This window comes from Kitasatospora sp. NPDC059795, from assembly GCF_042732175.1.
In the GTDB taxonomy this organism is placed as follows: Bacteria; Actinomycetota; Actinomycetes; order Streptomycetales; family Streptomycetaceae; genus Kitasatospora.
Genome location: NZ_JBHWID010000007.1, coordinates 76,761 through 167,438, shown reverse-complemented (window position 1 = coordinate 167,438; position 90,678 = coordinate 76,761). Strand labels below are relative to the sequence as shown.

At 73.1% G+C, this 90,678-nt stretch carries 74 protein-coding genes and 2 pseudogenes; 43 read left to right on the top strand and 33 right to left on the bottom strand.

The genetic code is table 11. The features are described from left to right. Both ACFV4P_RS16735 and ACFV4P_RS16730 read left to right on the top strand, forming a co-directional pair. A pseudogene (locus ACFV4P_RS16735) lies at nt 1-358 on the top strand (hypothetical protein); the annotation flags it as partial. Nucleotides 359-488: 130 nt separating this feature from the next. Then, complete coding sequence (locus ACFV4P_RS16730) at nt 489-2,282, top strand: CHAP domain-containing protein (RefSeq protein WP_380471690.1); 1,794 nt, start codon at nt 489-491, stop codon at nt 2,280-2,282. Nucleotides 2,283-2,322: 40 nt separating this feature from the next. On the opposite strand, the gene ACFV4P_RS16725 is transcribed toward ACFV4P_RS16730, so the two are convergent. From ACFV4P_RS16725 to ACFV4P_RS16710, 4 genes are all read right to left on the bottom strand, one after another. Beyond that, entirely contained in the window at nt 2,323-3,657 is a 1,335-nt protein-coding gene (locus ACFV4P_RS16725; protein WP_380471687.1) for a lanthionine synthetase C family protein, read from the bottom strand. Between the two features lie 52 nt (nt 3,658-3,709). Next, on the bottom strand, nt 3,710-6,748 hold the full coding sequence (locus ACFV4P_RS16720; RefSeq protein WP_380472050.1) for a lantibiotic dehydratase: 3,039 nt from the start codon (nt 6,746-6,748) through the stop codon (nt 3,710-3,712). Between the two features lie 150 nt (nt 6,749-6,898). Next, nucleotides 6,899-7,048, bottom strand: coding sequence for an SCO0268 family class II lanthipeptide (lanA, locus tag ACFV4P_RS16715; protein WP_073807657.1), 150 nt, complete (start codon nt 7,046-7,048; stop codon nt 6,899-6,901). A 427-nt stretch (nt 7,049-7,475) separates the two neighbouring features. Beyond that, nucleotides 7,476-8,822 (bottom strand): chloride channel protein, encoded by a 1,347-nt coding sequence (locus ACFV4P_RS16710; protein ID WP_380471685.1) that lies wholly within the window; start codon nt 8,820-8,822, stop codon nt 7,476-7,478. Nucleotides 8,823-9,006: 184 nt separating this feature from the next. On the opposite strand from ACFV4P_RS16710, the gene ACFV4P_RS16705 reads away from it, so the two are divergent. Both ACFV4P_RS16705 and ACFV4P_RS16700 read left to right on the top strand, forming a co-directional pair. After that, a complete protein-coding gene (locus ACFV4P_RS16705; RefSeq protein WP_073807661.1) occupies nt 9,007-9,231 on the top strand; it encodes a hypothetical protein in 225 nt (74 codons plus the stop codon). A gap of 94 nt (nt 9,232-9,325) precedes the next feature. After that, nucleotides 9,326-9,877 (top strand): methylated-DNA--[protein]-cysteine S-methyltransferase, encoded by a 552-nt coding sequence (locus tag ACFV4P_RS16700; RefSeq protein ID WP_380471682.1) that lies wholly within the window; start codon nt 9,326-9,328, stop codon nt 9,875-9,877. 15 nt (nt 9,878-9,892) lie between these two features. Here ACFV4P_RS16700 and ACFV4P_RS16695 read toward each other — a convergent pair whose 3' ends face one another. Then, nucleotides 9,893-10,966, bottom strand: a complete 1,074-nt coding sequence (locus tag ACFV4P_RS16695) for an ATP-grasp domain-containing protein (protein ID WP_380471680.1) — start codon at nt 10,964-10,966, stop codon at nt 9,893-9,895. A 360-nt stretch (nt 10,967-11,326) separates the two neighbouring features. On the opposite strand from ACFV4P_RS16695, the gene ACFV4P_RS16690 reads away from it, so the two are divergent. After that, nucleotides 11,327-12,733 carry a family 2B encapsulin nanocompartment shell protein gene (locus ACFV4P_RS16690; protein WP_380471678.1) on the top strand — a complete coding sequence of 469 codons (1,407 nt, stop codon included), beginning with the start codon at nt 11,327-11,329 and terminating at the stop codon, nt 12,731-12,733. Nucleotides 12,734-12,846: 113 nt separating this feature from the next. Next, nucleotides 12,847-13,932 (top strand): family 2 encapsulin nanocompartment cargo protein polyprenyl transferase, encoded by a 1,086-nt coding sequence (locus ACFV4P_RS16685; RefSeq protein WP_380471676.1) that lies wholly within the window; start codon nt 12,847-12,849, stop codon nt 13,930-13,932. 193 nt (nt 13,933-14,125) lie between these two features. Here ACFV4P_RS16685 and ACFV4P_RS16680 read toward each other — a convergent pair whose 3' ends face one another. Continuing rightward, nucleotides 14,126-15,124 carry an NAD-dependent epimerase/dehydratase family protein gene (locus ACFV4P_RS16680; RefSeq protein WP_380471674.1) on the bottom strand — a complete coding sequence of 333 codons (999 nt, stop codon included), beginning with the start codon at nt 15,122-15,124 and terminating at the stop codon, nt 14,126-14,128. Between the two features lie 217 nt (nt 15,125-15,341). On the opposite strand from ACFV4P_RS16680, the gene ACFV4P_RS16675 reads away from it, so the two are divergent. Together ACFV4P_RS16675 and ACFV4P_RS16670 are read left to right on the top strand one after the other, a co-directional pair. Then, nucleotides 15,342-16,637, top strand: coding sequence for a DUF1254 domain-containing protein (locus tag ACFV4P_RS16675; RefSeq protein WP_380471671.1), 1,296 nt, complete (start codon nt 15,342-15,344; stop codon nt 16,635-16,637). 37 nt (nt 16,638-16,674) lie between these two features. Beyond that, nucleotides 16,675-18,006 carry a DUF1254 domain-containing protein gene (locus ACFV4P_RS16670; RefSeq protein ID WP_380471669.1) on the top strand — a complete coding sequence of 444 codons (1,332 nt, stop codon included), beginning with the start codon at nt 16,675-16,677 and terminating at the stop codon, nt 18,004-18,006. A 7-nt stretch (nt 18,007-18,013) separates the two neighbouring features. Here the strand turns inward: ACFV4P_RS16670 and ACFV4P_RS16665 are convergent, their stop codons facing one another. Further along, the gene (locus ACFV4P_RS16665) at nt 18,014-19,756 is read right to left on the bottom strand and encodes a hypothetical protein (RefSeq protein WP_380471667.1); all 1,743 of its coding nucleotides are present in this window, start codon (nt 19,754-19,756) and stop codon (nt 18,014-18,016) included. Nucleotides 19,757-19,975: 219 nt separating this feature from the next. On the opposite strand from ACFV4P_RS16665, the gene radA reads away from it, so the two are divergent. Next, nucleotides 19,976-21,496 (top strand): DNA repair protein RadA, encoded by a 1,521-nt coding sequence (gene radA / locus ACFV4P_RS16660; RefSeq protein WP_073807685.1) that lies wholly within the window; start codon nt 19,976-19,978, stop codon nt 21,494-21,496. A 121-nt stretch (nt 21,497-21,617) separates the two neighbouring features. Continuing rightward, complete coding sequence (gene disA / locus ACFV4P_RS16655) at nt 21,618-22,724, top strand: DNA integrity scanning diadenylate cyclase DisA (protein ID WP_073807687.1); 1,107 nt, start codon at nt 21,618-21,620, stop codon at nt 22,722-22,724. Between the two features lie 7 nt (nt 22,725-22,731). Here disA and ACFV4P_RS16650 read toward each other — a convergent pair whose 3' ends face one another. Next, nucleotides 22,732-23,334 carry a helix-turn-helix domain-containing protein gene (locus ACFV4P_RS16650; RefSeq protein WP_380471664.1) on the bottom strand — a complete coding sequence of 201 codons (603 nt, stop codon included), beginning with the start codon at nt 23,332-23,334 and terminating at the stop codon, nt 22,732-22,734. Nucleotides 23,335-23,440: 106 nt separating this feature from the next. On the opposite strand from ACFV4P_RS16650, the gene ACFV4P_RS16645 reads away from it, so the two are divergent. Continuing rightward, entirely contained in the window at nt 23,441-24,700 is a 1,260-nt protein-coding gene (locus ACFV4P_RS16645; protein WP_380471662.1) for an MFS transporter, read from the top strand. A gap of 104 nt (nt 24,701-24,804) precedes the next feature. Here ACFV4P_RS16645 and ACFV4P_RS16640 read toward each other — a convergent pair whose 3' ends face one another. Next, nucleotides 24,805-25,620, bottom strand: a complete 816-nt coding sequence (locus ACFV4P_RS16640; protein WP_380471660.1) for a hypothetical protein — start codon at nt 25,618-25,620, stop codon at nt 24,805-24,807. Nucleotides 25,621-25,753: 133 nt separating this feature from the next. Here ACFV4P_RS16640 and ACFV4P_RS16635 point away from each other — a divergent pair, with 133 nt between their 5' ends. Both ACFV4P_RS16635 and ACFV4P_RS16630 read left to right on the top strand, forming a co-directional pair. After that, a complete protein-coding gene (locus ACFV4P_RS16635) occupies nt 25,754-26,512 on the top strand; it encodes a rhomboid family intramembrane serine protease (RefSeq protein ID WP_380471657.1) in 759 nt (252 codons plus the stop codon). A gap of 36 nt (nt 26,513-26,548) precedes the next feature. Continuing rightward, a complete protein-coding gene (locus ACFV4P_RS16630) occupies nt 26,549-27,454 on the top strand; it encodes an A/G-specific adenine glycosylase (RefSeq protein ID WP_380471655.1) in 906 nt (301 codons plus the stop codon). A 59-nt stretch (nt 27,455-27,513) separates the two neighbouring features. Here the strand turns inward: ACFV4P_RS16630 and ACFV4P_RS16625 are convergent, their stop codons facing one another. Next, nucleotides 27,514-29,139: an MDR family MFS transporter gene (locus ACFV4P_RS16625; RefSeq protein WP_380471652.1), complete on the bottom strand. Its 1,626-nt coding sequence runs from the start codon at nt 29,137-29,139 to the stop codon at nt 27,514-27,516. A 208-nt stretch (nt 29,140-29,347) separates the two neighbouring features. Between ACFV4P_RS16625 and ACFV4P_RS16620 the strand changes: the two genes are divergently transcribed. Next, entirely contained in the window at nt 29,348-29,959 is a 612-nt protein-coding gene (locus ACFV4P_RS16620) for a TetR/AcrR family transcriptional regulator (protein WP_073807698.1), read from the top strand. Nucleotides 29,960-29,995: 36 nt separating this feature from the next. Here the strand turns inward: ACFV4P_RS16620 and ACFV4P_RS16615 are convergent, their stop codons facing one another. Then, on the bottom strand, nt 29,996-30,928 hold the full coding sequence (locus ACFV4P_RS16615) for a M23 family metallopeptidase (protein ID WP_380471649.1): 933 nt from the start codon (nt 30,926-30,928) through the stop codon (nt 29,996-29,998). Between the two features lie 338 nt (nt 30,929-31,266). Between ACFV4P_RS16615 and ACFV4P_RS16610 the strand changes: the two genes are divergently transcribed. Continuing rightward, nucleotides 31,267-32,373 (top strand): threonine aldolase family protein, encoded by a 1,107-nt coding sequence (locus tag ACFV4P_RS16610; protein WP_380471647.1) that lies wholly within the window; start codon nt 31,267-31,269, stop codon nt 32,371-32,373. A gap of 78 nt (nt 32,374-32,451) precedes the next feature. On the opposite strand, the gene ACFV4P_RS16605 is transcribed toward ACFV4P_RS16610, so the two are convergent. The 16 genes and pseudogenes from ACFV4P_RS16605 to ACFV4P_RS16530 form a co-directional block, all read right to left on the bottom strand. Beyond that, complete coding sequence (locus ACFV4P_RS16605; protein WP_380472048.1) at nt 32,452-34,785, bottom strand: immune inhibitor A domain-containing protein; 2,334 nt, start codon at nt 34,783-34,785, stop codon at nt 32,452-32,454. A 374-nt stretch (nt 34,786-35,159) separates the two neighbouring features. Further along, the gene (locus tag ACFV4P_RS16600) at nt 35,160-37,679 is read right to left on the bottom strand and encodes an ATP-dependent Clp protease ATP-binding subunit (RefSeq protein ID WP_380471644.1); all 2,520 of its coding nucleotides are present in this window, start codon (nt 37,677-37,679) and stop codon (nt 35,160-35,162) included. Nucleotides 37,680-38,253: 574 nt separating this feature from the next. Then, nucleotides 38,254-38,610 (bottom strand): Lsr2 family protein, encoded by a 357-nt coding sequence (locus tag ACFV4P_RS16595; protein WP_380471642.1) that lies wholly within the window; start codon nt 38,608-38,610, stop codon nt 38,254-38,256. 104 nt (nt 38,611-38,714) lie between these two features. After that, on the bottom strand, nt 38,715-39,242 hold the full coding sequence (locus ACFV4P_RS16590) for an amino-acid N-acetyltransferase (protein ID WP_380471639.1): 528 nt from the start codon (nt 39,240-39,242) through the stop codon (nt 38,715-38,717). 11 nt (nt 39,243-39,253) lie between these two features. Continuing rightward, the gene (locus tag ACFV4P_RS16585) at nt 39,254-39,646 is read right to left on the bottom strand and encodes a BlaI/MecI/CopY family transcriptional regulator (protein ID WP_035872322.1); all 393 of its coding nucleotides are present in this window, start codon (nt 39,644-39,646) and stop codon (nt 39,254-39,256) included. 105 nt (nt 39,647-39,751) lie between these two features. Then, nucleotides 39,752-39,904, bottom strand: a complete 153-nt coding sequence (locus ACFV4P_RS16580; RefSeq protein ID WP_180290497.1) for a hypothetical protein — start codon at nt 39,902-39,904, stop codon at nt 39,752-39,754. Between the two features lie 4 nt (nt 39,905-39,908). Further along, a pseudogene (lysX, locus tag ACFV4P_RS16575) lies at nt 39,909-41,471 on the bottom strand (bifunctional lysylphosphatidylglycerol synthetase/lysine--tRNA ligase LysX); the annotation flags it as partial. 144 nt (nt 41,472-41,615) lie between these two features. Beyond that, entirely contained in the window at nt 41,616-42,314 is a 699-nt protein-coding gene (locus ACFV4P_RS16570; protein ID WP_380471636.1) for a hypothetical protein, read from the bottom strand. 129 nt (nt 42,315-42,443) lie between these two features. Continuing rightward, nucleotides 42,444-43,238, bottom strand: coding sequence for a type III pantothenate kinase (locus ACFV4P_RS16565; RefSeq protein ID WP_035863765.1), 795 nt, complete (start codon nt 43,236-43,238; stop codon nt 42,444-42,446). Between the two features lie 23 nt (nt 43,239-43,261). Next, the gene (nadC, locus tag ACFV4P_RS16560; protein ID WP_380471634.1) at nt 43,262-44,233 is read right to left on the bottom strand and encodes a carboxylating nicotinate-nucleotide diphosphorylase; all 972 of its coding nucleotides are present in this window, start codon (nt 44,231-44,233) and stop codon (nt 43,262-43,264) included. A gap of 130 nt (nt 44,234-44,363) precedes the next feature. Then, the gene (locus ACFV4P_RS16555; protein ID WP_380471631.1) at nt 44,364-45,986 is read right to left on the bottom strand and encodes an L-aspartate oxidase; all 1,623 of its coding nucleotides are present in this window, start codon (nt 45,984-45,986) and stop codon (nt 44,364-44,366) included. A gap of 16 nt (nt 45,987-46,002) precedes the next feature. Then, nucleotides 46,003-46,449, bottom strand: a complete 447-nt coding sequence (gene panD, locus ACFV4P_RS16550; RefSeq protein WP_073807720.1) for an aspartate 1-decarboxylase — start codon at nt 46,447-46,449, stop codon at nt 46,003-46,005. 62 nt (nt 46,450-46,511) lie between these two features. Then, entirely contained in the window at nt 46,512-47,417 is a 906-nt protein-coding gene (panC, locus tag ACFV4P_RS16545; protein WP_380471628.1) for a pantoate--beta-alanine ligase, read from the bottom strand. Continuing rightward, the gene (locus ACFV4P_RS16540) at nt 47,417-48,331 is read right to left on the bottom strand and encodes a Rossmann-like and DUF2520 domain-containing protein (protein WP_380471625.1); all 915 of its coding nucleotides are present in this window, start codon (nt 48,329-48,331) and stop codon (nt 47,417-47,419) included. The genes panC and ACFV4P_RS16540 overlap by 1 nt, the downstream gene beginning before the upstream one ends. A 296-nt stretch (nt 48,332-48,627) precedes the next feature. Continuing rightward, the gene (locus ACFV4P_RS16535; protein ID WP_073807724.1) at nt 48,628-49,317 is read right to left on the bottom strand and encodes a response regulator transcription factor; all 690 of its coding nucleotides are present in this window, start codon (nt 49,315-49,317) and stop codon (nt 48,628-48,630) included. 14 nt (nt 49,318-49,331) lie between these two features. Continuing rightward, the gene (locus ACFV4P_RS16530; RefSeq protein WP_380471623.1) at nt 49,332-50,552 is read right to left on the bottom strand and encodes a sensor histidine kinase; all 1,221 of its coding nucleotides are present in this window, start codon (nt 50,550-50,552) and stop codon (nt 49,332-49,334) included. 105 nt (nt 50,553-50,657) lie between these two features. On the opposite strand from ACFV4P_RS16530, the gene ACFV4P_RS16525 reads away from it, so the two are divergent. Next, nucleotides 50,658-51,662: an SAM-dependent methyltransferase gene (locus ACFV4P_RS16525; RefSeq protein WP_380471621.1), complete on the top strand. Its 1,005-nt coding sequence runs from the start codon at nt 50,658-50,660 to the stop codon at nt 51,660-51,662. A 14-nt stretch (nt 51,663-51,676) separates the two neighbouring features. Next, nucleotides 51,677-52,840, top strand: a complete 1,164-nt coding sequence (locus ACFV4P_RS16520) for an NADH-quinone oxidoreductase subunit D (RefSeq protein WP_380472046.1) — start codon at nt 51,677-51,679, stop codon at nt 52,838-52,840. Nucleotides 52,841-52,852: 12 nt separating this feature from the next. On the opposite strand, the gene ACFV4P_RS16515 is transcribed toward ACFV4P_RS16520, so the two are convergent. After that, nucleotides 52,853-53,710 carry a hypothetical protein gene (locus ACFV4P_RS16515; protein WP_380471618.1) on the bottom strand — a complete coding sequence of 286 codons (858 nt, stop codon included), beginning with the start codon at nt 53,708-53,710 and terminating at the stop codon, nt 52,853-52,855. A gap of 223 nt (nt 53,711-53,933) precedes the next feature. Here ACFV4P_RS16515 and ACFV4P_RS16510 point away from each other — a divergent pair, with 223 nt between their 5' ends. From ACFV4P_RS16510 to ACFV4P_RS16460, 11 genes are all read left to right on the top strand, one after another. Further along, on the top strand, nt 53,934-54,278 hold the full coding sequence (locus ACFV4P_RS16510; protein WP_380471615.1) for a WXG100 family type VII secretion target: 345 nt from the start codon (nt 53,934-53,936) through the stop codon (nt 54,276-54,278). Between the two features lie 65 nt (nt 54,279-54,343). Beyond that, the gene (locus tag ACFV4P_RS16505; RefSeq protein WP_380471613.1) at nt 54,344-57,553 is read left to right on the top strand and encodes a toxin glutamine deamidase domain-containing protein; all 3,210 of its coding nucleotides are present in this window, start codon (nt 54,344-54,346) and stop codon (nt 57,551-57,553) included. After that, on the top strand, nt 57,550-58,827 hold the full coding sequence (locus tag ACFV4P_RS16500; RefSeq protein WP_380471610.1) for an SUKH-4 family immunity protein: 1,278 nt from the start codon (nt 57,550-57,552) through the stop codon (nt 58,825-58,827). The genes ACFV4P_RS16505 and ACFV4P_RS16500 overlap by 4 nt, the downstream gene beginning before the upstream one ends. A 49-nt stretch (nt 58,828-58,876) precedes the next feature. Next, nucleotides 58,877-59,830, top strand: coding sequence for a Ppx/GppA family phosphatase (locus ACFV4P_RS16495; protein ID WP_380471608.1), 954 nt, complete (start codon nt 58,877-58,879; stop codon nt 59,828-59,830). 105 nt (nt 59,831-59,935) lie between these two features. Next, the gene (locus tag ACFV4P_RS16490) at nt 59,936-62,857 is read left to right on the top strand and encodes a hypothetical protein (RefSeq protein ID WP_380471605.1); all 2,922 of its coding nucleotides are present in this window, start codon (nt 59,936-59,938) and stop codon (nt 62,855-62,857) included. Between the two features lie 491 nt (nt 62,858-63,348). Then, entirely contained in the window at nt 63,349-66,042 is a 2,694-nt protein-coding gene (locus ACFV4P_RS16485) for a hypothetical protein (RefSeq protein ID WP_380471602.1), read from the top strand. 225 nt (nt 66,043-66,267) lie between these two features. After that, nucleotides 66,268-67,071 (top strand): sugar phosphate isomerase/epimerase family protein, encoded by an 804-nt coding sequence (locus tag ACFV4P_RS16480; RefSeq protein ID WP_380472044.1) that lies wholly within the window; start codon nt 66,268-66,270, stop codon nt 67,069-67,071. A 59-nt stretch (nt 67,072-67,130) separates the two neighbouring features. Continuing rightward, nucleotides 67,131-67,556, top strand: coding sequence for a VOC family protein (locus ACFV4P_RS16475; protein ID WP_380471599.1), 426 nt, complete (start codon nt 67,131-67,133; stop codon nt 67,554-67,556). A 15-nt stretch (nt 67,557-67,571) separates the two neighbouring features. After that, the gene (locus ACFV4P_RS16470) at nt 67,572-68,327 is read left to right on the top strand and encodes a class I SAM-dependent methyltransferase (RefSeq protein WP_380471596.1); all 756 of its coding nucleotides are present in this window, start codon (nt 67,572-67,574) and stop codon (nt 68,325-68,327) included. A gap of 105 nt (nt 68,328-68,432) precedes the next feature. Beyond that, a complete protein-coding gene (gene ilvD, locus ACFV4P_RS16465) occupies nt 68,433-70,277 on the top strand; it encodes a dihydroxy-acid dehydratase (RefSeq protein ID WP_380471593.1) in 1,845 nt (614 codons plus the stop codon). A 54-nt stretch (nt 70,278-70,331) separates the two neighbouring features. Beyond that, nucleotides 70,332-70,832: a hypothetical protein gene (locus tag ACFV4P_RS16460; protein ID WP_380471590.1), complete on the top strand. Its 501-nt coding sequence runs from the start codon at nt 70,332-70,334 to the stop codon at nt 70,830-70,832. A gap of 7 nt (nt 70,833-70,839) precedes the next feature. On the opposite strand, the gene ACFV4P_RS16455 is transcribed toward ACFV4P_RS16460, so the two are convergent. Together ACFV4P_RS16455 and ACFV4P_RS16450 are read right to left on the bottom strand one after the other, a co-directional pair. Then, entirely contained in the window at nt 70,840-71,988 is a 1,149-nt protein-coding gene (locus ACFV4P_RS16455) for a hypothetical protein (RefSeq protein ID WP_380471587.1), read from the bottom strand. A 53-nt stretch (nt 71,989-72,041) separates the two neighbouring features. After that, complete coding sequence (locus ACFV4P_RS16450) at nt 72,042-72,485, bottom strand: hypothetical protein (protein ID WP_380471585.1); 444 nt, start codon at nt 72,483-72,485, stop codon at nt 72,042-72,044. Nucleotides 72,486-72,732: 247 nt separating this feature from the next. Between ACFV4P_RS16450 and proC the strand changes: the two genes are divergently transcribed. The 9 genes from proC (at nt 72,733) to ACFV4P_RS16405 (ending at nt 80,434) form a co-directional block, all read left to right on the top strand. Then, nucleotides 72,733-73,560 carry a pyrroline-5-carboxylate reductase gene (proC, locus tag ACFV4P_RS16445; protein WP_073807748.1) on the top strand — a complete coding sequence of 276 codons (828 nt, stop codon included), beginning with the start codon at nt 72,733-72,735 and terminating at the stop codon, nt 73,558-73,560. Nucleotides 73,561-73,571: 11 nt separating this feature from the next. Further along, complete coding sequence (locus ACFV4P_RS16440) at nt 73,572-74,222, top strand: HAD family hydrolase (RefSeq protein ID WP_380471582.1); 651 nt, start codon at nt 73,572-73,574, stop codon at nt 74,220-74,222. 96 nt (nt 74,223-74,318) lie between these two features. Then, a complete protein-coding gene (locus tag ACFV4P_RS16435) occupies nt 74,319-75,572 on the top strand; it encodes an MFS transporter (RefSeq protein WP_380472042.1) in 1,254 nt (417 codons plus the stop codon). Nucleotides 75,573-75,641: 69 nt separating this feature from the next. After that, nucleotides 75,642-76,826 carry an acetoin utilization protein AcuC gene (locus ACFV4P_RS16430; RefSeq protein WP_380471579.1) on the top strand — a complete coding sequence of 395 codons (1,185 nt, stop codon included), beginning with the start codon at nt 75,642-75,644 and terminating at the stop codon, nt 76,824-76,826. Then, nucleotides 76,823-77,674 carry a phosphatase gene (locus tag ACFV4P_RS16425; protein WP_380471577.1) on the top strand — a complete coding sequence of 284 codons (852 nt, stop codon included), beginning with the start codon at nt 76,823-76,825 and terminating at the stop codon, nt 77,672-77,674. Before ACFV4P_RS16430 ends, ACFV4P_RS16425 begins: the two co-directional genes overlap by 4 nt. A gap of 117 nt (nt 77,675-77,791) precedes the next feature. Next, a complete protein-coding gene (locus ACFV4P_RS16420) occupies nt 77,792-77,995 on the top strand; it encodes a helix-turn-helix domain-containing protein (protein WP_035863710.1) in 204 nt (67 codons plus the stop codon). Between the two features lie 125 nt (nt 77,996-78,120). Next, a complete protein-coding gene (locus ACFV4P_RS16415; protein ID WP_003948845.1) occupies nt 78,121-78,219 on the top strand; it encodes a 30S ribosomal protein bS22 in 99 nt (32 codons plus the stop codon). 158 nt (nt 78,220-78,377) lie between these two features. Then, entirely contained in the window at nt 78,378-79,433 is a 1,056-nt protein-coding gene (locus ACFV4P_RS16410; protein WP_380471575.1) for an NAD-dependent epimerase/dehydratase family protein, read from the top strand. After that, nucleotides 79,430-80,434, top strand: coding sequence for a lysophospholipid acyltransferase family protein (locus ACFV4P_RS16405; RefSeq protein WP_380471573.1), 1,005 nt, complete (start codon nt 79,430-79,432; stop codon nt 80,432-80,434). The genes ACFV4P_RS16410 and ACFV4P_RS16405 overlap by 4 nt, the downstream gene beginning before the upstream one ends. A 109-nt stretch (nt 80,435-80,543) precedes the next feature. On the opposite strand, the gene ACFV4P_RS16400 is transcribed toward ACFV4P_RS16405, so the two are convergent. The 3 genes from ACFV4P_RS16400 to ACFV4P_RS16390 form a co-directional block, all read right to left on the bottom strand. Next, a complete protein-coding gene (locus ACFV4P_RS16400; RefSeq protein WP_380471571.1) occupies nt 80,544-81,689 on the bottom strand; it encodes a DUF5667 domain-containing protein in 1,146 nt (381 codons plus the stop codon). Between the two features lie 363 nt (nt 81,690-82,052). Beyond that, nucleotides 82,053-82,898, bottom strand: coding sequence for an ECF subfamily RNA polymerase sigma factor, BldN family (locus ACFV4P_RS16395; RefSeq protein ID WP_380471569.1), 846 nt, complete (start codon nt 82,896-82,898; stop codon nt 82,053-82,055). Nucleotides 82,899-83,404: 506 nt separating this feature from the next. After that, entirely contained in the window at nt 83,405-84,346 is a 942-nt protein-coding gene (locus ACFV4P_RS16390; RefSeq protein ID WP_380471567.1) for an HAD family hydrolase, read from the bottom strand. Between the two features lie 95 nt (nt 84,347-84,441). Between ACFV4P_RS16390 and ACFV4P_RS16385 the strand changes: the two genes are divergently transcribed. From ACFV4P_RS16385 to ACFV4P_RS16360, 6 genes are all read left to right on the top strand, one after another. After that, on the top strand, nt 84,442-84,711 hold the full coding sequence (locus ACFV4P_RS16385) for a glutaredoxin family protein (protein WP_380471565.1): 270 nt from the start codon (nt 84,442-84,444) through the stop codon (nt 84,709-84,711). Between the two features lie 152 nt (nt 84,712-84,863). Beyond that, nucleotides 84,864-85,541: a PolC-type DNA polymerase III gene (locus tag ACFV4P_RS16380; protein WP_380471563.1), complete on the top strand. Its 678-nt coding sequence runs from the start codon at nt 84,864-84,866 to the stop codon at nt 85,539-85,541. Nucleotides 85,542-85,648: 107 nt separating this feature from the next. After that, nucleotides 85,649-86,509 carry a redox-sensing transcriptional repressor Rex gene (locus tag ACFV4P_RS16375; RefSeq protein WP_380472040.1) on the top strand — a complete coding sequence of 287 codons (861 nt, stop codon included), beginning with the start codon at nt 85,649-85,651 and terminating at the stop codon, nt 86,507-86,509. A 31-nt stretch (nt 86,510-86,540) separates the two neighbouring features. Continuing rightward, nucleotides 86,541-87,929 carry a glutamyl-tRNA reductase gene (locus ACFV4P_RS16370; RefSeq protein ID WP_380471561.1) on the top strand — a complete coding sequence of 463 codons (1,389 nt, stop codon included), beginning with the start codon at nt 86,541-86,543 and terminating at the stop codon, nt 87,927-87,929. 41 nt (nt 87,930-87,970) lie between these two features. Then, on the top strand, nt 87,971-88,945 hold the full coding sequence (gene hemC, locus ACFV4P_RS16365) for a hydroxymethylbilane synthase (protein ID WP_380471559.1): 975 nt from the start codon (nt 87,971-87,973) through the stop codon (nt 88,943-88,945). Continuing rightward, nucleotides 88,942-90,561: a uroporphyrinogen-III synthase gene (locus ACFV4P_RS16360; RefSeq protein ID WP_380471557.1), complete on the top strand. Its 1,620-nt coding sequence runs from the start codon at nt 88,942-88,944 to the stop codon at nt 90,559-90,561. The genes hemC and ACFV4P_RS16360 overlap by 4 nt, the downstream gene beginning before the upstream one ends. Nucleotides 90,562-90,678 lie beyond the last annotated feature (117 nt).

The following is a 90,678-nucleotide window of genomic DNA, read 5'->3' as shown; positions in this document are numbered from 1 at the left end:
CGCCGGACTGCCGGACGGCAGCGCCCAGGTGGTGGCGATCGGCAGCGACGGCAACGTCTACCACAACACCCGTCTGACCAACGCGAGTTGGGCCGGATTCGCGCCGCTCGACGGAGTCGGCACGTCGAAGATGCAGGCCTTCGAGGTGGCCATCGCCGGCCTGCCGAACGGGACTTCGCAGGTGCTGGCGATCGGCAGCGACCACCAGGCGTACTCCCGGGTCCGGCTCACCGACGGCAACTGGACGGCCTTCCAGGCCATGGCCGGACACGACGGCGCCGCGACCTTCCCGGCCCGGCGGGTGGCGGTCGCCGCGATGCCCGACGGCTCCACCCAGGTGCTCGCCACCACTCTCTGACCCACTCTCTGACCCGCCCTGGGCCGCGGCGGGCCCAAGGCCCCGGGCCCGCCGCGGCCCACCCCAAAAAGCTTGCTCCACCAGTTCTGGACGGCCCATCGGGCGTCCCTCTTCCAAGGAGTTCCACATCATGGAAATCGCACACAAGTTCGGCAAGGCCGGTCTGGCCGCCATGGTCGCCGCCGGCGCCCTGACCACCTTCGCGGCCGGCTCGGCGCACGCCGACGCGGCCTCCATCGTCAGCATCGCGAACAGCCAGCTCGGGCAGGGCCCGTGCAGCATCGGCGGCAGCGGGTACTACCCCCCCAACAAGAGCGGCAGTTCCTGCGACGGAGCGGGCCACAAGCGCGAGTCCTGGTGCGCCGACTTCGCGGCCTGGGTCTGGGGCCGCAGCGACGTCGCCTTCGCCAATGAACTGTCCTCCGGCGCCGCCAGCTTCTACGACTACGGCGTCAAGCACGGCACCCGGCACAGCACCCCGCAGGTCGGCGACGCCATCGTGTGGGACTTCAACTCCACCACCGACTGGGCCTCGCACGTCAACCTGGTGACGGCCGTCAACGGCAGCTCGATCACCGTGGTCGGCGGCAACCAGAGCAACAGCGTCACCACCTACACCATCAACAACGCCGGGATCGGAAGCCTCTCGTCCACCGGCCAGCGGATCAGCGGCTTCATCTCCCCGATCTTCAACGGCACCACCAGCAACCCGTCCAACCTGCCGGCCGGCACCCTGGTGAAGTCCGCCTCCAGCTCGACCGTCAAGGTGATCGTGGGCGGCGCCGGCCTGGCGATCCAGGGCTCCGACGTGGACGCCGACCACTACGACCTCAGCAAGATCGTCACGGTCGGCGACGCCGCGTTCAACTCCCTGCCCGCCGTCCCGCCGAATGGAACCGTCGTGATGGACCAGTCCGGTACCGACAACTCCCGCTTCGTGGTCGTCGACGGCGTCGCCCTGAACATCGGCGGCGACGACTGGGTCTCGGGCGGCTACAGCACCAAGCCGCAGATGGGCGTCCCCACCTCCTGGCTGCGCGACGCCACGCAGCGCACCCTGGGCACCGGCGTGGTCGTGCTGGACCAGTCGGGCGCCGACAACAGCCGCTACGTGATGGTCCGCGGCGCCGCGCTGCCGATCTCCGGCGCCGAGTGGGACAACGGCGGCTACGCCGCCCGCCCGTCGGCCGGCGTTCCCGCCGCCTGGTTGAAGGCGGCCGCCGCCAAGCCGGTGCCGGACGGGACCGTGGTGATGGACCAGAACGGCGCCGACAACAGCCGTTTCGTGATGGTCGGCGGCGCGGCCGCCGCCATCTCCGGCACCGAGTGGGACAACGACGGCTACAACGACCGCCCGCTGATGGGCGTCCCCGGTGCCTGGCTGAGCCGGGCGGCCGCGGCCAAGCCCGCCGACGGAGTGCTGCTGAAGGGCGAATCGGGCGCCGACTCGTCGGTGTACGTCACCGCCAACGGGTCCGCCCTGCCGCTGACCGTCCCCGAGTACAACAACGTCTGGGCCAACCGCCCGACCACCGGCGCCCCGGAGCGGTGGCTGGGCTGGATCGTCGCCAAGCCCCTGGCCAACGGCACCGTGATCACCAACGCCAGCGGGCAGGAGACCACCCGCTACGTGATGGCCGGCGGCAAGGCCGTCCCGCTCAGCGGTGCCGACTTCGCCGCGCTCGGCTACGACCAGCAGCCGCTGCGCGGCGTCCCCGGCGCCTGGGAGGCCACCGCGGTCGCCAAGTCCGCCCCGGCCGACGGCACCATGCTGCTGTCGCCCGACAACACCACCGTCTGGCTGGTCGTCAACAACGGCCACAAGCGCCCGATGACCCCGTCCGAGTTCGGCGACGGCGGCTACTCCTTCCTGGACGTGGTCCGCGTCCCGACCGCCCTCACCGCCGCCCTGCCGGGCGCCTGACATCCCCCGCAACCCGCCGGCCCCGTGCGCCGGGGAAGGGTCAGGACAGCAGCAGCGGCATGTCCCAGTCGTGCGGGGTGCCGCCGCAGGCGTAGGAGTCCAGGGCGAGCGCGACGCCCGCGGCGCCGTCCAGGTAGCCGGAGACGTCGGAGGCGAACGGTTTCGGGGTCATGGAGAAACGCAGGCCGAACGGGATGTCGGGGTCGAAGGCGTCGACCAGCCGGGCGGCGATCAGGTCGCGCCGCTGCTCGATCCGCGGGTCCGCGAAGTACTCGTTGAGGCGGCCGAGTTGGTGCAGCGCGCCGGCCCAGCCGTGGCAGATCGCGTGGTCGGCGATGCCCCAGTCGTCGATCGGGACGGCGAGCAGCCGCTCCACCGAGTCGCGGGCGGCCGCCGTCCAGTCCGGGCGGTCGAGCACCGCGCCCGCCACCTGGAGGGCGCGCGAGACGCCGGGCGCGCCGTAGCACCAGGCCGGCCAGCCGGCGGGCTTGCGCCAGGCGTCCGGGCCGGCCAGGTACGCGGGGAGGTCCAGGTGGTTCGGCCAGTACGGGCCGTGCTCGTCGCGCACCGCCCAGCGCAGCAGCAGCGCGGCGATCCGTTCCATCGCCTCCTGGTGGCCGGGCAGCCGGACGCCGTCGCGCCAGGCCAGCGCGAGCAGCATCAGCGGGCCCGCGACGCCGTGCGACAGGCCCAGGTTGAGGTGGCCGTCGGGCATCAGGTGCTCGGAGCCGATCCGCGGCGCGTCCAGCGACCACCAGCGCGGGACGCGCACCCCGCGGTGCTCGGTCTCGCCGCGCCCGAGTTCGATCAGGTAGCCGAGGACGCGCTCCAGCTCCTCGCCGCAGGTCTCGGCGCGCGCCAGCAGGTACCGGCCGACGCCGGTCATCCCGCGCACCACCTCGTAGTGGCCGATGGTCTCCAGCGGGCCGTCCGGCACGGCGGGCAGCGCGGTGTGCACCAACTGCCGTTGGTAGGCGTCGAGTCGGTGCAGTGCGGTGGTGTAGCCGCCGGTGGCCCGGTTGGCGACCAGCACGGCGAAGGCCAGCGCCCCCGGGCCCTTGAAGATCCCGCTGGGCGTGGTCTCGCCGTCGGCGGCGGCCCGGGTGGCGACGGCGAGCCAGCCGTGCGCCCGCGCCACCCGCTCCGGGTGCGGCCGGGCCCCGCCGCTGAACGCCAGCGACAGGCCCGGACTGCCGCTGCCGAGCGTCAGCTCCACCCACACCCCCTCCGCGACCCCGCTGTCGTTCGCCTCGGCCGGGATCCGGGTGGCGGCCATGGTCGCGGCCGGGTCGGCCAGCCGGTCGAGAATCCGCTCGGAGACCGTCCCGGCGGCTTCGCGCAGCGACGACGTGGCGGGGGGTTCGGTGACGGTCATCGGGTGCTCCGCAAGGTGAAGTGAACGGTGGGGCGGGCGAGTTGGTGCAGTGTCAGCCGGCGTTGGCCCGGCGGCCCAGCAGGCTGCGGGCGGCGCCGCGCAGGACGGCGTAGCCGCGGGACTCGGCGGCCCGGTCGATGCCGAACAGCCGGTTGTGGCGGATGTGCAGCAGCGACATCAGGGCCTCGTCGCGGTCGGCCTCCGGCGCGGCGAGCACCAGCCGGCCGTACGCGCGCGGGGCGGGCGAGTCGGTCCAGACGGCGGCCAGGGCGGGCACGCCGAGGAGTTCGGCGGCGTGCCGGGCGGCGTCGCCGGGGCGGATCAGCCGGTCGGTCAGGGCGCGGTGGCGCTGGTAGAGCCGGTGGTCGGGGGTCTTCTCCAGCAGGTGGTCGACCCAGCCGCACCAGTCCCAGTCGCCGAGCGAGTCCAGCAGCACGGCGTGGCCGACGGCGGCCAGCACCTCGTCCGGCACCGCGGCCGCCCCCGCCTGCCGGGCCTGCAGCTGGACGATCGCCGACCGGCTGTCCGTCAGGAACAGCTCCTCGGCGGCCCGCAGCGCGTCCGGCCCGAGGTAGCGGTCGGTCTCCGGCCGGTACACGTCCAGCGCCATGGTGCGCAGCGCACCGGTGTCGATCAGCCGCCGGACGTGCCGGCCGAGGGTCGGCAGGACGCGTTCGGCGAGGACGGCCGGGTCGCCGTGCAGACGCAGCCGCAGGTGCGGTTCGGGGTCGCGGTAGCGGAGGAAGAACCAGCGGTCGATGTCGCCCTCGACGTCGGCGAGCAGCCGGGGCAGGTGCTCGGCCAGCAGCGCCTCGTGCGCGGACGGGTCGGCGTACAGCTTCGCGAACAGCCAGTCCTCGCCGGGCAGATGGACGCGCGTCGGGGCCGGCCGCGGCGCGGAGCGGGCGATCGGCCGGCGGGCGTCGGCGGCCGGCTCCGGTGTCGGGGTGCGGAACAGCGGGACGACGATCTCGGTGCTGTGCCCGTGGTTCCAGCCGAGCCCGGCGCCGTCCGCGGTGAGGTCCTGGACGAGCTGGAACCTCGGTTCGGGGGCGGTGAGTTCGGCGCGCAGCAGCTCGGCGTCCCAGCTCTCCCGCAGGTCGATCGGGAACATCCGGTCGTTGCTGGCGATCTGCAGCCGGTCGGGCACCCGGTAGCGTTCGCGCCACTGCCGCAGGCCCTCGGCCCAGGCGGCCGGCCCGGCGGTGCGGGCGGCGTCGCGCAGGCGGCGGCCGGGCAGCCAGCGGCGCGGCGCGGCGAGCACCCGGCCGTGGCGGACGGCGGGCAGGTACGGCAGGGTGTCCAGCCCGGCCCAGTCCCAGCCGGACCACACCCGGGGGCGGGCCGCGGCCAGGTCGGACAGGAAGCGGGCGACCGGCGGGGCCTGGGCGTCCAGGGCGAGCATGTGCGGGAAGACCGGCGCCACCGGACGGCCCGACCCGGGGTGCAGCAGGCGCAGCCCGTCCTCGCCGGCGGCGACCAGCAGGGTGCGCCAGTCCAGGCAGTGCGGGTCGCCGCGGTCGGCGGGCACCCCGATCGGCAGGCGGTGCGGCAGCAGCTGCGGGACCTGGACGATGTTCAGCGACCGCGGGTCGCGCGGGGCCAGCTCGACCTGGACGGGCAGCACGTCGTCCCCGGCGGGCCCGGTGGCGAGGACGGCGAGGCCGTCGGTCAGGCCGGTCAGCTCGGCGAACCGGCCGGCGGTGGCGCCCGCCGTCCAGGAGCCGATGTGCGGGCTGCCGAGCAGCAGGAACTCGCCGCGGTCGATCGCGGCGGTGGAGTCGGCGAGCAGCTGGAAGCAGAGCTCCAGGGTGCGCGGCGGGCGGGTGCTGCCCGGGGTGTGGCCGGCGGCGTCGGCGAGGCGGGCGATGTCGGCGTCGTCCAGCACCACGTCCCGGCCGGACATGACGGCCTGCTGGACGAGCTCGGCGACGGCGTTGCGGCGCGGCCGGTCGGCGTCGTCGCCGGGCCCGGACCGGGAGTGCGCGGGCAGCGCGCCGCCGTACTCGGGCGGCAGGCCGAGGCCGCGGTGCGGGTCGGCCAGGTCGCCCAGCGGGACGGCGCTCGCGGTGCCGTAGTGCTCGATGAACCGGTCCCGGTAGTCGCGCAGGTGCTCCAGGGTCGTCCACTCGGGCGTGATCGCCCAGATCGCCTCGGCGTACCGGCGCACCTCCTCGCCGACCGCCTCCGGCAGCACCAGGTCGGCGGGCATCCGCAGATCGACCTGGACGGGCGGCCGCTCGCCGGCCCGATCGGCCGGGTCCAGCCTCCGGACCTCGTCCAGCAGGGCCCGCCAGGACGCCAAGCCCTCGCCGGGACGGTCGCGTTCGTGGACGGCCGCGGCCGCGCGGACGGCCCGCAGGCCCTCGGCTGCGCCCGGCACCGCCCCGTCCACGGCGGCCTCGATCCGGGACAGCAGCGCGTCGTCGACCCGGTGCGGGGTCAGCGAGGTGAGCAGGAAACCGTGCTGGACCAGCCCGGCCAGCACCGCGTCGATCCGTTCGGCGGACAGCTGCGGGAAGCGCCCCGCCAGGTCGTCCAGCAGCGCGCCGTAGCCGACCGGCCGGGCCGTCAGCTCGCGCACCCGGGCGACCAGCGCGTTGTCGCGCACCGAGATCTCACGTTCGCCGGTGTGCCGCAGCAGCCGGCCGTCGCGCAGCACGGACAGGTCGTCCAACACCACCTCGACCCGGCGGCGCACCTCCGGCACGGCCAGCCAGGCCAGCACCCGGCGGTGCAGCCAGCCGCCGTCCAGCCGCACCCGGACCCGGGCGTCCCCGGCCGGCGAGGACTTCGCGGCGGCCCCGAACGTCGCCCGGCCGACCCCCGCGAACAGGCCGAACGGCGTCGGCCGGCCGCCCGAACGGCGGGCGTACCGCGTCAGGGTGCGGGCGGCGCTGACGGTCCGCTTGCGGCCCAGCGCCGCCGCGCCGTCGGGCTCGCCCAGGCGCTGCAGGCTGAGCGCGAGGCTGCCGCTGGCGACCTCGACGGCCTGCCGCAGCAGCGGGTCCCCGGCCAGCCGGCGCACCCCCGGCGCCGGGTCGTCCGGGTCGATCCGGGCCTCGCCGCCCGTCCGGGGCGTACTGGCCATCCGCACCAGCACCGGCTCGCGGATCTCGAACAGGTCCTGCTCTGCGCGCACGTTCGTGGTGCCCCTCAAGGTCGGATACAGCGGCTGGGAGACGAAGAGACGCGGGGCGGGCCGCAGCCCGCCCCGCGCCTGTGCTTCACCGACGTGACGTCAGCAGCAGACCGGGCAGCGGGTGCCGATCGCGTAGCTGCTGGGCGAGGTGTAGGTGCCCTGGCCGAACGCCTGGGTCTCCTCCGAGACCTCCGCGATGCGCAGGTCGAGGTCGAGGTCGGTGTCCTGAACGAGAATCTCGTTACGCATGGTCCCCTCCAGAGGGCTCGTCGGTCCGGCCGGTACGGAGTCCCGGTCGCAGCACCGGCTGTGAACGTTCGTTCGCATTCGGTGCCGGGGCCAACTTTTTCCCGGCTTCCCACCATGTGGTGAGTGCCGTCCTGGCCAACCTGGCGGCACAGGCCCGCCGCGCGATCGCCGGACGCCCCCGCGACCCGCGCGACCTGCGGTTCGCCGTTCGTCGTGCCACCGAACAGTGCTGGCCGGGACGGTGCGCACGCCGTCCATTTCCGATCGGTCCTTCGGCGGCCAGGTTTCAGTACCGAAAACCACGAACACTGCTGCTCCCGCGTGGTGGGAATGATCCCTCTGGGGCTCGTGGGACAGGAGTCCATGACACGTTCGACGGGCGTTCACCGTTTTGACTCAAACTTTGCCGCCGACGGCCGAGAAACGATCAGCCGCCCGACCCGGACCCACCCGCCCGACCCTCCGGAGCCTCCGCCGCCACCCGGTGCACGAACGTCGCCGTCAGGAACGCCACCACCGCGCAGACGATCACCAACGGCACCGAATCCACCGCCTGATCACCCAGCAACGACGACGCCAGCACCGTGCTCGTCACCGGCAACCGGGTGACCGCCGCACTGCTCGCCGCCAACCCCGCCGCCAACCCCGCCGCCACCCCCAACCCCGGCAACCCGCCCACCGCCACCCCCAACGCCGCCCCCAACAACACCGCCGGAAAGATCGGCCCACCCCGCAACGACCCCAGCGCCACCCCCCAACCCAGCCCCTTGAACACCACCAACGCCACCAACGCCCCCACCGGCCACGCCTGCGGATCCGCCGCCAACTGCCCCAACGTCGCCTGCCCCGACAGCGCCGCCTCCTCCGGCGACCGGCCCGTCACCACCGCGTACCCCGCCACGCACAACCCCACCAGCACCGCGCAGATCACCGTCCGTGGCGCCGTCCGCTGCGCCGTGAACGCCGCGAACCGGTGGCCCAGCGTCTGCCCCGCGACGATCACCACCGCGATCACCACCGCCAACGGCACCCCCCACAGGAAATCCGCCGCGTCCGGCAGCGACGCCTTCGGCACCGACGGCAGCGTCAACGCCCCGATCGTCAGCCCCGTCCAGTGCCCGAACCCCGTGAACACCAGCGCGCCCACCCCCGACGACAGCAGGCACGGCAACAGCAGCAACGTCAGCTGCGGCCCGCCCAGACCCGCCGCCTCGATCATCATCACCGCCGCCACCAGCGGACTCCCGAAGATCGTCGAGATCGCCGCCGTCGACCCCGCCGCACCCAGCATCGGCGCCAGCCGCGGACTCGCCGCCCGCCGCGCCCGCCCCACCGTCAGCAACGCCAGCCCACTGCCCACCGCCATCAACGGCGCCTCCGGACCCAGCACCGCACCCAACGGCAACGACGCCAATGCCGCCAGCACCACCGACGGCACCTCCACCGGCAACGTCGGCGGCCCACCCAGCCCGTGCACCGGCACATGCCCGCCCCGCCCCGGCATCCGGGTCACGATCGGCGCCAGCAACAGACCCGCCAACGCCAACGCCGGCAACGGCCACCACCACGGCGCCCGCCCGTACCCCAGCGCCTCCGGCGCCGACTCCCACACCCAGTGCTGCAACTCGTGCTCCAGGCCGACGAAGCCGAACGCCGCCAACGAGACCGGCACCCCCACCAGCGCGGACACCAGCAGCAGCCGCCCGTAACCCGGACTGCGGAGCAGCGCACGAATCCCCGGCGCCGAGTCCGGGCCGGCGGCCTGCTCTGCCATCTGCGCTCCCTGCCTCGCCCGGACACACGTGCTCCGACCGTCCTGCGGCCCGGCCGCCCCGGCCAGCCGGGCGCGCCGAACGGGCGAGACCCCGCTCGCGCGGGGAGCCCGCTCGCCGCGCCGGTCGTACCGTGGACCGAGGGGGCAGCCACCCGGGGGGATCGACCGACCCGAGGAGAACGCGATGCCCGGCTCCATGACCATCGGCCACACCGACGCACTCGTGATGCTCAGCCACCAGGACGCGGAACGGCTCTCCGCCGTCCTGTCCGGACTCTCCCGCCTCGCCGCGACGGGACAGCTCCCCGCGCCCGCGACCGCCGCCCTCTCCGGCGGCGACCCCCCGGACCGCGCGGAACTCGCCACCTGGTGCCACAACCTCTCGGAGTACCTGCGCGATCACCTCTGAGACCGGCAGACCGGCGGGCGCGAACCCCCGGGGAGCACAGCTTTCGCCCCCGGTTTCGCGCCCGCGCATCCTCTCCCCCGGTAGGTTTGGGCCCATGGAGCTGTCGTGGGTGACCGTGGACACGCCGTTGCCGAGTGGGGCGATGAAGTTCGGGGTGACGGCGGACGGCGTGGCGGCGGCGACGTACGCGGGGGACGTGTTCGCGGGGCGTCCGGTCGGGGTGCCGGAGTGCGAGGACGCCCGCAAGCGGTCGCTGGTGAAGAGCCGGGTGGGCGAGTACTTCGCGGGCGAGCGGCGGGAGTTGGGTCTCCCGATCGACTGGCGTTTCGCGACCGGCCCCCATCTGACCGTGCTGCGCTGCCTGTTGGCCGAGGTCGGCTACGGCAGAAGCATCACCTACGGCGAACTCGCCACGCTCAGCGGGGTGTTCGAGGGTCAGACCGAACCGGGGATACCCGCCCGGACGGTGGGCCAGATGATGGGCGCCAACCCGCTGCCACTGCTGGTGCCGTGCCATCGGGTGGTCGCGGCCGACGGCCTGGGCGGTTTCGGCGGCGCGTGGCACGGGGTGGAGGTGAAGCGGTGGCTGCTCACCCTGGAGGGCGTCCTGCCGCCGACCCTGGACTGGTCCGGGCCGGCGGACTGAACCGCCGTCCGCGGCTCAGCGGGCGAGCAGACCGTCGATCCGCTCCAGCGCGGGCGCCGCGGCCTGTCGCGGCAGGATCGCCTGGATGCCCGACACCAGGGTGTAGTCCCCGAGCGCGAGGTCGTCCACTGCGGGCAGCAACGGCCGTTCGCCGAGCGCGAGTTCGAGCGCGGCGGCGGGCAGGTTCAGCCCGCAGAGCCGCAGTTGGTGAAGCCCGCCGGACGGCCGGGTGTTGATGTCGAGCACCACGGGCCGACCGCCCGGCTCGTGCCGGAACTGGACGTTGGAGAGGTGCCCGACGCCGAACCGTTCGACCAGCCGACGCGCCGGCTCCAGGTAGCAGGGGTCGACGGTGAAGCTCCGGCGCCGGCCCTGCTTGCTGCGGCCGACGGCGGCCAGCAGCCGCCCGTCCTGGTCGGCGAGGCAGTCCACCGACACCTCGGGGCCGTTCAGGTAGGGCATCACCAGCAGGTCGGCGGGCGCGGTGGAACTCCTCAACGCGGCCAGCACCAGGTCGAGTTGGACCCGGGCGTCGACGTACCCGGCGAGTCGACGGAGGCTGAACGGTTCGCGGGTGAGGATCCGGAAGCCCTCGCCGCCCGCGCCGCCGGCCGGCTTCAGGCAGGCGGTCGCGCCGGTGGCCTCGATCTCCTCGACGGCGACCAGCAGTTGGGCCGCTGTGTCGGCGTGCCGCCACAGCGGGGTGGGCAGGCCGGCGGCGTCGAGGGCGCGGTAGCCCTCCGCCTTGCTGTCGAACAGGGCGATCGCGGACGCGGGCGGGCAGATCAGCGCGGTGCCGAGCGCCTCGAACTCCCGGCGCCGCAGCGATATCGCCAACTGGTGCAGGCGAGGGAGGAAAACGTCCACCGCGTGCCGGGCGCAGAATTCCAGCGCGAATTCCACGTAGCCCTCGGCGGAGAGCCCGTCCGGTTCCAGCAGCCCGAGGTCGGCGGCGGCGAGCACCGGCGAGTCGGGGTCGACGTGGGTGGCCAGGACGTGCACCGGCCGCGGCGCGGACCGCAGCAGCTCGATGAAGAAGACGTTCTCGGCGTAGGTGCGGTTCAGCCAGACGCGGACGGGCGCGGTCAAGAGAGGTCTCCCCGGAGAAGGGCGTGCCAATGGGAGGTCATCACCGACCGGTTCGCCTGCGCTGCGGCGGCGCTCACCTGCGGTGTGGGGGCCACCTTAGCGCTGTTCCGGAGCGATTCGAACAATGGGGCGGTGAGCTGCGCGGACACCTCGAAACCGGGTGTCCGGAAGGGGTGTTGGGGGCGCGTGGAGGCCCGCCGGGAGGCTCGCGCGGGTCGAACGATGATCGATCCAGTGCGCTGGTCGCACTATTCGGCTCGCACACCTGAATCACCCGCACGAGTGATTGCCGGAGCACCTGATCGACCGTCAGCATGGTTGCCGCCAACCGCCGTCGAAGCGATCACGAGGCCCTCGGAAATGACGACCGAAACCACCGCCGGAATTCCCCAGCCGAGGCCGCAGAGCAGCCTCTCGGTGGCGGCCGCCAAGAACCTCGCGTCGACCACCAAGTCGGCCCCGCAGATGCAGGAGATCAGCAACCGCTGGCTGCTGCGCGCCCTGCCCTGGGTCGAGGTCGACGGCGGCACCTACCGGGTCAACCGGCGACTGTCGTACGCGGTCGGCCGCGGCCGGGTCGGCTTCGCGCAGACCGGCCGCCAGGTCCAGGTCGTCCCGCCCACGCTGCGCGAAGTACCGGTGCTGCGCGGCTTCGAGGACGACGAGCTGCTCACCGAGCTGGCCGGCCGGTTCGTCCAGCGGGACTTCGCCGCGGGCGAGGTGCTGATCGAGCAGGGCCGCGAGATCGACGAGGTCTACCTGGTCGCGCACGGCAAGGTCGACAAGATCGGCACCGGCCGGTACGGCGACGCCACCGTGCTCGGCACCTTCGCCGACGGCGACCACATCGGCGACGAGGCGCTCACCGTCGCGGACCGCCGCTGGCCCTACAGCGTCAAGGCCGCCACCGCCGGCACCGTCATGGTGCTGTCCTGGCCGGCGTTCCAGGAGCTCGCGGACCGCTCCCCGGCACTGCGCGACCAGATCCTCGCCTTCATCGCGGACTCCCAGCTCCCGCAGAACCGCAAGGGCGAGGCGGAGATCGGCATGTCGGCCGGCCACGAGGGCGAGTACGAACTGCCCGGCGCCTTCGTCGACTACGAACTCGCCCCGCGCGAATACGAGTTGAGCGTCGCCCAGACCGTCCTTCGGGTGCACAGCCGGGTCGCCGACCTCTACAACAAGCCGATGGACCAGACCGAGCACCAGCTGCGGCTGACCGTCGAGGCGCTGCGCGAACGCCAGGAGCACGAGCTGGTCAACAACCCGGAGTTCGGCCTGCTGGCCAACGCCGAGTACAGCCAGCGGATCCAGACCCACTCCGGCCCGCCCACCCCCGACGACATGGACGAGCTGCTCTGCCGCCGCCGCAGCACCAAGTTCTACCTCGCCCACCCGAAGGCGATCGCCGCCTTCGGCCGCGAGTGCAGCCGCCGCGGCCTGTACCCGGAGACGGTGCAGGTGGACGGCAAGACGGTGCCGACCTGGCGCGGCGTCCCGATCTACACCTGCAACAAGATCCCGGTGGTGAACGGCTCCACCTCGATCCTGGCGATGCGTGTCGGCGACGACAACCAGGGCGTGATCGGCCTGCGCCCCGGCAAGCTGCCCGACGAGGTCGAACCCGGGCTGAACGTCCGCTTCATGGGGATCGACGAGAAGGCGGTCGTCTCCTACCTGGTCAGCGCCTACTACTCGGCGGCGATCCTCGTCCCGGACGCCATCGGCGTGCTGGAGAACGTGGACGTCGACAACTGGCACGACTGACCGCGCGGCGGGCCCGCCGTCCCGGGCCCGCCCCGCCGACCGCCCCGGCACTCGGCCGGCGCGGAGATCCGCCCCGCCCCGCACCCGGGGCGGCCCCAGGGGGAGGACTCACCATGGCCATCACCGTGTCCGAACGCGGACAGCACAGCGAGGACACCACCGTGCTCCTCGACGGCGCCCGCGACACCGCCGAAGCGCTCGCCCTGCTCGGCCGGGCCCGCACCGTCGTCGACCCGGCGCTGCGCGCCGCCGTGGACACCCTCCCGGACTCCATGCGGCAGATCGCCGGCTACCACCTCGGCTGGCTGGAGGCCGACGGCGTCCCGAGCGCGGCCGGGGCCGGCAAGGCGATCCGCCCCGCCCTGGTGCTCGCCGCGACCCAGGCCGTCGGCGGCCGCCCGCAGGACGCCGTCCGGGCCGCCGCCGCCGTCGAACTCGTGCACAACTTCACCCTGCTGCACGACGACGTCCTCGACCGCGACCACACCCGCCGCCACCGCCCCACCGCCTGGCGGGTGTTCGGCACCACCGGCGCGATCCTGGCCGGCGACGCCATGCACTCGCTCGCCCTGCGCGTCCTCGCCGAGGACTCCCACCCCGCCGCCGCGGCCGCCGTCCGCCGCCTCGCCGACTGCGTGGTCGAACTCTGCGCCGGCCAACAGGCCGACTGCTCCTTCGAACAGCGCTCCGACGTCACCCTCGCCGAGTGCCTCGCCATGGCGGAGAGCAAGACCGGCGCCCTGCTCGGCTGCGCGTGCGCCCTCGGCGCGCTGTACGCGGGCGCGGACGCCGCCACCGCCGACGCGATGGACGCCTTCGGCCGCGAGATCGGGCTCGCCTTCCAGCTGATCGACGACCTGATCGGCATCTGGGGCGACCCCGCGATCACCGGCAAGCCGGTCGGCGCGGACCTCGCCGCCCGCAAGAAGTCCCTCCCGGTCGTCCACGCCCTCTCCTCCGGAACGGCCGACGGCGCCGAACTCGCCGCCCTCTACGCCTCCGGCCGCCCCCTCAGCCCCGCCGAACTCGCCGCCGCCGCCGACGCCGTCGACCGCGCCGGCGGCCGCGCCTGGGCCCAGGGCGAGAGCTGCGAACGCATGGCCACCGCCATCAGCCACCTCGCCGTCGCCATCCCGGACCCGACCGCCACCGACGAACTGCTCGCCCTGGCAGAACTGGTCACCCGCCGCACCTACTAGAGGGGGCGAAACCCGGAGAGCGCCACCGGGAAGAGCATCACCGGGGAGAGCACCACCAGGGGCGCGGGGAACTGCGCGAGGCGGGAGGCGCCCGACCGCAAGATCGCGACGCAGGGCAATGACTTGCACGTGTTCGCGACCTTGCGGACCCGTCGGCGCTTGTCGCTTCGTCAGTGCCCGCGCCCGCCCGCCGTCAGGCCCTGAGCAGCCGCTCCTCCTTGCCCGCCTCGATCCCCAACGGCGTGTCCAACTGCCGGTAGGCGACCTCCGTGCGCCCGCCGCCCTCCAGCCAGGCCCACGTGTCGCGAACCGTCTCCGTGAGCGGCCGGATCCGCAGCCCCGCCGCCATCGCCGTCGCCGGGTCCGCCCGCCAGGTGCCGTGCCAGCCGTCGGTGACGGGGGCCCAGAGCGGGAGCTCCACCCAGGGCGCCACCTCCGCGGCGAGCAGGGTCTCGTCGGCCGTCCAGACGAACTCCGCGTCCGATCCCGTCGCGTCGCGGCACGCCTCCAGGAACTCCCCGGTCGTCGCCGACCCGATCGGCGAGGTGGTCACGTACCGCCCCGTCGCGCTCCGTTCCGCGAGGTCGAGGCCGAACGCGGCGAAGTCCCGGGCGTCGATCAGGCTGAGCGGGTTCTCGGGGGCGCCGGGGGCGAGTACGCGGCCGCCGCGGGCAATCCGGTCGAGCCACCAGGGGAGGCGGCCGATCGGCTCGTGCGGGCCGATCAGCAGGCCGCAGTTGAGGATCGCCGTCGCGGGCCCGAAGTTGTCGACCAGGGCGCGTTCGCAGCCCGCCTTGAGGGCGTTGGCGAACGGCTGGTCCGGCCCGACGTCGCCGGCGCAGTCGAGGGTGGGGGACTCCGCGTCCACCGGGAGGGCCGGCCAGTCGGCGAAGGCGTGGACGGAGGAGACGAACCCGTAGTGGCCGGCCCGGTCGCGCAGCAGGCGGGCGGCGGTGGCGACGTCGTGCGGCTGCTGGCCGGAGGTGTCGATCACCGCGTCCCACTGCCGGCCGTCGACCAGCCGGCGCAGGTCGTCGAGCGAGGTGCGGTCGCCGTGGACGGCCTCCACGCCGGGCAGGTCGGTGCGGCTGACCCCGCGGTTGAAGGTGGTGACGCGGTGGCCGCGCGCCAGCGCCTCCGCGGCGTAGGCACGGCCGAGGAACTTGGAACCGCCGAGCAGAAGGATGTCCATGGAAGCAGGGTGTCCGCTCGGACCCCCGGCCATCCGCGTTCTCTGCTGTCGGCAGAGCGCTTTCGCTGCGAGCAAAGCGCCCGGGCCGACCCGATCGCACACCCGCTGACGGTGTGTCGGAGAGTCGAGGGCCCCGCGTGGCCGGAGCGCCGCATAGCATCCCCGGTGTACCGGTATGTCTGAATGATCCCTTTCATGGGGGAGAAGGGTGGACGGCATGGGCGGCCCGGCCAGCATGGATCCGGAGGCGGTCCGGCGGACGGCCGCGCAGGCGTGGATCCGCGGCTACCCGATGCTGGCGAACTACGCGACGCTCCATGCGCAGGCGATCGACGACGCGGACCCCCGGTACGTCGGGGGTCTCGGCGTGTTCCGCCACTTCTCGCGCCCGTTCACCCCCGCGGACACCGACGTGGTGACGCCGAACAACGACACCCCGTACTCGTGGGCGTGGCTCGACCTGCGGGCCGAGCCGTGGGTGCTGGAAGTCCCGGCCACCGAGCGGTACCACGTGCTGCCGGTGCACGACCTGGACACCGCGTACGCGGGCTTCGTCGGCACCCGCGCCACCGGAAGCGGCGGCGGCCGCCACCTGATCGCCGGCCCCGGCCACCGGGCGAACCCGCCGGACGGCTTCGACGGGGTGGTGCGGACGGACACCAACCTGGCGGGCATCGTCGGCCGGACGTACCTGGCCGGGCCCGACGACGTGCCGGAGCTGCGCCGCGTCCAGGCCGGGTACCGGCTCAAGCCGCTCAGCGAGCACCTGGGCACCCCGCGGCCGGTGGCGGCCGAGCCGGTGTGGCCGGTGTGGCGCGGCGAAGAGGTGCTCGGCACCCTGGAGTTCTTCACCTTCCTGGACTTCCTGCTCGGCTTCTTCCCGGTCCTGCCCGCCGACGCCGAGCTGCGCGAACGCCTGGCCGAACTCGGCGTCGGCACCGGCGACTTCGAACCCGCCGCACTGCCCGCCGAGACCCGGTCGGCGATGCTCGCGGGCATCGCCGACGCCCGCGGCGAACTCGCCGCCGCCGTACCCGAAGCAACCACCGGGGGCGCCCTGTTCGGCACCCGCGAGCAACTCGGCAGCCGCTACCTGGACCGTGCGTGCGGCGCGCTCACCGGCCTGTACGGGCTGCCCGCCGAGGAAGCCTGGTACGGCGGCTGGGAGTCCGAGGCCGGCGGCCGGCTGCCCGTCGAGCTGCGCTTCGAGCCCGGGCAGCTCCCACCGGCCCGGTACTTCTGGTCGGCGACCATGTACCGCTTCCCGGAACGGCAGTTGACGCCCAACGCGATCGACCGCTACTCGATCGGCGACCGCACCCCCGGCCTGGTGCACGCCCCCGACGGCTCGCTCACCCTGTACCTCCAGCACGAACGCCCCACGGATCCGGCCGAGTCGGCGAACTGGCTGCCCGCCCCGGCCGACCCCTACCAGGTCGTGGTGCGCGCGTACGGACCGAAGTCCGCGCTGCTGGACGGCAGTTGGCGGCTCCCGACGCCCACCCCCCGTTGAATCCGCTGAACCCGCCGAGCAGAAAAGGACGTTCGCCATGGTTGACGCCACGCCCGAGATGCTGGCCGCCGAGGCCTTCGTGTACGGCTACCCGCTGGTCGCCGACCTGACCATGGTGGACACCATCCACCGGCGCGGCCTGGGATCGATCGGCCCGACCGAGTGGAACACCTTCGGGCACGCCGCCGAACTGGCCACCCCCGACTCGCACTTCGTGTCGGTCAACAACGACACGGTGTACTCGGTGGCCCCGCTCGACCTGTCCGGCGGCCCACTGCTGCTGCACGTCCCGGACTCCGCCGGGGCCTACTACGTGCTGCAGTTCATCGACGCCTGGACCGACAACTTCGCCTACCTGGGCCGCCGTTCGTCCGGCACCGCCGAACAGACCTGGCTGATCGCCCCGCCGCACTGGCACGGCACCCCGCCCGAGGGCGTGCCGGTGATCGTCGCGCCGACCACCGTCGCGGCGATCGCCGCCCGCCACGCCTGCGCCGGACCGGAGGACCTGCCCCGAGTGCGGGCCCTGCAAAGGGAGTTGACGCTCACCCCGGTCGAAGCGGACCGGCCGCTCGCCGGACTGCCCGAACCGGACGCCGAGGTGCCGGAGGAACTGCGGTTCCTGGAGCGCCTGCGGGTATGGATGGCGGCGTTCCCGCCCGGCCCCGCCGACGTCGAGTTCCAGCACCGCTTCGCCCCGATCGGACTGCTCGACCGGGACCGCTCCCCGTACCTCGACGGCCCCGCCGAATGGGCGCAGGCACTCGCCAAGGGCCTCGCCGCGGGCCGCGAACGGGTCGAGGCGGCCAGCATCGGCACCGTCGAACCCACCGGCGAATGGACCGCCAACCGGCACCTGTTCGACTACAACCTGGACCACCTCGGCCCCGGCACCCGCGACGAATCCCAGTGGAAGGTCGCCGACCGCCGCGCCACCTACCTCACCCGCGCCGTCGCCGCCCGCACCGCCCTGTGGGGCAACCACGCCTACGAGGCCACCTACGCCACCACCTACCACGACGCCGACGGCCACCCGCTGGACGGTGCCCGCTCCTACACGCTGCGCTTCGAACAGCTGCCGCCGGTCGGCGCGTTCTGGTCGGTGACCATGTACGACACGCCCGAGTACCTGCTCGTCCCCAACGACATCGACCGGTACTCGATCGGCGACCGCACCCCCGGCCTGGTGCACGCCCCCGACGGCTCACTCACCCTGTACCTCCAGCACGCCCAGCCCACCGACCCCGACGAGTTCGCCAACTGGCTGCCCACCCCGTCCTCCGGCTTCCGCCCGATGGTGCGGATGTACCAGCCGCAGGACGCGATCCTCGACGGCACCTACCGCCTCCCGCCGATCCAGCCGCGCTGACCCTGCCTCAGGACGGCGAGCCGGCCGCCGACGGCGAAGCAGCCGACCCGGACGGGCCCGCCGACCCGGACGGGCTCGCCGACCCGGACGGGCTCGCCGACCCGGGCTGGCCCGCCGACCCGGACGGGCTCGCCGTCGGGGCGGGCGAGCCGGTGGAGGACGGCGACGGCGTGCCGTCGGACGAGGGCACGGGCGTCGGCGTCGGTGTCGGCGTGGATGTCGGCCTCGGCGGCGGAACGGGTGTCGGCAGCCCGCGGTGGTCGCTCCCGCCCTCCAGGGTGACCACGGCGGTGGACGGCGCCAGCGCCACGTGCGCCGTCCACCGGGACTGCGGGGCGCGGGACTCGTCCACCGTGACGATGACGGTGATCCGCTGACCGGGCGCGAGCGTGCCGGAGTCCCGGCTGAGCCGCAGCCAGTCGACGTCCGGCACGGCGTGCCAGCTCAGCGTTCTGCCACCGGAGTTGGTCAGGGTCAGCACCGTGCGACTGCCGAACTCGCCGGCCTCCACGGTCAACTGCTCCCGGGCGGCGGACGGCGGGGCGGGATCCGCGGTCGGCGCGGGGCCGGGCGGCGGGGTCGGGCCGTGCGAGGGCACCGTCAGCGCCGGGCCCTGAACCATCGGCAGGGACGTTTCTGCGGCCACCGAGCCCGCCAACTGCAGGGCGCTCATCGCGGGCGCCGCCGCCACCGCCGGCCGGTGCTCGGGCGCTTCCACCCGTACGGAGGACACCGCCGTCGCCGGCCCGTCCGGGTTGCCGTCCCGGTGCGCGCTCCACAGCGCCACCACCGGCGCGGCCAGCACCGCCGCCAGCACACCCGTGGTCACCACCCGCTGCCGCACCGCCGAGCCGCGCACCGCCGAGCCGCGCGCCCCGGCCGCTGCCCGGTGCCGGGGGAAACCGCGCCGGTCGAACTGCGGCTCGCCGCCGGGCAGGCCCAGCGCGGCCCGCCGACCGGCCGCCGCGCCCGACAGGAACGCGGTGCCGCCCGCCGCCGCCGGGGCCGGGCGCAGCCGGGTGGGCGCGGTCAGCAGCGGCAGGCCGGGCAGCCCGGCCAGGCCGTGGCCGAGCTGCCCGGCGACCCGCTCGGCGGTGCCGCGGCAGGTCGGACACTCCACCAGGTGCTCCACCAGCTCCCGGCGCAGCGCCGCGCCGAGCACCCAGCCCCGCCAGGACTCCCCGCCGACCCCGCCGAGCCGCGCCAGCCGCGGACAGGAGCCCACGCCGAGCACCAGCAGCGCCGTCCTGGTCCGGCCGACCTCGGCGCCCGCGGCGTCCAGCAGCGCGGCCGTCTCCTCGCCGGACCGGCCGAGCACCGCCGCGACCTCCCCGGCGTCCAGCCGGTGCCGGACCGCCAGCTCCAGCGCCTCGCGCTGCTCCGGGTCGGTGCCGGCCGCCTCCGGCCAGGCCAGCGAGGCGAGTTCGCGACGCCGCTCGCCGACCGTCCCGGGCGGGGCCGACGCGGCGGCGGCGGGTGCGGCGGGGGCGGGTGCGGTGGTGCGGCCGCCGTTCAGCCGGGTCAGGCAGCGGTGCCGGGCCAGCGCGTACAGCCAGGCGCGCAGCAGCGCCGGCTCGGTGAGCCGGCCGCCGTGCCGGCGCGCCAGGTCGCGGACCTCCAGCACGGCCGCGGTGGCGGCGTCGTGGTCGCAGAGCACGGACAGGCAGTAGGTGAACAGCCCGTCGACGCAGGCGCCGTACGCCCGCAGGGCCGGGGACGGTTCGACGGGGTGGAGCTGGCCGGTGGTCACGTCATCGACGGTAGGCAGCACAAACCCTCCGACCGGTGGGTTTGGGGCGCTTGTCCTTCTTTCGGGTAACGCCACCGCTCCCTTGTTCGCCCGGTTGACGCCGAGCGTTGACCCCTGCCGTTGACACCAGCCCTTGACCCCCAGCGTTGACGCCCCTCCGTTGACGCCCAGCCCGCCGCCCGCCGGGCCCTGTCGGTGCGAGGCGCTACCGTGGCGCGCATGGCTGCCCGTACCAAGACCACCGCCAAGCCGCGCCCGGCGTACCGCTGCACCGAGTGCGGCCACCAGCTGCCCAAGTGGGTCGGCCGCTGCCCCGAGTGCAACGCCTGGGGGACGGTCGAGGAGTACGGCGCGGTGCCGATCCGCACCACGGCGGCGGGCCCGGTCTCCTCGCCTGCCAAGCCGATCGCGCAGGTGGACGGCCAGGTGGCCACCGCCCGCTCCACCGGCGTGCCGGAGCTCGACCGGGTGCTCGGCGGCGGTCTGGTGCCGGGCGCGGTGGTGCTGCTGGCGGGCGAGCCGGGCGTCGGCAAGTCCACCCTGCTGCTGGACGTCGCGGCGAAGGCCGCCTCCGACCGGCACCGCACCCTGTACGTCACCGGCGAGGAGTCCGCCGGGCAGGTCCGGCTGCGCGCCGACCGGATCAACGCGCTCTCCGAGCACCTCTACCTGGCCGCCGAGCAGGACCTCGGCGCGGTGCTCGGCCACATCGAGGCGGTCAACCCGAGCTTGCTGATCCTGGACTCCGTGCAGACCATCGCCTCCGCCGAACTCGACGGCGCGCCCGGCGGCCCCGCACAGGTCCGCGAGGTGGCGGGCGCCCTGATCCGGGCGTCCAAGGAGCGCGGCATGGCGACGTTGCTGGTCGGCCACGTCACCAAGGACGGCCAGATCGCCGGCCCCCGCCTGCTGGAGCACCTGGTGGACGTGGTGCTGTCCTTCGAGGGCGACCGGCACGCCCGGCTGCGGCTGATCCGCGGCGTGAAGAACCGCTACGGCGCGACCGACGAGGTCGGCTGCTTCGAACTGCACGACGAGGGCATCGTCGGCCTCGCCGACCCGTCCGGCCTGTTCCTGACGCGCCGTGACAAGCCGGTGGCCGGCACCTGCCTGACCGTCACCCTGGAGGGCAAGCGCCCGCTGGTGGCGGAGGTGCAGGCGCTGATGGTCGACTCGCAGATCCCCTCGCCGCGGCGCACCACCTCGGGCCTGGAGTCGCCGCGGATCGCGATGATCCTCGCGGTGGTGGAGCGGCACGGCGGCGTGAAGCTCGGCAAGCAGGACATCTACACCGCCACCGTCGGCGGCGTGAAGCTCACCGAGCCGTCCGCGGACCTGGCGATCGCCCTCGCCGTGGCGTCCTCCTCCACCGACACGCCGCTGCCGAACAACCTGGTGGCGATCGGCGAGGTCGGCCTGGCCGGCGAGGTGCGCCGGGTGACGGGCGTGCAGCGGCGGCTCGCCGAGGCCCACCGGCTCGGTTTCACGCACGCCCTGGTGCCGCCGGACCCGGGCAAGGTGCCGCCGGGCATGAAGGTCGTGGAGGTGTCCGACATCGGCGAGGCACTGCGCGCGATCCCCGGCCGCCGCCCCCGTTCGAAGGCCCGTCAGGACGCCGCGCCGCAGGGCGTTCCGGCCGGCCGGGCCCCCGCCCGGGAGCGCGCCGCCGCCCCGGTCCAGGCGTACCCGGAGGAGCTGATGGCGGGCTGGGAGCCGCTCGACTCGGACGAACTGGCCTGACCCACGTCCTGTCGCTGTCATACGCAGTTAGACTGCACCTGCTAATTGCCGTCAAGTGCAGTAATGACAGACAGACCGTCGGGCGCCGCGCCACACGGTCCGGGTCGCCCCAAGGAGTCACGTGGCAGCCATCGACCGGGCGGACAAGTCCACCCGCGAGGAGGCCCTGCTGCGGGCCTCCCTCAGTGCGGTCGCGCCGGGCACGGCGCTGCGCGACGGGTTGGAGCGGGTGCTCCGGGCCAACACCGGCGGCCTGATCGTCCTCGGCTTCGACAAGAGCGTCGACGCGCTCTGCACCGGCGGTTTCGTGCTGGACGTCGAGTTCACCGCCACCCGGCTGCGCGAGCTGTGCAAGCTGGACGGCGCGGTCATCCTCGACAAGGACATCAGCAAGATCCTGCGGGCCGGCGTCCACCTGATGCCGGACGCCGACATCCCCACCGACGAGACCGGCACCCGCCACCGCACCGCCGAGCGGGTCAACCGGCAGACCGGCTTCCCGGTCGTCGCCGTCTCGCACTCGATGCGGCTGATCGCCATGTACGTCAACGGCACCCGCCGGGTCCTGGAGGACTCCACCACGGTGCTGTCCCGCGCCAACCAGGCGCTGGCCACCCTGGAGCGCTACAAGCTGCGCCTCGACGAGGTGGCCGGCACCCTGTCCGCGCTGGAGATCGAGGACCTGGTCACCGTCCGGGACGTCTCCGCCGTGGTGCAGCGCCTGGAGATGGTCCGGCTGATCGCCGGCGAGATCGCCGGCTACGTGCTGGAACTCGGCACCGACGGCCGCCTGCTGTCCCTGCAGCTGGACGAGCTGATCGCCGGCGTCGAGCCGGAGCGCGAACTCGTCGTCCGCGACTACTTCCCGGACCGCGCCGCCAAGAAGGGCCGCACCGTCGCCGAGGTGCTGGACGACCTGGAGGCGCTCACCCACGCCGAGCTGCTGGACCTGCAGACGGTCGCCAAGGCGCTCGGCTACACCGGCGCCCCCGAGTCGCTGGACTCCGCGGTCTCCCCGCGCGGCTACCGGCTGCTCGCCAAGGTGCCGCGGCTGCCGAACACCGTCATCGAGCGGCTGGTCGACCACTTCGGCGGCCTGCAGAAGCTGCTGGCCGCGTCCATCGACGACCTGCAGACCGTGGAGGGCGTCGGCGAGACCCGGGCCCGCTCGGTCCGCGAGGGTCTGTCCCGGCTCGCCGAGTCGTCCATCCTGGAACGCTACGTCTGAGCGGCCGTCACTCCTCCGGAGCCGGCTGCACCGCGTACATCAGCGCGAACAGGGTCACCTCGACGGCGTCCGGCCCGGTGGACTCCGGCTCCGCGAACAGCTCGTCCAGCACCTCGTCCAGCCGGCCGCGCAGCTTCCGCAGCCGCTCCGGGCTGAGCCGCGTCGTGGTGTGCGCGAACTTGCTCGGCCGCAGGTTGCCCTGCGAGGCCGGGGTCAGGTCGACCCGGCCGGCCAGGAAGTTGCGCCGGAAGTCCGACCGCACCAGGTCCATCGCCGCCAGCATCGCGTCCAGCGCGGCCGGCGGCTCGTCGCCCTCCGTGTAGACCTGCGGCGACAGCCGCAGTGAGTGCTGGGCGGAGCGGTACCGGCTCTCCACGATCCCGGACACCAGCCGGGTCTCCGCGACGAACACCAGCCCGGTCTGCTCCAACTGCTTGACGTGCCGGTACAGCTTGGTCGGTGCCTCGTCCAGCTCCGCCGCGATCTCCTTCACCGACATCGGCTCCGGATCCCGCTTCATCAGCGCGCCGAGCACGGCCAGCCGCAGCGGGTCGGCCAGCGCCTTCAGCGTCGCGACGTCCGTGACCTCGCGTTCTTTCCTCTGATCCACCACGTCGCCATTCAGCCACACCGTTCATCCCTTGTGCAATCATTCGCGGCCGTGCAACCATTCACGCAGGCGTGAATGGTTGCCAAGGTGTGAACGGGGTGGAGTGATGACGGTGACCGAGAACCCGACGACGACGGCGGCGGTGGCGCTCGCGGCGGTACCGCTGCGCCGCAACCGCCGCTTCCAGACGCTGTGGGCCGGATCGGCCGCCGCGATGCTCGGCACCTGCGTCGCCGACACCGCGTACCCGCTGCTGCTGCTCGCCATGACCGGCTCGCCCACCCTCGCCGGGGCGTTCGGCGCCGTCCAGTTCGGCGCGTCCGTGCTGTTCGGCCTGCACGGCGGCGCGGTCGCCGACCGGCACGACCGGCGACGGGTGCTGATCCTCGCCGACACCGTCCGCCTGCTCACCGCGCTCAGCGTCGCCCTCGCCCTGTTCACCCACCGCCTCACCGTCCCGCACACCCTGCTGGCCGCCGCCGCCATCGGCGCCACCATGGCCTACGGCGGCCCCGCCCGGATGCTCGCGCTGCGCGCCGTCGTCCCGCCCGAACAGCTGCGCCAGGCCCTCTCCCAGGACGAACTGCGGGTCAACGGCGCGGCCCTGGCCGGCCCCCCGCTGGCCGGCTTCCTGCTCGGCCTCGGCCGCGCCGTCCCCTTCCTCGCCACCGTGCTCGCCTCCGCGGCCGCGCTCGGCGCCTCGATCGCCGTCCGCTTCGACACCGAACCGGCCGGGCCGACGGGGGCGGCCGACGGCAAGGAGAAGGGCGCGGTGTTCGTGGGGCTGCGGCACATCTTCGGCGACCCGACCCTGCGGGCCACCGTGCTGGTCGCCGTCGCGCTCAACCTGGCGGGCTCCGCGATGCTGCTGACCGTCATGGTCCTGCTGCGCGACCACGGCACCTCCGAGGCCGGCACCGGCCTCGCCCTCACCGGCGAAGCCGTCGGCGGCCTGCTCGGCGCCCCCCTGGTCACCCGCCTGCACCGCGCTCTCGCCCCCGGCGTCCTGCTCCTCGCCGTCGCCTGGGCCGCCCCGCTGCTGTTCGGCGTCCTGGCCGTCGCCGAAGGCCCGTTCGCGGTCTTCGGCATGCTCCTGGTGATGTCGCTCGGCATCCCGGCGCTGCGGGTGATGGTCGACGTGCTGGTCTTTCAGCAGGTCCCCGAGGCGATGCGCGGCCGCGCCATGGCCGCCACCATGACCCTCCTGATGGCCGGCCTCCCCGTCGGCACCATGACCGCGGGCCTCCTCCTCGACCGCCTCCCCGCCACCACCGTCCTCCTCCTGCTGGCCGCCCTCCTCGCCGCCGGCCTGCTCCCGCTCACCCTCGGCCGCTCGCTGCGCGGCACCGGCTGGCCGACATCATGAGGGGGGACGGGGCGCGAGGCCGGGGAACGCACCCCACCGCAAGAACGCGACGCAGGACACTGACCTGCACGTTGATCGCGACCTGGATGGTGTGCGCTTCCTTCTCAGCCCTCCAGGCGGATCGAGGTGCGCGCCGACAGCGGGCCGCCGGCCGGGCCGGTCAGGTCGGCCTGGACCAGGTAGTTGCCCGCCTGGGCCGGCGTCGGGTCGGTGGTGGCGCACTGCGGCTTGGAGCGGCTGCGGTCCCAGCCGAAGGTCTCGGTGACGCCGCTGTTGCCGGCGATCTGCGCCCAGGCGTCGACCTTCTCCGCGATGCAGTCCGCGGAGGACCAGATCCGCTCGTTGCTGCTGGAGGTGATGGTGAGCGCCGAGTTCTCGTGCGAGAGGTTGACCCGGCAGCCCGAGCCCGAGGAGTTGCGGATGGTCAGTGCCAGTCGCGGCTTGTCCTTGGCCGGGTACGAGTTCTGCGCCGACGCCAGCTCCAGCGAGAGCTGCGAGGTGGCGCACACCGGCAGGGCCATCACCTCGGGCGTGTTCACGGCCGGCGAAGGCCCGGGCGAAGCGGACCGCCCGCCACTGCCGCCGGTCGACCCGTTGCCGCCGCCGTTCGAACCGCCGCTGCCGCCGCCGGTGACGTTCAGCTCGCCGGCCGCGCCGCCGCTCGGGGCGGGGCCGCCGGGGCGGGTGGTGATGGCGGAGCCGCTGGGAGAGGCGCCGGGGGTGATGGACTGGGCGGGCGCGGGCTGCGGCCCGGTGCTCTCGGAGGCGGCCTTCTGCTCCTGCTTGCCGTCCCCGCCGGTGCCGAACGCGAGCCAGCCGATCAGCAGCAGGGCGACGGCGAGGGCGGCGAGGATTACTGCGCGGCGCCGCCAGTAGATCGAGGCGGGCAGCGGTCCGACGGGCTGGCGCAGAGAGGGCACGGGCAAACTCTACGAGACCTTGTGCATCTGCTGACGCATCAACACCGCAGCAGGGGCACTTCTTTCACATGATCCGCCATTTGCTCCTCCTGGGGGACTCGACACGACGGTGCGCCGCCCTATAGTCGCCCTCATGGCCTCCCCGCACGACTCCGCTCCCGGCACCGCGACCCTCGACCCCGCACAGCTGATCGCCGAGGCGCGCCGGGCGTTCTTCACCATGTTCGGCTTCCTCTGCCTGATCTGGGCCGTGCAGGTGGCGAACTGGGCGATGGACGGGCAGATAGCCCTCCAGCACGGCATCCTCGCGCGGCAGGCGAGCAGCCTGCCCGACCTGCTGACCGCGCCGTTCCTGCACCTGAACTGGCAGCACCTGGAAGGCAATTCCGGCCCGCTGTTCGTCTTCGGCTTCCTCGCCGCCTACCGCGGCGTGCGCAAGTTCCTCGGCCTGACGGCGCTGCTGGTGGTGACCAGCGGCATGACGGTCTGGCTGTTCGAACGCGGCGACGTGGTGACCGTCGGCGCCAGCGGCGTGATCTTCGGGTACTTCGGCTACGTGGTGCTGCGCGGCCTGTTCGACCGCAACCTGATCGACTCGCTGATCGGCCTGGTGATGGGCGCGTCCTTCGCCTACCTGCTGACCACCGCCATCCCGGGCACCCCCGGGGTGTCCTGGCTGGGTCACCTGGGCGGCCTGGTCGGCGGCCTGGTCGGCGCCTGGATCTTCCGCACCCGCACCCCGGAGCAGGCCGCCGCCACCACCCCCGCCGCGACCGCGGACCCTGACCGGGCCCTCACCCCGACCGGGCCCGGCAGGAGCGGCAAGAGCGGCGGGACGACGGCCGGCTCGCGGGCCGACCTGCTGAAGGAGCTCGACGACCTGGGGCTTTAAGCCCTCGCAGCACCTCGTGGCAGGATCGGGGGTGCCATGGTTGCCACTGCTTCGACTCCCACCCCCGCCGCCCTCCAGGCGCTGCACACCACCGTCATCGGCTGGTACGAGGGCAACGCCCGCGACCTGCCGTGGCGGACCCCCGACGCCTCGCCGTGGGCGGTGATGGTCAGCGAGTTCATGCTCCAGCAGACGCCCGTGAAGCGGGTGCTGCCCGCGTACGCGGCGTGGCTGGAACGCTGGCCCACCCCCGCCGCGCTGGCCGCGGACGCACCCGGCGAGGCGGTGCGGATGTGGGGCCGGCTCGGCTACCCGCGCCGCGCGCTGCGCCTGCACGCGGCGGCCACCGCGATCACCGAGCAGCACGACGGCGCCGTCCCGGACGACCACGCGGCGCTGCTGGCGCTGCCCGGCGTCGGCGAGTACACGGCGGCCGCGGTCGCCTCGTTCGCGTTCCGGCAGCGCCACGCGGTGCTGGACACCAACGTGCGCCGGGTGTTCGCCCGCGCCGTCACCGGCGTCGAGTACCCGGCGAACGCCACCACCGCCGCCGAGCGCCGTACCGCGCACGAGTTGCTGCCGGCCACCGACGAGCGGGCCGCGACCTGGGCCGTCGCCGTGATGGAGCTGGGCGCCCTGGTGTGCACCGCGCGCGGCCCCGAGTGCGGCGCCTGCCCGCTGTTCGCCGAGTGCGCCTGGCAGCGGGCCGGCTGCCCGCCGTACCAGGGCCCGGCGCGGCGCGGCCAGACCTACGAGGGCACCGACCGACAGGTCCGCGGCAAGCTGCTGGCGGTGCTGCGGGACGCCCACGGCCTGGTCGAGCAGGGCCGGCTGGACGTGGTCTGGCCGGACGCGATCCAACGCGCCCGGGCCCTGGACGGGCTGGTCGCCGACGGCCTGGTGGAGCCGGTCGGGCCGGGCACCTACCGGCTGCCGCAGTAGCGGACGGAAAACGGCCCGGGACCAGTCGGTCCCGGGCCGTCGTCATGCCTGGACAGGCGTCACATCGCGCCTTCGAGCGCGGCCTCGGCCTTCGCCTCGGCGGCGTCCGCGCCACCGCGCAGCTTGACCTCGCGCAGGAACAGCGAGGCGGCCACGGCGATCAGGCTGATCACCGCGCCCCACAGGAAGACGGTGTGCATGCCGTTGGAGATGCCGTGCTGGTAGGCGCTCAGCACGTCGGCCGGCAGCTTGCTCAGGGTGGCCGGGTTCATCGCCGACATGCCCTCGGCGCTGCCGCCGCCCTGCTGCATGTGCTGCAGGACCTCCGGCGGGAGCTTCGCGACGCTCTTGTTGACCTGGTTGATGTACAGGGTGCCGAACAGCGCCACGCCGAAGGAGCCGCCGATGGTGCGGAACAGGGTGGCGGAGGACGAGGCGACGCCCATGTCCTTCATCTCCACGCTGTTCTGCGCGACCAGCATGGTGACCTGCATCAGGAAGCCCATGCCGGCGCCGAGCACCACCATGTAGCAGGACGAGGCGAAGCTGGAGGTGTCCACCGACAGGGTCGACAGCAGCAGCGAGCCGCCGCCCATCACCACGGTGCCGATGATCGGGTAGATCCGGTACTTGCCGGTCTTGGTGATGGCCTGGCCGACCACCAGCGAGACCACCAGCATGCCGAACATCATCGGCATCAGCAGCAGGCCGGAGTTGGTCGCCGAGGCGCCCTGGACGATCTGCTGGTAGGTGGGCAGGAAGGTGACCGCGCCGAACATGGCGAAACCGACGATGAAGCCGATGATCGAGACCATCGTGAAGTTGCGGTTGCGGAACAGCTTGAGCGGAAGGATCGGCTCGGCGACCCGCTGCTCGACGTAGCAGAAGCCGATGATCGAGGCGACGGACAGCGCGCCCAGGCCGAGGATCTGCTTCGAGCTCCAGGCGTACTCGTGGCCGCCCCAGGTGGTGATCAGGACCATCGAGACGATGCCGATGGTGAGCAGGGCCGCGCCCAGGTAGTCGATCTTGGCGTTGGAGCGGACCTTGGGCAGCTTCAGCACCACGACGATGAAGATCAGCGCGATCGCGCCCAGCGGCAGGTTGACGTAGAACGTCCAGCGCCAGTTCAGGTGGTCGGTGATGAAGCCGCCGATCAGCGGGCCGCCGATGGTGGCCAGCGCCATGACGGCGGCGAACATGCCCTGGTACTTGCCGCGGTCGCGGGGCAGCACCAGCGCGCCCATGATCGACATCACGCCGACCATCAGACCGCCGGCGCCCAGGCCCTGGACGGCGCGGAAGGCGATCAGCTGGGTCATGGTCTGCGACATGCCGGACAGCGCCGAGCCGAGCAGGAAGATCGCGATCGAGACCAGGAACGAGCCCTTGCGGCCGTAGAGGTCGCCGACCTTGCCCCAGATCGGGGTGGAGGCGGCGGTGGCCAGGGTGTAGGCCGTGACCACCCAGGACATGTGCTCGGCGCCGTTCAGCTCGCCGACGATGGTGGGCATCGCGGTGCCGACGATCAGGTTGTCGAGCATGGCGAGCAGCATGGTGATCACCAGGCCGATCATCACCAGGCGCACCTCGCGGTGCGGCCGCTGCTCGAACTCCTCGGCGGGCTTGCCGAGATCGACGGACGGCCCGTCCTCCGGAACCGCCTCGGACTGTTGGGTTGTCATGCGTCTCTCCCGGGGCGCAGGTGCCGCGGTGGTGTCCGCGACGGTACTTACTTGACGACCGGCTAGTTAATTGCCGTTCGGCACGGTAAGTTGTTACCTAGCCGGTCGTCAAGCCAGTTTCGAAGCAGCCCCTCTGGGCAGGGAGAATGCCAACAGAACCGGGCCTTGACACCCGTCCGCACCGCTTCAACGAGGCAGGCCGCCAGCGATGACCACCCCCCAGAGTCCCCGTAGCGACACCCGAGCGCGGATCATCGACGTGGCACTGGAGTTGTTCGCCGAGCACGGCTACGAGAAGACCTCGCTGCGCGAGATCGCCGACCGCCTCGGCGTCACCAAGGCCGCCCTGTACTACCACTTCAAGACCAAGGACGACATCGTCCGCGGCATCGTCGAGAAGATGGCCGCCCCGCTGGACGACGCCATCGCGTTCGGCGAGGGCAAGGACTGGTCGCCGGAACTCCGCGACGAACTGCTCCGCCGGTTCGCCGCCGGCATGGGCGAGCGGGCGCCGCTGCTGCGCTTCTTCCACGAGAACCAGCCCGCGCTGCGGGAGTCCGCGGCCGGGCTGGCGTTCAAGGAGCGGATGATCAAGATGATCACCCTGCTGCACGGGCCCGAGCCGACCTTCCGCGACAAGCTGCGCGCCACCGTCGCACTGACCTCCATGCACTCGGCGATGTTCCTGCTCAAGGCCGACCTGTGCGGGCCCGGGCGGGAGTCGGCCGACTCGGCGTCGGTCAGCGCGGACGAGGCGATGGAGGCGGCCCTGGAGGTCGCCCTGGAGGTCGCCGCACACATCGAGCCGCCCGCGCACTGACGCGCGGACGGCTCGGACGGCTCGGGGTGCGGCGGATCAGAAGTTGTTCGCGCCGTGGCCCTTCAGGTAGCCGATCGGGTCGGTCACCTTCGCGTACTGGTTGGCGGTGCGGATCTCGAAGTGCAGGTGCGGCCCGGTCGAGTTGCCGGTGTTGCCGGACTTGCCGATCCGGTCGCCCGCGCCCACGTGCTGCCCGGCCTTCACCTCCAGCTGCGACAGGTGCGCGTACTGGGCGAAGCGGCCGTCGGACAGCTTCAGCACGATCTGGTTGCCGTACGCGCCGGCCCAGCCGGACGAGACCACGGTCGAGTCGCCGACCGCCACCAGCGGGGTGCCCACGGCCACCGCGAAGTCGGTGCCGGTGTGGAAGCCGGCCGCGTACGAGGCGTTGGTCTTGTGGTACGGGTTGCTGATCGGCGCGCCCGGGGCGGGCGAGGACCAGTCCGGCTTGACCGGAGCGGGGGCCGGGGCGGGCTCGGGCGCCGGGGCCGGCTGCTCGGCGGGCTGCTGCTCGGCGGCGGGCTGCTCGGCCGGCTGCGGCTGGTCCTGGTGCTCCTCGGCAGCGGGCTGCTCGGCGGCGGGCTGCTCGGCCGGGTGCTCGTCGGCGGCGTGCTCGTGCGCGTCCGTCGGGTTCGTCAGCTGGTCCAGGTTGGCGGCGACCACGGCCAACGGGCCGGTGGTGTCCTCGGCGTGCGGCTCCGGGGCGGACAGCTGGAGCTCGCCCGGCTGGACGTCCGCCGTGGTGAACGGGGAGTCGCCCAGGGCGGCCGGAACGGTCTGCGCGGCGGCGTGCCCGCCCGGGATCAGCATGGCGCCGAAGGCGACCACGGCGGCGCCGGTGGCGAGTGCCGTGGCGGGGCCGCGGCGGGCCGGGGCGACGGCGGAGGCGTCGGAACCGGTGACGGACTGGATGTGGCGGGTGCTGATCGCCTGGAGAATCCGGCGGCCGGTGGCGGGGAAAGAACGCATCGGAGTCGGTACCTCACGGACGGGGCCAGAGCGGGGCCGAGCCGGGGGGCTCGCCGAACTGGTGGGAACGACTCCGGTGTAAACGACCTCCCGGGCCGGGCCCAAAGGTGTGACGTACGACGGCGAGTAGTGGACGAAGCTCACGGAATAGCACCCCCGGGCATCGGACAGACCGGCACATCCCGTCCCAAACCTCCTATCGCCCGTCGTATGTCGTCGGAGGCCTGTGACCATCGCCACCGGGAAGCGGCCGGTTTGAGCCCGAACCGCCCCGGGTACAAACGGCCCTCGGATCGATCGGTCTTCCGATCCACCCGGCGGTTGGAGATGATCGGCCAATGAACGCCATCTCGTTACAGGACCGCAGCTTCCTCGCCCGCCGCCGGGCCGACCGCCTGCTGTCCGGCAGCCGCCCGCAGACCGTCCGCGAAGCGCTCGCCGCCCTCGCCGCCCTCTCCGACGGCCCCTACCCGCTCGACGAGCCCACCGACATGTACGGCAACCGCATCGTCCGCACCCTGGAACGCCGCACCGCCGACCTGCTCGGCAAGCCCGACGCCGCCTGGTTCCCGACCGGCACGATGGGCCAGCAGGCCGCCCTCAAGGTCTGGGCCGACACCCACGGGCCGGCCGTCGCGATGCACCCGCTCGCCCACACCGAGGTCCACGAACGCCGCGCCCACCAGGTGCTCAGCGGCCTGCACAGCGTCCCGCAGACCGCCGCCCCCCGGCAGCCCACCGTCGCGGAGCTCGCCGCCCTGGACGAGCCGTTCGACGTCCTGATGCTGGAACTCCCGCTGCGCGACGCCGGCTTCGTGCTGCCCAGCTGGGAGGAGTTGACCGCGCTGTACGACTTCGCCGCCGACCGCGGCGTGCCGGTCCACCTGGACGGCGCCCGGCTCTGGGAGTCCGCCCCGCACCTGGGCCGGAGCCTGCCGGAGATCTGCGCCCGCGCCGGATCGGTGTACGTCTCCTTCTACAAGTCGCTGGGCGGACACAGCGGTGCCGTGGTCGCCGGCGATGAGGAGTTCGTCCGCCGGATCAAGCTCTGGCGGCACCGCTACGGCGGCAAGCTGTGGCAGCAGTGGCCCGCCGTACTGTCCGCGCTGGCCGGCCTGGACAACGAGCTGCCCCGGCTGCCCGACTACGTGGCGCACGCCAAGGTGGTCGCCGCCGCGCTCGCCGAGGCCCCGGGCGCCTGGATCAACCCGGCGCCGCCGCACACCCACCAGTTCCAGCTCTGGCTGCCCCACCCTGCCGAACGCCTGGCCGAGGCCGGCCTCCGGCAGGCCGAGGAACAGGGCGTGTCGCTGTTCGGCGGCTGGCGGGAGCCCGGCCCGCAGCCCGGCGTGGCGATGACCGAGGTGGCGGTGACCGCCGCCGCCCTGGAATGGACGCCGAAGGAGATCACCGAGGCGATGGCCGGCTTCCTCGCCCTGCTCTGAGCAGCCGGAGACGCCGAAGGGCCCCGACGGTTCGAAAACCGCCGGGGCCCTTCTGCTTCAGCTGTGCTCAGCCGAGCGTCACTTGGTGTGCTTGACCTGGATCAGAGCCTCAAGCTCGTTGTGCGACTGCCACAGCACCTCGATCTGGGTGCCGGTCTTGGCCACCTGGACGGAGCTGTACGGGTTCGACGCGTCCCAGTAGGTGTTCTTCTTGTCGTTGAAGACGGTCACCCCGCGCTCGCTGGGGATCTTGGTGAGCGCGTCGGCCTTGTGCAGCTGCAGGCCGGTGGTGCGGTCGAAGCGGAAGGTGGAGTCGTACGCCTGGAAGCGCGGACGCATCAGGGTGCCGTCGTTCCACTTCAGCGGGGCCGGGTGGGCGTCGATCGGGAGGATCAGGCCCTGGCCGGGGTGGTTTGCCACGTTGTTGTCCGACTGCGAGGAGTCCCACAGCCAGATCAGGATGCCGTTCTGGTTGGCGTAGTGCTCGACCCAGTCCGGACGGGCGGCGGAACCGAAGTTGTACGGGCCGGTCTTCAGCGTGGTGTCGAAGGACACGTACTGACGGTTCTCGACCAGGTAGTGCTGGTCGTAGTCCTTGTTGAACTTGCCGGAGATCCGGGAGAAGCCCGACGCGGTCCAGCCGTTGTCACCGTTCTCGGCGCCGTCGGTGAAGACGGTGGCGCCGTTCGCGGTGATCGCGATCTCGTCCAGGGCGACGCCCTTGCCGTGCACGCCCGGGTCGGTGGTGTTGTGGAAGCGGATCTTGATCGCCTTGCCGGCGTACGCGTCCAGCGAGAACGACAGGTCGCCCCAGCCGTTCGAGTTGCCGGTGATGGAGTTCTCCGGCAGCGCCGTGCCGTTGAAGGTGCCGGCCAGCGAGGACCAGTTCTTGCCGCCGTCGGTGGACACCTCGGCGTACGCGAAGTCGTAGTCCTGCTCCAGGTCGTACCAGGCCTTCGCGGTGAGCGAGGCCGAGGTCTTCCCGGTCAGGTCGACGTCACGGGTCAGGGTGACGTTCAGGTTGTCGGCGCTGCCGCTCCACCACTCGTTGGCACCCGCGAACGGGGTGTTGATCTCGGTGGTGACGGTCTTCGCCGGCAGGTCGACGATCAGACCCTGCTTGCGCTTGTTGTTGTACTCGGCCGGGCCCAGCAGGCTGACCGTGTTCTTGCCGGCCTTGGCGGTGTCGTAGTCCAGCCAGCCCAGCTTCAGCTTCGACCAGATGTCCAGGTCGTTCGGCATGTCGCCGATCTCGTTGCGGCCCTCGCCCAGCCAGGAGCCCGAGGACATCAGGGACCAGAAACCGACCGAGTTGTCGATGCCCTGGCCGCTGGTGTCGTACAGGTCCGGCAGGCCCAGGTCGTGGCCGTACTCGTGGGCGAACACGCCCAGGCCGCCGTTCTCCGGCTGCATGGTGTAGTCGCCGACCCATAGGCCGGTGCCGCCGATCGGGGTGCCGCCGAGCTTGTTGTTCTCCGGACCGGTCTTGCCGGCCTGGTTGGCGTACACGTACGAGCGGTGCGCCCACAGGGCGTCGGTGCCCTGGACGCCGCCGCCGGCCGACTGGTCCTCACCGGCGTGGACGATCTGGAAGTGGTCCAGGTAGCCGTCCGGCTCGTTGAAGTTGCCGTTGCCGTTGAAGTCGTAACGGTCCCACTGGTCGTACTGCGCCAGGTTGGCCTTGATGTCCGCGTCGGTGCGGCCCTTGGCCTTCTGGTCGGCGACCCAGGCGTTGATGCCGTCGCGGATCAGGTCCTGCGCGTTGGCGCAGACGTGCTGGCCGCAGTAGTCCGAGCCGTAGCGGGCCTCGTTCCACGGAACCCGCACCCAGTCGGTGACCAGACCGTCGACCGAGTAGCGGCCCGAGGACTGCTTCTCGTAGTAGGTCTTCAGCGACGGCCGGTTGGCCGCGAAGTACAGGTCCTGGTAGTGCGCCTGGTTGTAGTCCGCCTGCCACGCCGTGGAGTTGTCCTTGGTGCGGTCCGGAGAGGCGATCTGGTTGTGCGCCGGGCCGGGGGTGCCGCCGTACTTCACCTTGCCGTCGGCGGTCTTGGTGGTGTTGTCGACCTGGTCGCCGAAGTCCACCAGGATGGTGAAGATCCGGTCGGTGCGCTCGCGCGACAGCTCGACGTACTTGTCGCGGCCCAGCTTGACCGAGCTGCCGTTGCCGTGCTTCTCGACCTTCGCGGTGCCGTTGACCAGCTGCTCTATCGCGGCCTTCTGCTCAGCCTGCACCTTGTCGGTGAGCGGGCTCTGCAGCTCGCGGGGCACGCTGTCGTTCTGGATGGCGTCGGCCGGGTCCTTCACGACCGGCGTCACCGGAGCGGCGGTAGCCGTACCCGGCAGCATGCCGACGCCGAGCGCGGCCGACACCGCGATGGCGGCGGAGGCCGCGGCGACCTTCTTGGTCATCTTCAACGTGGGACGTCCTCCCCTTACCGGCGTGGCGGATGGCCGGGCCGGTGAACCAATGCAAGACAGGTGGACGACATTTGACCCAAGGTCCGGTAAAAAAGAAAGACCTTGACCCTGGCATGGCCACGACGCTATGCTCCGCCGACTCAAATCATCTGACGATCCGTCAATCTACCTACGGTGCCTGTGATCACCGGGTCGGTCGCACTCGCACCGCACCCGATCCCACCCGTTCGGTCCCGCCCCGCCCCGCATTCACAGCGCACGGAAACCTAAACAGTTTTTCAACTGAAAAACCCGGGTGCCGAAAAGCCGCCGCCCCCGACCTGAACAGGTCGGGGGCGGCGGCTGGAACGCGCTTTGTGGCGCTATTACTTCGTCAGATCCGGGCCGGTCGCCGAGACCGCCGCCGGAGTGTCCGCCACCGGGGACTTCTCCTCACCGCGGAAGGTGAACTTGGCTGCCTTGCCCTCACCCTCCACGCCGACCACCACGATGTGGCCGGACCGCAGCTCACCGAACAGGATCTTCTCGGACAGGTGGTCCTCGATCTCCCGCTGGATCGTGCGGCGCAGCGGACGGGCGCCCAGGATCGGGTCGTAGCCGCGCTTCGCCAGCAGGCTCTTCGCCTCCGCGCTGAGCTCGATGGCCATGTCGCGGTCCTTCAGGCGCTGGTCCACCTTCGCGATCATCAGGTCGACGATCTCGATGATGTTCGCCTCGGACAGCTGGTGGAACACCACGATGTCGTCGACACGGTTCAGGAACTCGGGACGGAAGTGCTGCTTGAGCTCCTCGCCGACCTTCGCCTTCATCCGCTCGTAGCCGGTCTGGACGTCACCCGTGGCCGCGAAGCCCAGGTTGAAGCCCTTGGAGATGTCCCGGGTGCCGAGGTTGGTGGTCATGATGATGACCGTGTTCTTGAAGTCCACGACCCGGCCCTGGGAGTCGGTCAGGCGACCGTCCTCCAGGATCTGCAGCAGCGAGTTGAAGATGTCCGGGTGGGCCTTCTCGACCTCGTCGAACAGCACCACCGAGAACGGCTTGCGGCGCACCTTCTCGGTGAGCTGGCCGCCCTCTTCGTAACCCACGTATCCGGGCGGGGAGCCGAACAGCCGCGACACGGTGTGCTTCTCCGAGAACTCGGACATGTCGAGCGCGATCAGCGCGTCCTCGTCCCCGAACAGGAACTCTGCCAGGGTCTTGGACAGCTCGGTCTTACCGACACCCGAGGGGCCGGCGAAGATGAACGAACCACCGGGGCGCTTCGGGTCCTTCAGACCGGCCCGGGTACGGCGGATCGCCTGCGAGAGCGCCTTGATGGCGTCCTCCTGGCCGATGACCCGCTTGTGCAGCTCGTCCTCCATGCGCAGCAGACGCGAGGACTCCTCCTCGGTCAGCTTGAAGACCGGGATGCCGGTGGCGGTGGCCAGGACCTCGGCGATGAGCTCCTCGTCCACCTCGGCCACGACGTCCATGTCGCCGGCCTTCCACTCCTTCTCCCGCTTGGCCTTCGCCTGGAGCAGCTGCTTCTCGTTGTCACGCAGCGACGCGGCCTTCTCGAAGTCCTGCGCGTCGATCGCGGACTCCTTCTCCCGGCGCACCTCGGCGATCTTCTCGTCGAACTCGCGCAGGTCCGGCGGCGCGGTCATCCGGCGGATGCGCATCCGGGAACCGGCCTCGTCGATCAGGTCGATCGCCTTGTCCGGCAGGAAGCGGTCCGAGATGTACCGGTCGGCCAGGGTGGCGGCGGCGACCAGGGCGGCGTCGGTGATCGACACCCGGTGGTGCGCCTCGTACCGGTCGCGCAGGCCCTTGAGGATCTCGATGGTGTGCGGGAGCGACGGCTCGGCGACCTGGATCGGCTGGAAGCGGCGCTCCAGCGCGGCGTCCTTCTCCAGGTGCTTGCGGTACTCGTCCAGCGTGGTGGCGCCGATGGTCTGAAGCTCACCGCGGGCCAGCATCGGCTTCAGGATGGAGGCGGCGTCGATCGCGCCCTCGGCGGCGCCCGCGCCGACCAGGGTGTGCAGCTCGTCGATGAACAGGATGATGTCGCCGCGGGTGCGGATCTCCTTGAGGACCTTCTTCAGGCGCTCCTCGAAGTCACCGCGGTAGCGGGAGCCGGCGACCAGGGCGCCGAGGTCCAGCGTGTAGAGCTGCTTGTCCTTCAGCGTCTCCGGGACCTCGCCCTTGATGATCGCCTGGGCCAGGCCCTCGACGACCGCGGTCTTGCCGACGCCGGGCTCGCCGATCAGCACCGGGTTGTTCTTGGTGCGGCGGGACAGCACCTGCATGACCCGCTCGATCTCCTTCTCGCGCCCGATCACCGGGTCGAGCTTGGCCTCGCGGGCGGCCTGCGTCAGGTTGCGGCCGAACTGGTCGAGCACCAGGGAGGTGGACGGGGTGCCCTCGGCGGGGCCGCCGGCGGTGGCCGACTCCTTGCCGCTGCCGGTCTGGTAGCCGGACAGCAGCTGGATGACCTGCTGGCGCACCCGGTTCAGGTCGGCGCCCAGCTTCACCAGGACCTGGGCGGCGACGCCCTCGCCCTCGCGGATCAGACCGAGCAGGATGTGCTCGGTGCCGATGTAGTTGTGGCCGAGCTGAAGGGCCTCGCGGAGCGACAGCTCCAGCACCTTCTTCGCCCGGGGAGTGAAGGGGATGTGACCGGACGGGGCCTGCTGGCCCTGGCCGATGATCTCCTCGACCTGCTGGCGGACCGCCTCGAGCGAGATGCCGAGGCTCTCCAGCGCCTTGGCGGCGACACCCTCGCCCTCGTGGATCAGGCCCAGGAGGATGTGCTCGGTGCCGATGTAGTTGTGGTTGAGCATCCGGGCTTCTTCCTGTGCCAGGACGACAACCCGCCGCGCGCGGTCGGTGAACCTCTCGAACATCGTTAATCGCTCCTCAGAGCGGTCGGTCAGTTCGGGGGCCGTCCCCGCCCTGTCCTTCCGCATGCTAGTCCCGCTCAGCGGCGCGGCTACGGAACTCCCGCCGGAGCGGGAGAAACCTGCTGCGCGACCAGCCGACACCTTTCCCAACCTGATGCTGGGAGACGGTGTTCCCAGCGGCGGGCCCGATGCACCGGATACCGCTACGCCAACGGCGAACACGGTCCGGTGGAACCGGTGGACCGGCCCCGCGCAGTGCTCCGGCCGGGCTCCTGAGACCCCGTCCACCTGCATTCATACCCGGTCGGGCGGCGGGATTCGCGCGGTTTCCGGGGGGTGCTTGTTCGCCTGGCGAGAAGTCGGCCGAGCGGGCACCCGAAGTGACGTGCCGTCAACTCGACCGCGCGTGGCGTACCGCCGTGCCGGTGGCGGCCGTGAGCGCGCCGCTCACTCCAGCCTTGCACAGGTCCTGACCGGTCCGCCGCTGGTCGCGGGGCCGGTCGCGGGGCCGCCGGGCCGGATGCCCGACCTGTCGGGCCGGCTCGGCCGGGGCCCCGAACTGCGACTGCCGTGAAGGTCAGGAGGCGTTGGCCTTCTCGTACGCCTCACGCACATTGCCGGGGACACGGCCGCGGTCGTTGACCGGGTAGCCGTTCTCCTTCGCCCAGACGCGGATCTTGGCGGTGTCGGCCTGTCCGGTCGAGGAGGCGGAGCGACCGGCGCCCCGGGTGCCGCCGCGACGCGGGGCGGTCAGCCGACCGCTCTGCTTGCGACCCTTCTCGACGTACGGGGCCAGCATGCCGCGAAGCTTCTCCGCGTTGTCGCTCTTCAGGTCGATCTCATAGGCCACGCCGTCAAGAGCGAACGTCACCGTCTCGTCTGCGGAGCCGCCATCGAGATCGTCTTCCAGAATGACCTGAACCCTCTGTGCCACGGGCTTCCCTTTCCGCGATAACGGTCCATTGCCTAGTGAAAGGAAAGCGCCTTTTCCCGGAAAACACAAACCCCTGTGCCGCCCGTCGTGCCCGGAGAGCCGGATCAGAGGTGCAGCAGCATGCGCGAGTTGCCCAGTGTGTTCGGCTTCACGCGCTCCAGGTCGAGGAACTCGGCGACGCCTTCGTCGTACGAGCGCAGGAGTTCTTCATAGACTTCTGTGGCCACGACTGCCGGGTCTGCCGTACGATCGTCGTTTTCGCCGATCTCGACGAAGCCGTGTTTCGAGAAGAACGGCACCTCGAACGTCAGGCAGAAAATCCGACGGACGCCGAGCCAGCGGGCCGTCTCCAGCAGCTTGTCCAGCAGCTGGTGGCCGATGCCGAGGCCTTTGCAGACCGGATCGACCGCGAGGGTGCGCACCTCGGCGAGGTCCTCCCACATCACGTGCAGTGCGCCGCAGGCCACCACGCGGCCGTCCTCGTCGCGTTCGGCGACCCAGAACTCCTGGACGGATTCGAACAGGGTGACGGTCGGCTTGTCGAGCAGAATGCCGTTGCGGGAGTACGTGTCGATGAGCCGGCGAACGGCGCGCACGTCGGTGGTCCGCGCACGGCGGATGGTGACCTCCATGCCTGGGAACGTTATCGTGCCTCGGGCGGGCGGGTCTCCTCGGTATCGACGCCGGCCACTCGCAGAGCGTCGCGCAGCCACTCGCGCTGTTCCGGAGACATCATCCCGAAGAAGTGCACCAGGGCCGCGGCCGGATTGTCGCTCGTCGCCCAGGCGTCGTTCATCAGCGCGGCGGTGTAAGCCTCGCGCGAGGAGACCGGCTCATATCGGTATGCGCGCCCGGCGCGCTCCCGGCGCACCCAGCCCTTTCGATAGAGCTTGTCGAGCACCGTCATCACAGTCGTGTACGCGATTTCACGTTCCGAACGCAGATCCTGCAGAACCTCTCGAACGGTGACCGGGCGGTTCCACTGCCACACCCGGGTCATGATGTCGTTCTCGAGTTCTCCGAGTTGCCGCACCATAGTGCGGCCCAGGATAGGACCGAATCGGACAAAGGGCGGCAAATGGCAAAGAGATCGGCGCGCCGCTCCCCGAAAGGGGGAACGACGCGCCGGTCTGCGGTCGGACTATTCGGCCGGGGAGCGGGTCGCCATCGCCTCGGCGGCGGCGTCCTCCTTGGCCTTCTGTGCGCCGCCCTGGCTGCGGATGATGGCCCGCACCAGGAAGGCGAAGCCGATCGCCATCACCAGCGGCGGCACGATCGCGCTGACGTACTCCATGGGACTACTCCTCGGTGTCCTCGTCGGTCTCGGCGGTGGTCGCCTTGTCGCTCTTTCCGGCCTTCTCCGGCTTCACCAGCGGGAACAGCACCGTCTCGCGGATGTTCTTGCCGGTCAGCAGCATGATCAGGCGGTCCACGCCCAGGCCGAGGCCGCCGGTGGGCGGCATCGCGTACTCCAGGGCGCGCAGGAAGTCCTCGTCGAGCTGCATCGCCTCGACGTCGCCGCCGGCCGCCAGCAGGGACTGCGCGGTCAGGCGGGCGCGCTGCTCGACCGGGTCGATCAGCTCGGAGTAGGCGGTGCCGATCTCGGTGCCGAAGATCACCAGGTCCCACTTCTCCGCGACGCCCTCGATCGAGCGGTGCCGGCGGGTCAGCGGGGAGACCTCGGTCGGGTAGTCCTTGATGAAGGTCGGCTTGATCGCGTGGTGCTCCAGCAGGCGCTCGACCATCTCCAGGACGATCTGGCCGTGGCCCCACTCCTTCTCGTACGGGATGCCGGCCTCGTCGGCGAGCTTGCGCAGCTCGTCCACCGAGGTGGCGGGGGTGACCTCGGTGCCCAGGCGGGCGGAGATGCCCGGGTAGACCGAGACCTCCTGCCAGGGCTCGGCGAGGTCGATCTCGTGCTCGGCGCCGTCCGGGCCGAGGCCCTTGACCACGGTGGTGCCCAGCGCGTCCTGCGCGGCGTTCACGATGATCGCCCGGATCAGCTCGGCCTGGGTGTCGTAGTCGCCGTACGCCTCGTACGACTCCAGGGCGGTGAACTCCGGGTTGTGGGTGGCGTCCGCGCCCTCGTTGCGGAAGTTCCGGTTGATCTCGAAGACCTTCTCGGCGCCGCCGACCACCAGGCGCTTCAGGTACAGCTCGGTCGCGATCCGCAGGTACAGCTCGATGTCGTACGCGTTGATGTGCGTCTTGAACGGGCGGGCGTTGGCGCCGCCGTGGATCGGCTGCAGCATCGGGGTCTCGACCTCGAGGTAGCCGCGGTCCTCGTAGGTGCGGCGGATCGAGCGGATCACCCGGGTGCGCAGGTGCAGCATCTCGCGCGCCTCGGGGTTCACGATCAGGTCGACGTAGCGCTGGCGGACCCGGGCCTCCGGGTCGGTCAGGCCCTTGTGCTTGTCCGGCAGCGGGCGCAGGCACTTGGCGGTGAGCTCCCAGCGGTCCACCATCACGCTCAGCTCGCCGCGGCGGGAGGTGATCACCTCGCCCTCGACGCCGACCTGGTCGCCGAGGTCGATGTCGGTCTTCCAGGCGGCCAGCCGCTCCTCGCCCAGCTTGTCCAGGGACAGCATCACCTGGAGGTCGCCGGAGCCGTCGCGCAGGGTGGCGAAGCAGAGCTTGCCGCCGGTACGGGCCAGCACGACGCGGCCGGTGATGCCCGCCCGCTCGCCGGTCGCGGTGTCCGGCGCCAGGTCCGGGTGCTTGTCCCGCAGCTCGGCGATGGTCGAGGTGCGGGGGAACCCGACCGGGTACGGGTCGACGCCGGCCGCCCGCAGCCGGTCCAGCTTCTCGCGCCGGACGCGCATCTGCTCGGGAAGGTCGTCGGTCGCGGGGAGAGTGCTCTGATCGCTCACCCCACCAGGGTAGCCAGGCTCACGGGCTGTTCCGCCACGGGATATCGCACCGCCCGCCCGCGGCCGCGCCGCCGCTCGGCCCCGGACACGCCGAAGCCCCCTCCGGGGAGGGGGCTCGCGGCAGGTGGCGGACGGTCAGCCGTCGGTGCCGGTGGCGAGTTCGGGGCGCTCGGCGTCGGTGGGGGGTTCGGGGTGCGGGGCGGGGCGGGTGCGGCGGCCGAAGAGCTCGGCGGGGGTCGGCATCCGGCGGGTGCGGGGGAGGTCGGCGGGGGGCTGCGGGTGCTGGTCGCTCATCGGGAACCGTCCTCCAACTGGGATGGCGGGGTGGGGTTCGGGCGCGGGGTTCGGTACGGCGGCGAGGTGCCGCTGCCCGGAGCCGAGGGAGAGCCGCTCCCGGACCTCCGCCTCGGCGATTGCGTGGCACCGCCCGGCGAGCCGGGAGCGGCGGGCGTGCTCGGGCGGCCCGCAGGGCTGGCGGGACAGCGCGCGCAGGGCGGAGAGGTCCTCGGCGGTGGGGAGGTAGCCGTCGGTGACGGCCTCCTCCAGCCGTTCCAGGTAGCCGCCCGCGCTGCCGGGAAGAGCCGCCCGGTAGCGGCTCAGGTCGGCCAGCAGGAAGGTGCGCAGACGCCCGCCCTCCTGGACCGCCTCGTCGATGGCCTCGGTGAGCCGGAGCGCGTCCTGGACGTCCTCGGCCCACAGTTCGCCGACGGCGGCGGGCATCGGGAGCCGATCGGGCGCGGCCGGATAGAGGGCTTGGGCGAGGGCACGGCGCAGCACCCGGACTTCGTCGGCGCTGAAGGCCATGCCGCCGCGCGATCCGTGTGGCGTTGGCATGGATCGACAGTACGTGGCGTACGTCCGACTTATGGCGATTGAGGACGTGTTTGTCCCGATTGGCCTATGAGATGGTGCATCTGACGCCCGGTCGGCGGTCGACCGGGCGTCAGGTGTGGTCACGTGCCGTCAGGCGGTGGCCGGGCGGTTGCGTTCGAAGATCAGGCGCAGGCCGATCAGGGTCAGCCACGGCTCGTGCACGTCGATCGAGTCGGCCTCGCCGAGGACCAGCGGGGCCAGGCCGCCGGTGGCGATCACCTGGACGTCGTTCGGGTCCTTGGCGAGTTCCTTGGCCATCCGGTTGACCAGGCCGTCCACCTGCCCGGCGAAGCCGTACAGGATGCCCGACTGCATGCCCTCGACGGTGTTCTTGCCGATCACGTTCCGCGGGCGGGCCAGCTCGATCTTGCGGAGCATCGCGGTGCGGCCGCCCAGGGCGTCGACCGAGATCTCGATGCCCGGGGCGATCGCGCCGCCCACGTAGTCGCCGCGCGCGTTGATCGCGTCGAAGGTGGTGGCGGTGCCGAAGTCGACCACGATGCACGGCCCGCCGTACAGGTGGTTGGCGGCCAGCGCGTTGACGATCCGGTCCGCGCCGACCTCCTTCGGGTTGTCCATCAGCACGTGCACGCCGGTCTTCACGCCCGGCTCCACGATCACCGCCGGCACGTCCCCGTAGTACCGGCGGGTCACCTCGCGCAGTTCGTGCAGTACCGCCGGCACCGAGGAGCAGATGGCCAGGCCGGCCACCCGGTCGTCGGCCGAGACGATCGGGTGGGCGCCCATCAACCCCTGGAGCAGCACCGCCATTTCGTCGGCGGTACGGCGCGGGTCGGTGGAGATCCGCCAGTGCTCGACGATCTCCTCGCCGTCGAACAGGCCGAGCGTGGTCTGGGTGTTGCCGACGTCGATGGTGAGGAGCATGGGGCGCTTTCTGCTTGGAAGGGTCAGGAACTGCGGAGGTCCAGGCCGATGTCCAGGATCGGCGAGGAGTGCGTCAGGGCGCCGACGGCCAGGAAGTCGACACCAGTCTCCGCGACCTCACGCGCCGTGGCCAGGGTCAGACCACCGGAAGCCTCCAGCTTCGCCCGGCCCGCGACCAGAGCGACCGCCTCGCGCAGCTGCTCGGTGCTGAAGTTGTCCAGCAGGATGAGGTCCGCGCCGGCCTCCAGCACCGGGGCGATCTGCTCGACGGTGTCCACCTCGACCTCGATCGGCAGCTCCGGGAACGCCTCGCGGACGGCGGTGAACGCCTCCACGACGCCGCCGGCGGCGACCACGTGGTTGTCCTTCACCAGCGCCGCGTCCGAGAGCGCCATCCTGTGGTTGGCGCCGCCGCCCGCGCGGACCGCGAACTTCTCCAGCGCGCGCAGGCCCGGGGTGGTCTTGCGGGTGTCGCGGACCACCGCCCCGGTGCCCTCCAGGGCGTCCGCCCAGGCGCGGGTCGCGGTGGCGATGCCCGACAGGTGGCAGAGCAGGTTCAGCGCGGAACGCTCGGCGGTCAGCAGGTCACGGGTCCGGCTGCGCACCGAGAGCAGCACCTGGCCGGCCTCGACCGAAGCGCCGTCCTCGACGTGCCGCTCGACCTCGAACTCCTCCTCGCAGACCAGCGAGACGACCGCCTCGGCGACCCGCAGACCCGCGACGACACCCGCCTGACGGGCCGTGAAGTCCGCCGTCGCGACGGCCTCGGCGGGGACGGTCGCCACCGAGGTGACGTCCTCGCCGCCGGCCAGGTCCTCGGACAGGGCCATCATCGCCACGTCCTCGACCTCGACCGGGTCCAGGCCGGCCGCCTCCAGCAGCTCGGCCAGCGCGGGGTCGAGCCCGGTCTCGTACACCTCGCCGTCACCGCAGGCACAGCCGTCGCCGCAGCCGTCGGACTCGGCGGACAGGAGGGGGAGTTCGTCGTGGGACATGAAGGGAGCTCCAAGGGGATAGATGCGCCCCGCAGGGGCGCGAGGAACTGCACGAAGCGGGAGGGGGCGAGGAGTCAGGTCCGGTACGGGCGGGGCCGGGCTCCCCGGGACGGGGCAACCGGCCGTCGCATCAAGAACATTCCGTGCCCAGCGGGTGGATCACGTGGCGCTGCCAGTCGGTGTCGTCGCGGTCGGGGAAGTCTTCGCGCCAGTGGCAGCCGCGGGTCTCCTCGCGGAGCGCGGCGGCGGCGGTGAGGGCGGTGGCGACCTGGTGGAGGTTGGTGGCCTCCCAGGTCTCGACGGAGGGGGAGCCGGGGTGGGCCGGGTCGGGCAGGGCGGCCAGGCCCTTCGCGGTGGCGGCCAGCGACTCCGCGGAGCGGATCACGCCCGCGCCGGTGGACATCAGCTGCTGGATCGCGCCGCGGCTCTCCGCCGCGAGCAGCGGAACGGGCGCGGCGGCCCGCGCGGCGTCCGTGTTCACCGTGCGGGCGGGCAGCTGTCCGGCCTCGGCGAGCGCGGACAGGTCGGCGGCGATCCGCTCGGCGAAGACCAGGCCTTCGAGCAGCGAGTTGGAGGCGAGGCGGTTCGCGCCGTGCACGCCGGTGCACGCGACCTCGCCGCAGGCGTACAGGCCCGGGACGGTGGTGCGGCCGTGCAGGTCGGTGCGGATGCCGCCGGAGGCGAAGTGCACGGCCGGGGCGACCGGGATCGGCTCGGTGACCGGGTCGATGCCGTGGGTGCGGCAGGCCGCCAGGATGGTGGGGAAGCGGTGCTCCCACATCTTGGCGCCGAAGTGCCGCCCGTCCAGGTACATGTTCTGGGTGCCCTGGGCGAGCATCCGGCGGGTGATGGCCTTGGCGACGATGTCGCGCGGGGCGAGTTCGGCGAGCTCGTGCTGCCCGACCATGAAGCGCACGCCGTCGGCGTCCACCAGGTGCGCGCCCTCGCCGCGGACGGCCTCGGAGACCAGCGGCTGCTGGCCCTGCGCGTCCACGCCGAGGAACAGCACGGTGGGGTGGAACTGGACGAACTCCAGGTCGGTGACCTCGGCGCCGGCCCGCAGGGCGAGCGCGACGCCGTCGCCGGTGGAGACCGCCGGGTTGGTGGTCGCCGAGAAGACCTGGCCCATGCCGCCGGACGCCAGCACCACGGCGCGGGCCAGGATCGCGCCGACGCCGTCGCGCTGGCCCTCGCCCATCACGTGCAGGGTGACACCGGAGGCGTGGCCGCCGGCGTCGGTGAGCAGGTCCAGGACGAGGGCGTGCTCGATGAGTTCGAGGCCCGGGTCGGCCTCGACGGCGGCGACCAGGGCGCGTTCGATCTCGGCGCCGGTGGCGTCGCCGCCGGCGTGCGCGATCCGGCGGCGGTGGTGCCCGCCCTCGCGGGTGAGGACGATCTCGCCGTCCTCGTCGAGGTCGAACTCGGCGCCCAGCTCGATGAGCCGGCGCACCGCGTCCGGGCCCTCGGTGACCAGGGTGCGGACCGCCTCCTCGTCGCACAGCCCGGCCCCGGCGACCAGGGTGTCCTGAAGGTGCTGCTCCGGGGTGTCGCCCTCGCCCAGGGCGGCGGCGACGCCGCCCTGGGCCCAGCGGGTGGAGCCGTCGTCGAGCATCGCCTTGGTGACCACCATGGCCCGCAGGCCGGCCTTGCGGGCATTGAGCGCGACGGTGAGGCCGGCCACGCCGGAGCCGACGACGACCACGTCGGTGCTCGTGGTCCAGCCGGGGGCGGGGGCGGTCAGACGATGCGTCATGGCTTCAGCTGCTCCTTCAGTGCGCGACGACGGCCGCGCCGTCCGCCCCACCGTACGCGGCGTCACCGCGCACCAGACCGCTGCCCTCCGGGGCGTCCGCGGGGTCGCCGCCGAGGCCGCTGACCCGGTTGTGCTCGTCCACGAACACCACCTTCGGCAGGTACGCCTTGGCCTCGGCGGTCTCCATCTGCCCGTAGGCGATCAGGATCACCAGGTCGCCGGGGTGAACCAGCCGGGCGGCGGCGCCGTTGATGCCGATGACGCCGGAGCCGCGCGGGCCCGCGATGGTGTAGGTCTCCAGCCGGGCGCCGTTGTTGATGTCGACGATGTGGACCAGCTCGCCGGGGAGCAGGTCCGCGGCGTCGAGCAGGTCCTCGTCGACCGTCACCGATCCCACGTAGTGCAGGTCGGCCTGGGTGACGGTGGCACGGTGGATCTTGGACTTGAGCATGGTGCGGAGCATGTGGTCACGCCTCTCTGAGTGCATGCCGGGGCTACAGCCGTACTTGTCGGACGATTCAGTGCTTATCGGACGATGATGCTCACGTTGTCGATCAGCCGGGTCGAGCCGACCCCGGCCGCGAGCGCGAGCACCGCCTCGCCCTGGAAGTCGTCCGGCGCCTCGGTGAAGGACATCGGATCGATCAGGGCGAGGTAGTCGAGGGAGATGCCGTCCGCGTCGTCCAGCACGGCGGCGGCCGCCTCGCGGACGGCCTTGGCGCCCTGGGCGCCGGCGTCGCGGCCGGCGAACAGGGCGCGGGAGAGGGCGAGTGCCCGGGTGCGCTCCTCGTCGGAGAGGAAGCGGTTGCGGGAGGACAGCGCGAGGCCGTCCTCCTCGCGGACGGTCGGGACGCCGACGATCTCCACGTCGAAGTCCAGGTCCGCGACCATGCGGCGGATGATCGCCAGCTGCTGGGCGTCCTTCTCGCCGAAGACCGCGAAGTCCGGGTCGGTGATGTGCAGCAGCTTGGCGACGACGGTCAGCACGCCGTCGAAGTGGCCGGGGCGGGACGCGCCCTCGAAACCGTTGCCCATCGGGCCCGCCGAGAGGCGCACCAGCGGCTCGCCGTTCGGGTAGACCTCGTCGACGGACGGGGCGAACACCACGTCCGCGCCCATCTCCTCGGCGAGCGCGACGTCCGCGTCCAGGGTGCGCGGGTAGCGGTCGAGGTCCTCGCCGGCACCGAACTGCAGCGGGTTCACGAACACCGTGACGGCGACCCGGCCGTCCTTGCCGACCTGGCGGCGGGCCTCCCGGACCAGCGCCGCGTGGCCCTGGTGCAGCGCGCCCATGGTCATCACCACGGCGTTGTCCACCGGCTGCTCGTCCGGCCAGAACGCCGCCTCGAACTCCTCGACGGTGCGGGCCAGCACCGCCTTGCGGACCTTCGCCGCCTTCGGGGCCTTCGCCGGGCGCCTGTCGCGTGCCATCAGTGGTTCTCCTCGTTCAGTACGTCCAGCAGCGCCGCCGCCGGTTCGGGCTTCAACGATCCGTTGGCGACCGCCCGTTGCGCGGTCGCCCTCGCCATCGCCCGGTACGCCTGGCCGATGTCCGGGGTCACCGTAGCGAGTCGGTCGAGGTGCTTGCGCACCGTCCCCACGTCGCCCCGGGCGACCGGGCCGGTGAGGGCCAGGTCGCCGGAGCGCAGGGCGTTGTCCAGGGCCGCGCCGAGCAGCGGGCCGAGCATCTGGCCGGGCTCCGCGACACCCGCCGTGCGCAGCAGCTCCATCGCCTGCGCGACCAGCGTGACCAGGTGGTTCGCGCCGTGCGCGAGGGCCGTGTGGTACAGCGGCCGGACGTCCTCGGGGATCCAGGACGGCTCGCCGCCCATCTCCACCACCAGCGCCTCGGCGACCGGACGGTACTCCTCGGGCGCGGTCACGCCGAACGGGCAGCCGGCCAGCCGGGCCACGTCCACCGAGGTGCCGGTGAACGTCATCGCCGGGTGCAGCGCAAGCGGCAGCGCACCCCGCAGGGTGGCGGGCTCCAGCACCGCCACGCCGTGCGCGCCCGAGGTGTGGACGAGTATCTGACCCGGGCGGACCGCGCCGGTCGCGGCCAGACCGCTCACCAGGTCGGGGAGGACGTCGTCCGGGACGGTCAGCAGGACGAGATCGGCCGCGGCCATCACCTGCGGCGGCGTCACCAGGCGGACGCCCGGCAGCAGCGCCTCGGCGCGACGCCGCGAGGCGGCGGAGACGCCGGACGCGGCGACGACGCGGTGCCCGGCCATCTGCAGGGCCGCGCCCAGGGCAGGACCGACCCGGCCGGCCCCGACCACCCCGACAGCGAGCCGGGCCGGGCGGTTACCGGGGTCGGAGGGGTCTCCGAAGTCGTGCAGCACTCTTCCGTTCCAGTCCTCGGCGGGTACCAGACGTACCGCTCAATGGTACGGGGCCGCTGCACCCGCCCACCCACCCGAGCACCCGCCGGCGGAAGGGGGGCGATCGGGGACGGGCGACCCAGGGGCGCGAGGAACTGCGCGGGGCGGGAGAGCCTGAGGTCAGGTCGCGAGGTGGGCAGTGACTTGCCGGTGCCGGCGACCTGTTCGCAGGCGGGGTGCTGTTTCCGTTCCCACCCACCCACCCGTGACCCGACAGGGAAGGGGTAGGGGCGCCGCGCAGCGGGTGTGGCGGAGGGTCAGGGGGTTTCGCCGGCGCGGACGAGGCCGTTCTCGTAGGCGAGGACGACGGCCTGGACGCGGTCGCGGAGACCGAGCTTGGCGAGGATGCGGCCGACGTGGGTCTTGACGGTGGCTTCGGAGAGCACCAGGCGGGCGGCGATCTCGCCGTTGGAGAGGCCCTGGGCGACCAGCAGGAAGACCTCGCGTTCGCGTTCGGTGAGCGGGCCGAGGATCGCCGAGCCGGGCGTCGCGGTGGGGGTGGGGAGGACTTCGGCGAAGCGGTCGATCATGCGGCGGGTGGTGGTGGGCGCGACCACCGCGTCGCCGCCGTGGACGGCGCGGATCGCGGCGACGAGTTCGGTCGGCGGCACGTCCTTGAGCAGGAAGCCCGACGCGCCGGCCTTGAGCGCCGCGAAGGCGTACTCGTCCAGGTCGAAGGTGGTGAGGATGAGGACGCGGGGCGCGCCCTCGATCGGGTTGCCGCGGTCGTCGAGGCAGATCCGGCGGGTGGCCTGGACGCCGTCGAGGCGGGGCATCCGGACGTCCATCAGGATCACGTCGACCTCGGCGGTGCGCAGCACTTCGAGGGCCTGCTGGCCGTCGCCCGCCTCGGCGGCGACCTCGATGTCGCCCTGCGACTGCAGGACCATCCGGAAGCCGGTGCGCAGCAGTTCCTGATCGTCGACCAGCATCACGCGGATGGACATCGGTCGGGTCTCCTTCATTTGGACACTTTGAGGGGCAGGACGGCGCGGATCCGGAAACCGCCGCCGGGCCGGGGCCCGACGTCCAGGCTGCCGCTGACCATACCGACCCGTTCACGCATGCCGATCAGGCCGTGACCGAGTCCGTCGGCGCCGCCCGCGACGAGCTGTTCGCGGGTGCTGCCGCGGCCGTCGTCCTCGACCAGGACCTCCAGGTCGCCGTCCCGGAAGTCGACGGTGACCTTGGCGCTGGCGCCCGGGCCGCCGTGCTTGCGGACGTTGGTGAGGGCTTCCTGGACGATCCGGTAGACGGTGAGTTCCAGGCCCCGGGGCAGTTCGCGGACCTCGCCGGTCGCGGTGAACTCGACCGGCAGACCGGCGGCGCGGACCTGTTCGAGCAGGTCGGGGAGTTCCTCGACGCCGGGCTGCGGCACGTACTCGCCGGTGGTGTCGGCGGTGCGCAGCACGCCGAGCAGGCGGCGCATCTCGGCGAGGGCCTGGCGGCCGGTGGAGGCGATGGTGTTCAGCGCCTCCTTGGTCTGCTGCGGGGAGGAGTCCATGACGTACGCGGCGCCGTCGGCCTGGACGATCATGACGGAGACGTTGTGCGCGACCACGTCGTGCAGCTCGCGGGCGATCCTGGCCCGTTCGGCGGCGACCGCGACCTGCGCCTGGGCGTCCCGTTCGCGTTCCAACCGGGCGGCCCGGTCCTCCAGTTCGACCAGGTAGGCGCGGCGGACCCGGGTCAGCCGGCCCCACGCCCAGCACAGCACGAACGGGGTGGTCATCAGCGCGGCCAGCACCAGCCGCTTGGTGGGGGTGTCGTTGGCGCTGTCGCTCGACGGGACCAGCCGCCACACCGTGAGCGGCCCCGCCGCCAGGCTGGCGACCAGCGCCAGTCTGGACGTCCAGGTCCGGCCGAAGGCCGCGCCGGTGTACGCGAACACCAGGTAGGCGGCGGCGGACACGCCGGGCTCGATCCGGCCGGCGATCTGGCTGAGGCCGAGGGCGACGGCCGCCGCGGTGGTGACGCCGGGCCAGCGCCGCCGGACCACCATCAGGCCGGGCAGGATCACCGCGATCGCCAGGCCCACCCACAGCTGCGGCCCGGAGACCCGGTCCCCGTTGACGTCGACCTGTTCCGATGCCACCAGCACGCCGAAGACCAGCACCAGCAGCGCCCAGACGGAGTCCACCACCAGGGGGTGTCGGCGGAGCCAGGCGTTGAGTCGATGCACGTGTCCAGCCTAGGGAGTCGGACGGCGTGTTCAGGTCCGTCGTAGGAGCGATCCGGGGCTACTCCCCAGGGTGGAGATCGCCTCCTCCCGGTAACGTCGCCCGCCATGACATGGATGCGGTGGCGGCCCGCGATCGAACACGCTCTGTACCGGCCCGACGGCGGCTTCTACCGCAGGCCGGAGGGCCCGGCCGGACACTTCCGCACCTCCGTGCACGCCTCCGCCCGGTTCGCCGGCGCGGTGGCCCGCCTGCTGGCGGGCGTCGACGCCGCACTCGGCTCGCCCGACCGGCTCGCCTTCGTCGACGTCGGCGCGGGCCGCGGCGAACTCACCGTCGCCGTCCGCGCCGCGCTGCCCGCCGGACTGCGCGACCGGGTCGCGTTCCACGCCGTCGAACTCGCCGACCGCCCCGCCGACCTGCCCCCCGACATCGCCTGGGGCCCCGACCTGCCGACCGGCGTCAGCGGCCTGCTGTTCGCCAACGAGTGGCTCGACAACGTCCCGCTCGACATCGCCGGACGCGACGAGGACGAGGAACCGCGGTACATCGAGGTCGACGAGGAGGGCCACGAGCGGCTCGGCGACCCGCTCGACCGGCAGGACGCCGCCTGGGCCGAGCGGTGGTGGCCCGACGGCGAACGGATCGAACTCGGCGGACCCCGGGACGCCGCCTGGGCCGGTGCCGTCGACGCGCTGGAGAGCGGCCTCGCGGTGGCCGTCGACTACGCCCACACCCGCGACACCCGGCCGCCGTTCGGCACCCTCACCGGCTTCCGCGACGGACGGGAGACCGCGCCCGTCCCCGACGGCGGCTGCGACCTGACCGCGCACGTCGCGCTCGACGCCGCCGCCGTTCCGGACCGCCCGGCGCTGCTGACCACCCAGCGCGCCGCCCTGCACGCGCTCGGCGTCAGCGGCGAACGGCCGCCGCTCGCGCTGGCGAGCACCGACCCGGTCGGCTACCTGCGGGCCCTCGGCGGGGCCGGCGAGGCCGCCGAACTCACCGATCCGGCCGGGCTCGGCGCGTTCCACTGGCTGGTCCAGGCCGTCCGCATGCCGGTACCGGACGACCTCGCCGACCTCCCGGGATGGCAGACTCTCCCCTCATGAAGGACTCGACGGCCCTGACGGAGACCACGGTCGGCATCGGCCCGGGCGCGCAGACGCTCCCCGGGGAGCCCGACAGCACCGACATGGTGCTCAACATCGGTCCCCAACACCCGTCCACGCACGGCGTGCTGCGCCTGAAGCTGGTCCTCGACGGCGAGCGGATCAACTCCGCCGAACCCGTCATCGGCTACATGCACCGCGGCGCGGAGAAGCTCTTCGAGGCCCGCGACTACCGGCAGATCATCATGCTGGCCAACCGGCACGACTGGCTGTCCGCCTTCGCCAACGAACTCGGCGTCGTCCTCGCCGTCGAGCGGATGCTCGGCATGGAGGTCCCCGAACGGGCGGTCTGGCTGCGGACGCTGCTGGCCGAGCTCAACCGGGTGCTCAACCACCTGATGTTCCTCGGGTCGTACCCCCTGGAACTCGGCGGGATCACGCCGATCTTCCACTCCTTCAACGGCCGCGAAGAACTCCAGCACGTGCTGGAGGAAGCCTCCGGAGGCCGCATGCACTACATGTTCAACCGGGTCGGCGGCCTGAAGGAGGACCTGCCGGCCGGTTGGCTCGGCCGGGTCCGGGCGGCCGTCGGCGTGGTGCGCACGCAGCTGCCGGTGTTCGAGGACCTGGTGCTCGGCAACGAGATCTTCCGCGGCCGGACGGCCGGCATCGGCGTGCTCTCCCGCGAACACGTCCACGCGTACGGCGTCACCGGGCCGATCGCCCGGGCCAGCGGCGTCGACTTCGACCTGCGCCGCGACGAGCCGTACCTCGCGTACGGCGAACTCCAGGACGTCCTGCGGGTGCCCGTCCGGGAGGAGGGCGACTGCCTGGCGCGGTTCGAGTGCCTGCTGGAACAGACCGCGAACGCGCTCGACCTGGCGGACGCGTGCCTGGACCGGCTGGCGGAGATGCCGGCCGGGCCGATCAACCTGCGGCTGCCCAAGGTGCTCAAGGCGCCCGAGGGCGAGACGTACGCCTGGACGGAGAACCCGCTCGGGGTGAACGGGTACTACCTGGTGTCGCGCGGCGAGAAGACGCCTTGGCGGCTGAAGCTGCGGTCGGCGTCGTTCAACAACATCCAGGCGCTGACGGAACTGCTGCCGGGGACGCTGGTGGCGGACATGGTGGCGATTCTGGGGTCGATGTTCTTCGTGGTCGGGGACATCGACAAGTAAGCCGGCCGAGGCCTACCGGCCCGCCGGGTGCGGGGCGAGCTCGGGGTTGTGGGACTCGCAGAGGGCGACGAGGGCGGCGTAGGCCTCGGGGCCCATGAGCTCGGTGAGTTCGGGGCGGTAGGAGACGTAGACCGGGTCGACGGCGGTGTGGGCCTCGGGGGAGCTGGTGCACCACCAGTGGAGGTCGTGGCCGCCCGGGCCCCAGCCGCGGCGGTCGTACTCGCCGATGGAGACCTGGAGGTAGCGGGTGTCGTCGGGGCGGTCGATCCAGTCGTAGGTGCGGCGGATCGGGAGCTGCCAGCAGACGTCGGGCTTGGTCAGGTGGGGGTCGAGGCCCTCGCGGAGGGCGAGGACGTGCAGGGCGCAGCCGGCGCCGCCGGGGAAGCCGGGGCTGTTGAGGAAGAGGCAGGCGCCGTTGACGCGGCGGGTCTGGCGGTCGCCGTCCTCGTCGAACATGGTGATGCCGCCGTCGCGGCGGATGCGGCCCTTGGCGTCGGTGCCCTCGGGGTGGTGTTCCCAGATGTCGGGGGTGAGGCGGGCGGCGTGTTCGACGACGCGCTGTTCGTCGTCCTCGTCGGAGTAGTGCGCGCCGAGGGTGCAGCAGCCGTCGGAGGCGCCGCGGCCGGGCTGGATGCCGTGGCAGCCCTTGCCGAAGATGCAGCCCCAGCGGGAGGTGAGCCAGGTGAGGTCGCAGCGGAACACCTGGTCGTCGTCGGCGGGGTCGGTGAACTCGACCCAGGCGCGCGGGAAGTCGAGGGCGACTTCGCGGACGGTGGGCATCGCCAGGTCGACGACCGGGCCCTTGGCGGGCTTGGGAGCCTTGCCGGACTTCTTGGACTTCTTGTTCTTCGCGCTCTCAGCTGGTGCCACCCGGCAAGGGTATGGCCTGGGCGGGGAAGGACGCGGTGCGGCGTCGCGGCTTTTCGCCGGGTTTGCCGGGTCTGAGGGGATTTCCCGAGGTCTCGGTGGAGGGTGTAGGTGAAACGGCTGTGAAAAGGGCCGCAGCCCGGGCGGCGGGGGCCCTGCGCGGCCCTAGGATGTCCCAGCCGGGGGTAGGTCGGGCGCGCGAGCGCCCTTGCACGGGGGAGTGCACATGGGCGAAAAGGTCGTCATCCGGTCGTGGGAACTCCACGGCGAGGGACGGGAGTTCGAGGCCGTCTCGAAGGAGTTCGGCAGCGCGGCGAAGCAGTTGGAGAGCGGGTTGGCGGCGCTCGGTGCGCCGTGGGGCGGTGACGCCCCGGGGAAGCCGTTCGGGGCCGCGTACGGCGAGGCCAGGGAAGGCGTGCTGGCCGGGCTCCAGGGCCTGGCGGAGCGGCTCGACCGGGTCGGTCGGGGCCTGCACACCATGGCGGACAGCATCGAGCGCACCGACAGCGAGATCAGCGCGGACTTCAACGCGCCGTCCTCCAACCACCCGACCGCAACCGGCCGGGCCTGAACCGCAGTCAGAGCACGCGGCGGGCGGCTGTGCACGCCGAACCGCACCACCCGAAGGGGGAGCACGTGTCCAGGAACCTGCCGGAGGAACTCGCCCCCGCGCTGGCACGGACCGGCCACGCGTGGCCGCAGGCGGACGAGGAGGGGCTGCGCCAAGCAGCCGGTCTGTGGCGGGAGTTCGGCTCGGAGGCGGACGCCCTGGTGCGCCGCGGCAACACGTCCGCGCAGCGGGTGTCCGGCGAGAACGAGGGCCCCGCGGTGGACGCGTTCACCGCGCACTGGCAGCAGTTCAGCGGCGGCGGACGCGGCCAGCTGGACGACGCCTCCGCGGCGGCCGGCCTGGTGGCGGGCGCGCTGGACAAGGCGGCCGGCGTGGTCGACCACAGCAAGGCCGAGATCATCGCGGTGCTCCAGGAGCTGACCGAGAAGATCCGGGCGGCGGACGCGGCCGAGGCGAAGGCCAAGGCGGACCTCGCGCAGGCCGGCAAGGAGCTCACCTCCGGCATCGGCGGCCTGGTCGGCGGCCTGGTGTCCGGCGCGGTCGCCGCCGTGAAGGAGGGCGTCGCGGAGGCCGAGGAGCTGGCCGCCGTCGCGGACGCCAAGCGCAAGATCGGCCAGCTGCTGGAGCAGCTGGAGCGGGACATGGCGGACGCGGCGAAGGCGCTCGCCAAGGAGCCCGCGCTGATCGCCCTGGAGCGGATCGCCCAGACCGACGGGCGCGGCCTGCACGGCGAGAAGCGCGAGAGCTCGATGGCCGCGCGCTCCGGACAGGTCACCGGCGTGCTGGCGAAGTCCGGCGTGGGCAGCGCGGTGGAGGTCGCCGGAGTGGCCGGCGTGCACGCCGAACTGAAGGCCGACGGCACCGTCAAGACCGACCGGCACGGCAACCCGGTGCTGGTCGGCGACGACGGCCAGCGGGTCAAGGGCGTCGACGGCGTGAAGGTCGCCCAGGGCACCGACGGCACCCAGCAGCTGGTCGGCCCCGACGGCACCCCGATCAGCGGCGTCGCGATGGGCGAGGACGGCAAGCCGCTGCTCGGCAAGGACGGCAAGCCCGTGCTGGTCGGCCTGACCGGCGCGCTGGTCGGCACCGGCATCACGCTGGCCCTCGGCCTGGACGGCCACCCCAAGCTCGACGGCGACGGCCACCCGATGATGACGGCCGCCAACGGCGCCCCGGTCTCCGGCCTGGTCGCCGACCCCAAGGGCCACCTGCTGATGGGCAGCAACGGCCAGGTCGTCACCGTCAACGCGGATTTGCAGGCGGTCGGCCCGAACGGGCAGATCGTCCAGTTCGGCGCGGACGGCCGCCCGCTCGACCTGATCGGCAAGGACGGCCAGCCGGTCACGATCAACGACGGCCAGAACGGCGGCCCGGGCGGCCACCACGGCCGCGGCGGCGACCAGGGCAACGGCCCGTTCAACGGCGGTTCGAACGGCCACGGCGGCCAGAACGGCCACGGCGGCAACGCGTCCGGCGCCAACGGCCAGGGCGGCGGTCCGCTGGGCGGCGTGCCGAGCAAGGTCGACAGCGTGATCCACGACGCGCAGGGACCCGACCGCGGCGACCAGTCGCAGTCCGCCCCGGCGGGCAACGGGCACCGCGGCAACAACAACTCGGGCTACCAGAACAACTCCGCTCCCGTGTCCGGCAGTTCGCACGGCGGCGGCGGTGGCGGCGGCTCGTACGGCGGCGGTGGCGGTGGCGGTGGCGGCTCGTATGGCGGCGGCGGTGGCGGCGGCGGTTGGTCGCCGAGCGACTCGCCCGCGCCCTCCTCGTCGCACGGGCCGGTGTCGGTGCACGTCGACTCGGTGTTCGCGCCGCCCGCGCCGAACGCCCCGTCGGTGGGCAGCGGCGACATCTGGTCGTCCGGCGGTGGCGGGATCCACCGCGGCGGCGACTCCGGTTCGGTGTTCGGCGGCGGCTCGGGCGGCTCGTCCGGCGGCGGCTCGATCCAGCTCGGTCCGGTCGGTGGCGGTGGCGGTGGCGGTCCGGTCGGCGGCGGCGGTGGTCTGCCGGTCGGCGGTTCGGTCGGCGCAGGTCCGGTGGCCGGTGCTCCCGGCCCGGTCGGCGGCGCGCCCGTCGGCACGCCCGGCGCGGCCGGCACCCCCGGCGCTCCCGGCACCCCGGGCGCTGCGGCCGGTGCTCCCGGCGCCGCGGCCGGCGCGGCGGCGGGCACCCCCGGCGCCCCCGGTGCGGCGGCAGGCGGCGCGGCCGGTGCTCCCGTTGCGGGCGGGCAGGCGGGTTCGGCGGCCGCCGTGGTCGGCGTCGGCCAGCACCAGGCGGACGGCCGCCCGGTGGCGGCCCGCCCGGTCACCGGTCCCGTGCCGCCCACGGGCGGCGGCGGCCTCGGCCAGCAGGCCCCCGGCGGCCCCGTCCGGCACGACCCGCTGCCCGACGTCCGGCGGCCCGGCACCGTCGACGAGTCCGGCGCGCAGGTGCACCAGGCGTCCGCCGCCTGGCTGCTGATCACCGGCGGGCGCGGCGGCGGCCCGGTCCGGCCCGGCTCCGCCGAGCAGGTGGTCCGCACCCTCGCCGACGGCCGCCCCTACGGGCTGCCCGGCGGGCTCGGCCCCGTCGACCCGGCGCACCAGGCCGAGGTGGTGCGCCGCACCCCCTCGCCGTACCCGGACCCGATGGTCGGCGAGTGGATCGAGGTCCTCAACGGCGGCGGCCCGGCCGAGAGCGGACGCGCCAACAACTGCCTGGACGTCGCGCTCTCGGCCGTCGACACCCTCGGCGGCGCGCCCACCTGCGCCGCGCCCCGACTGCCCGACGGCCCGGCCGGCGAGCGCGGCGGCCGCGACCGCGCCGAACTCGAACTCGGCACCCGCTTCCTCGACCTCGGCGACGGCGCCGAGGCCCACGGCAAGCTCGGCCAGGCGCTGCTCGCGCACGGCACCGGCACCCGCGCCGTGCTGCTCACCGTCGACGGCTTCGGCCGCTCGCACACCTGGAACGCCGTCAACCACAAGGGCGTGCTCAGCTACCTCGACCACCAGACCGGCTACGCCGCGCCGACCCCGCTCTACCCGGCCGACCACGGCCTGTGGGCGATCGCCGTGGACGCCGCCGACCGCCCGATCGACCTGTCCGCGCCGCTGCCCGTCACCGTCGCCGTCCCGTCCGGGGCGGTCGTCGAGCCGGCGCCGGCCCCGGTGCCGGCCATGGTCGGCGCGCCCGCCGAGGACCCGGCCGCGGAGGCCGCGCCCGCGGCAGCGCCGCCGCGCTCCCGCCTCACCATCCACCGCACCACCGGGAGCACCAGCCGATGATCACCCGTGAACAGGCCCTCGCCACCGCCCACCGCTGGGTCAACGGCGACCTCCCGCAGGAGGGTTCACGGCCTGTCAGGTGCCACGAGTTCGACCTCGGCTGGGTGCTCTGGCCGGAGCCCGCGCCGATCCTCACCGACCCGCTCACCGGGGTGCGCCGCGCCCCGGAGGAGATCGGCGCGGCCTGCGCCGTGGTCGACCGGGTCAGCGGCGAACTCACCGTCTTCCCGTCCGTCCCGGTGCCCGAGGTGGAGCGGCTCTACCGCGACCGCCTCGGCGCCGGCAGCCACCACCCCGCGCTGCCGCCCGTCACCGGCCCCGGCACCCGTGCCGTGATCGGCTACCGGGACGACAAGGGCGTCACCCAGTCGCTCACCGTGCACTCCGCGCACGGCCACCCGCACCCCGCGCTGCGCGCCTGGCAGCAGCTGTCCGCGCAGGGCGTCGCCCTCGACGACCTGATCGCGCTCCGCACCGACCTGCGGCTGTCGATGCTCCCCGGCGGCTACTGGGAGCACGTCATCGCGGCCCGGCTGCCCGGCGTCCGGATCGAGTTCGAGCAGCCGTACGGGCCGCGCCACGACCACCGGGCGGCCGCCGTCCGGGCCCTGGTCGCCCGTACCGGCCGGGCCTACAACCGGGTGCCGTTCCCGCCCGCCGTGCCGCCCGCCCAGCCCGAGGACGAGAACGGCCTCGCACAGCGGCTGGCCGCGCTGTTCGGCGAGAACGGCACGCACCGCTTCGAGCAGGCCGAGGTGCTCGCCGCCGACCTGCCCGAGCTCGCCGCCCGTGCCCTGCAGCGCACCGGCCTGCCGCGCACCGTCGCCGGGTTCTTCACCCTGCACCGCCCCGAGAGCGACGGCATCGCCGAACCGGCCGCGCCCGTCCTGCCCGACCTCGCCGAGCACCTCGGCGCGCTCGGCCGCGGCCGCCGCGCCACCGCCGCCGCCCGGGCCGCGCTGCTCGGGCAGCGGCTGCTCGGCACCGACGGCTGGGCGCTGCTCACCGTCGACACCGCGCAGGGCCGGGTCCGCGCCGTCGACCCCGACACCGGCGAGGCCCGCTACTGCAACGCCGACCTGACCGCCTTCACCCGCTGCCTCGCGCTGCTCGCCGAGCGCTACCCGCGCCTGCGCGACCTGCCGCCCGAGCAGGCCGGCCCCGCCGTCGCCGAGTTCCAGTGGGCGCTGGCCGCCCTCGACCGGACCGCCCTGCGCGACCCCGAGAACTGGTGGGCGGTCATCGTCGAGCAGCTCTGGGACGGGCTGTTGTGACCCCGTCGGCACCCCGGGTGGTCACCGGTTTGGGCTAGGTTGGACGGTCATGCGACTCGGTGTGCTCGACGTAGGCTCCAACACCGTCCACTTCCTCGTGGTGGACGCCCACCCCGGCGCGGCCCCCCTGCCCGCGTACTCGCACAAGGCGGACCTGCGCCTCGCCGAACTGCTGGACGCGGACGGGGCGATCAGCCCGATCGGCATCGACCGGCTGGTCTCCATGGTCGCGTCCTCGCTGCGGGTCGCCGAGGACAAGGGCGTCGTCGACCTGCTGCCGTTCGCCACCTCCGCCGTCCGGGAGGCCACCAACGGCGAGGAGGTGCTGCGCCGGGTCGAGGAGGAGACCGGCGTCGCCCTCACCGTGCTGTCCGGCCAGGACGAGGCCCGGCTGACCTTCCTCGCCGTCCGCCGCTGGTTCGGCTGGTCCTCCGGCCGGCTGCTCAACCTCGACATCGGCGGCGGCTCCCTGGAGATCGCCTGCGGCCTCGACGAACAGCCCGACGTCGCCACCTCGCTGCCGCTCGGCGCCGGCCGCCTCACCTCCCGGCTGCCCGGCGACGTCGCCGACCCCGGCGACATCCGCGAACTGCGGCGGCACATCCGCGCCGAGATCGCCGGCGCGGTCGGCGACATCGCCCGACTCGGCGCGCCGGACCACTCGGTGGCCACCTCCAAGACCTTCAAGCAGCTCGCCCGGATGACCGGCGCCGCCCCCGAGGGCGCGGGCGTCCGCGTCCCCCGCAAGCTCACCCGGGCCGGCCTCTCCGCCTGGCTGCCCCGGCTCGCCGCGATGACCCCCGCCGAACGCGCCCGCATCCCCGGCGTCTCGCTCGGCCGCGCCCGCCAACTGCTGGCCGGCGCGCTGGTCGCCGACGCCGCGATGGACCTGTTCGGCCTGGAGGAGCTGGACATCTGCCCGTGGGCGCTGCGCGAGGGCATCATCCTGCGCCGCCTCGACACCATGGACGGCCAGGACAGCCGGGTCGCTATCGAAGCGTGACCCGGCAACGGGCTGCCACCCGCCTTTTCGCTGCGGGGATTCGTGTGCGAGCGGCTAGGATCCGGCTGTTTCAGAGGAGAACGTCCGCCCGGGGGGTATATCGCGATGTCCGTCCCGCTTGCCGATCGTCGAAGAGTCACACACTGGATAGCCACGGTCGGCGGCCTACTGGTCGTCGCCGTACTGATGTCACTGGCCGGCCTGCTGCCGACCGCAGCCGGGGCCGCCCCGGTCTCCGCCTCGCCGTCCGCCACCGCGGCGCCCGCGGCGCCGGTTTTCAACCGCTCCGGCGGTTCCGGCAGCTCCGGTAACGGCGACGGGCCGGCCCAGGCCGACGCCCCCGGGCTCATGCCCGGCGCGACGTCGCCCACCCCGCAGAACCTGGTGCCGTCCGGCGTGCCCACGCCGAGCAAGCCGCCGCGTCCGGTTTCGTATCCGAGCACGCCCAGCCCGACGACCACGGACGGGCCGTGTCCGTTCCTGGTGGCGCCGCAGGCGCTGGTGAAGTGCGGTGCCGCCCCGAATACGGAGACCCTGTTCAAGCTCGATGTGGCGGCGGACCACGACCAGGTGATCATCCAGACGTCGGGCGGGCTGTACGGCATGACGCCGCAGGTGTTCCGCCCGGACGGTACGCCGCTGAAGTGCGATGTCTCGCCGGACCCCAACACCCCTGGCCCGGCCCGGTGTGTGACGGACAAGGCCGGCTCGTACACGCTGCGGCTGTACAACTACGGCTCGAAGACCCTGCCGATCGCAATGTCGTACCTGCCGGTGGTCTCCGCCCAGAAGTGTGTGGCCATAGGCGCCGCCGACCGTTCGCTGGGCAATCCCACCATCTACCGGGGCACCGTGCCGCTCGGCATGGCGGGCGACTGCTACACGACCGACTTCGCCACCGGCGACGTGGTGCGCCAGCTGGGCCCTGGCCTGACCTGGACCGTGTTCGACGCCACCGGCCGGGACGTTTGCGGTCCCGATGCCAGGAACGGCACGGACTGCCGGCTGGCTGGTACCGCTCCCTACCGGGCGGTCGTCCAGTACGGCTCGGGGCCCGACCGCAGCTACCAGCTGGCCCTGTCGCGGCTGTCACGGCCCGAGGGCTGCACGGTGGTCGAACCGCAGGCATACGGGGTGGCCCTCGACCTGGCCGACACCAGCCGCTGCCGAATCCTGCGGGTGCCCACCGACGGCCGCTACACGTTCCGCGGGATCAGCACCAGCGGTGAGACGGGCGGCACCGTGTACCGGTCCGACCTCAGCACGCCCTGCCTGAACGGCGAGTGCGACCTCACTGTCGGCGACTACCTGTTCACGACTGCGCCGAGCATCTCCAAGGACCCGTACGCGGTGGTCTTCCGCTCGGCCACCGAGACCCGTGGCTGCACCGTCGGCCGCGACGACCAGATGGCCTCCGGCGCGCCCGTCGAGAAGTTCGGCTCGGCCGGGCAGGACATCTGTCGCACCCTGCCGACCGCGTCCGGCCAGGGCCTCCACATGCTGAACGGGACGACCAGCGGCGAGACGGCGTCTTTCCGCGTGCTGGACGCGACCGGCGCCGGGCAGTGCGGCACCTTCCCCACGAACGACACCTACACGGCGTGCCGGCTGACCGGCACCGCCCCGTTCCGGCTGGTGGCGAACGCCCGGGGTCCGGTCAACTACCGCCTGCTGGTCCAGCGGACCGGCGAGACCGCAGGCTGCACGCCGTGGGGCACCGCCGGGTACGGCACCGGCAGCGGCCTGCGCACCGGCCTGTCCGGGAATGCGGCCGACGGCGCGCTGGAGGCCTGCTTCAGCGTCCCGGCCGACCACCCGGCCACCGAGCTGATCGGCTACCAGGTGGCGGGGCCGGACGACGAGGCCGAACTGCACCTGGTCGATCTGTCGGGCAACGACTTCTGCGGCATCGCCTACCTCGAAACCTGCCGGCCGCCGACCGGCCGGCCCTACACCGCTGTGCTGAGGAACGGCCGCGGCCTGGGCAAGTACACGGTGGTCCGCCGGGACGCCACCCCGTCCGCCGCCTGCGACCTGCCGGTCTCTTCGGGCCGGGTCGGCGCCCCGTCCACCGCCCTTGCTTACGAGAGCACCGTCGACGCGCACTGCACCGCGTTCGACGCGGACCGCGCCGACCTGTTCCAGGTGAGCATGCGCACCGCCACCAACTCGTACGGCGCGTTCAACGTGCTGGACGCGGACGGCAAGCAGCTGTGCCGTTGGGACAGAGACTGCCGGGTCACCGGCTCGACCCGCTACCTCGCGGTGGCAACCTCCCTGGGCGTGGACGCCGGCCGGACCCCGGACCGCCTGGACGTCTGGCGGCTGGCCACCGCCGCCGGGTGGGCGCCGGAGTGCGCCGCCCACCCGATCTCCGCGGACGGCTTCGACCAGCGCAGCGGGGTACTGAGCGACGACGCCCCGCTGTACTGCGCGGTGTTGGAGATGCGGCCCGGCCAGACGATGGACGTCACCACCGCCACCGAAGGCTTCGTCGAGCGTCCGCGGCTGACCGTGGCCGGCCGCGAGAACTGGGCCAACGGCGACATCGCCTACAAGTGCACGCAGGACGACGCCAGTAACGGCACCGGCACCACGTGCACGTACAACGGCACCACCACCGGGCACGCCGTGATGCTGCTCAGCCCGGGCCACGCGCACCTCCCGCTGGCCTACACGCTGCAGGGGGCCCGACCGGGCACCGGTACCGCTCGCAGCGGCGTCCCGGAGTCGGTCAGCCCGAACGTGCTGCCCGCGGGCGGGCTCCCCGAGATGACCGTCCACGGCACCGGGCTCAGCCTCAACACGCAGTTCGTGCTGATCGGCGCGACCCGCGCGTGCGGGGTCCTGGAGTGGCGCCCGCTGCGGGTGAACGCGGAGGGCACCGAGCTGGTCGTCCGGGTCAACCTGCAGACCGCCTGCACGGGGGCCGACGGCGCCTACGACCTGCTGATCACTGGTGCGCCCCACCAGGACGGCGTCCCCTCGCCGGGTTACCTGCCCAAGGCGCTGAAGGTGACCGCCTGACTCATCGGTCGGCATCCCGACGGGGCCGTGCCTTGCGCTTGACCAAAGCCGAGGCACGGCCCCCTGTCGTTGAAGGCGGCGCGGGCCGCCCGCGCAGGGTTGCGATCGAAGTGTGACCTGCGAGCGAGTCGCCAACTCCGTTGCCGCTCTAGGGGATTCGTGTGCGAGCGGCTAGGATCCGGCTGATTCAGGGGAGAGCGTCTGCCGGGGGGTATATCGCGATGTCCGTGCCGTTTGCCGATCGTCGAAGAGTCACACACTGGATTGCCACGGTCGGCGGCCTGATGGTCGTCGCCGTGCTGATGTCACTGGCGGTCCTGCTGCCGGCCAGGGCCGGGGCCGCTCCGGCCTCCGGCTCGCTGTCCGCCGCCGCAGAACCGATGCCAGGCACCTCGCCGAGTCCGGGCCCGAGCCCGAGTGCGAACCCGTCCGGGGCCGGCGGGGCCGGCGGGTCCAACAGCTCCGGTAGCGGCGACGGGCACCCCGGGATCATGCCCGGTGCGACCTCGCCCTCCCCGCAGAACCTGGCGCCGAACGGCGGCGTTCCCACGCCGAGCAAGCCGCCGCGTCCGGTTTCGTATCCGAGCACGCCCAGCCCGACGACCACGGACGGGCCGTGTCCGTTCCTGGTGGCGCCGCAGACGCTGGTGAAGTGCGGTGCCGCACCGAACACACCGACCTGGTTCAAGCTCGACGTGACGGCCGACCACGACCTGGTGATCATCCAGACGTCGGGCACGCTGTACGGCATGATGCCGCGGCTGTTCGCCGCGGACGGCACCGAGCTGAAGTGCGATGTCTCGGCCGACACCTACAGCAACGGCCCGGCCCGGTGTGCGACGGACAAGGCAGGCTCGTACACGCTGCGGCTGTACAACTACGGTTCGACGACGCTGCCGATCGTGATGTCGTACCTGCCGGTGGTCTCCGCCCAGAAGTGCGTGGCGGTGGGCGCCGCCGACCGTTCGCTGGGCAATCCCACCATCTACCGGGGCACCGTGCCGCTCGGCATGGCGGGCGACTGCTACACGACGGACTTCGCCACCGGCGACGTGCTGCGGCAGTTGGGCCCCGGCCTGACCTGGGCCGTGTTCGACGCCACCGGCCAGGAGGTCTGCGTTCCCGACACCAGGACCGGCACGGACTGCAAGCTGACCGGTGCCGCCCCCTACCGGGTGGTCGTCCAGTACGGGTCGGGTCCCGACCGCGCCTACCAGCTGGCCCTGTCACGACTGTCGCGGCCGGAGGGCTGCCTGGTGGTCGAGCCGCAGGCGTACGGGTCGGCCCTCGACCTGACGGACACCACCCGCTGCCGGATCCTGCGGGTGCCCGCCGACGGCCACTACACGTTCCGGGGCGCGCGCGACCTCAGCGAGACCGGCGGCACCCTGTACCGGTCCGACCTCAGCCCGCTCTGCCCGTCCGGGGAGTGCGACCTCACCGCCGGCGACTACCTGTTCACCGTCCCGCCGGGCATCTACGCGAGCCCCTACGCGATGGTCCTCCGCTCGGCCACCGAGACCCGCGGCTGCACCGCCGGGCGGGACGACCAGATTGCCTCCGGCGCGCCCGTCGAGACCTTCGAGTCGGCCGGGAAGGACATCTGCCGCACCCTGCCGACCGCGTCCGGCCAAGCCCTGTACGTGGTGAACGGGACGCCCGGCGGCAACACGCCGCTCTACCGGGTGCTGGACGCCGCCGGTGCCGATCAGTGCCGGGGCTCCGCCACGCAGAGCAACTACAAGGTGTGCCGGCTGACCGGCGCCGCGCCGTTCCGCCTGACGGCGGAGGCCCGCGGTCCGTTGAAGTACCGGCTGCTGGTGCAGCGGGTCGGTGAGACCGCCGGCTGCACACCGTGGGGCACCGCCGCGTACGGCGCCGGAAGCGGGCTGCGTACCGGCCTGTCCGGAAAGCCGGCCGACGGGGCGCAGGAGGTCTGCTTCGCCGTTCCGGCCGATCACCCGGCCACCGAGCTGATCGGCTTCCGGCTGTCGGGGCCGGTGTACGACGCCGCGCTGCACCTGGTCGACCCCTCCGGCAACGAGTTCTGCACGAGCTGGGGAGGCAGCCCGGCCACCTGCCGGCCGCCGACCGGCACGCCCTACACCGCCGTGCTGACCGGCACCCGACTGAGCGAGTACACGGTGGTCCGCCGGGATGCCACCCCGTCCGCCGCCTGCGACCTGCCCGCCTCCTCGGGCCGGCTCGGCGCGCCGTCCACCGGCGTCACCTTCGAGAGCACCGTCGACGCGCACTGCACCACCGTCGACGCGGACCGCGCCGACCTGCTCCAGGTGAGCACGCACAGTGCCGCCAACCCGTCGAACGGCGTGATCAACATGCTGGACGCCGACGGCAAGGCGCTGTGCACCGGCTGGAGCACCGACTGCCGGGCCACCGGCTCGACCCGCTACCTCGCGGTGGCGGCCGCCCCGACGCTGGACGCCGGCCAGACCCCGAGCAAGCTGGACGTCTGGCGACTGGCCACCGCCGCCGGCTGGGCTCCCGAGTGCGCCGCCCACCCGGTCTCCGCCGACGGCTTCGACCAGCGCAGCGGAGTGCTGAGCGACGACAACCCGCTGTACTGCGCGGTGCTGGAGATGAAGCCCGGCCAGAAGGTGGACGTCACCACCGCCACCGAGGGCTTCGTCCAGCGGCCGAGGCTGACCGTGAACGGCCGCGAGAACTGGGCCAACGGCGACACCGCCTACAAGTGCACCCAGGACGACGGGACCACTGGCACCAACACCGTGTGCACCTACAGCGGCACCACCACCGGGCACGCCGTGCTGATGCTCACCCCGGGCTACGCCCAGCTCCCGCTGGCCTACACGCTGCAGGGGGCCCGGCCGGGCACCGGCACCGCGCGCTCCGGCGTCCCGCAGTCGGTCAGCCCGTCCGTGCTGCCGGCCGGCGGCCTGCCCGAGATGACCGTCCACGGCACCGGGCTCAGCCTGAACACGCAGTTCGCGCTGAACGGAGCGACCCGCGCGTGCGGGTCGCTGGAGTGGCGCCCGGTGCGGGTGAACGCGGACGGCACCGAGCTGGTCGTCCGGGTCAACCTGCAGACGGCCTGTACGGGCAGCGACGGCACCTACGACCTGGTGGTCACCGGCGTCTCCTACAAGGACGGCGTCCCCTCGCCCGGCTACCTGCCCAAGGCGCTGAAGGTGATCGCCGGGTAGTCGCCCGGATCCCGCGTGCCGCATCGCACACCGATCGGCACCCCGGCGGGGCCGCGCCTTGCGCTTAACCTGGTTCGCGTGGTGGATTCAGCGGACCAGCGAAAGCCGAGGCGCGGCCCCCTGCCGTTGAAGGCGGCGCGGGCCGCCCGCGCGGCGCGCCGCAAGCTGGAGCGCCCGCCACTGCTGCGCACCACCGACCGGCTGGTGCTGCCGCCGCACCCGGCGCTGCACGTGCCGGACACCAAGGTGGCGCTGTCCACCGCGTCCGTGTACCCGTCGACCACTGAGACCGCGTTCGAACTGGCCTCCCGGCTCGGCTACGACGGCGTCGAGGTGATGGTCTGGAACGACCCGGTCAGCCAGGACGTGGAGGCGCTGCGGCGGCTCTCCGACACCTACGAGGTGCCGATCCTCGCCGTGCACGCCCCCTGCCTGCTGATCACCCAGCGGGTGTGGAGCACCGACCCGTGGACCAAGCTGGTGCGCGCCCGGAAGGCCGCCGAGCGGCTCGGCGCGGACACCGTGGTGGTGCACCCGCCGTTCCGCTGGCAGCGGCAGTACGCCAAGGAGTTCGTCGCGGGCATCGACCGGATGGCGGGGGAGACCCCGATCCGGTTCGCGGTGGAGAACATGTACCCGTGGCGCTACCGGGACCGCGAGATGCTCGCCTACGCGCCCGGCTGGGACGTCACCGAGGAGGAGTACCGGAACTTCACCGTCGACCTGTCGCACGCGGCGACCTCGCGGGTGGACGCGCTGGAACTGGTGGACCGGATGGGGGACCGGCTGGCGCACGTGCACCTGGCGGACGGCTCCGGGTCCGGCAAGGACGAGCACCTGATCCCCGGGCGCGGCAAGCAGCCCTGCGCCGAACTGCTGGAACACCTCGCCCGGACCGGCTTCGACGGGCACGTCGTGCTGGAGGTCAACACCCGCAAGTCCGGCTCCCCGGCCGACCGGGAGGCCGACCTCGCGGAGGCGCTGGCCTTCACCCGCCTGCACCTGGCGGCGGTCCGGCCGACGCTCTGACGGATCGTCGGTTCGCGAAGCGCCGGACAGCCCCGCGGGCCCGCGCCTACAGTCGGACCATGATCGAACCGAACGGCGGGGCCGGCCCGATCGGCCCCGACACCCACGTCCGACTGGCCCGCCCGACCCGGGACATCGCCGCGGCCGAACGCTTCTACGTCCAGGGCCTCGGCCTGTCCGTGCTGTGGCGCACCACCGAACGGGTCTCCGGCGAGCACGACCTGCTGATGGTCGGACTCCCGGGCGGCTCCTGGCACTTCGAGCTGGCCGTCGACCCGGAGAACCCCGTCGAACCGGCCCCGACCGTCGAGGACCTGTTCGTGCTGTACCTGGGCGCACCCGTGGACGAGGCCCTGATCGGGCGCCTGGTCGCCGCGGGCGGCCGCCGGGTGCCCGCGCACAACCCGTACTGGGACGAGTTCGGCGTGACAGTGGTGGACCCCGACGGGTACGGCCTGGTGCTGTGCTCCCGCACCTGGGGCTGAGGAGAGGACGAACCGATGAGTGACCTGCAGGCCCACGCCAACTCCTTCGGCGCGGTCGCCGCCGAGTACAACGCGGCCCGGCCGTCCTACCCGGCCGAGCTCTTCGACGCACTGGAACGCCTCTCCGGCCGCCCGCTGAACGGCGCGGACGTGCTGGACGTCGGCGCCGGCACCGGCATCGCCACCCGGCTGCTGGCCGAACGCGGCGCCCGGGTGGTGGCCGTCGAACCCAGCGACGGCATGGCCGCCGTGCTCCGCGACGTCAGCCCCGGGCTGCCGGTGGTCAAGGCCGGCGGCGACGAACTCCCGTTCCACGACGCCTCGGTGGACCTCGTCACCTACGCCCAGGCATTCCACTGGACCGACCCCGACCGCTCGATCCCGGAGGCCCTGCGGGTGCTCCGCCCGGGCGGGTCGCTGGCGCTCTGGTGGAACGTCAAGGAGTACGAGACACCGTGGCTGGCCGCCCACCAGGAACGGATGGCGGCCGCCCTGCCCGGCTACCACTACTACGGCGGAGTGATCGCCGGGGCCGAGAAGTTGACCGAGGCCGGCCTGGAGGTCCGCGAGACCACGCTCCACTGGGAACGCCCGTTGACGGTCGATCAACTGATCACCGACCTGACCTCCCGCTCCTACGTGGCGGTGCTCGACCCGGAACGGCGCGCCCCGATCCTGGCCGCCGAACGGGCCGCGCTGCTCGCCGAATTCCCCGACGGACAGCTGATCGAGCCCTACCGGCTGACCCTGTACGTCGCCCCCAGGCCCTGACCCCCGAGCCGCCCGGATTGACCGCATCGCGGACACCTGGTCCGGATCCGGGCGGCGCGGGCGTAGGCTCGACGGACCCCGAAAGTTCTCGAAGGAGCGGCTCCGATGCCCCAGCTGAGGTCCAACACGGTCACCCAAGGTCGCAACATGGCGGGCGCGCGCGCCCTTCTGCGCGCCGCGGGCGTAGCCCGCGAGGACTTCGGCAAGCCGATCATCGCGGTCGCCAACTCCTTCACCGAGTTCGTCCCCGGCCACACCCACCTTCAGCCGGTCGGCCGGATCGTCTCCGAGGCGATCAAGCAGGCCGGCGGCATCCCCCGTGAGTTCAACACCATCGCGGTCGACGACGGCATCGCCATGGGCCACGACGGCATGCTCTACTCGCTGCCCTCGCGCGACCTGATCGCCGACTCGGTCGAGTACATGGTCAACGCGCACTGCGCGGACGCCCTGGTCTGCATCTCCAACTGCGACAAGATCACCCCGGGCATGCTGATGGCCGCGCTGCGCCTCAACATCCCCACCGTGTTCGTCTCCGGCGGCCCGATGGAGGCCGGCCAGGCCACCCTGGTCGACGGCACCGTCCGCAAGCTCGACCTGGTGGACGCCATCTCCCAGGCGGTGAACGAGAACGTCTCCGACGCGGACATCTCGATCATCGAGGAGAACGCCTGCCCGACCTGCGGCTCCTGCTCCGGCATGTTCACCGCCAACTCGATGAACTGCCTGACCGAGGCCATGGGCCTGTCGCTGCCCGGCAACGGCTCCGTGCTGGCCACCCACACCGCCCGCCGCGCCCTGTACGAGCAGGCCGGCCGCACCGTCGTCGACATCACCAACCGCTACTACGGCGGCGACGACGCCTCCGTGCTGCCGCGCAACATCGCCACCCGCGCCGCGTTCGAGAACGCCATGGCACTGGACATCGCGATGGGCGGCTCCACCAACACGATCCTGCACCTGCTGGCCGCCGCCCAGGAGGCCAAGGTCGACTTCGACATGCGGGCCATCGACGCGATCTCCCGCAAGGTGCCCTGCCTGTCCAAGGTCGCCCCCAACGGCAAGTACTACATGGAGGACGTGCACCGGGCCGGCGGCATCCCCGCCATCCTCGGCGAGCTGTACCGCGGCGGACTGCTCAACGAGGAGGTGCACACCGTGCACTCCGACTCCCTCGACGAGTGGCTCAAGACCTGGGACGTGCGCGGCGGTTCGCCCTCCGGCGAGGCCGTCGAACTGTGGCACGCCGCCCCCGGCTGCGTCCGCTCCGCCGAGGCGTTCAGCCAGTCCGAGCGCTGGGACACCCTCGACACCGACGCCGCCGGCGGCTGCATCCGCAGCGTCGAGCACGCCTACTCCGTCGAGGGCGGCCTCGCCGTGCTGTACGGCAACATCGCCGAGGACGGCTGCGTGGTGAAGACCGCCGGCGTGGACGAGTCGATCTGGCGCTTCCGCGGCAAGGCCGTGGTCTGCGAGTCCCAGGACGAGGCGGTCGAGAAGATCCTCGCCAAGCAGATCGCCGAGGGCGACGTGGTGGTCATCCGCTACGAGGGCCCCAAGGGCGGCCCCGGCATGCAGGAGATGCTCTACCCGACGTCCTTCCTGAAGGGCCGCGGCCTCGGCAAGGCCTGCGCGCTGATCACCGACGGCCGGTTCTCCGGTGGCACCTCCGGCCTGTCCATCGGCCACATCTCCCCGGAGGCGGCCTCCGGCGGCGCCATCGCCCTGGTCGAGGACGGCGACCCGATCACCATCGACATCCCGGCCCGCACCATCAACCTCGACGTCTCCTTCGAGGAACTGCACGAGCGCCGCCTCAAGCTGGAGGACGGCAACGGCTACCGCCCGAAGACCCGCGACCGCCAGGTCTCGGCCGCCCTCAAGGCCTACGCCGCGATGGCAACCTCCGCCGACAAGGGCGCCGTCCGCGACGTCTCCAAGCTCGGCTAGTCCCCCCGCGCGCCGCCCGGGGACGGGTCGTGCGGCGTGGCGATAATCGGACCCGTGACGACGATCGCCGACGACGCGCCCGCCCCCGAGCCGATCCGCTTCTTCGGCACCACCTGGGTCGACCGCGGCACCGCCTACTGGCGGTGCCGCGTCCTGGTGTCGCTCGGCGCCCTGGCGGCCACCGCCGCCGGGGCGCTGCTGCTGCGCCTGGGCGTCTCCGGGGTGCGGATCTCCGGCGCCGCCCCGCTCACCGTGCTGCTGACGCTCGCCATCGGCGTCTGCACCGCCCTCGCAGGCCTGCGCACCTGGAAGATCCTCACCGAGGGCCGCGCCTCGCTCACCGGCTGGATGGCCGAGGACAGATCACTGGCCGGCGTCTGGCTGGTCGGCTTCACCGGCGCCCTCGCCGCCTACTTCCTGCGCAGCCTCGCCGAAGCCCCCGGCGAAGGCCTCAAGCGCGCCGTCCACGACGAGGAGACCGCCACCTGGCTGCGCCGCCGGACCGCCCGTGCGGAACGCGACGCCCGCAAGGCGGCCCGGCGGCGACGGCGCTGAACGGCCGTCAACTACGGCTGGCGGTACCGCACTCGCCGCTCTCGTCGAGCGGCCGGCTCCAGTCGTACGGGTCGGTGGCCGGGCCGCCGCTCGGCGCGGCCGTCCCGGCGGACCGGTCGGCGCGGAACGCCGGACGCAGGTAGCCGTCGTGGAAACCGCAGAGGGTGTTGGCCCGCTCGGTGCTCCACCTGGTGAGCGACACCTTGTCCTTCTTCACCTGGAAGCGCGCCGGATCGGCGAACCGGATGTCGATCTTGCGGCGGACGATCTCCCGCTCCACCTCCACCGTCCCCGGCTCGGCCTGGATCAGAGCCACCGACTTCGCGCCGCCGCTGCCGCCGCTGCCGCCGCTGCCGCCGCTCGGCCGGGAGCCGCCGCCCGGGGTCGACGGCCCGGTCGACGGCGCGGCCTTGCCGACCTGCGGGCCCGGCTTGAGCGCGTAGACGAAGGTGACGTCGGCGTGCACCAGCAGGCCCTGCTCGCCGTCGCCCTCGAAAGTGATCAGGCCCTGCACCTTCACCTGGTCGGTGACCGGCACCGCCCACTCCGGGTCGAAGCGGCTCACCCAGGTCGCCGGGTCGTTCTCCTTGCTCGGGTGGGCCAGGTCCGCGGCCAGGTCGTCGCCGTTCTGCTGGTTCGTCAGGTCGAGCGCGGCCTGCGGATACCCGCCCGCCAGCACCTTCGGGTCCAGGTTGGTGGCGACCAGGAAGGCCTTGGCCAGTTCCAGGTCCTTGGCCACCCGCTCCTGGTCGAACACCCCGACCGCGGTGGCCTGCGGCAGCGCCAGCCCGTCCGGGCCGGCCGGCCACGCCTCGGCGGGCGAACCCGCCCACGGCCGGTCCACCGTCGCGGTCTCCGGGGCCACGCTCGGCGGCGCCTTGGTGGGTGCCGCCGTGGCCGCACCCACCGACGGCAGCGCCGAGGACTGGGCCCGCAGCTTCTCCTTCGGGTTCCCCTTCCAGGCCAGCACCCCCACCGTTGCCCCCAGCGCGGTCACGGGTATCAGCAGGGTCAGCAGCGTGTTGCGCAGCCGGTGCGGCTCCCGGCCCGACGCCTCGGGGGGCGTCGCTCCCCGGACGTCGTCCAGGTCCGTCCTCTTGAAGGGGTTCCCCTGCTGTCCGGAGTCGCTCGGACCCGGCTCCTCAAATCTCGGCACGGCCGGAAGTATGCCGACCACCGCCGACACGCCCGACACCGGGGGCGGTGGAGCTACCCCTTGCGGGCGGCCTTCACCGAGCCGACCACGCCCGCCACACCCAGCAGCAGACCCGCCGGCAGCAGCGAGGTGAACAGCGCCTCGAACAGGCCCCAGTCGCCCAGCAGCCACAGGTTCACGGTGTTCGCCAGCCACAGCGCCGCGGACGCCGGGACCGCCGACTGCCACGGGTGTTCCTCCGCCCACCGCTTCAGCCGCCGGTCCCCGCCCTTGCGCAGCCGCCCGCCGACGGCGCCGACCAGGAAGAAGAAGAACAGCCCGAGGCCGACCGGCCCCGCCAGGATGTCCATCGACCAGTGCCCGGTCACCACGTCCACCGCGAGGGCGGCGCCGCCGACCACCGCGCCCACCGCCGTCGCCGTCCGCCAAGGCCCGAGCGTCGCCGCGGCGACGGCGACCTGACGGTTCTCACGTCCTGACAACTCTCCGTGTCCCATGCCTCCACGGTGCTCCACGGCCGCCGCGGAATCCAGCACCAGAACCCCTGAGATTCCCCCTACGGGGCGTCACGGCCACACCGTCACGCCGACCGTCGGCCACCCGCCGGCACCGCCGGCCGCACCGGACACCGGGCTGCGGGCGGACCGGGAACGACCTCCGCCCGCAGGGTGGACAACTGCGCCGCGGCCGGCGCGTTCCGGGAGAAGATGGCCGCCAGGAACCGCAGCACACGGAGGGCCCGCCATGAGCAACACCACCACCGCCGGCCAGAAGATCGCCTTCCTCGGCACCGGAAAGATCGGCGAGGCCCTGCTCTCCGGCCTGCTGCGGGCCGGCACCGACCCGGCCGACGTCCTGGTCACCGCCCGCCGCCCCGAGCGCGCCACCGAACTCGCCGACCGCTACGGCGTCGCCACCGCCACCAACGCCGAGGCCGCCAAGCTCGCCGACACCCTGATCCTCGCCGTCAAGCCGCAGGACATGGGCACCTTGCTCGACGAACTCGCCGAGCACGTCGCCGCCGACAAGCTGATCGTCTCCGCCGCCGCCGGCATCCCCATCGCCTGGTTCGAGGACCGCCTCGCCCCCGGCACCCCCGTGGTCCGCGTCATGCCCAACACCCCGGTGCTGGTCGACGAGGGCATGAGCGTCATCTCCGGCGGCCCGCACGCCACCGAGGCCCACCTGGAACGCACCGAGGCGATCTTCCGCTCGGTCGGCAAGGCCCTGCGCGTCCCCGAGAGCCAGCAGGACGCCGCCACCGCCCTCTCCGGCTCCGGCCCCGCCTACTTCTACTTCCTGGTCGAGGCGATGATCGACGCCGGCATCCTGCTCGGCCTGCCCCGCCAGGTCGCGCACGAGCTGATCGTGCAGTCCGCGATCGGCGCGTCCGTGATGCTCCGCGACTCCGGCGAGCACCCCGTCAAGCTGCGCGAGGCCGTCACCTCCCCGGCCGGCACCACCATCGCCGCCATCCGCGAACTGGAGAACCACGGCGTCCGGGCGGCCATGCTCGGCGCCCTCGAAGCCGCCCGGGACCGCTCCCGGGAACTCGCCACCGGCGGAAAGTAGGCTGGAACAACGTGAGCTACGACCTGCTGATCCTCGACAACGACGGCGTGCTGGTGGACAGCGAGCCGATATCGAACCGGGTGCTCGCCGAGTACCTCACCGAACTCGGCCACCCCACCACCGTCGAGGACTCCTACCGCGACTTCATGGGCACCGCCGCGCACCACGTGCACGACGTGATCGCCCAGCGGTACGGGGCCACCCTCCCCGAGGGCTTCGACGACCTGTACCACGACCGGGTGTTCGCCGCCTTCGCCGGTGAACTCAAGCCCGTCCGCGGCGCCGAGACCTTCCTGAAGCACCTCCGGGACAACGGCGTCCGCTACTGCGTCGCCTCCTCCGCCCACCACTCCTGGATCCGCACCGCACACCGCCTCACCGGCCTGTCCGGCTACTTCACCGACGACCTGCTGTTCTCCGCCCAGGACGTCGGCATCGGCAAGCCCGCCCCCGACCTCTTCCTGCACGCCGCCCGCACCATGGGCGCCGACCCGGCCCGCTGCCTCGTCCTGGAGGACAGCGGCAACGGCGTGCTGGCCGCCCGCGCCGCCGGAATGGACGTGTACGGGTACGCCGCGCTCACCGACCCCGACCGGCTCACCGCCGCCGGAGCCACCGGCCTCTACACCGACCTGGAACGGGCCGTCGACCTCCTGAACTGATCGCGCGCGACCCCTCCCGCAGCCGCCGCCCACCGCCTACGCTCTGGCCAACATCCTTCGTACCGGCCGGTAGCGTCGGTGGTGAGCGAGGTTTCCATGCAGGTCACGGCCGCGGCCGAACCCACCCCGCGACTCCGGATGGCCCGCGCCGCGCTGGCCCTCTCTTTCCTCCTCCAAGGCACCACCTTCGCCCTGCTGGTCACCTGCATCCCCGAGATCCAGGACCGCTACGGCCTCAGCGACGCCCTGCTGCCGGTCTTCCTCGCCGCCGTCCCGATCCTCGCCGGCATCGGCTCCATCGGCTCCGAGACCCTGGTCAAACGCACCACCGCACGCGGCGTCCTACGGGTCGTCCAACCCGCCATCTGCGTCACCCTCGCGCTCACCGGCCTCGGCGACCAACTCTGGCAACTCGCCCTCGCCCTCGGCCTGTTCGGCATCCTCGTCGGCGCCCTCGACGCCTCCATGAACATGCTCGGCGTCGGCCTCCAGCACCGCTACGGCCGCAGCATCATGATCGGCTTCCACGCCGCGTTCAGCCTCGGCGGCATCATCGGCGCCGCCCTCGCCGGCCTCGCCGCCCACTACGACGCCGGCCTCCCCCTCGTCTTCGGCGGCCCCGCGATCGTCCTCGTCCCCGCCGCGCTCCTGATCGGCCGCCACTTCGCCGGACCCGCCGAACTCGGCGACGCCGTCCGCGAAGCCGCCGAACTCGCCGCCCGCCGCATCCCCTGGCGGCCGCTGCTCCCGCTCTGCGCCGCGATGGCCTTCGCCTACATAGCCGACGCCTCGGTCTCCAACTACAGCGTCAAGTACCTCACCGACGGCCTCGGCAGCCGCGAGGACCTCGCCAAACTCTCCTACCTCGGCTACATGGTCGCCATGCTCCTCGGCCGTGCCGTCGGCGACCGCGCCGTCCAACGCTTCGGCGCCGTCCCGGTCGTCCGGGCCGGCGCGAGCCTCGCCGGCGCAGGCTTCCTGCTCGCCGCCCTCGCCCCCGCCGCCTGGGCCGGCATCCTCGGCTTCACCGTCCTCGGCCTCGGCATCTGCGCGATCATCCCGCAGGTCTTCGCGGCCGGCGGCCGCCTCCTCCCGCACGCGAGCGACGCCGCCGTCGCCCGCCTCAACCTCTTCAACTACGCCGGCTTCCTCATCGGCTCCCCCCTCGTCGGCACCCTCGCCGAACTTTCCTCCTACCGCTGGGCCTTCGGCGCCCCGATGCTCCTGATCCTCGCCATCCTCCCGCTCGCCCGACACTTCGCCCCGGCGGGCGGACAGGCGGGTCCGGCGACAGGGGCGCAGCCGAGTGCGAAACCAGGGGTGCGAGGAACTGCGCGAAGCGGAAGCTGACCAGCGGAAAGTCGCGCTACGGGCAATGACTCGCACGTGACCGCGCCCCTCCCGGATACCGTGTGCCCCATGGCAGATACTTGCGGACTGCACCTCTACTGGGACGAAGCCGAAACCGGCTACGACTTCGGACCGGGCCACCCCATGGACCCGACCCGTCTCGCCCTGACGATGCGTCTGATCGAGTCCCTCGGCCTGACCAAGCACCCCGACGTCCAGCTCCGCTCCGCCCCCGCCGCCGGCGACTCCACGCTCCGCCTGGTCCACACCGCCGACTACCTCGAAGCCGTCAAACGCGCCGCCGCCGACCCCGCCGCCACCGACCCCGTCCACGGTCTCGGCACCGACGACAACTGGTCCTTCCCCGCCCTGCACACCGCCTCGGCACTGATCGCCGGCCAGTCCGTGGCCGCCGCCGAGGCGGTGTGGCGCGGGCAGACCCCGCACGCCGTGAACTTCGCGGGCGGCCTGCACCACGCGATGCCCGGCCAGGCGTCCGGCTTCTGCATCTACAACGACCCCGCCCTCGCCATCGCCCGTCTGCTGGAACTCGGCGCGGAACGGGTCGCGTACGTCGACGTGGACGTGCACCACGGCGACGGCGTCCAGCAGACGTTCTGGAACGACCCTCGGGTGCTCACCGTCTCCCTGCACGAAAGCCCCAGCACCCTGTTCCCGCAGACCGGTTGGGCCACCGAGACCGGCGGCCCGGACGCCGAGGGCACCGCCGCCAACCTGGCGCTGCCCGCCGGCACCGGCGACGCCGGCTGGCTGCGCGCGTTCCACGCCCTCGTCCCGGAGCTGCTGGCCGCGTTCCGCCCGCAGGTGATCGTCAGCCAGCACGGCGCCGACACCCACATCGAGGACCCGCTCGCGCACCTCGCGGTCACCGTCGACGCGCAACGCCTGATCGCCGAGTCGGTGCACCAGCTGGCCCACCAGTACGCCGACGGCCGCTGGGTGGCCACCGGCGGCGGCGGGTACGCGGTGGTCGACGTGGTGCCCCGCACCTGGACGCACCTGGTGGCGACCGCCGCCGGCCACCCCGTCGACCCGGCCACCGAGACCCCCGAGGAGTGGCGCGCCGAGGTCTACCGGCTGACCCGCCGCCCCGCCCCGCTGTGGATGACCGACGGCGCCACCCCGGACTGGAAAGACTTCCACGACGGCGGCTACGACCCCGCCGACCGCCTCGACCAGGCCATCCTGGCCACCCGCCGCGCCGTCCTCCCGCACCACGGGCTGATCCCGTGACCGCGCCCGGCCGCACCCGCGACGACCTCCGCGCCCACCTGCTGAAGCGCCGCCTGGCCGGCCCCGACGTGCCCACGCCCCGGCAGAACAACCTGCGCCACTACCGGCTGTTCGCCCAGGGCGACCCCAAGGCGCTGATGGGCCTCGACCCGCACCACCGTCGGGACGAGGACGCGGTGCTGCGCCTGATGGCCGAACGCGTCGGCGTCGACCCCGACCCCCGGTACACCGAGGGCCCCGACACCATCGACCCCGAGCTCACCCTCGACGCCCTGGACCGCCTCGCCGCCCTGCTGCGCCGCACCGCCGACCGCCGCGGCAGCGTGCTGGCCGGCACCGGGCACCCCAACAAACTGGCGGGCTTCCATGGGGCGCTCGCCCGGGCGCTCGAAGCCGCCGGGTGCGCCGTTCGCACTCCCGCGCGGGCCGTACGCTTCCGTGAGCCCACCCCGGAGGGTGACCGCCCCCGTTACCTCGACGTGGTCGACCGGGTGCTGGTGACACGGGCCCTGGACGGCCCCGAACGCCCCGGCCGCCCGGGCCCCGGCGACCTCGCGCACACGCACTCCCCGCTCCCCGTCCGGCTCGCCCTGACCGCCCTCGCCGAGGCCGGTCATCGCCCGCCCGACCTGGTACTGGGCGACCACGGCTGGCTGTGCGGCGCCGGCCTCCTCGGCATCCCGGCCGGCGGGATCGCGGACTGCAACGACGTCGCCCCGTTCGTCGCCGAGGCGGACGGCCTGGTCGAGGTGGTCGTCCCGCTGGAGGACGGTTCGGACCCGTCCTGCTACAGAGCACTGAGCGACTACGTACTGCAACGGGCGGATCTCGCACCGTACAACAGTTGACGGCCACCCCCTTCCCACCCGTACCACCCATAACTACTCTGGGGATACACGTGTGCCGGTGGAGTCACCGGAGGGGAAGCCGGTGCCTTGCACACGGGTAAGGGTCGGGTGAGGGTCATGAGCGAGCGTCCCCTGCAGGATGTGGTCTTCCTGACGGTCGCCGAGGTCGCCTCGGTGATGCGGGTCTCGAAGATGACGGTCTACCGCCTCGTGCACAGCGGCGAACTTCCGGCCATCAGGGTCGGACGCTCGTTCCGGGTGCCCGAGCAGAAGGTGCACGAATACCTCCAGGAGTCCTACGTTCGGCTGCAGAGTGCATAGCTCCGCAGCCGCCAACGGGACACCGATTACGGCAAACGCGAGGTGGACGGTAGGCTAGGGCCTCCGTCAGTCGTATGGACTCCCGTTCCTCACGGGCGCGGGTCCGAGTGAGCGAGGAATGTTCCGTGGGCTCTGTCATCAAGAAGCGTCGCAAGCGTATGGCCAAGAAGAAGCACCGCAAGCTTCTGAAGCGCACTCGCGTGCAGCGTCGCAACAAGAAGTAACACCGCCTGCGGTCGCCTCGCGCCGCCAGGTTCCACCACTGCCCGTCCCCGGATGATTTCCGGTGGCGGGCAGTGGCGTTTCCGTTCCCGTGTCCGCGGCGCGGTACGGTGCAGGCCAGGGGGAAGGCAGCACCGGCAGCCAGGGAGGTCGCGGCAACGTGGGCAAGGTCGTGCTCGTCACCGGGGTGGCGCACCGGCTCGGTGCGCTTTTCGCCGGCCGGATCGCCGAACAGTCCGGCGTGGACCGGGTGGTGGGCGTGGACGCCGGCCCGCCGCCGGCCGCGCTGCCGTCCGGCGTGCAGTACGCGCAGGTCGACCTGCGCCGCCCGGCGATCGCCCGGGTGATCGCCGAGCACGACGTCGACACCGTGGTGCACCTCCACGTCACCGCGCTCGGCCACGGCGGCCGGGCGCTGGTGAAGGAGAACAACGTCATCGGCACCATGCAGCTGCTCGGCGCCTGCCAGAAGGCCCCCGGGGTGCGCCGCCTGGTGGTGAAGTCCACCACCGCCGTCTACGGCTCCGCGCCGCGCGACCCGGCGGTGTTCGGCGAGCGGATGCAGCCCAAGGCGCTGCCGGTCGGCGGCTTCGCCCGGGACGCCGCCGAGGTGGAGGGCTACGTCCGCGGGTTCGCCCGCCGCCGCCCCGACGTCGCGGTGACGGTGCTGCGCTTCGCCAACATCCTCGGCCCGCACGGCGACACCCCGCTGACCGCGTACTTCCGGCTGCCGCTGCTGCCGACCGCGCTCGGCCACGACCCGCGCCTGCAGTTCGTCCACGAGGACGACGCGCTGGAGGTGCTGCGGCTGGCCGCGCTGGACGCGCCGACCGGCACCTACAACGTCGCGGGCGACGGCGTGCTGCTGCTCTCCCAGTGCGCCCGCCGGCTCGGCCGCCCCACCGTGCCGCTGCTGCGGCCCGCACTCGGCCTGGTCGGCCGGCTGGCCCGGCAGCTGACCGCCCCCGCGGACCGTGCCTTCTCCCAGGAACAGCTCCAACTGCTCACCCACGGACGGGTGGTGGACACCGCGCTGCTGCGCGACACGTTCGGCTTCACGCCGCGCTGGACCACCCCCGAGGCGTTCGCCGACTTCGCCGCGCACGTGCCGCCCGGCCCGCTGCCGCCGGCCCGGCTGACCGCCGTCACCGACCGGCTCACCGGCCTGCTCACCGACCACCGCCCCACCGAACCCGAGGAGTTGAGGCCGCGATGACAGCCGCGCGGGAGCCCGCCGACCCGGCGGCCAACGTCATCCCGATCGAGTCCGCGCCGAGCTGGTCCGGCCCCGAGCCGCGCCCGGCGCTCGCCGACCGGCTGGCCGACGGCGTCGGCGCGGCCCTCTCCGGCCAGCTCGGCGCGACCGCGACCCGGCTGTTCGGCAAGGGCTGGGAGCAGCGCGCCGCCGACGGACTCGGCTTCCTGCGCCGCCGGCTGACCGGCGACTACGAGGTCGACGACTTCGGCTTCGACCGGGAGCTGACCGAGGAGGTGTTCCTCGCGCTGCTGCGGCCGCTCGCGGAGAAGTACTTCCGGGTCGAGGTCCGCGGCGCCGAGCACATCCCGACCGACGGCGGCGTGCTGATCGTCGCCAACCACTCCGGCACCGTCCCGCTGGACGCGCTGATGACCCAGGTCGCGGTGCACGACCACGCCGACCGGCACCTGCGGATGCTGGCCGCCGACCTGGTGTTCGTGCTGCCCGTGGTCAACGAGCTGGCCCGCAAGGCCGGGCACACGCTGGCCTGCAACGAGGACGCGCAGACCCTGCTGGAACGCGGCGAGGTGGTCGGGGTCTGGCCGGAGGGCTTCAAGGGCATCGGCAAGCCGTTCGCGGACCGCTACAAGCTCCAGCGGTTCGGCCGCGGCGGCTTCGTGGCGTCCGCGCTGCGGGCCGGGGTGCCGATCGTGCCGTGCTCGATCGTCGGGGCGGAGGAGACCTACCCGATGATCGGCAACTTCAAGACGCTGGCCCGGCTGCTCGGCCTGCCGTACGTGCCGATCACGCCGACCTTCCCCTGGCTGGGGCCGCTCGGCGCGATCCCGCTGCCGACCAAGTGGACCATCCAGTTCGGCGAGCCGATCCCGACGGACAGCTACCCGAAGGACGCCGCCGAGGACCCGATGCTGGTGTTCAACCTGACCGACCAGGTGCGGGAGACCATCCAGCACACGCTGTACAAGCTGCTGGTGCAGCGCCGCTCGGTCTTCGGCTGACACGCCGCCGGGCCCTGTCACGAGAACGGCCCCACGAGAACGGCCCTCTCCGCGAGAACGGCCCGCCGCCCCGTGCCCCCGACGACAGCGGGCACGGGGTGGCGGTGGCTCAACTGAGCGACAGCCCGGGCAGCAGCCCCGGGAGGAGCGGCGGCAGGTTGAGCCCCTGCCCGCCGTCCGCGGGCGCGGCCGGGGAGGCCGCCGGGGCCGGGGCACCGCCGTGGGCCGGCGTGGCGGTCGGCGAGGGCGTGGCACCACCGGTGAGGCCGCCCAGCAGCTCGCCCAGACCGGGCTTGGCGGACGGCTCGGTCGACGGGGTGGCCCGCCCGGACGACCCGTCGGCCGGACCGTGCCCGGTGCCGCCGGTGCTCGCCGTGCCGCTGCCGGGCTGCTGCCCGGTACCGGTGCCTCCGGTCGCCGCGCTGTCGTCGCTGCCCCGGCCGGCGGGCTCCACCAGCCGCAGGGGCGCGACGTCCTCGCTTATGTCGCTGAACAGGCGGTCCACCTTGTCGGCCTGGCCGGCCAGGCCGGACGGCAGCCGGGACTGCAGGGCCGACCAGCGCTCGTCCTGCCCGGCGAAACCGGCGAGTTGACGCATCGGCGCGAGCGAGCCGTTGGAACGGTAGACCGCGCGCAGCAGGTCGCGGCCGCGCAGCGCCTCGGCGTGCATGTCGTCGAGGGCGCGGCGCACCTGGTCGACCGTGGCGGGGCTGAGCGCGTTGCCCGGGTCCGTCCGGCCGACCAGGGACTGCGCCTCGGTGAGCCGGGTGGTGGCCTGCTGGAGGAGCAGGGCGCCGCGCTCGGCGTCGTTGTCGGCCAGGTTGAGGCGCAGCCCTTCCAGGCCCCGCTTCATGCCGTACAGGGCGTCCCCGGGGAGGGCGCTGGTGGACGCGGCGGCGGCTCCGCCGAGGGAGCCGACGGCGACGCCCGCGACCAGCCCGCCGATGGCCAGGCGGCGGCCCCAACGACTGCGGCGGGTGCGCCGGGCGCGTTGGACGGGGAGGACCGCCGTGGGGGCGTCGTCGGCCCACTGCTGCTCGAACGCGGCCATCAGCCGGGTGCGTTGGACCGTCCGCGTCTCGGCGGCCAGCTCGGGGGCGGGGAGCGCACCGAGGGCGTCGGCCATGGCGAGCAGCTCGGTCATGGCGGCGGAGCCGGCCCGGTGCGCGCCGCTGCTCCGGTGGTCACTCTGGTGGGCCTCCAGCGCCTCGGCGAAGGACTTCGCCCGCCGGTGCTCCAGCATGTTTGCCGTCACGGGCCACACCTCCCTTCGTCGTTTTCGACACCGTGGCCCGTCGGTTGGTTGTCCCGGCAGGCCAAAACCGCACCATCGGGTGACAGTTCGAGATCCCACTTGACTGCGGGCCCGGTGGCGGGTTGCACGCTGGCCAACGAGCGGTGTCGGGAGGCGGTTACGCACGACCCCCCTGGCGTATTAAGCAGAGCAGATGACCGCCCTCTCACCCGGACGGGCAAGCGCCCGGCCGAGGTTGACGGCGTGTCAAGCGCGAGCGGGCGCGGCGGGCGGTGCGCCGCGCCCCGGCGCGCGGCCAACTGGCGCGCCGGTGACGGGTGGTGGGGCGGGGGTCTGTCGGAGGTCGGGTCCACGGTCGGCAGGTCACCGGGCGTCGGGCGGCAGGAGGCGGGCCAGCGTGCGCACCGCCCGGTACTGCAGCGTCTTGATGGCGCCCTCGTTCTTGCCCATGATCCGGGCCGTCTCGGCGACCGAAAGCCCCTGCAGGAAGCGGAGCGTGACGCACTCCTGCTGCTGCGGGTTGAGCCGGCGCACCGCGTCCAGCAGGGCGGCGTTGGAGAGCGACTCCAGCACCGACTCCTCGGGGCTGCGCTCGCACTCGTTGGAGTCGAGCATCTCGCCGGTGGTGACCTCCAGCCGGAACCGGCTGGACTTGAAGTGGTCGGCCACCAGGTTGCGCGCGATGGTGACCAGCCAGGCCCCGAAGTCGCGGCCCTGCCAGGTGAAGGTGCCGATCCGGCGCAGCGCGCGCAGGAAGGTCTCGGAGGTGAGGTCCTCGGCGGTGGCCCGGCTGCCGACCCGGTAGTAGATGTACCGGTAGACGGTGTCGGCGTAGTGGTCGTAGAGCCGGCCGAAGGCCTCGCTCTCGCCGTTCTGCGCGCGCTCGACCAGGTCGACGACCGGGTTGTGCTCGGTGTCGTAGCCGGGCCCGGCGGGCGCGCTGCGGGTGCGGCCGCGGGTGCCGGGGGAGGGCACGGTGCGGGTCCGCGGGGCGGCCTGGCTGCCGGTGGCGGTCGAGCGCAGCAGCGGCGCGGCGAACGCGGCGGGCGCGGGCGCGGTGAACGTGGGGCCGGCCACCGCGGGCTGGGGGACCAGCAGCTCGAACTCGCGGATCGCGGCCCACAGTCGCTCCAGGCGCACACTGCGGCGCAGGCCGGCGGTCGACGGGCGGGAGGTGGCTGGCGCGTCGTTCCGGACGGGTGGGTACACGGGACTCCCAGAGGCAGAACTGTGGACGGATCACCTCCGCCTGTGCGGAGAGCACGCCGCATTGACCACCCGTCACGGGGACGTTCGGGGTGGCGTGCATCCAGGAGAGAATAACGCTTTGTGCAATGACAGCTACACCGCGTGGTCGAAGTGGTCGGATGAGGTCCACTTGTTGCGCATATTTACCTGTCTCCGACCGGAGTTGACGCCATTTCTCCGACTCAAAGCGACCGCTTGTGCACACCGGGTGATCGAACGGTGATGGATGGCCGGGGTTTCCCCGGTGGAGGCAGTCTCAATCCACGACTTTGCCGGACTGCCGAACGATCAGTTCCGATCACGGGGCACAGGCCCGTCGGGGCAAGGGCGGCGGGCCTTCCCGCGGTGCCGCTGGGCGTGCCGGGACCACCCGCACGGGGGCGTGTCGACGGCCGCAGGTTGACGCCTGGTCAAGGACGGTCCGGGTGACGTCCGATCCGGGTACCGCCCGAGCGGGTGGCGTGCGGTCAGGCCCGCTGGCGGCGGCGCATCGCCACCGCGGCGGCGGCCGCCCCGGCGGCGACGCCCAGCGTGGCCGCCGCGGGGATGCCGATCCGGGCGGCCCGGCGGCCGGTGCGGAAGTCCCGCACCCGCCAGCCCATCGCCCGGGCGTGCCGGCGCAGCGCCGCGTCCGGGTTGATCACGTACGGGTGGCCGACCAGGCTGAGCATCGGGATGTCGTTGGCGGAGTCGCTGAACGCGGCGCAGCGGGCCAGGTCGAGGTGTTCGCGGCGGGCCAGCGCCTGGACCGCGGCGGCCTTGGCGGGGCCGTGCAGCATGCCGCCGACCAGCTTGCCGGTGTACTCGCCGTCGCGGGTCTCGGCGACGGTGCCGAGCGCGCCGGTCATGCCGAGTCGGCGGGCGATCAGCCGGGCCACCTCCTGCGGGGCGGCGGTGACCAGCCAGACCCGCTGTCCGGCGTCCAGGTGCATCTGGACCAGGGCGCGGGTGCCGGGCCAGACCTTCTCGGCCAGCACGGGCTCGAAGATCTCCTCGCAGATCCGCTCCAGGTCGGCGGTGCGCTTGCCGGCGACCAGGCCGAGCGCGCTGTCGCGGGCGTCGGCGATGTGGTCGGGGTTCTCGGCGCCGCGCAGCCGGAACGCGGCCTGCTGCCAGGCGAACCGGACGAGGTCGCGGCGGGTGAAGAAGCGCCGCCGGTACAGGCCCACGCCGAGGTAGAAGATCGCGGCGCCGCGCAGGATGGTGTTGTCGCAGTCGAAGAACGCGGCGGCCCGGACGTCGCCGGGCACCGGGGTGTGGTCGCCCTCGGGGGCCCTGGGGCGGTCCGGCTCGGGGTCGGCGTCGGGGGCGAGCTGCTCCTGGGCGGCGTCGGCCGCGGCCTCGCCCGCCAGGGCGGTCCGTTCGGCGAGGGAACGCCTCGACCGGGTGAGCCTTCGCAGCGCTGCCATGCGACGAGCATAGTCAGCCGGGGAGCCCGGCCCCGTGACCGAGGAGTGCCGCACCGGTGAACGCGCGGGATATGTGGCGGCGCACAATGTGTGCCGTGAGCCTGCTGCGACGTGAGAAGAAGAACCCGGCCGACACCACGGTGACGCTGATCGGCAAACCCGGCTGCCACCTGTGCGAGGACGCCCGCGCGGTGATCCTCAAGGTGGTGGAGGAGCTCGGGGTGGCCTTCGAGGAGAAGGACATCCTGCAGGACGCGGCGCTGTACGAGCAGTACGCCGAGCAGATCCCGGTGACCCTGATCGACGGCCGCCAGCACGACTTCTGGCGGGTGGACGAGACGCGGCTGCGCAAGGCGCTGGCCTGACCGTCCGGCCGGTGCGACCCTCCTCGCACCGGCCGCGTCCGGCGGTCCTTCGTGCGCGTGCGATGTCCTCGCCCCTAGGAGTTCGGCCCTTCTCCGGCTTACCATCGAACGGTTTTCCGTGTCCGCCGGGGGCTGTGCAAGAGGAGGGCGTGATGAACGGCTATGCCGTCGTCGACGTCGAGGCCACCGGTCGTAGCCCCTGGCGGCACCGGGTGGTCGAGGTCGCCGTGGTGCAGCTGGACGCCGCCCTGCGCACCGAGCGGGAGTTCGCCACGCTGCTCGATCCGGCCGGGCCGGTCGGGCCGACGCACGTGCACCGGATAGCGCAGGAGGACGTGGTCGGCGCGCCGCGGTTCCGGCAGATCGCGCCGTGGCTGCTGGAGCTGATGGCCGGCCGGGTGCTGGTCGGACACCACGTGACCTGCGACCGGGCGTTCCTGGAGCGGGAGTTCGCGCGGATCGGCGTGGTGCTGCCGACGGTGCCGGCGCTCTGCACGATGCGGCTGGCGCGCCGGCTGCTGCCGCAGGCGGGCGGTTTCGGGCTGTCGGCGTGCGTGGAGGCGGCCGGGCTCGGCTGGTTCCCGGCGCACACCGCGCTGGGCGACGCGCACGCCACCGTGGAGCTGCTGCGGCACTGCCTGCGCGCCGACCGGCTGCCGGAGGAGCCCGTCCCGGCGGCCGCCGCGGTGCCGTGGCCGCGGATGGCGCCGGCCCGTTCGACCCCTTCCCGGGGCCCGGTCCGACTGCTGCGCCGGTGGGCTCCGCTGGGCCCGTGGCCGGCCGGAGTGGAAGGGCCGCGTCCGCTGGTCGGCGCGGCGGGTTACGAGTGATGCGTGTCACTGTTCGGGGACAAATCGGACACCATCTTTGTGCACACGTTCACAAACGCATAGCCTGGCGGTCCAAGCCCAGCTTCACCCGCAGGAGCAACGTGGCAATCGGCCGACCCTCATCCAGCAGTTCGCAGACGCCCGACCCGGGTGCCGCGCGCCGGACCTCGCGCGCGCGAGGCATTCCGGAGGCGACCGTGGCCCGCCTTCCGCTCTACCTGCGGGCGCTGACCGCGCTGTCCGAGCGCTCCGTGCCGACCGTCTCCTCCGAGGAGCTGGCCGCCGCGGCCGGCGTCAACTCCGCCAAGCTGCGCAAGGACTTCTCCTACCTCGGGTCGTACGGCACCCGCGGCGTCGGCTACGACGTCGAGTACCTCGTCTACCAGATCTCCCGCGAGCTCGGCCTCACCCAGGACTGGCCTGTCGTCATCGTCGGCATCGGCAACCTCGGCCACGCGCTCGCCAACTACGGCGGCTTCGCCTCCCGCGGCTTCCGGGTCGCCGCCCTGCTGGACGCCGACCCCAACGTGGTCGGCACCGCCGCCGCCGGCCTGCCCGTGCGGCACATGGACGAGCTGGAGGCCATCGTCGCCGCCCAGCACGTCTCCATCGGCGTCATCACCACCCCGCCCGGCGCCGCCCAGCAGGTCTGCGACCGCCTGGTCGAGGCCGGCGTGACCAGCATCCTCAACTTCGCCCCGACCGTGCTGACCGTCCCGGACGGCGTGGACGTGCGCAAGGTCGACCTCTCGATCGAACTGCAGATCCTCGCCTTCCACGAGCAGCGCAAGGCCGGCGACGAGCCCGCCGCCGGCGACTCGGTGCTCGACCGCGCCCCCGGGCCGGTCCGCGCCGCCGCCGCCAAGCTGCGCCGCGCCGCCGGCGGCGGCAAGGCCGCCGAGCAGACGAAGAGCGCCCCGACCGGCAAGGGCCCCGAGGACGACCTCTCCGCGGTGATGCCGGCGTGAGCACGAACATCCGTCACGACGAGGTGGGGGCATGAGTCTTCTGGTAGTCGGTCTGAGCCACCGGACCGCGCCGGTCGGCGTACTGGAGCGCGCCGCGCTCACCGGCGAGACCCCGACCCGCCTGCTGCACGACGCCGCCGCCTCGGCGACCGTCGCCGAAGCCGCGCTGGTCAACACCTGCAACCGGATCGAGCTGTACGCCGACGTGGACAAGTTCCACGCCGGCGTGGCCGAGCTGTCCCAGCTGCTCGCCGGGCACAGCGGCGTCGACCTCGACGAACTCACCCCGCACCTGTACGTGCACTACGAGGACCGCGCCGTCCACCACCTGTTCTCGGTGGCCTGCGGCCTGGACTCGATGGTCGTCGGCGAGGGCCAGATCCTCGGCCAGCTGCGCGACGCCCTGGCCAAGGCCCAGGACGAGCACACCGCCGGCCGCGGCCTCAACGAGCTGTTCCAGCAGGCCCTGCGGGTCGGCAAGCGCGCGCACAGCGAGACCGGCATCGACCGGGCCGGCCAGTCGCTGGTCACCTTCGGCCTGGAGCAGGTCGCGGCCGGCGCCGGCCCGATCGCCGGCAAGCGCGCCCTGGTGGTCGGCGCGGGCTCGATGAGCTCGCTCGCCGCCGCCACCCTGGTCCGGGCCGGCCTCACCGACCTGCAGATCGCCAACCGCACCCCGGCCCGCGCCGAACGCCTGGTGGAGATCCTCGGCGGCACCGCCCGCACCCTGGACTTCGCCGACGTCCCGCAGGCCCTCGCCGAGGTCGACCTGGTGATCTCCTGCACCGGCGCGGCCGGCACCGTCATCGACGCCGCCGAGGTGGCCGCCGCCGTCGCCGCCCGCACCGCCGACCGGCCGCTCGCCTTCCTCGACCTCGCCATGCCCCGCGACGTCGACCACGCCGTGCACCGGCTCGACGGCGCCCTGCTGGTCGACCTGGAGAGCCTCTCCCACGCGCACGCCGCCACCCCCGGCGCGGGCGACGTGGACGCCGTCTCCACCATCGTCGGCGACGAGGTCACCGCCTTCGGCCAGGCGCAGCGCGCCGCCCGGATCGCCCCCACCGTGGTCGCCCTGCGCGCCATGGCCTCCGAGGTGGTCCGCAGCGAACTCGCCCGCCTCACCTCCCGGCTCCCCGACCTCGACGAGCGCTCCACCGCGGAGATCTCGCAGGCCGTCCGCCGGGTGGTCGACAAACTGCTGCACGCCCCGACCGTCAAGGTCAAGCAGCTCGCCGGCGAACCCGGCGGGGCCTCCTACGCGGAAGCCCTGCGCGAGCTGTTCGACTTGGACCCCGCGGCAGTGCACGCTGTCTCCGGCACCCCGATCGGCGACCGGGCCGGGTCCTCGATCCCGGCCGGCGGCATCCCCGCCGCCCAGGCCGCCGCCGTCGCCCCGCCCGCCGGAGCACCCAGATGAACACCCCGTCAGCCCCCCAGCACGACCAGGACGATCACCTCATGAATGGTCCAGAGACAGTGACGCCGCTGCGCCTCGGTACCCGCCGCAGCGCCCTCGCCATGGCCCAGTCGGGCATGGTCGCGGAGGAGGTGGCCAAGATCACCGGCCGCCGGGTGGAGCTGGTCGAGATCACCACCTACGGGGACGTCTCCCGGGAGTCGCTGGCGCAGATCGGCGGCACCGGAGTGTTCGTCTCCGCCCTGCGCGACGCCCTGCTGGAGGGCCGCATCGACCTGGCCGTCCACTCGCTCAAGGACCTGCCCACCACCGCCCCCGCCGGGCTGCTGCTGGCCGCCGTCCCCGAGCGCGAGGACGTCCGGGACGCCCTGGTCGCCCGCGACGGCCTCACCCTGGCCGAGCTGGTCGGCAAGGCCGGCGGCCGCACCGTCCGGATAGGCACCGGCTCCCCGCGCCGGATGGCCCAGCTCAACGCCTGGGCCCGGGCCCACGACGCGGACCTGGAGACCGTCGCCATCCGCGGCAACGTCGACACCCGCATCAACTTCGTCACCTCCGGCGAACTCGACGCCGTGGTGCTGGCCACCGCCGGCCTCAACCGGCTCGGCCGCCACGCCGAGATCACCGACCACCTCGACACCGCGCTGATGCTCCCCGCCCCCGGGCAGGGCGCGCTCGCCGTCGAGTGCGTCGACCCGACCCTGGCCGCCGTGCTGGCCCGGCTCGACCACGCCCCCACCCGGGCCGCCGTGGTCGCCGAGCGCGCCCTGCTGGCCACCCTGGAGGCCGGCTGCTCCGCGCCGGTCGCCGCGCTGGCCACCTGGGCCGGCACCGAACTGCGCCTGGACGGCGTGGTCGGCACCACCGATGGCGCCGAACTGCTCAAGATGTCCGCCAACGGCCCGCTCGTCCCCGACGAGACCGCCGAGGAGCAGGCCGCGGCCCTGGGCCGCGCCCTGGCCACCCGGCTGCTCGACACCGGAGCGGCCAACCTGATGGGGGAGCGCGCCCGATGACCGCCGCCGGATTCCACCCGCCCGCAGGGCGCTGCACCTTCCTCGGCGCCGGCCCCGGCGACCCCGGGCTGCTCACCCTGCGCGCCGTCGACGTGCTCAGCACCGCCGACGTGCTGATCGCCGACCCGCTGACCGCCGCCGCGGTCCGCACCCACTGCCCCAGCGGCGTCCAGGTCATGGACCCGGCCGAGGCCGGCCGGGAGCTGTCCGACCTGGCCGCCGACGCCGTCAAGGCCGGCCGCCACCTGGTCCGCACCGTCGACGGCGACCCCGGCCTGGACGGCTGCGCCGCCCAGGAGATGCTGCGCTGCGCCAAGGCCGGCGTCCCGTTCGAGGTCGTCCCCGGCGTCGCCCAGTCGGTCGGCGTGCCCGCCTACGCGGGCGTGCCGCTCCGCGGCGACCAGGGCGCGGACGTCCGCTTCGTCGACGGCGAGGCGCTGCTGGCCGGCCAGCTGGTCGACCTCGGCGTGCCCGAGACCACCCTGGTGGTGCGCACCACCCTGGGCCAGCTGCCCGCGACCGCCAACGCCCTGGTGGCGCACGGCCGCAAGCCCGACGCGGCGCTCTCCGCGACGCTGTCCGGCACCACCACCCGGCAGCGGACCTTCACCTCCACGCTGGCCGCGATCGCCGCCGACCTGAAGGCCGCCCGGGTACTGCCCTCGCCGGTCTCCGCCCCGGTCGACCCGGCGACCTCGGTGATAGCCGTGGTGGGCGACCAGGTCGCCCACCGGGCCTCGCACTCCTGGTTCGAGACCAAGCCGCTGTTCGGCTGGAACGTCCTCGTCCCGCGCACCAAGGAGCAGGCCCACGGCCTGTCCGACCAGCTCCGTTCGTACGGCGCGGTGCCGCAGGAGGTGCCGACCATCGCGGTCGAGCCGCCGCGCACCCCGCAGCAGATGGAACGCGCGATCAAGGGCCTGGTCACCGGCCGCTACGAGTGGATCGCCTTCACCTCGGTCAACGCCGTCAAGGCCGTCCGGGAGAAGTTCGAGGAGTACGGCCTGGACGCCCGCGCGTTCGCCGGCATCAAGGTCGCGGCGGTCGGCGAGACCACCGCGCAGGCGCTGGTCGACTTCGGCGTGAAGCCCGACCTGGTGCCGTCCGGCGAGCAGTCCGCGGCCGGTCTGCTGGAGGACTGGCCGCCGTACGACCCGGTGTTCGACCCGATCGACCGGGTGCTGCTGCCGCGCGCCGACATCGCCACCGAGACCCTGGTGGCCGGCCTGGTCGAGCTCGGCTGGGAGGTCGACGACGTGACGGCGTACCGGACGGTGCGCGCCTCGCCGCCGCCGGCCGAGACCCGCGAGGCGATCAAGGGCGGCGGTTTCGACGCGGTGCTGTTCACCTCGTCCTCGACCGTCCGGAACCTGGTCGGCATCGCCGGCAAGCCGCACAACGTGACCGTCATCGCCTGCATCGGCCCGGCCACCGCCAAGACGGCGGAGGAGCACGGCCTGCGGGTCGACGTGATGGCCCCGGCCCCGTCCGCGTCCGCGCTCGCCCAGGCGCTGGCCGACTTCGGGGCCAACCGCCGGGACGCCGCCACCGCGGCGGGCGAGCCGGTCTACCGGCCGAGCGAACGCCGCCCCGGATCGCGCCGCAAGGCGCGCTGACCCTCCGTCGGGGGGGGGGGGGGCCGCCCCCCCCCCCCCCCGGTAAGGGTGGGGAGCGGGCGCGCGCGTTGTGGTACGCGAACAAACCCAGACGCCCCCCCCCCCCCCCCCGCACCC

What these genes read in the sequence shown, in the direction of transcription:
- ACFV4P_RS16730 (WP_380471690.1), top strand. Translation starts at nt 489, where the DNA reads ATGGAAATCGCACACAAGTTCGGCAAGGCCGGTCTGGCCGCCATGGTC.
- ACFV4P_RS16725 (WP_380471687.1), bottom strand. Translation starts at nt 3,657, where the DNA reads ATGACCGTCACCGAACCCCCCGCCACGTCGTCGCTGCGCGAAGCCGCC.
- ACFV4P_RS16720 (WP_380472050.1), bottom strand. Translation starts at nt 6,748, where the DNA reads ATGGCCAGTACGCCCCGGACGGGCGGCGAGGCCCGGATCGACCCGGAC.
- lanA (WP_073807657.1), bottom strand. Translation starts at nt 7,048, where the DNA reads ATGCGTAACGAGATTCTCGTTCAGGACACCGACCTCGACCTCGACCTG.
- ACFV4P_RS16710 (WP_380471685.1), bottom strand. Translation starts at nt 8,822, where the DNA reads ATGGCAGAGCAGGCCGCCGGCCCGGACTCGGCGCCGGGGATTCGTGCG.
- ACFV4P_RS16705 (WP_073807661.1), top strand. Translation starts at nt 9,007, where the DNA reads ATGCCCGGCTCCATGACCATCGGCCACACCGACGCACTCGTGATGCTC.
- ACFV4P_RS16700 (WP_380471682.1), top strand. Translation starts at nt 9,326, where the DNA reads ATGGAGCTGTCGTGGGTGACCGTGGACACGCCGTTGCCGAGTGGGGCG.
- ACFV4P_RS16690 (WP_380471678.1), top strand. Translation starts at nt 11,327, where the DNA reads ATGACGACCGAAACCACCGCCGGAATTCCCCAGCCGAGGCCGCAGAGC.
- ACFV4P_RS16685 (WP_380471676.1), top strand. Translation starts at nt 12,847, where the DNA reads ATGGCCATCACCGTGTCCGAACGCGGACAGCACAGCGAGGACACCACC.
- ACFV4P_RS16680 (WP_380471674.1), bottom strand. Translation starts at nt 15,124, where the DNA reads ATGGACATCCTTCTGCTCGGCGGTTCCAAGTTCCTCGGCCGTGCCTAC.
- ACFV4P_RS16675 (WP_380471671.1), top strand. Translation starts at nt 15,342, where the DNA reads ATGGGCGGCCCGGCCAGCATGGATCCGGAGGCGGTCCGGCGGACGGCC.
- ACFV4P_RS16670 (WP_380471669.1), top strand. Translation starts at nt 16,675, where the DNA reads ATGGTTGACGCCACGCCCGAGATGCTGGCCGCCGAGGCCTTCGTGTAC.
- radA (WP_073807685.1), top strand. Translation starts at nt 19,976, where the DNA reads ATGGCTGCCCGTACCAAGACCACCGCCAAGCCGCGCCCGGCGTACCGC.
- ACFV4P_RS16645 (WP_380471662.1), top strand. Translation starts at nt 23,441, where the DNA reads ATGACGGTGACCGAGAACCCGACGACGACGGCGGCGGTGGCGCTCGCG.
- ACFV4P_RS16635 (WP_380471657.1), top strand. Translation starts at nt 25,754, where the DNA reads ATGGCCTCCCCGCACGACTCCGCTCCCGGCACCGCGACCCTCGACCCC.
- ACFV4P_RS16630 (WP_380471655.1), top strand. Translation starts at nt 26,549, where the DNA reads ATGGTTGCCACTGCTTCGACTCCCACCCCCGCCGCCCTCCAGGCGCTG.
- ACFV4P_RS16625 (WP_380471652.1), bottom strand. Translation starts at nt 29,139, where the DNA reads ATGACAACCCAACAGTCCGAGGCGGTTCCGGAGGACGGGCCGTCCGTC.
- ACFV4P_RS16620 (WP_073807698.1), top strand. Translation starts at nt 29,348, where the DNA reads ATGACCACCCCCCAGAGTCCCCGTAGCGACACCCGAGCGCGGATCATC.
- ACFV4P_RS16615 (WP_380471649.1), bottom strand. Translation starts at nt 30,928, where the DNA reads ATGCGTTCTTTCCCCGCCACCGGCCGCCGGATTCTCCAGGCGATCAGC.
- ACFV4P_RS16610 (WP_380471647.1), top strand. Translation starts at nt 31,267, where the DNA reads ATGAACGCCATCTCGTTACAGGACCGCAGCTTCCTCGCCCGCCGCCGG.
- ACFV4P_RS16605 (WP_380472048.1), bottom strand. Translation starts at nt 34,785, where the DNA reads ATGACCAAGAAGGTCGCCGCGGCCTCCGCCGCCATCGCGGTGTCGGCC.
- ACFV4P_RS16600 (WP_380471644.1), bottom strand. Translation starts at nt 37,679, where the DNA reads ATGTTCGAGAGGTTCACCGACCGCGCGCGGCGGGTTGTCGTCCTGGCA.
- ACFV4P_RS16590 (WP_380471639.1), bottom strand. Translation starts at nt 39,242, where the DNA reads ATGGAGGTCACCATCCGCCGTGCGCGGACCACCGACGTGCGCGCCGTT.
- ACFV4P_RS16585 (WP_035872322.1), bottom strand. Translation starts at nt 39,646, where the DNA reads ATGGTGCGGCAACTCGGAGAACTCGAGAACGACATCATGACCCGGGTG.
- ACFV4P_RS16580 (WP_180290497.1), bottom strand. Translation starts at nt 39,904, where the DNA reads ATGGAGTACGTCAGCGCGATCGTGCCGCCGCTGGTGATGGCGATCGGC.
- ACFV4P_RS16570 (WP_380471636.1), bottom strand. Translation starts at nt 42,314, where the DNA reads ATGCCAACGCCACACGGATCGCGCGGCGGCATGGCCTTCAGCGCCGAC.
- ACFV4P_RS16565 (WP_035863765.1), bottom strand. Translation starts at nt 43,238, where the DNA reads ATGCTCCTCACCATCGACGTCGGCAACACCCAGACCACGCTCGGCCTG.
- nadC (WP_380471634.1), bottom strand. Translation starts at nt 44,233, where the DNA reads ATGTCCCACGACGAACTCCCCCTCCTGTCCGCCGAGTCCGACGGCTGC.
- ACFV4P_RS16555 (WP_380471631.1), bottom strand. Translation starts at nt 45,986, where the DNA reads ATGACGCATCGTCTGACCGCCCCCGCCCCCGGCTGGACCACGAGCACC.
- panD (WP_073807720.1), bottom strand. Translation starts at nt 46,449, where the DNA reads ATGCTCCGCACCATGCTCAAGTCCAAGATCCACCGTGCCACCGTCACC.
- panC (WP_380471628.1), bottom strand. Translation starts at nt 47,417, where the DNA reads ATGGCACGCGACAGGCGCCCGGCGAAGGCCCCGAAGGCGGCGAAGGTC.
- ACFV4P_RS16535 (WP_073807724.1), bottom strand. Translation starts at nt 49,317, where the DNA reads ATGTCCATCCGCGTGATGCTGGTCGACGATCAGGAACTGCTGCGCACC.
- ACFV4P_RS16525 (WP_380471621.1), top strand. Translation starts at nt 50,658, where the DNA reads ATGACATGGATGCGGTGGCGGCCCGCGATCGAACACGCTCTGTACCGG.
- ACFV4P_RS16510 (WP_380471615.1), top strand. Translation starts at nt 53,934, where the DNA reads ATGGGCGAAAAGGTCGTCATCCGGTCGTGGGAACTCCACGGCGAGGGA.
- ACFV4P_RS16500 (WP_380471610.1), top strand. Translation starts at nt 57,550, where the DNA reads ATGATCACCCGTGAACAGGCCCTCGCCACCGCCCACCGCTGGGTCAAC.
- ACFV4P_RS16495 (WP_380471608.1), top strand. Translation starts at nt 58,877, where the DNA reads ATGCGACTCGGTGTGCTCGACGTAGGCTCCAACACCGTCCACTTCCTC.
- ACFV4P_RS16490 (WP_380471605.1), top strand. Translation starts at nt 59,936, where the DNA reads ATGTCCGTCCCGCTTGCCGATCGTCGAAGAGTCACACACTGGATAGCC.
- ACFV4P_RS16485 (WP_380471602.1), top strand. Translation starts at nt 63,349, where the DNA reads ATGCCCGGTGCGACCTCGCCCTCCCCGCAGAACCTGGCGCCGAACGGC.
- ACFV4P_RS16475 (WP_380471599.1), top strand. Translation starts at nt 67,131, where the DNA reads ATGATCGAACCGAACGGCGGGGCCGGCCCGATCGGCCCCGACACCCAC.
- ACFV4P_RS16470 (WP_380471596.1), top strand. Translation starts at nt 67,572, where the DNA reads ATGAGTGACCTGCAGGCCCACGCCAACTCCTTCGGCGCGGTCGCCGCC.
- ilvD (WP_380471593.1), top strand. Translation starts at nt 68,433, where the DNA reads ATGCCCCAGCTGAGGTCCAACACGGTCACCCAAGGTCGCAACATGGCG.
- ACFV4P_RS16450 (WP_380471585.1), bottom strand. Translation starts at nt 72,485, where the DNA reads ATGGGACACGGAGAGTTGTCAGGACGTGAGAACCGTCAGGTCGCCGTC.
- proC (WP_073807748.1), top strand. Translation starts at nt 72,733, where the DNA reads ATGAGCAACACCACCACCGCCGGCCAGAAGATCGCCTTCCTCGGCACC.
- ACFV4P_RS16435 (WP_380472042.1), top strand. Translation starts at nt 74,319, where the DNA reads ATGCAGGTCACGGCCGCGGCCGAACCCACCCCGCGACTCCGGATGGCC.
- ACFV4P_RS16430 (WP_380471579.1), top strand. Translation starts at nt 75,642, where the DNA reads ATGGCAGATACTTGCGGACTGCACCTCTACTGGGACGAAGCCGAAACC.
- ACFV4P_RS16420 (WP_035863710.1), top strand. Translation starts at nt 77,792, where the DNA reads ATGAGCGAGCGTCCCCTGCAGGATGTGGTCTTCCTGACGGTCGCCGAG.
- ACFV4P_RS16405 (WP_380471573.1), top strand. Translation starts at nt 79,430, where the DNA reads ATGACAGCCGCGCGGGAGCCCGCCGACCCGGCGGCCAACGTCATCCCG.
- ACFV4P_RS16390 (WP_380471567.1), bottom strand. Translation starts at nt 84,346, where the DNA reads ATGGCAGCGCTGCGAAGGCTCACCCGGTCGAGGCGTTCCCTCGCCGAA.
- ACFV4P_RS16380 (WP_380471563.1), top strand. Translation starts at nt 84,864, where the DNA reads ATGAACGGCTATGCCGTCGTCGACGTCGAGGCCACCGGTCGTAGCCCC.
- ACFV4P_RS16370 (WP_380471561.1), top strand. Translation starts at nt 86,541, where the DNA reads ATGAGTCTTCTGGTAGTCGGTCTGAGCCACCGGACCGCGCCGGTCGGC.
- hemC (WP_380471559.1), top strand. Translation starts at nt 87,971, where the DNA reads ATGAATGGTCCAGAGACAGTGACGCCGCTGCGCCTCGGTACCCGCCGC.
- ACFV4P_RS16360 (WP_380471557.1), top strand. Translation starts at nt 88,942, where the DNA reads ATGACCGCCGCCGGATTCCACCCGCCCGCAGGGCGCTGCACCTTCCTC.